Source organism: Streptomyces sp. NPDC087440, assembly GCF_044744005.1.
GTDB lineage: Bacteria > Actinomycetota > Actinomycetes > Streptomycetales > Streptomycetaceae > Streptomyces.
In genome coordinates this window covers 288006-403348 of record NZ_JBIUXN010000001.1, presented here as the reverse complement: position 1 = coordinate 403348, position 115343 = coordinate 288006, and the positions used below count along the sequence as shown (strand labels likewise).

The 115343-nt window shown below is 73.1% G+C and carries 92 protein-coding genes and 1 pseudogene (2 of these 93 cut by a window edge); 45 read left to right on the top strand and 48 right to left on the bottom strand.

Going from position 1 to position 115343, the window contains the following annotated elements:
- The 5 genes from ACIO3O_RS01625 to ACIO3O_RS01605 form a co-directional block, all read right to left on the bottom strand.
- A protein-coding gene (locus ACIO3O_RS01625) for a S1 family peptidase (protein WP_401740584.1) crosses the window boundary here: on the bottom strand, positions 1 to 175 show its beginning. It extends 533 nt beyond the left edge of the window; only the first 175 of its 708 coding nucleotides appear in the window; the start codon lies at positions 173 to 175; its stop codon lies beyond the left edge, outside the window.
- A 112-nt stretch (positions 176 to 287) separates the two neighbouring features.
- Positions 288 to 1919, bottom strand: coding sequence for a hypothetical protein (locus tag ACIO3O_RS01620; RefSeq protein WP_401740581.1), 1632 nt, complete (start codon positions 1917 to 1919; stop codon positions 288 to 290).
- Between the two features lie 112 nt (positions 1920 to 2031).
- Entirely contained in the window at positions 2032 to 3192 is a 1161-nt protein-coding gene (locus ACIO3O_RS01615) for an FAD-dependent oxidoreductase (protein WP_401740579.1), read from the bottom strand.
- A gap of 87 nt (positions 3193 to 3279) precedes the next feature.
- On the bottom strand, positions 3280 to 4923 hold the full coding sequence (locus ACIO3O_RS01610) for a PP2C family protein-serine/threonine phosphatase (protein ID WP_401740576.1): 1644 nt from the start codon (positions 4921 to 4923) through the stop codon (positions 3280 to 3282).
- Between the two features lie 79 nt (positions 4924 to 5002).
- A complete protein-coding gene (locus tag ACIO3O_RS01605) occupies positions 5003 to 5812 on the bottom strand; it encodes a squalene/phytoene synthase family protein (RefSeq protein ID WP_401741821.1) in 810 nt (269 codons plus the stop codon).
- Positions 5813 to 6239: 427 nt separating this feature from the next.
- On the opposite strand from ACIO3O_RS01605, the gene ACIO3O_RS01600 reads away from it, so the two are divergent.
- Positions 6240 to 7652 carry an oxygenase MpaB family protein gene (locus ACIO3O_RS01600; RefSeq protein WP_401740573.1) on the top strand — a complete coding sequence of 471 codons (1413 nt, stop codon included), beginning with the start codon at positions 6240 to 6242 and terminating at the stop codon, positions 7650 to 7652.
- On the opposite strand, the gene ACIO3O_RS01595 is transcribed toward ACIO3O_RS01600, so the two are convergent.
- The 6 genes from ACIO3O_RS01595 to ACIO3O_RS01570 form a co-directional block, all read right to left on the bottom strand.
- Positions 7624 to 9192, bottom strand: a complete 1569-nt coding sequence (locus tag ACIO3O_RS01595; protein ID WP_401740570.1) for an MFS transporter — start codon at positions 9190 to 9192, stop codon at positions 7624 to 7626. The two genes, ACIO3O_RS01600 and ACIO3O_RS01595, sit on opposite strands and share 29 nt — an antisense overlap.
- Positions 9193 to 9276: 84 nt before the next feature.
- The gene (locus ACIO3O_RS01590) at positions 9277 to 9984 is read right to left on the bottom strand and encodes a tRNA-dependent cyclodipeptide synthase (RefSeq protein ID WP_401740569.1); all 708 of its coding nucleotides are present in this window, start codon (positions 9982 to 9984) and stop codon (positions 9277 to 9279) included.
- Between the two features lie 8 nt (positions 9985 to 9992).
- Complete coding sequence (locus tag ACIO3O_RS01585) at positions 9993 to 10775, bottom strand: 2OG-Fe(II) oxygenase (RefSeq protein WP_401740566.1); 783 nt, start codon at positions 10773 to 10775, stop codon at positions 9993 to 9995.
- A gap of 605 nt (positions 10776 to 11380) precedes the next feature.
- Entirely contained in the window at positions 11381 to 13108 is a 1728-nt protein-coding gene (locus ACIO3O_RS01580) for a thiamine pyrophosphate-dependent enzyme (RefSeq protein ID WP_401740564.1), read from the bottom strand.
- Between the two features lie 110 nt (positions 13109 to 13218).
- Entirely contained in the window at positions 13219 to 14805 is a 1587-nt protein-coding gene (locus ACIO3O_RS01575; protein ID WP_401740561.1) for an FMN-binding glutamate synthase family protein, read from the bottom strand.
- Between the two features lie 1373 nt (positions 14806 to 16178).
- Positions 16179 to 17027, bottom strand: a complete 849-nt coding sequence (locus tag ACIO3O_RS01570) for a class I SAM-dependent methyltransferase (RefSeq protein ID WP_401740559.1) — start codon at positions 17025 to 17027, stop codon at positions 16179 to 16181.
- 93 nt (positions 17028 to 17120) lie between these two features.
- Here ACIO3O_RS01570 and ACIO3O_RS01565 point away from each other — a divergent pair, with 93 nt between their 5' ends.
- The 3 genes and pseudogenes from ACIO3O_RS01565 (at position 17121) to ACIO3O_RS01555 (ending at position 19046) form a co-directional block, all read left to right on the top strand.
- Positions 17121 to 17639, top strand: a complete 519-nt coding sequence (locus ACIO3O_RS01565) for a winged helix-turn-helix transcriptional regulator (protein WP_401740556.1) — start codon at positions 17121 to 17123, stop codon at positions 17637 to 17639.
- 119 nt (positions 17640 to 17758) lie between these two features.
- Positions 17759 to 18100: pseudogene (locus ACIO3O_RS01560) on the top strand (GNAT family N-acetyltransferase).
- Between the two features lie 76 nt (positions 18101 to 18176).
- The gene (locus ACIO3O_RS01555) at positions 18177 to 19046 is read left to right on the top strand and encodes a hypothetical protein (protein WP_401740554.1); all 870 of its coding nucleotides are present in this window, start codon (positions 18177 to 18179) and stop codon (positions 19044 to 19046) included.
- 61 nt (positions 19047 to 19107) lie between these two features.
- On the opposite strand, the gene ACIO3O_RS01550 is transcribed toward ACIO3O_RS01555, so the two are convergent.
- Positions 19108 to 20553: an MFS transporter gene (locus tag ACIO3O_RS01550; protein WP_401740551.1), complete on the bottom strand. Its 1446-nt coding sequence runs from the start codon at positions 20551 to 20553 to the stop codon at positions 19108 to 19110.
- A 38-nt stretch (positions 20554 to 20591) separates the two neighbouring features.
- Here ACIO3O_RS01550 and ACIO3O_RS01545 point away from each other — a divergent pair, with 38 nt between their 5' ends.
- Positions 20592 to 21092: a MarR family winged helix-turn-helix transcriptional regulator gene (locus ACIO3O_RS01545; protein ID WP_401740548.1), complete on the top strand. Its 501-nt coding sequence runs from the start codon at positions 20592 to 20594 to the stop codon at positions 21090 to 21092.
- Between the two features lie 100 nt (positions 21093 to 21192).
- On the opposite strand, the gene ACIO3O_RS01540 is transcribed toward ACIO3O_RS01545, so the two are convergent.
- Complete coding sequence (locus ACIO3O_RS01540) at positions 21193 to 22404, bottom strand: serine hydrolase domain-containing protein (RefSeq protein ID WP_401740545.1); 1212 nt, start codon at positions 22402 to 22404, stop codon at positions 21193 to 21195.
- A 255-nt stretch (positions 22405 to 22659) separates the two neighbouring features.
- Here ACIO3O_RS01540 and ACIO3O_RS01535 point away from each other — a divergent pair, with 255 nt between their 5' ends.
- Positions 22660 to 23178 carry a hypothetical protein gene (locus ACIO3O_RS01535; RefSeq protein WP_401740542.1) on the top strand — a complete coding sequence of 173 codons (519 nt, stop codon included), beginning with the start codon at positions 22660 to 22662 and terminating at the stop codon, positions 23176 to 23178.
- A gap of 46 nt (positions 23179 to 23224) precedes the next feature.
- Here the strand turns inward: ACIO3O_RS01535 and ACIO3O_RS01530 are convergent, their stop codons facing one another.
- Positions 23225 to 23647: a hypothetical protein gene (locus ACIO3O_RS01530; RefSeq protein ID WP_401740540.1), complete on the bottom strand. Its 423-nt coding sequence runs from the start codon at positions 23645 to 23647 to the stop codon at positions 23225 to 23227.
- Positions 23648 to 23972: 325 nt separating this feature from the next.
- A complete protein-coding gene (locus tag ACIO3O_RS01525; protein WP_401740538.1) occupies positions 23973 to 24218 on the bottom strand; it encodes a hypothetical protein in 246 nt (81 codons plus the stop codon).
- Between the two features lie 74 nt (positions 24219 to 24292).
- On the opposite strand from ACIO3O_RS01525, the gene ACIO3O_RS01520 reads away from it, so the two are divergent.
- The 4 genes from ACIO3O_RS01520 to ACIO3O_RS01505 all read left to right on the top strand — a co-directional run bounded on the left by ACIO3O_RS01520 (position 24293) and on the right by ACIO3O_RS01505 (position 26901).
- Complete coding sequence (locus ACIO3O_RS01520) at positions 24293 to 24655, top strand: hypothetical protein (protein ID WP_401740535.1); 363 nt, start codon at positions 24293 to 24295, stop codon at positions 24653 to 24655.
- Positions 24656 to 25172: 517 nt separating this feature from the next.
- On the top strand, positions 25173 to 25352 hold the full coding sequence (locus tag ACIO3O_RS01515) for a hypothetical protein (RefSeq protein ID WP_401740534.1): 180 nt from the start codon (positions 25173 to 25175) through the stop codon (positions 25350 to 25352).
- 206 nt (positions 25353 to 25558) lie between these two features.
- Positions 25559 to 26122, top strand: a complete 564-nt coding sequence (locus ACIO3O_RS01510; protein WP_401740533.1) for a dihydrofolate reductase family protein — start codon at positions 25559 to 25561, stop codon at positions 26120 to 26122.
- Between the two features lie 59 nt (positions 26123 to 26181).
- On the top strand, positions 26182 to 26901 hold the full coding sequence (locus tag ACIO3O_RS01505) for a leucine-rich repeat domain-containing protein (protein WP_401740531.1): 720 nt from the start codon (positions 26182 to 26184) through the stop codon (positions 26899 to 26901).
- Positions 26902 to 26923: 22 nt separating this feature from the next.
- Here the strand turns inward: ACIO3O_RS01505 and ACIO3O_RS01500 are convergent, their stop codons facing one another.
- Both ACIO3O_RS01500 and ACIO3O_RS01495 read right to left on the bottom strand, forming a co-directional pair.
- Positions 26924 to 27433: an HPP family protein gene (locus ACIO3O_RS01500; RefSeq protein WP_401740530.1), complete on the bottom strand. Its 510-nt coding sequence runs from the start codon at positions 27431 to 27433 to the stop codon at positions 26924 to 26926.
- The gene (locus tag ACIO3O_RS01495) at positions 27430 to 28173 is read right to left on the bottom strand and encodes an alpha/beta fold hydrolase (RefSeq protein WP_401740527.1); all 744 of its coding nucleotides are present in this window, start codon (positions 28171 to 28173) and stop codon (positions 27430 to 27432) included. Before ACIO3O_RS01495 ends, ACIO3O_RS01500 begins: the two co-directional genes overlap by 4 nt.
- Before the next feature lie 254 nt (positions 28174 to 28427).
- On the opposite strand from ACIO3O_RS01495, the gene ACIO3O_RS01490 reads away from it, so the two are divergent.
- Positions 28428 to 28997 (top strand): TetR/AcrR family transcriptional regulator, encoded by a 570-nt coding sequence (locus ACIO3O_RS01490; protein ID WP_401740524.1) that lies wholly within the window; start codon positions 28428 to 28430, stop codon positions 28995 to 28997.
- An 88-nt stretch (positions 28998 to 29085) separates the two neighbouring features.
- Here the strand turns inward: ACIO3O_RS01490 and ACIO3O_RS01485 are convergent, their stop codons facing one another.
- On the bottom strand, positions 29086 to 29724 hold the full coding sequence (locus ACIO3O_RS01485; protein WP_401740522.1) for a PadR family transcriptional regulator: 639 nt from the start codon (positions 29722 to 29724) through the stop codon (positions 29086 to 29088).
- Positions 29725 to 29844: 120 nt separating this feature from the next.
- Between ACIO3O_RS01485 and ACIO3O_RS01480 the strand changes: the two genes are divergently transcribed.
- From ACIO3O_RS01480 to ACIO3O_RS01470, 3 genes are all read left to right on the top strand, one after another.
- A complete protein-coding gene (locus ACIO3O_RS01480; RefSeq protein ID WP_401740520.1) occupies positions 29845 to 30789 on the top strand; it encodes an ATP-binding cassette domain-containing protein in 945 nt (314 codons plus the stop codon).
- Positions 30790 to 30797: 8 nt separating this feature from the next.
- The gene (locus ACIO3O_RS01475; protein WP_401741818.1) at positions 30798 to 31628 is read left to right on the top strand and encodes an ABC transporter permease; all 831 of its coding nucleotides are present in this window, start codon (positions 30798 to 30800) and stop codon (positions 31626 to 31628) included.
- 482 nt (positions 31629 to 32110) lie between these two features.
- Positions 32111 to 33235, top strand: a complete 1125-nt coding sequence (locus ACIO3O_RS01470; RefSeq protein ID WP_401740518.1) for an NAD(P)/FAD-dependent oxidoreductase — start codon at positions 32111 to 32113, stop codon at positions 33233 to 33235.
- 40 nt (positions 33236 to 33275) lie between these two features.
- On the opposite strand, the gene ACIO3O_RS01465 is transcribed toward ACIO3O_RS01470, so the two are convergent.
- The 6 genes from ACIO3O_RS01465 to ACIO3O_RS01440 form a co-directional block, all read right to left on the bottom strand.
- A complete protein-coding gene (locus ACIO3O_RS01465) occupies positions 33276 to 34799 on the bottom strand; it encodes an AMP-binding protein (RefSeq protein WP_401740516.1) in 1524 nt (507 codons plus the stop codon).
- 52 nt (positions 34800 to 34851) lie between these two features.
- Positions 34852 to 36234 (bottom strand): malonyl-CoA decarboxylase domain-containing protein, encoded by a 1383-nt coding sequence (locus ACIO3O_RS01460; protein WP_401740513.1) that lies wholly within the window; start codon positions 36232 to 36234, stop codon positions 34852 to 34854.
- Positions 36235 to 36302: 68 nt separating this feature from the next.
- Complete coding sequence (locus ACIO3O_RS01455) at positions 36303 to 37763, bottom strand: sodium:solute symporter family protein (protein ID WP_401740511.1); 1461 nt, start codon at positions 37761 to 37763, stop codon at positions 36303 to 36305.
- Entirely contained in the window at positions 37760 to 38083 is a 324-nt protein-coding gene (locus ACIO3O_RS01450; protein ID WP_401740509.1) for a hypothetical protein, read from the bottom strand. The genes ACIO3O_RS01455 and ACIO3O_RS01450 overlap by 4 nt, the downstream gene beginning before the upstream one ends.
- Before the next feature lie 171 nt (positions 38084 to 38254).
- Positions 38255 to 39688, bottom strand: coding sequence for an amidase (locus ACIO3O_RS01445; protein WP_401740506.1), 1434 nt, complete (start codon positions 39686 to 39688; stop codon positions 38255 to 38257).
- Positions 39689 to 39918: 230 nt separating this feature from the next.
- Positions 39919 to 40926 carry an Lrp/AsnC family transcriptional regulator gene (locus ACIO3O_RS01440; RefSeq protein WP_401740504.1) on the bottom strand — a complete coding sequence of 336 codons (1008 nt, stop codon included), beginning with the start codon at positions 40924 to 40926 and terminating at the stop codon, positions 39919 to 39921.
- 162 nt (positions 40927 to 41088) lie between these two features.
- Here ACIO3O_RS01440 and ACIO3O_RS01435 point away from each other — a divergent pair, with 162 nt between their 5' ends.
- The 4 genes from ACIO3O_RS01435 (at position 41089) to ACIO3O_RS01420 (ending at position 44063) form a co-directional block, all read left to right on the top strand.
- Positions 41089 to 41262 (top strand): hypothetical protein, encoded by a 174-nt coding sequence (locus tag ACIO3O_RS01435; protein WP_401740502.1) that lies wholly within the window; start codon positions 41089 to 41091, stop codon positions 41260 to 41262.
- A gap of 274 nt (positions 41263 to 41536) precedes the next feature.
- The gene (locus ACIO3O_RS01430) at positions 41537 to 41920 is read left to right on the top strand and encodes a BatC protein (protein WP_401740500.1); all 384 of its coding nucleotides are present in this window, start codon (positions 41537 to 41539) and stop codon (positions 41918 to 41920) included.
- On the top strand, positions 41917 to 43140 hold the full coding sequence (locus ACIO3O_RS01425) for a cupin domain-containing protein (RefSeq protein WP_401740498.1): 1224 nt from the start codon (positions 41917 to 41919) through the stop codon (positions 43138 to 43140). The genes ACIO3O_RS01430 and ACIO3O_RS01425 overlap by 4 nt, the downstream gene beginning before the upstream one ends.
- 8 nt (positions 43141 to 43148) lie before the next feature.
- Complete coding sequence (locus tag ACIO3O_RS01420) at positions 43149 to 44063, top strand: sucrase ferredoxin (RefSeq protein WP_401740495.1); 915 nt, start codon at positions 43149 to 43151, stop codon at positions 44061 to 44063.
- 39 nt (positions 44064 to 44102) lie between these two features.
- On the opposite strand, the gene ACIO3O_RS01415 is transcribed toward ACIO3O_RS01420, so the two are convergent.
- From ACIO3O_RS01415 to ACIO3O_RS01400, 4 genes are all read right to left on the bottom strand, one after another.
- Positions 44103 to 45014, bottom strand: a complete 912-nt coding sequence (locus ACIO3O_RS01415; RefSeq protein ID WP_401740494.1) for a hypothetical protein — start codon at positions 45012 to 45014, stop codon at positions 44103 to 44105.
- 167 nt (positions 45015 to 45181) lie between these two features.
- Complete coding sequence (locus tag ACIO3O_RS01410; RefSeq protein ID WP_401740491.1) at positions 45182 to 45835, bottom strand: DUF4232 domain-containing protein; 654 nt, start codon at positions 45833 to 45835, stop codon at positions 45182 to 45184.
- A gap of 260 nt (positions 45836 to 46095) precedes the next feature.
- On the bottom strand, positions 46096 to 46581 hold the full coding sequence (locus ACIO3O_RS01405) for a DUF6314 family protein (RefSeq protein ID WP_401740489.1): 486 nt from the start codon (positions 46579 to 46581) through the stop codon (positions 46096 to 46098).
- Positions 46582 to 46816: 235 nt separating this feature from the next.
- The gene (locus ACIO3O_RS01400) at positions 46817 to 48403 is read right to left on the bottom strand and encodes a penicillin-binding transpeptidase domain-containing protein (protein WP_401740486.1); all 1587 of its coding nucleotides are present in this window, start codon (positions 48401 to 48403) and stop codon (positions 46817 to 46819) included.
- 86 nt (positions 48404 to 48489) lie between these two features.
- Between ACIO3O_RS01400 and ACIO3O_RS01395 the strand changes: the two genes are divergently transcribed.
- From ACIO3O_RS01395 to ACIO3O_RS01385, 3 genes are all read left to right on the top strand, one after another.
- Positions 48490 to 49515, top strand: a complete 1026-nt coding sequence (locus ACIO3O_RS01395; RefSeq protein WP_401740484.1) for a LysR family transcriptional regulator — start codon at positions 48490 to 48492, stop codon at positions 49513 to 49515.
- Positions 49512 to 50414 carry a serine hydrolase gene (locus ACIO3O_RS01390; RefSeq protein WP_401740481.1) on the top strand — a complete coding sequence of 301 codons (903 nt, stop codon included), beginning with the start codon at positions 49512 to 49514 and terminating at the stop codon, positions 50412 to 50414. The genes ACIO3O_RS01395 and ACIO3O_RS01390 overlap by 4 nt, the downstream gene beginning before the upstream one ends.
- Before the next feature lie 468 nt (positions 50415 to 50882).
- A complete protein-coding gene (locus ACIO3O_RS01385) occupies positions 50883 to 51287 on the top strand; it encodes a hypothetical protein (protein ID WP_401740479.1) in 405 nt (134 codons plus the stop codon).
- A 21-nt stretch (positions 51288 to 51308) separates the two neighbouring features.
- Here the strand turns inward: ACIO3O_RS01385 and ACIO3O_RS01380 are convergent, their stop codons facing one another.
- The gene (locus tag ACIO3O_RS01380; protein ID WP_401740477.1) at positions 51309 to 52220 is read right to left on the bottom strand and encodes an alpha/beta fold hydrolase; all 912 of its coding nucleotides are present in this window, start codon (positions 52218 to 52220) and stop codon (positions 51309 to 51311) included.
- Between the two features lie 127 nt (positions 52221 to 52347).
- On the opposite strand from ACIO3O_RS01380, the gene ACIO3O_RS01375 reads away from it, so the two are divergent.
- From ACIO3O_RS01375 to ACIO3O_RS01365, 3 genes are all read left to right on the top strand, one after another.
- Positions 52348 to 54333: a WD40 repeat domain-containing serine/threonine protein kinase gene (locus ACIO3O_RS01375; protein WP_401740474.1), complete on the top strand. Its 1986-nt coding sequence runs from the start codon at positions 52348 to 52350 to the stop codon at positions 54331 to 54333.
- 45 nt (positions 54334 to 54378) lie between these two features.
- Positions 54379 to 56475, top strand: a complete 2097-nt coding sequence (locus ACIO3O_RS01370) for a WD40 repeat domain-containing serine/threonine protein kinase (RefSeq protein WP_401740473.1) — start codon at positions 54379 to 54381, stop codon at positions 56473 to 56475.
- Between the two features lie 420 nt (positions 56476 to 56895).
- On the top strand, positions 56896 to 58257 hold the full coding sequence (locus ACIO3O_RS01365) for a protein kinase (protein WP_401740472.1): 1362 nt from the start codon (positions 56896 to 56898) through the stop codon (positions 58255 to 58257).
- Between the two features lie 21 nt (positions 58258 to 58278).
- On the opposite strand, the gene ACIO3O_RS01360 is transcribed toward ACIO3O_RS01365, so the two are convergent.
- Positions 58279 to 59211: an alpha/beta fold hydrolase gene (locus tag ACIO3O_RS01360; protein WP_401740469.1), complete on the bottom strand. Its 933-nt coding sequence runs from the start codon at positions 59209 to 59211 to the stop codon at positions 58279 to 58281.
- Positions 59212 to 59351: 140 nt separating this feature from the next.
- Between ACIO3O_RS01360 and ACIO3O_RS01355 the strand changes: the two genes are divergently transcribed.
- The 4 genes from ACIO3O_RS01355 to ACIO3O_RS01340 all read left to right on the top strand — a co-directional run bounded on the left by ACIO3O_RS01355 (position 59352) and on the right by ACIO3O_RS01340 (position 63356).
- Positions 59352 to 59960 carry a TetR/AcrR family transcriptional regulator gene (locus ACIO3O_RS01355; protein WP_401740466.1) on the top strand — a complete coding sequence of 203 codons (609 nt, stop codon included), beginning with the start codon at positions 59352 to 59354 and terminating at the stop codon, positions 59958 to 59960.
- Positions 59961 to 60142: 182 nt separating this feature from the next.
- A complete protein-coding gene (locus ACIO3O_RS01350) occupies positions 60143 to 61531 on the top strand; it encodes an MFS transporter (RefSeq protein WP_401740464.1) in 1389 nt (462 codons plus the stop codon).
- On the top strand, positions 61521 to 63056 hold the full coding sequence (locus tag ACIO3O_RS01345) for a pyridoxal phosphate-dependent decarboxylase family protein (RefSeq protein ID WP_401740462.1): 1536 nt from the start codon (positions 61521 to 61523) through the stop codon (positions 63054 to 63056). Before ACIO3O_RS01350 ends, ACIO3O_RS01345 begins: the two co-directional genes overlap by 11 nt.
- Positions 63057 to 63113: 57 nt before the next feature.
- Positions 63114 to 63356 (top strand): hypothetical protein, encoded by a 243-nt coding sequence (locus ACIO3O_RS01340; RefSeq protein WP_401740461.1) that lies wholly within the window; start codon positions 63114 to 63116, stop codon positions 63354 to 63356.
- On the opposite strand, the gene ACIO3O_RS01335 is transcribed toward ACIO3O_RS01340, so the two are convergent.
- From ACIO3O_RS01335 to ACIO3O_RS01310, 6 genes are all read right to left on the bottom strand, one after another.
- Positions 63357 to 64244: a DMT family transporter gene (locus ACIO3O_RS01335; protein ID WP_401740458.1), complete on the bottom strand. Its 888-nt coding sequence runs from the start codon at positions 64242 to 64244 to the stop codon at positions 63357 to 63359.
- Positions 64241 to 64957 (bottom strand): DUF998 domain-containing protein, encoded by a 717-nt coding sequence (locus ACIO3O_RS01330; RefSeq protein ID WP_401740457.1) that lies wholly within the window; start codon positions 64955 to 64957, stop codon positions 64241 to 64243. Before ACIO3O_RS01330 ends, ACIO3O_RS01335 begins: the two co-directional genes overlap by 4 nt.
- Before the next feature lie 155 nt (positions 64958 to 65112).
- A complete protein-coding gene (locus tag ACIO3O_RS01325) occupies positions 65113 to 66282 on the bottom strand; it encodes an acyl-CoA dehydrogenase family protein (protein WP_401740455.1) in 1170 nt (389 codons plus the stop codon).
- Positions 66283 to 66350: 68 nt separating this feature from the next.
- Positions 66351 to 67403 carry an alcohol dehydrogenase catalytic domain-containing protein gene (locus tag ACIO3O_RS01320; protein WP_401740452.1) on the bottom strand — a complete coding sequence of 351 codons (1053 nt, stop codon included), beginning with the start codon at positions 67401 to 67403 and terminating at the stop codon, positions 66351 to 66353.
- On the bottom strand, positions 67400 to 67927 hold the full coding sequence (locus ACIO3O_RS01315) for a DUF4334 domain-containing protein (protein ID WP_401740449.1): 528 nt from the start codon (positions 67925 to 67927) through the stop codon (positions 67400 to 67402). Before ACIO3O_RS01315 ends, ACIO3O_RS01320 begins: the two co-directional genes overlap by 4 nt.
- Positions 67924 to 69561 carry a succinic semialdehyde dehydrogenase gene (locus ACIO3O_RS01310; RefSeq protein ID WP_401740446.1) on the bottom strand — a complete coding sequence of 546 codons (1638 nt, stop codon included), beginning with the start codon at positions 69559 to 69561 and terminating at the stop codon, positions 67924 to 67926. Before ACIO3O_RS01310 ends, ACIO3O_RS01315 begins: the two co-directional genes overlap by 4 nt.
- Positions 69562 to 69808: 247 nt before the next feature.
- On the opposite strand from ACIO3O_RS01310, the gene ACIO3O_RS01305 reads away from it, so the two are divergent.
- Entirely contained in the window at positions 69809 to 71017 is a 1209-nt protein-coding gene (locus tag ACIO3O_RS01305; RefSeq protein WP_401740443.1) for an oxygenase MpaB family protein, read from the top strand.
- Between the two features lie 155 nt (positions 71018 to 71172).
- Here the strand turns inward: ACIO3O_RS01305 and ACIO3O_RS01300 are convergent, their stop codons facing one another.
- Positions 71173 to 72357: a TetR/AcrR family transcriptional regulator gene (locus ACIO3O_RS01300; protein WP_401740441.1), complete on the bottom strand. Its 1185-nt coding sequence runs from the start codon at positions 72355 to 72357 to the stop codon at positions 71173 to 71175.
- 237 nt (positions 72358 to 72594) lie between these two features.
- Between ACIO3O_RS01300 and ACIO3O_RS01295 the strand changes: the two genes are divergently transcribed.
- Positions 72595 to 74160, top strand: coding sequence for an AMP-binding protein (locus ACIO3O_RS01295; RefSeq protein ID WP_401740439.1), 1566 nt, complete (start codon positions 72595 to 72597; stop codon positions 74158 to 74160).
- Between the two features lie 99 nt (positions 74161 to 74259).
- On the opposite strand, the gene ACIO3O_RS01290 is transcribed toward ACIO3O_RS01295, so the two are convergent.
- Entirely contained in the window at positions 74260 to 75090 is an 831-nt protein-coding gene (locus ACIO3O_RS01290) for a hypothetical protein (RefSeq protein ID WP_401740437.1), read from the bottom strand.
- A gap of 77 nt (positions 75091 to 75167) precedes the next feature.
- Positions 75168 to 75893 carry an RNA polymerase sigma factor gene (locus ACIO3O_RS01285; RefSeq protein WP_401740434.1) on the bottom strand — a complete coding sequence of 242 codons (726 nt, stop codon included), beginning with the start codon at positions 75891 to 75893 and terminating at the stop codon, positions 75168 to 75170.
- On the opposite strand from ACIO3O_RS01285, the gene ACIO3O_RS01280 reads away from it, so the two are divergent.
- A complete protein-coding gene (locus ACIO3O_RS01280; RefSeq protein WP_401740431.1) occupies positions 75892 to 77112 on the top strand; it encodes an alpha/beta fold hydrolase in 1221 nt (406 codons plus the stop codon). The genes ACIO3O_RS01285 and ACIO3O_RS01280 overlap by 2 nt on opposite strands.
- A 72-nt stretch (positions 77113 to 77184) precedes the next feature.
- Here ACIO3O_RS01280 and ACIO3O_RS01275 read toward each other — a convergent pair whose 3' ends face one another.
- Positions 77185 to 78642, bottom strand: a complete 1458-nt coding sequence (locus ACIO3O_RS01275; protein WP_401740428.1) for an MFS transporter — start codon at positions 78640 to 78642, stop codon at positions 77185 to 77187.
- Positions 78643 to 78842: 200 nt separating this feature from the next.
- Here ACIO3O_RS01275 and ACIO3O_RS01270 point away from each other — a divergent pair, with 200 nt between their 5' ends.
- Entirely contained in the window at positions 78843 to 79457 is a 615-nt protein-coding gene (locus ACIO3O_RS01270; protein ID WP_401740426.1) for a TetR/AcrR family transcriptional regulator, read from the top strand.
- A gap of 39 nt (positions 79458 to 79496) precedes the next feature.
- Here the strand turns inward: ACIO3O_RS01270 and ACIO3O_RS01265 are convergent, their stop codons facing one another.
- From ACIO3O_RS01265 to ACIO3O_RS01250, 4 genes are all read right to left on the bottom strand, one after another.
- Entirely contained in the window at positions 79497 to 79697 is a 201-nt protein-coding gene (locus ACIO3O_RS01265) for a ferredoxin (protein ID WP_401740423.1), read from the bottom strand.
- A 97-nt stretch (positions 79698 to 79794) separates the two neighbouring features.
- The gene (locus ACIO3O_RS01260) at positions 79795 to 81021 is read right to left on the bottom strand and encodes a cytochrome P450 (RefSeq protein ID WP_401740421.1); all 1227 of its coding nucleotides are present in this window, start codon (positions 81019 to 81021) and stop codon (positions 79795 to 79797) included.
- Between the two features lie 362 nt (positions 81022 to 81383).
- Positions 81384 to 82097 carry a hypothetical protein gene (locus ACIO3O_RS01255; RefSeq protein ID WP_401740418.1) on the bottom strand — a complete coding sequence of 238 codons (714 nt, stop codon included), beginning with the start codon at positions 82095 to 82097 and terminating at the stop codon, positions 81384 to 81386.
- Positions 82094 to 83404, bottom strand: coding sequence for a 2-isopropylmalate synthase (locus ACIO3O_RS01250; RefSeq protein WP_401740415.1), 1311 nt, complete (start codon positions 83402 to 83404; stop codon positions 82094 to 82096). Before ACIO3O_RS01250 ends, ACIO3O_RS01255 begins: the two co-directional genes overlap by 4 nt.
- A 263-nt stretch (positions 83405 to 83667) precedes the next feature.
- Here ACIO3O_RS01250 and ACIO3O_RS01245 point away from each other — a divergent pair, with 263 nt between their 5' ends.
- Positions 83668 to 85158, top strand: coding sequence for a carboxylesterase/lipase family protein (locus tag ACIO3O_RS01245; RefSeq protein WP_401740412.1), 1491 nt, complete (start codon positions 83668 to 83670; stop codon positions 85156 to 85158).
- Here the strand turns inward: ACIO3O_RS01245 and ACIO3O_RS01240 are convergent.
- Positions 85092 to 86411 carry a hypothetical protein gene (locus tag ACIO3O_RS01240; protein WP_401740409.1) on the bottom strand — a complete coding sequence of 440 codons (1320 nt, stop codon included), beginning with the start codon at positions 86409 to 86411 and terminating at the stop codon, positions 85092 to 85094. The genes ACIO3O_RS01245 and ACIO3O_RS01240 overlap by 67 nt on opposite strands.
- A 231-nt stretch (positions 86412 to 86642) precedes the next feature.
- On the opposite strand from ACIO3O_RS01240, the gene ACIO3O_RS01235 reads away from it, so the two are divergent.
- From ACIO3O_RS01235 to ACIO3O_RS01220, 4 genes are all read left to right on the top strand, one after another.
- The gene (locus ACIO3O_RS01235; protein ID WP_401740406.1) at positions 86643 to 88118 is read left to right on the top strand and encodes a hypothetical protein; all 1476 of its coding nucleotides are present in this window, start codon (positions 86643 to 86645) and stop codon (positions 88116 to 88118) included.
- Between the two features lie 7 nt (positions 88119 to 88125).
- On the top strand, positions 88126 to 88707 hold the full coding sequence (locus ACIO3O_RS01230; RefSeq protein WP_401740403.1) for a suppressor of fused domain protein: 582 nt from the start codon (positions 88126 to 88128) through the stop codon (positions 88705 to 88707).
- A 327-nt stretch (positions 88708 to 89034) separates the two neighbouring features.
- The gene (locus ACIO3O_RS01225) at positions 89035 to 90291 is read left to right on the top strand and encodes a sensor histidine kinase (RefSeq protein ID WP_401740400.1); all 1257 of its coding nucleotides are present in this window, start codon (positions 89035 to 89037) and stop codon (positions 90289 to 90291) included.
- Positions 90279 to 90941 carry a response regulator gene (locus tag ACIO3O_RS01220; RefSeq protein ID WP_401740398.1) on the top strand — a complete coding sequence of 221 codons (663 nt, stop codon included), beginning with the start codon at positions 90279 to 90281 and terminating at the stop codon, positions 90939 to 90941. Before ACIO3O_RS01225 ends, ACIO3O_RS01220 begins: the two co-directional genes overlap by 13 nt.
- A gap of 87 nt (positions 90942 to 91028) precedes the next feature.
- Here ACIO3O_RS01220 and ACIO3O_RS01215 read toward each other — a convergent pair whose 3' ends face one another.
- On the bottom strand, positions 91029 to 91961 hold the full coding sequence (locus ACIO3O_RS01215; RefSeq protein WP_401740396.1) for a hypothetical protein: 933 nt from the start codon (positions 91959 to 91961) through the stop codon (positions 91029 to 91031).
- A 605-nt stretch (positions 91962 to 92566) separates the two neighbouring features.
- On the opposite strand from ACIO3O_RS01215, the gene ACIO3O_RS01210 reads away from it, so the two are divergent.
- From ACIO3O_RS01210 to ACIO3O_RS01190, 5 genes are read left to right on the top strand one after another with little or no spacing between them, the layout of a single operon-like run.
- Positions 92567 to 93427: a DUF4132 domain-containing protein gene (locus tag ACIO3O_RS01210; RefSeq protein WP_401740393.1), complete on the top strand. Its 861-nt coding sequence runs from the start codon at positions 92567 to 92569 to the stop codon at positions 93425 to 93427.
- Entirely contained in the window at positions 93424 to 99204 is a 5781-nt protein-coding gene (locus tag ACIO3O_RS01205) for a hypothetical protein (protein ID WP_401740390.1), read from the top strand. The genes ACIO3O_RS01210 and ACIO3O_RS01205 overlap by 4 nt, the downstream gene beginning before the upstream one ends.
- Entirely contained in the window at positions 99201 to 100400 is a 1200-nt protein-coding gene (locus ACIO3O_RS01200; RefSeq protein ID WP_401740387.1) for an AAA family ATPase, read from the top strand. The genes ACIO3O_RS01205 and ACIO3O_RS01200 overlap by 4 nt, the downstream gene beginning before the upstream one ends.
- Before the next feature lie 3 nt (positions 100401 to 100403).
- The gene (locus ACIO3O_RS01195) at positions 100404 to 104510 is read left to right on the top strand and encodes a DUF5682 family protein (RefSeq protein ID WP_401740385.1); all 4107 of its coding nucleotides are present in this window, start codon (positions 100404 to 100406) and stop codon (positions 104508 to 104510) included.
- Complete coding sequence (locus ACIO3O_RS01190) at positions 104507 to 106822, top strand: hypothetical protein (RefSeq protein WP_401740383.1); 2316 nt, start codon at positions 104507 to 104509, stop codon at positions 106820 to 106822. Before ACIO3O_RS01195 ends, ACIO3O_RS01190 begins: the two co-directional genes overlap by 4 nt.
- Here ACIO3O_RS01190 and ACIO3O_RS01185 read toward each other — a convergent pair.
- Positions 106779 to 108422 (bottom strand): GMC family oxidoreductase, encoded by a 1644-nt coding sequence (locus ACIO3O_RS01185; RefSeq protein ID WP_401740380.1) that lies wholly within the window; start codon positions 108420 to 108422, stop codon positions 106779 to 106781. The genes ACIO3O_RS01190 and ACIO3O_RS01185 overlap by 44 nt on opposite strands.
- 292 nt (positions 108423 to 108714) lie before the next feature.
- Between ACIO3O_RS01185 and ACIO3O_RS01180 the strand changes: the two genes are divergently transcribed.
- The 3 genes from ACIO3O_RS01180 to ACIO3O_RS01170 all read left to right on the top strand — a co-directional run bounded on the left by ACIO3O_RS01180 (position 108715) and on the right by ACIO3O_RS01170 (position 110401).
- A complete protein-coding gene (locus ACIO3O_RS01180; protein ID WP_401740378.1) occupies positions 108715 to 109251 on the top strand; it encodes a type 1 glutamine amidotransferase domain-containing protein in 537 nt (178 codons plus the stop codon).
- 102 nt (positions 109252 to 109353) lie between these two features.
- Complete coding sequence (locus ACIO3O_RS01175; protein WP_401740375.1) at positions 109354 to 109632, top strand: DUF3253 domain-containing protein; 279 nt, start codon at positions 109354 to 109356, stop codon at positions 109630 to 109632.
- Between the two features lie 202 nt (positions 109633 to 109834).
- Complete coding sequence (locus ACIO3O_RS01170) at positions 109835 to 110401, top strand: GNAT family N-acetyltransferase (protein WP_401740372.1); 567 nt, start codon at positions 109835 to 109837, stop codon at positions 110399 to 110401.
- A 32-nt stretch (positions 110402 to 110433) separates the two neighbouring features.
- Here the strand turns inward: ACIO3O_RS01170 and ACIO3O_RS01165 are convergent, their stop codons facing one another.
- On the bottom strand, positions 110434 to 115343 hold the 3' portion of the coding sequence (locus ACIO3O_RS01165) for an amino acid adenylation domain-containing protein (protein WP_401740370.1). Its footprint extends 4822 nt past the window's final position; 4910 of the gene's 9732 nt are visible here — the last part of the coding sequence; its start codon lies beyond the right edge, outside the window — the gene reads right to left on this strand; the stop codon is at positions 110434 to 110436.

The following is a 115343-nucleotide window of genomic DNA, read 5'->3' as shown; positions in this document are numbered from 1 at the left end:
TCTCTCTGCCGTTGGAGAAGAGCCGCGCCGCCCAGGGCGCGTTCGACGCGTAACCGCCGCCGATGATCGGCTGGGTGCCCGTGGCGGCCGGGGCCGGGGCGGCGGACGCGGTGGGGGACATCAGGGCGACGACGGAGACGGCGGCGGCGAAGGCGGCGGGCACTAAGCGGGACATGCGGGATATGCGGGCTGTCTTCATGGTTCCTCGTTTCGGGGGACACGCTGAGGTGCGTGTGTCGTGTGGGGGCTGACGGCCCCAGCGTGCCGAAACGAGGAGGTCACGGGTACTAGCGACTGGGCATAACGCGCGCTTGTGCCCTCACCGTCGGCCGCTTCGCGCAGAGGTAGGGGCGGGCCAGGCCCAGCCCCGTGGCGGTCAGCACGATGCCGAAGTACACCGGCGCCAGGTGGAGGAAGTCGGTGTAGTGGATCGTGCCGTGCACGAACACCGCCGGCAGGAATCCGGCCGCCCCCGCCCCGGCCAGGCTCCAGAACACCCAGGCCTCACCCCGCCGCCAGCCCCACGCGCTGAGCAGCACGATCGCCACCGCCGCCGACATCAGCGCACCGCCGAACCCGGCCCGGTCGTGCGCGATGAACGGTACGAGCCGGGGGCTCACCCCCTCCAGTGCCTGCGCGGTGGTCCCCAGGTACGTCAGGTCGCTCGGTACGAACACGCCGGTCAGCCCGACCACCGAGATCACCGCCCCGCCGACGAACAGCCCCGCCCCCGTGACGATCAGCAGCAACTGGCCCACCAGCGCCCGCCGCCGCTCCCGCTCCGGCCCCTCCGGAACCGGCTCCCACCGGGGCGCGCACGGTACCCGGCGGACCCCCAGCACGAACATCGGGAACAGCACGAGCGCCGTCGCCGTGTGCAGCGGCTCCACGAAGCCGGTGGCCAGGAAGTAGAAGAGGGTCGGGAAGCCGATCGCCCCCGACACCAGGTAGACCTCGCGCGCCCAGGCCCGGCCGCGCCTGATCCCGCCCCAGGCGAGGCCCGAGTAGAGGCTGCCGATCGCCACCATCGTGCCCGCCATGGTGATCCGGTCGTGCTGGAGGAAGTGCACCAGGTGGTGGTTGGCGGCGTGCAGGTCGTCCAGCGTCAGGCCGAGGAAGTCCCGGTCGTACCAGAGCAGTACGGGACCGAGCGTGATCACCGCCGCGCCGAACCCGGCACCGATCATGCCGAGCCCGACGAGCAGCGCCCACCACCAGGCGGGCCACCGGCGCGGGTCCCGGCCGAGGTCCCGCAACCCCGGGGCGGGCGCGGTGGGCGTGGCCGCCTCGGCGACCCGCTGGAACCAGCCGGGCCCGGCCGCCACCAGCACCTCGGGGCGGGCGAGCACGACGACGTCCGGCGCGGCGGGCGCGGACGCTTCCGTGAGCGCGGGGGCCGCGGAGGTTTCCGTGAGCGTGCCGGTCACGGACGGCCCCGTGAGCGCGTCGGCCGCGGCCGTCACGGACGGGTTGGACGTGCGGACCACGCGCGGGTCGTCGCCGCGCGTGAACCCGTCTACGTACGGCCCGAGCGCGGCCGCCACCTCCGGGTCGTCCGTGCGGACGACCACGGGGACCGACCGGCCGAGCGCCGCCTCGCGCACGGCCCCCACGTCCGCCGCGCGGACGTCCGCCACCTCCACGACACCGGCCCCCAACGGCGCCATGGCGCGGACCGTTTCGCGGGCGAGCGCGGGCGGCACCGAGATCCCCACCCGTACGGTCACGGGCACGCCCGCGACCTCCCCGGCCAGGCTCGCGTGCGGGTGGCGGTGGCCGAACCCCCGGGCGATCAGCCGCGCCCCGGCGGGCCGGGAGCCGACCGAGGCCAGCAGCCGCAGCGCGGTCCGCTGCGAGCGGCGCCGCCCGACGACGGCGGCGGCCAGGCCGCGCAGCGGGTGATACGTCCAGTCCGGCATCAGGGTCTCGCGCTCATCGTTCGCACGCCTCTCAGGGGCATTCGGGCTTCGTTACGGTCATGGGGGCGCCCGGTGACACACCACCGGCCCGCGCGGTCACGGGGCCACGCGCTCACACCCGGTCGCCCGGTGCCGTCCAGTCGAGCACCGGTGTCATGGAGCGCAGCGTCGCCCGCATCGGCGTCAGCCGGGCGGCCGTGTCGCGCAGCAGCACCGCGGGCGGCCACGACAACTGCCCGATCGTGCCCAGCCGGGCGGAACGCCGCGCGACCGCCTGGGCCCTGGGGCGGCGCACCAGGTCGTACGCGCGCAGCCCCCGGGCAGCGTCCCCACCGCCGTCGAGGCAGTGCGCGAGGGTGACCGCGTCCTCCAGCGCCTGGCACGCGCCCTGGCCCAGGTTGGGCGTCATGGCGTGGGCCGCGTCACCGACCAGCGCGACCCGCCCGCGCACGAAGGAGGGCAGCGGCGGCAGGTCGTACAGGTCGTGCCGGAGCACGGCGTCGGCGGGCACGGCCGCCAGCAGCGCGGGAATCGGGTCCGGCCAGGAACCGAACCGGCGCAGCAGTTCGGCGTACGGGGAGGAGCCCGGGGAGCCGCCCCCCTCCGGCACGGTCGCCGTCGCGAAGCAGTACATCCGCCCGCCCGGCAGCGCCGTGAAGCCGAACCGCTCCCCGCGCCCCCAGGTCGCCGCCCCCTCGGCGGGCGGCCCGGCCAGGGGGCCGGTGACCGTGCGCCACGCCGTGTACCCGGCGTACCGGGGACCGGCCGCCGTCGGCCACAGCGTGCGCCGGACCGCACTGCGCAAACCGTCCGCGCCGACCACGAGGTCCGGCCGGGAGACGCCCGCGCGGTGCTCGACCACCGGCCGGTGCTCCGGGTCGCGGATCGCGGTGACCTCCGTGCCCGGCCGCAGGCAGTCGGCGGGCAGCGCCTCGGCGAGCACCCGCAGCAGATCCGCCCGGTGCAGGACCAGCAGCGGATGCCCGAAGCGGCGCGCGACCTCCGCGTTGTCCGTACGGGACAGCCAGCGGCCCCGCAGGTCGCGCACACCGCCCGTGGCCTCGACGGCGCCGAGGGCCCGCACGGCGTCGGCCAGGCCGAGCGCCGCCAGGGCGTGCAGCGCGTTCGGCCACAGCGAGATCCCGGCGCCGATCTCGGTGAACTCCGGGGCCCGCTCCAGCACTTCGACGCGCCAGCCACGGCGGTGCAGGGCGAGGGCGGTGGCGAGTCCGCCGATGCCGCCGCCGACGATGGTCGCAGCGCGCTGCGGCATGGGTCCTCGCTCGGTCGTCGTGTTCCGTCCCGGTACGGTACCGACCCGCCCGCACGGCCCCCGTCCGCCCCCTACCGGCAGGCGCGCTCAGAGCGTGGCATGCAGGACGCACGTGTCGTCGTGCCGGGAGTCCGGCCTGACCAGGGCGTCCAGGATGCGCGTGCTGCCCGCGTGCCGTGCGGCGGCGCGCGCGAGGCGCTCCAGGCCCTCGTAGATGTCCCGGCCCGGCACCTCGACCAGACCGTCCGTGAACAGGAACAGGTGGTCGCCGGGCAGCAGCTGGAGGGTGGCCTCCTCGTACACGGGGACCGCCATCGCGCCGAGCAGGATGCCCCGGGGGACCGGCAGGTAGCGCGGCTGACCCGCGCGCAGCAGGAGGGGCGGCAGATGCCCGGCCTGCACCCAGGTGAGCCGGGCGGTGGCGGGATCGTACCGGCCCATGATCATGGTGGCGGTGCCGTAGTTCCGCCCGGAGGTGTGCATCAGCAGGGTGTTCAGCCGGGTGAGGATCTCGGGCAGGGGAGTGCCGGTGATGGCCATGCCCTTGGCGACGAAGCGCAGCTGGGCCATGGTGGCGACCGCGTCCAGGCCGTGCCCCGCGACGTCCCCGACGACCAGCAGGGCGCTGCCGTCGGGGAGCGCGATGGCGCTGTACCAGTCGCCGCCGACGTTGAGCCCCTCCTGCAAGGGGTGGTACGCCACGTCCACGGTCAGCCCGGCCAGGCTCAGCGACTGCTGCGGCAGCGGCAGCAGGGCGTGCTGGAGGCGGGCGGCGAGTTCCTTCTCGGCGGCCAGCAGCCCGCGCTGGGCGGACGCCGCCTGCTGGTGCTCCAGCACCTCCTGCGCGGCCCGGTGCATCCCGGTGCGGTCCTGGAAGAAGCCGTGCACCTCCACCGGCACGCCCGCCACGTCGAGTTCGGCCTCCGCGACGATCCGCACGTGCCGCACCTCGCCGTCCGGCCGGACGATGCGGAACGTGTGGTCGACCGTGCTGCCCCCGCCCAGCAGGTGCCGCACGGTCTCGCCCACCCCGGGGAGGTCCTCCGGGTGGACGTGGGCGGGCAGTTCCTCCAGCGTCATCGGGCCCAGCGCGCGGTCGCGGCCGAAGACCGCGAAGACCTCGTCCGACCAGGTGATCTCGTCGAGGACCAGGTTCCAGTCCGCCCACCCCATCCCGGCCAGCCGCTGCATCACCGCCAGGCGGCGCTGCTCGCGCTCGCCGGTGTCCAGCCGTACCCAGGAGACGATCAGCCCGCCCCGGCAGGCCGCCGCACGCACCGCGAAGCGCGACCGGCGGGGGATTCCGGCGAGCACCTCCTCGTACTCGAACGGCTCCCCCTCATAACGGCCGCCGCTCTCCAGCGCCGTGAGGTACCCGCGCCACAGGTCGCTGCCGACCACCGTGGGGTACGTCTCCACCACGCTGAGGCCGACCATCTCCTTGCCCCGGCGGCCGCCGATGTCGACCGCATCGGGTGAAGCGGCCTCCACCCGGAAGTCGACGACGGTGCCGTCCTGTCCGGGGACGGGTGTCAGGTACGTGGCGGAGCCGGGCAGCCCGTTCAGGATCTCCTGCACCGCAAAGGACGGTACGGACAGCGCCTGTTCGTCGTCCGCGGCGGATGCCCGGGGCACGAGGTAGCGGCTGGTGGCGAAGACGTGGTCGCCGTCGACGGCGCCAGGGCCGTCCCCACTCGATGGAGCCGTGGTGGGCTCATCGCGGTCAGTCATGCCTTGAGGATGGCATGCCGCCTCGCGAAGATTCAGCCCTGGGGACGGCGGGCCGGTGCACGCGGCGTCCGCCGGGGATTCACTGCGGGACGGCGTACCGCTCGGCGATCGCGGTGATGGTCGCCCGGTCGACGCGGGTGCCCCCCTGGAGGGCGGCCAGGGTGGCCGTGCAGATGTCGATCGTGGTGGCGCAGAAGGCGTGCACCGGACCGGCGGGGACGGACGCGGTGTAGGCCTGCGCTGCGGGCAGGTGGCGGCGCACGTAGCGGCACATGTCGTCCGTCGTCCAGCCGTCGGGGAAGAAGTCGATGCCCCGCGCGAGGTCGTCGGCGCGGTTCCAGGCGATGTTCGCGGCCTGCACGGCCCTCCCGAAGGCCACCGCCCCCTGCTTGGACGTGACGATTCCGCAGTGCCAGGTCCACAGGTCGGAGAGCGTGATCCCGATGGAGCAGGAGACGGCGAAGGTGTACCGGTCGAGGTCGGACGCGTCACGGACCCGGAAGTCCGCCCGCACCCAGTCCGCCATCCGGTCGGCGAGCGCCGCCAGCGCGTCCCACAGGCGCGGCGCGATCTCGCGCCCGGGAAGCGCGACCGCCCAGTCGTAGAACCGGGTGGTGACGGGTGCCAACCGGTCGCGGTACGGGGCGAACAGCCGGTCGGTGTCGGCCCGGGTGAAGGCCTCCTGCTGGAGGAGCCGGCTCACACCCTGGAGCAGTTCGACCTTGGCCTCGGGCGCGAGTTCCGGGTGGTCCTCGATCTCGTCGACCGCGCGGTTGGCGAGGTAATAGAGCGCCACCGTTTCCCGCAGTTCACCGTCCAGCCTCATAATAGGAAGAAAGAACGTCCTGCTGTTTTCCTGAAGGCTTGTGAAGACTTCCGAGGTGAGCATTGTCATCCGCCTCATGGTGCCGGGAGACCGCGTGGGTGACGCGGTGAAGTCCCGCTGAAACAGGCGGTCTTGCACCGCCCGGGAATTTCCGGCACATCCTAGCGGTGTCGCGCGGTCTCGCATTCCGCCGAACGGGACGCGCGAAACGGGGAATTCGGCGGGCACACACGTAACGCGGTCCAAAATCGCGGCAGTTGACGTGCGACGGCATGTCCTTCGATCGAGTGTTTCTCGCGGACCGGGAGTGGTGTGCCCTTTCCCGCGCCCCGTACGGCATTCCGCCGTGGCGGCCCGGAGAACCTCCCCCTTCCCCGCGCGGGGCGGGCCGGCGGGAGCCGGTACGTTGCGCCCCTGCCGCGCCGCCACGACGGCCGTGACGACACCCCCCCCGCCGCACCACGTTGCACCCCACCGCAGGAGACACCGCGTGACTGACCGTCGACTTCCCGGCCCCGGCTCGCTCAGCTGGAAGTACCTGGGCCAGGCGAGGATGCTCCTCGTCACCGGCCGGGCCCTGGTCCTGGAGGCCGCGCTGCCCGCGGGCGGAGCGGCGCTCGCCCGGCACTCCACCTACCGGACCCGCCCGCTGCGCCGCCTCGAACTCACCCTCGACAGCCTCCAGCGCCTCACCTACGGCGACGAGGACACCCGGGAGCGCGAGGTCGCCCGCATCCGCCGCGCACACCGGCACATCAACGGCACGGACGAGCAGGGCCGACCGTACGACGGCCTCGACGACACCAGCCGCGCCTGGATCATGCTGACCCTCTTCGACGCCATGGTGACGATGGAACGGCTCGGCGGGAAGCCGCTCGCCCCCGCCGACGAGGCGCGCCTGTACGACGAGTGGCGGACGGTGACGCTCGCCTTCGGCATCGGCGAGGACACGATCCCCGCCGACCTGGCCGCCCACCACACGTACTTCGCCCACATGGTGGAGGAGGGCCTGGAGGACAACCCCGAAGTCCGCCACCTCCTCGGGGCGCTGTACGCCTCCGTCCGGCGCCCGCCCTTCCTGGCCCGGTGCCCCGCCCCCGTGTGGGAGGCGCTGGTGAAGGTGGGGGCGGTGGTGATGGGCAGCGTGCTGCGCGCGGACCTCCCGGCCCCGTACCGCGCCCGGCTGGGCCTGCGGGCGGGGCGGGGCGACCGGGCCGCGTCGTGGCTGCTGCACCGCACCGCCGCACTGCTCATGGCTGCCCTCCCTCTCGCGTACCGCTACCTGCCGCTGGCCTCGGCCGCGCTCCGGGGCGGCCCGCTGGAGCCCCGGGCGGCGCGGCGGCCGCTGCCGGTGCAGCGCGGCGGCGGTGCCGAGGACCCGCGTCCGGTGCGGGTCGGCCGGTTCTTCGACGACGTGCTCGACCAGACCGGCGACGGCTTCATCACCCGGGAGGACCTCCAGGCGATGGTCCGGACCGTGTGCTGGCACCAGGACCTCACGGACGACCGGGAACAGCAGGTATACCGGGCGTTCGACGCGTGGTGGGAGCAGCTCGCCGCCATGGACGGCGACGGGGACGGCCGGGTCTCGCGGGACGAGTTCGTCACGGGGACGCTCACGGACCAGGACCGCACCCCCGACCACGTCCGCGAGGGCCTCCCGCACGCCATGGGCGCCCTCTTCGACGTCGCCGACGTCGACGGCGGCGGCCAACTGGACATGACCGAATACCGCAGGCTCTTCGGCTCCAAGCTCCACCCGGCGGACCTCAACCGGGGCTTCCAGGAACTCGACGCGGACGGCGACGGCGAGATCAGCCGCGCCGAATTCCTCGCCGCCCTCACCGACTTCTTCACCGCCCGCTCCACGACCCCTACCGGGACCCACCTTTTTGGCCGCTGACCCGCCTGAGGCCGATGAGGGCCAGGGCGAGGAGGGCGGCCAGGGAGGTGGCCGCGACCAGCCACATCGCTGCCTGGGTGCCGTCGGTGAACATGCGCTGGAACACCCCCGTGACGTCGGCCGGGGACAGTGCGGTGTGCTCGGTGAGCAGTGCGGTCGCGCGTGACGGGTCGGCCACCGCCTCGTCGGCCCAGGGGCCGGCGGGGGCGTGGCCGGAGAGCGCCGAGGTGAGGCTCGCGGAGGCCTGGGTGCGGTAGAGGACGACACCGACGGCGAGACCGATCGCGCCGCCGAGGTTGTGGAAGGTCCAGGAGGCGCCCATGGCGAGTCCGGCCTGGCGTTCCGGTACGGAGGAGAGGGCCGAGACGGTCGCCGGGCCGAGGACGCAGGCCCAGGCCACCCCCATCAGCGCGAGCGCGGCGACCAGGAGGGGGAGGGGGACGCCGGCGGTGAGGCGGGTGAGGAGCAGGGCCGAGACGGTGAACGCGGTGAAGCCCGTGACCAGGAGTTTCCTGGGGCCGAAGCGGTCGGTGAGGCGGCCCGTGAAGGGGGAGAGGGCGGCCATCACCGCGGTGCAGGGCAGCAGCATCGCGCCGGTCGCGTAGCCGTCGTACCCGCGCACCAGGGCGAGATAGAGGGGCAGCAGGAAGAGGACCGTGGTGTAGAAGCAGGCCAGGGCGAAGTCCGAGACGATCGCGGCGAGGAAGGCCGGGGCACGGAAGAGCCGGAAGTCGATGAGGGGTTCGGCCGTGCGCCGCTCGACGACGGAGAAGGCGACGAGGGTGAGGAGGGCCGCCGCCAGGAGTCCGAGCGTCGCCGGGCTCGACCAGCCCCAGGTGCCGCCGAGCGTGAAGGCGAGCACCACGGCGGGGATGCCGATGCTGAGGAGTACGAGTCCGGGCAGGTCGAGGCGGGCGGTGGCCTGCTCGTTGCGGGATTCGCGGACGCTGAAGGAACACAGGGCCAGGGCGAGGGCGACCAGCGGGACGTTGATCCAGAACACCCACTGCCAGCCGAGCGCGGAGACGATGACGCCGCCGAGGAGGGGGCCGATGGCGAGGCCGACGCCGTTGACCCCGTACAACGCGCCGATGGCGCGGCCGCGTTGGGAGGCGGGGAAGGCGTTCTGCACGATGGCGCCGGTGGAGGTGTACAGGATCGCCCCCGCGGCCCCCTGGAGGAACCGGAAGGCGATCAGCCAACCCGTGCTCGCGGAGAAGCCCGCGCCGAGGGAGGCCAGGCCGAAGACGACGGCGCCGATGTAGAGGATGCGGCGCCGGCCGTACGAGTCGGCCAGCCGGCCCATCGTCACCATGAACATGGACAGGGCGACGATGAAGACGTTGACGATGAGCTGGAGATCGGTGACGGACGCGCCGAGTTCCGTCTGGATGCGGGGGGCGGCGGTGTTGACGATGGTGAGGTCGATACAGCCGAGGAAGCTGATGAGGCCCACTCCGGCGAAGGCCCACCATTTTCGGTCCGGGGAGGGCTTTTCGGCGGTGGCCGGTCGGGCGGTGGGGGTGGTGGGTGTCGTCACGGCGGTCGTGTCCTCTGGTACCGCTGCCGGTACCGGTTCGTGGTGGGGGGCGGGGACGTGGGGGGCGGGCGGAGCCGTGCCGGATCAGCCGGGAACGACCGCCCGCTTCTTGAACCTGAGGGAAAGCCAATTTCCCTTCCCGGTGTACGCCTCGCTGACGAAGAGCTTCTGGGTCTCGGCCATGGCGGCCGTCATCGGCTGCGGGTAGACGACGTAGTCGTATCCCTGGTGGGCCCACATCGGCATGATGATGGGGCATTCCTCGATGAGGTATTCCCGGCATCCACGGAAAGCGGATTCGACGTCGGTTCCGGGATCGCGCGCCGTCATCCGGTCGATGAATTTCCCGATGGTGGAATCCACCGCCCGCCGGTAATCGGGATTGTTCTCGTACGCCTCCTCGACGAGCTGCCTGAATTGGGTGTACTGCGGGTCGTGAAGTGCCGCGTCCCACCGGAGGATCTGGTGGGGCACGGTCAGGCCGCCGAGCGTCTTGGCGTTCCGCTCCAGCCAGTCGTCGCCCTCCCGCAGGGAATCGGCGTAGGCCTGCTCGGGCGGCAGGTGGTGGCGGTTGGAGCGCTGGAGGGTGTCGGCGACCGCGACGGTCACTTCCCTGAAGCGGCTGCGGTTGAGGAGTTCCACGGTCGCCCGCAGCTTGTCGCCCTCGTGGTAGCGCTGGCCGACGCTCACCAGCAGGACGCAGCGGGTGCCGTCGAGCGTGAGCTTCTTGGCGGCCTCGCCGAAGTTCGCCTTGGTGCGGCCGTCGATGATGTGGTTGCTGCAGTTGCTCATGGCCGCCCTCAGCTCCACAGGGCCAGCGGCCGGTCGGGTCCGTAGAACCCGAGGAAGTGCCCGAGCGTGACCCGCGGCTCGTCGCTGGAGGGCCGGACGGCGTGGATCTGGCGGGGGTTGAGCAGCAGGAGGTCGCCCGGCTCGGGCTTGATCACTTCCTTGGGAGGGCCGAGCTGATCGCGTTCCAGGCCCCAGACGCGCTCGCCCTTCAGCTCGTTGTAGGCGTCCTCGCCGGGCTCGGTGCCCCACAGTTCGAGCTCGCCGCCCTGCCGGGGGATGTTGAGGTAGATGTTGGCGGAGAGCTGGGCGGCGAGCCGGTGCGTGCCGTCGGCCGGAAGGTTGCGCTCCAGGGCGTCGGTGTGCGGGTTGAGGTCCACGCCCTTGTCCTGGAACCGGCAGATGCCGATGAATGCCTTGCGTCCGGCGATGTCGAGGAGGGAGGCCCCGGCGTTCCACGCCTCGTCGACGACCGCCCTGAAGGTGTCGCTGGGCGACGCGTAGGGGGCGAAGAGGTCGCGCATCCGCTGGATGTTGTCCCGCGCCTGCGCGTGGTAAAGGTCCCGCGAGGCCTCGTCGCTGATCTCGGAGTAGGCGAATCCGATGCGCTGGAAAGAGGTGTCCTGACTCAGCCCGCCCTTTTCGGGGTGGTCGATGACTTTCTCGCGCGCTGCGGCGACGACGTCTTCGGGTACGAATCCCGGCACATGGATGGCGAGTGCCGTGCCCTCGACGAGTCCGAGGATGTCTTCGTGGGATATCTGGCGTGCAGTCTTTCGGGTAAGGATCTGCATGATTCTCCAGCTGATAGGCGCCCCGGCCGGTGCCTGCTATTTCAGCAATGCACCCGCCAACTTCCATGCCTACTACACACACTGGTCTTGGCTGTGGGCAACCAATTCGCATTCCGTGCAATGAGGAGTTCATGATCGGGGAGAAATTCAGCCGCAGCGCGCGGCCCGCTCACGGGGCTTGATCCACCCCCTCACCGGCCGCCGCACGCCTTGGCGATGCGGGGTGCAGCGGGCGCGTATGGCCGAAACGGCACGCTCTGGCGGGAAGCGGCCTGGCTTGATCCTGCCGGTGGAGGTCCGCCCGCGCGTGCCGGGTACGCCTGTTGGCGGCGGGGCACGGGGCCCGTCGCTCCCCCCGTCCCCTTGGGTGGCGGGGCCGCCCTTCCCCCTTCCCCCGAGCCCCCTTGGGCGGCGGGGCCGCCCCCCGGGGGCGGGACGGGCGGGCAAGGGGGCGGCCCGCCCGACACCGGCCCCGCCCGGTTCTGGCCCTCTCGCCCCCGGCCCACCCCCACACGGGCCCGAGGCCAAGCCCCACGCCGGACGCCCGTCCAAAGAGGCCCCGGCCCACCCTCGTACCGGCCCGCGTCGGCCCCGCCCGAGGCCCCTCAGCTCCCCGAACTCTCCAAGTTCTCCCGTACCTTCGCAATGGCGAACCCCCACCCCTGCTGCACCGTCGGCTTCGCCGGTACCGCGATCTCCTCGGGGTTCGTCAGCACGTCCAGCAGCACGGGCCCCGGCTCCGCGAAAGCCCGCCGCACCCCCTCCGCCAGCTCCTCCGCCCCCGAGACTCGGATGCCCGTGATGCCCAGCGCCTGCGCGACCGCCGCGAAGTCCGGGTTGTCCAGCACCGTGCCGAACTCCGGCAGCCCCGCCTGCTCCTGCTCCAGCTTGACCATCCCCAGCCGCTGGTTGTCGAAGACGACGAGCTTCACCGGCAGCCGCTCCGACCGGATGGTCATCAGATCGCCGAGCAGCATCGACAGGCCCCCGTCACCGCAGAACGCGACGACCTGCCGGTCCCGGTCCAGCAGTTGCGCCCCGATCGCCTGCGGCATGGCGTTGGCCATCGAACCCAGGTTGTACGAGCCGAGCAGCCGCCGCGCTCCCCGCATCTCGACGAACCGGGACAGCCACACCGTCGCCATGCCGGTGTCCGAGGTGAACACGGCGTCGTCCGCCGCCACTTGGTCGATCGCGGCGGCCAGCGCCTCCGGCCGCACGAGGTGCGAACGGTTGTCCAGCGCGGAGCGCATCCTGCCCAACAGCCCCCGGTCGTGCCCGGGTTCGGCAAGCCGTGCCTGGCCCTCCTTCCAGTGCAGGAACTTCTTCCGGGCGGACTCCAGGTGCCCCCGGTCCTCGCGCGCGTCGATCCGCTCCAGGAGGCCTCGTACCGTAGGACCCACATCCGCGGCCAGCCCCACGTCCACCGGCACCCGCCGCCCGATGTGCTCCGCCACCCGGTCCACCTGGACGACCTTCTTGCCCTCCGGATACCAGTCCCGGTACGGGAAGTCGGTGCCCAGCAGGACGAGCGTCTCCGCGTGGTCCATCGCCCAGGCGGCGGCCGGATTGCCGATCAGCCCGGTCTGGCCGACCTGGTACGGGTTGTCGCCCTCGAAGCCCTCCTTCGCCTTGAGCGTGAGGACCATCGGCGCGCCCAGCCGCTCGGCCAGCGCCAGCACGTCCGCGCGGGACTCGCGGGCGCCGCGCCCCACCAGGAGCGTGACGTCGCCGCTGTCGTTGATCAGGCGCGCCGCCTCGTCGAGGGCCGGGTCGTCGGGGCGGTTGCCGGAGCCGACGAGGGACAGCCGCAGCGGCCGGTCGGCGGGCAGCTCCTGGTCGCCGATGTCGCCGGGCACGGTCAGGACGGCCACCCCGCGCCGCCCGATGGCGTGGCGGACGGCGACCTCCAGCAGGCCGGGCAGCTGTTCGGGGGAGGTGACGGTGGCGCGGAAGACGGCCACGTCCTTGAACAGCAGGTCGTTGTCGACCTCCTGGAAGTAGTCGGTGCCGACCTCGGCCAGCGGCACCTGCCCGGCGATCGCCAGCACGGGCGTGCCGCTCTTGGCCGCGTCGTACAGCCCGTTGAGGAGGTGGACGGCGCCCGGCCCGACCGTACCCATGCACACCCCGATCGTGTCGCTGAGCTGCGACTGCGCCCCGGCGGCGAACGCGGCGGCCTCCTCGTGCCGACAGCCCACCCAGGACACGGACTTCGAGGTCCGGATGGCGTCGGTGAGCGGGTTGAGCGCGTCGCCGACGACCCCGAAGACGTGCTGGACGCCCAGCTCCTCCAGGGTGTCCGCGAAGAGCCGGCCAACGGTGCGAGCCATAGTTCGAATTCCTTTCCGCAAGCGAATCTGCAAACAAATCTGCCAACGTATCTGCCAACGAGACCTGCACCTGAGTCCGCGTCACGGGACCCGCGGTCCCCACGGCCCGGTCAGAAGTCGAAGGTGTCCGGGTCCGCGGCCTTCCAGTCCGCCGCCCAGCCCGGCGGCGGGTCCTGCGTCAGCTGTCCGGGTGTCAGCCACTCGTACAGTTCCGCGTACGAGCGGAAGTCGTCCGCGTCGGTGGCGCGCCGCCGGATCAGGTGCGGGCCCAGCTCGCCCGGATCGCGCACCCCCATCGCCGCCATGATCTGCAAGGCACTGGCGACCGTCGCCCCTTGGAAGCGGTGCACCCGCTCGGCCTTGTCGGGGACGACCAGGGCGCGGGCGCGGCGCGGGTCCTGGGTGGTGACGCCGGTGGGGCAGCGGTTGGTGTGGCAGCGCTGGGCCTGGATGCAGCCGACGGCGAACATCATGGCGCGGGCGGCGTTGGTCCAGTCGGCGCCCATCGCGAGCCGTTTGACGATGTCGGCCCCGGTGGCGACCTTCCCGCTCGCGCCGATCCGGATGCGGTCGCGCAGCCCGGCGCCGACCAGGGCGTTGTGCACGGTGATCAGCCCCTCCGTCAGGGGCATCCCCAGATGGTCGGCGAACTCCAGCGGCGCCGCCCCCGTGCCGCCCTCCGCGCCGTCCACCACGATGAAGTCGGGTGTGACGTTCTCCGCGAGCATCGCCTTGCACACGGCGAGGAACTGCACCCGCGACCCCGGGCAGAGCTTGAGGCCCACCGGCTTGCCGTCCGCCAACTCCCGCATCCGCGCCAGGAATCGCACCAGCTCGCGCGGGGTGGAGAACACCCGGTGATACGGCGGCGAGATGACCGTCTCACCCTCCGGAACACCCCGCACCCGCGCGATCTCCGCGTTGACCTTCTCGCCGGGCAGCACCCCTCCTATCCCCGGCTTGGCCCCCTGCGACAGTTTGAGCGAGACGCACTTCACCGCCGGGTGCGCGGCCTTCTCGCGGAACTGCTCGGGATCGAAGCCCCCGTCCCGCGTACGGCAGCCGAAGTACCCCGTCCCGATCTCCCACACGATGTCGCCGCCGGGCCGCAGGTGGTACTCGGAGAGCCCGCCCTCCCCGGTGTCGTGGGCGAAGCCACCACGGGCGGCCCCCGTGTTGAGCGCGAGGACCGCGTTCGCCGAGAGCGACCCGAAGCTCATCGCGGAGACGTTGAGGAGCGCCATGTCGTACGGCTGCGTACAGTCCGGCCCGCCGACCCGCACCCGGGGCGGCGTCCCGGCCGGGTCCACCGGCCGCATGGACGGCACCAGGAACTCGTACCCGCGCCCGTACATGTCCCGCTCGCTGCCGAAGGGCTCCTCGGCGTCGACGCCCTTGGCCCGCTCGTAGACGATGCTGCGGGTGTCGCGGTCGTACGGCCGCCCGTCGAAGCTGCGCTCGACGAAGTACTGCTGGAGCTCGGGCCGGATCGCCTCCAGCAGGAAACGGGCGTGCCCGAGCACGGGATAGTTGCGCAGCACCGAGTGCCGCCGCTGCACGAGGTCGTACGTCCCGACCAGCGCGGCCGCCACGAGCGGCCCGGCAGCGACCCACCACCAGCCCGACACGGCGCAGGCCGCCACCACGGCGGCCACCGCACACAGGACGAGAAGGCCCACGGCCCCGAAACGCTTCATGGCTGATCTGTTAACCGCTCGGGCCCCTCTCATGTCCGCCGACCAGGTGGCACCGCCCCACCGCCGCCGCTGGAGCCCGACGCCCCGCTGCCCGCAGGCCATGTGCCGCACACCCCCTGCCCACGCACGCCGCACCCGTCCGTGCGGCCACGCACAGCCTGCCGGTGCACGCTCCGGGGGAAGCCGACCGAGCCCGCCCCCTCCGCCGTCCGCAGCGGCGCTCGGGTCGCGCATGCTGCCGACCGGGTGGCACGGGCCTCGCATGCGGGTGGCCGGGTGCCACAGGGTTGCCTCCGTACGCCGACAGGGGGCACGTCCATGGGGCGGCGTCCGCTTCGCGACGGGCTGCCGACCAGGTGGCCCGGTGGCCCGGTGGCGATGGGTCACCGCACCTCGCCGGGGGACGCGGGCGAGCCTGCGAGCCGCAGCCCGTCGCGGGCCGAGGGGTGCACGCTGCGCCGGGACCGGGCGGTCGCCCCTGCGGGTGGCCGGGTACCACAGGGGTGCCTCCGTATGTCGTCAGGGGCATGTCCACGGGTCAGTGTCCGCTTCGCGACGGGCCGCCTGGTCGGCAGCCCGGTGGCCCAGTGGCGATGGGGCACCGCACCTCGCCGGGGGACGCGGGTGAGCCTGCGAGCCGCAGCCCGTCGTGGGCCGAGGGATGCGCGCTGCGCCGGGACCGGGCGGTCGCCCCAGCCCGGCTGCCCGTTGGCGTACGTCGAATCGCTCACGCCCCCGGCTGCCACACTGTGGGCCCCGTGCTCCCCGGTGTGGCCTTCCCGCCTTGGCCGGGCCCGGTACGGCACGCGCCGCCCCGGGTGCCCGTTGGTGTACGTCGAATCGCTCACGCCTCTGGCTGCCGCACAGTGGGCCCCGTGCCCCCCGGTGTGGCCTTCCCGCCTTGGCCGGGCCCGGTACGGCACGCGCCGCCCCGGCTCCCCGTTGGCGTACGTCGAAACGCTCACGCCCCCGGCTGCCGCACCGTGGGCCCCCTGCCCCCCCCGGTGCGGCCCTTCCGCCTCGGCCCGGCTCGGTACGGCACGCGCCGCCCCGGCTGCCCGTTGGCGTACGTCGAAACGCTCACGCCCTGGCCGCCACACCGCAGATGCCCCCGCCCCCCGGCACGGCCCGCCCCCGGCTCGACACGGTCCGCGCCGCCCCAGACCCCATGCGCCGCACGCCCCGTACCGGGGCTCCCGCCGGCCCCGACGGCCTCCCGGCAGCCGGTGCCCGCTCCCCCTCACTGCGGTCGTCCGCCGGCGGACACCCCAGCGCGGGCGGTGGTGCGATTCCGCCGCCTCCGGAGCGCCACCCGGGCGCCCACCCCGGACGTCCTCACCGGCGGCGACGGCTACGGCGACGGTGACCCGGCCTCACCGCCCCGCGGCTCCATCGCACCCGCCCCGCACCGCATACCCCAGATACGTGACCACCGGCCTGCCCTCCGGCTCCAGCACCATGTCGACCAGCCCCGGCAGCTGTTCGTCCGTCAGCGTCCCGCGCCTGCGCCCGCGCGCCGCCCGCACCAGACTGCGTACGTCACGCGGCTTGAACGACGACACGTCCCGTACGGACAGACCCACCCGCCCGAGACCCTCGGCCAGTTCCGCCGGGCGGCGCATCCGGCGCGCGGAATACCGGCCGCGCGGCATGATCCGCGTCCCCGGGAAGGTCTGGAACGCACCGAGGTAGACGAGGCGCGACACCGGGGTGCGGTTCACCGTGTCGTAGACGAAGACCCCGCCGGGACGCAGCACCCGTGCCGCCTCCGCGAGGACGGTCCCCGGGCGTTCGGTGATCTCCAGGGTGTCGGCGCAGTACACCAGGTCGAACGAACCCGTCTCCAGGGCGAGTTCCTCGGCAGGCATCGTCACGTATGTGACGCCCGACCCGGTGTGCGCCTCCCGGGCGAGGTCCGTCGCGGCGGGGGAGGCGTCGGCGGCGACCACCTCGAACCCGAGCCGCGCGAGACCCCGGGCCAGTACGCCACGCCCACTGCCGACGACGAGCGCGCGGCCGCCCGGTGCGGCGAGGCCGGACTCCCCGAGGAGGCGCCGCAGATAGTCCAGGCGTACGGACTGGAAGGTCAGGGCGCGGATGTGACGGCCGTCGACCACCGTCCCGGCGACATCGACCGCGATGCGTGGGGTGCGTGCGGCGCGTTGGGTGCGTGCGGTGCGTGTGGTGCGTGCGCTGTGCGCGACGTGCGGGGTGGTGCCCATGGCCAACTCCCTCGACATTCCACATGAGTTCCCTCAAGGAACCTAGCACCGCCGGGTTTCCTCAGGGAACCCGGCGTCGCTACCCTCACCCCCATGACCCGCACCCCCCTCTCCTCCGTCGCCTGCTCGATCGCCCGGGCGACCGACCTGTTCGGGGACGCCTGGACGGCCCTGATCATGCGCGACGTCCTCCTCGGCATCCGTCGCTTCGACGCACTGGCGGAAGACCTCGGCCTGTCCCGCAAGGTCCTCGCCGCCCGGCTCGCCCGGCTGGTCGAGGAGGGGGTGCTGACCCGCGAGCAGTACCGGGCCAGTCCGCCGCGCGAGGAGTACGTCGCCACGGAGAAGGGCCGCGAGCTCTACCCGGTCCTGCTCGCCCTGATGGCCTGGGGCGACAAGTGGTACGCCGACCCGGCCGGACCCCCCGCCCGCATCCGCCACGACACCTGCGGCCGGGTCACCACCCCGACCCTGGCCTGCGACGCCTGCCACGAGCCGCTCACCCTGTCCACCACGACCCAACTCCCGGGCCCCGGCGGCCGCATCGGCCCGGGCACCCGCCTGCTGGGCCCCCTGATCGCGGCGCGCCAGGAGGAACCCCCCTCCCCGTAGGCGGAGTCTTCGAGGCCGGAGCCGGTGCCCGGCCGAGGGCGCCGAGCCTGCCTTACGCTCGCGGAATGACGATCCATGACGCATGACGGGCCGACGTCGACAACGCGGCCCTCAACGCCCTGCACGCCGACGGCTTCGGTCACCCCGTGTCCCGCACGGACTGACGCACTCGCCTGGAACGGCACCGCCTCGGCTGGGTGTGCGCCCGGGAGGACGGCCGCCTGGTCGGCTTCGTCAACGTCGCCTGGGACGGCGGCTCCCACACCTTCCTCCTGGACACGGTGGTCGCCCCGGACCGCCGCTCGGAGGGCATGGGCGCCGAACTCGTCGCGGCCGCCGCCCGTGGAGCCCGCGCCGCGCGGTGCGCATGGCTGCACGTCGACTTCGAGGAGCACTTGTATGCGTTCTACCTGGACGGATGCGGCTTCCGGGAGACGGCGGCGGGCCTGCTCGCGCTGTAGGGAGCTGATAATAGAATCCCTGTTCTAGCGCGAGGGGAGATCCCGCCTCGCCGTACCAGCACCAACGGGGAAGACCATGCGGCGTTCCGCCATTCTCATCAGCATCACTGGCATCAGCGCCATAGCCGTACTCGGCACCGCCTGCTCGTCCGGTACGGACGGCAAGGCGCCCGCGCCCGGAGGGCAGGCCCAGAAGACCTCCTCCGCGCAGACCCCGGCCCCGACCCCCTCCGCCGACCCCGCCGCCGCCGTGCGCGCCGCGGTCGACGCCGCGGGCAACAGCACCGCCCGCATCGACGAGGCCATCCGACTGACCGGCGGCGGGCAGGACTTCACGATCACGGTGAAGGGCGCCTTCGACATGAAGGCCGACAAGGGCACCCTCAAGGCTTCCCTGGCCCAGACCGGCGGCACCGCCCAGAAGCCGGTGCCCCTGGACGAGATCTTCAGCGACGACACCGTCTACGTACGGATGCCGAGCGAGCGGAACGGCGACACCGGCTGGCGCGCGATCCAGCGGGACAAGACCGAGGTGCACTACCTGTTGCGCGCACCCGCCAACGACCCGGAACACGTCCTGCGCCAGGTGTCCATGGCGCACGACGTCACCGAGGTGGGCCAGGAGAAGGTGAACGGCACCTCCGCCGTGCACTACCGGGGCAAGCTGGACAGCAAGGCCCTGCTGCTGCGCATGGCGAAGGACCGGCGCGAACTGATGGCGGGCCCGCTGGAGGCGATGGGCGACAGCCTTCCTGCGTTCGCCGACGTCTGGCTCGGCAAGGACGGGCGGATCGTCCGCATCACGCTCGGCTGCGACCTCGGCCAGGGCAAGGTCACCGCGACCATGAACCTCACCGGTCGCGGCGAGCCCGTAACCCTGCCCGCCCTCCCCAAGAACGCCCGTACGGTACCGGCCGCCTCCCTCGGCGGCCCGCTCGGGGGCTGACCGTCGGCGGGGGAGGGGGCGGCGCCGTTCCTTCGCGTACGACCAAGGCCTGGGTCCGTACTCAGGCCGCCGCCTCCCCCGGAGCAGCACCCGCAACGGCAGCGGCACCCGCAACGGCAGCAGCACCCGCAACGGCAGCAGCACCAGCACCGGCCGCCGCGCCGGACGTTCGCGAGAAGCCATTCCCGGAGCCGGTGCCGCCGACGGCGCGGACCGCGTGCTCCGGCAGCGACCGCTCCGCCCACAGCAGGATCGCCGCCCCGCTCAGCACCAGCAGCGCAAGCACCGACCACAAGTGCCAGGGCTGCGCGTCGAGCAGGAAGCCGAGCAGCATCGGCGCGACGGTGCGGCAGACGGACCAGGACAGTTGGTACACCGAGAGGTACCGGCCCCGCAGATGGTCCGGCGCGGCCTGCACGGACAGCCCCTGCGAGGGCGCGGAGTGGATGAGTTCGCCCGCGGTGTAGAGGACCGCCACCATGAGGACGGCGACGAGCGCCCCCGAGCCACGGGTGAGGCCGGGCAGTACGGCGAACGCGCCGAAGGACAGTGCGAAGACGACCGCGCCGAGCGCGGCGGCCCGGGTGCGCCTGCCACGCAGGGTCAGCCGCGAGGCGGGCACCCCCGCCACGGCGACCAGCACGGTGTTGAGGGCGAACACGGCCCCGGCCAACGCGTCCGGGAGGCCGACGTCGCGGGTGAGGAAGACGGGCAGGGCCATGGCCTGGGCGGTGTAGCCGAAGGCGATCAGGAAGTTGGCCGTGGTGGCGAGCAGGTAGGGCCGGTCGGCGAGCACCTGCCGGTATCCCTCGCGCGGACGTGAAATCCCTTCGCCGTTACGGGTGTTGGGCGCCCGGTCGCTGTTACGGGTATGGGGCACCCGGGTCACCAGGAGTGCGGCGACCGCGAAGACGGCGGCCAGCACTTCGGCCGCGGCGATGAAACCGGCGGTGCCGTTGAACGCCAGCATGGCGGCCGCCGCCAGACTGCCGCACCCCATACCGGCGTTGCGCAGACTCCGGTCCCACGCGAGCAGCCGGTCGCGCTCGGAGCCCCGGGCGAGGTCGCCGATGAGGGCGTGCTGGCTGGGGGAGGAGGCCCACATCCCCACGGCGACCACCAGGGCGATCGCGAGGAAGGCGGGGTAGGAGCCGGCGAACGGGTAGGCGGCGAAACCGAGTGCGCGCAGCGCGAGCACGCCGATGAGCACCCGGCGTCCGCCGTACCGGTCGATGAGGATGCCCGCGGTCGGCATGAACGCGAGCGCGCCGAGCCCGGCGACGGTCAGGCCGGTGCCGATCGAGGTCAGGGACAACCCGGTGAGCGAGTGGACGAACAGCATGGTCAGCGGTACGTAGATGCCGTCACCGACGGAGCTGACGAGGCTCGCGGCGACGACCCGACGCCGCGTCCCACCGTCCGTACGGCCATCTGTACCGGCATCCGTACCGCCGTCCGTACCGGCACCGATGCCGTGGACGCCCCCGGGCACACTTATATCTTCCATGGAAGATAAATATCATCCGCGGAAGATAGAGTGAAGCGATGCAGGCCGACCCGATTGCCGCCATCGTCGAACAGTGGCATCGCGAACGTCCCGACCTGGACGTCTCGCCGATGCTCGTCACGTCCCGTCTCTTCCGCCTCGTCGACGACCTCGACCAACGCCTGCGCCCGCCCTTCGCCGCAGCGGGGCTCGGCAACGGCGACTTCGACGTGCTCGCCGCGCTCCGCCGCTCCGGCGACCCCTATGCGCTGTCGGCGGGCGAACTCAGCCGTACGATCCTGGTCACGACCGGTGCGATCACCAAGCGCGTGGACCGGCTGGCCGCCCGGGGCCTGGTCGTCCGCACCGTGTCCGAAGCCGACTCGCGCGGCCGCTTCATCACCCTCACCCCCGAAGGCGTCGCCCTCACCGACGCCCTCATCGCCACCCACCTCGCCAACCAGCGTCGCCTCCTCACCGGCCTCGACGCGGACGAGCAGGCCCAACTCGCCACCCTCCTCACCCGCCTCGCCGGCAGTCTGCCGCCGCACGACGCCTGAGCGCGACTCTGCCGGGACCTTGCTGCCGTGACCCTTCTGCCGTGATCCTTCTGCCGGGACCTTGGCGTTCTCCGGTGCGGCGGCGGCCCGGTCGACGGAGTCAGGCCCGGCCCGTGAAGGCGGCGAGGGCCAGGCGCTGGGCTGTCGCGGGAGCCCGGTTGTCGGACGAGGCGGTGCCTATCGCGTACACGGCACGGCTGTTGAGGTCGGGGGTGGCGAAGACGCCGGCCTTGTAGCCCATGTCGCTGCCGGTCTTGCCCCACAGGAGGGTGCCGTCGGGGAGCGGGAAGTACATCAGGACGGTGCTGTAGCAGGCGGTGCCCTTTGCCGGGCCCAGGTTGCAGTTGGAGGAGCCCACGTACGGCAGAGGCTTGCCGTCGGCGCCGCGCGGCACGGCGAAGAGCTCGGCCTGCTGGGCCGGACGCAGGAGGCGGCCCGCGAACAGGCCGGTGATGAAGCGGTCGAGGTCGGCGCCGGTCGACGTCATGGTGGAGGGCAGGCCACCCTGTCGGTTGACGTCGACGAGGCCGCCGGTGCTGCGCGGCAGGTAGCCCGGGAGGTACGGACGGGGTACGGACGTGGCGCGGCCCGGCACCGAGGTGGCCGTGTCGCGCATCCCGAGCGGCTTGAGGATGCGCCTGGTGACCTCGTCGTGGAAGGAGTTGCCGGTGAGCGTCTCGATGAGCTTGCCCGCGATGCGGTAGCCGAAGGAGTTGTACTCCTGCGCGGTGCCGGGGCGGAACCGCGGCCCGGGCCCCGGACGCCCCACGGGCCGCAGCGTCTGCCGGATGCTCCGGTCGAAGCTCGGGGTGTCGAAGCGGCCGTCGATCGCCGCGTCCTGGTCCTGGGGGACCGGTGACGCGCCGTCGAGATCCTGGGGCAGCCCGCTGGTGTGGTTGAGCAACTGCCGTACGGTGACGGGGGACGTGAACCTGTCCTCGGGCAGCAGCCCGGGCAGGTAGTGCTGGACGCTCCGGTCCAGATCGACGCGCCCCTCGGCGGCGAGCTGCAGGAGGATCACGGCTTCCATCGGCTTGGCGACGCTGCCGATCCGGAAGTGCGCCTTCGTACTCACCCGCTTTCCGGTGACGGCGTCGCCGGAGGTGCCCCGCCACGTCCTGCCGTCGCGGTGGACCTCGGCCACGACACCGGCCGCGCCGTCGTCCGGGCGCAGGGCGATCGCCTCACGCAGGGCGGCACGGTCCAGGCCGGGGGAAGCGCCCGCCGCCTGGGCAGGAGCACCAACTGTGCACAGTGCAAGGGCAGTTGTGACGGTGGCCAAGGTGACGACCGACGGACGGCGCAAGGACATGGGGACTCCACTCGGGAAGACCGGGAACTGGTGTTCCCTCGTGCCTCCAAGTCTTCCTGCCCGGACGCCCCGCTCGATTCGGGACATCCCTGACCCGCCCCTGAGCCTCCCCTGACGATCACCCTGGCCGCACGCCACGGACACCATGCCGCCACTGCTATGAGGTCATGGCGAGGTCGGTCTTGGACGCCTCAACCCGCCCGCCATAGCGTCGCGTTGTCCCCCACTCGTAGAGCGCCATGAGGAGTACCCGCCGTGAGGAACAACAGCAAGCGCCCCCGCTTCACGAGACTCGCCGCCCTGTCGCTGGCCACCGTGGCTGTCGCCGCCGTCGCCACAGGAGGCGCGAACGCCGACACCTCCATCTCCCCGTCCCCCTCCCCGTCGGAGAAGGGCCGGACCGAAATCATCGAACTCCAGCTCAAGGACCTTGAGTACGAGTCCCTCGACCTCGGCGGGCCGGGGCCGAGCCGGGGCGACATGAGCGTCTACTTCGCCACCGCGGTGCACAACGGCCGCGCCGTCGGCCGGGGAGCCGGGACGTCTCAGGTCGTGCACGTCGGCACCGGTGGCGAGGTCACGTCGCAGGCCGTGATCACGTTGGACCTCGACCGTGGCTCCCTGACGATGCAGTCGCTGCGCTCGGACGGGCAGACCTCCCTCGACATGGCCATCACCGGCGGCACGGGCGCCTTCAAGGACGCCCGGGGTAGCGTCCGTTACTGGGACATCAACACCCCGCAGGAGCGGCTGCGCGCCGAGATCCTGCACTGACGAATGTGACGAACTCAACGTCTCGCCGCTCAACGGTTCGACCTGCTCAGACCTTCAGCGGCCCATAAGTGCCGTTCTCGAAGGTGAAGGCGAACGGTTCGCCGTCGTACTCCTCGCGGAAGTGTCCGCCGTAGCCGGGTTCCTCGACATGCGGTGCGAGCAGGTCAAGGATGGTGACGAGTTCGCCCATGTCGTCGTCGAGCCAGTGGTTGCGGCTGAACAGCCCCCACGCGTGAAGCTCGCGACCGGCCGCGAAGCCGCGGGACTGACGCCGCAGCGAGGCGACATCTCCCCCGGGCAGGCGGCCGTCGGGGTCCGGGACGAGGACCGGGTAGGTGTGCTCGTCCGGGTCGAGCCCGGTGGGGCGTTCGCCGGTCAGGCCGAGGTGCCATCGCAGGGCATCCAGAACCGCGTCGGGGGTGTCGTCCCGGAGGAAGCAGGCGAAGACGACTTCGAAGTGGAGGCTCACGGGACCGCAGTATGCCCGGCGCGTTCGACAGCCCGGTAGCCGATCCGCCCGTCGAACCGCCGAAGCGGCAGGGAGACCAGCAGGTCACGCGGAGTGCCCCGGGTGAGTCGGCCATGGTTCAGCGAACCGTACCCGTGACGATGCCCAGCCGTCAGAGACAACTCCACCACTGACAACCCCTACGACACCCAGCCCCTGGGCGACGGAACCTGGCTCACCACGGATGAGTCCGGTCACCCCGTCCGCTGGACCGATTCGTGGGCGACCCCGCGCGAGGTGTCCGACGGCGAACTGAAACAGCGGTGTTCCACGCGATCCCCACCGGTCACTCGTAGACCGTGGCCGCTCGAAGACTCCGCGCGAAGAACGCCCAGTCACCTCCGGACGGGAGATCCTCGCCGACGTTGCGATACATGCCGTCTGCATCGTCGATCCATGCGGCCAGAGCCTCAAGAAAGCTGTCCAGGCTCGCGTTTTCCCACTCGTGGCCTCGACGCAAGAACTCCTGATGAAGGCCACGAACGAACGTCGCCAGCTCTTCGCGGCTCCGGATCTCGTCATCAAGGTTCATGGCAACAACCTAGGCGGCGCCTCTTGGGTCCGTCCGTGGGATCGTCATGCTCATGATCGAATCCTGGGCGATTGATGACGACAGCCCTGTCCTTGTGTCGACTGAGCTGGTGCTGGAGGCTCTTCGGTCGAGGGTCGAGGGTCGACGGCGGGCGGCTTGAGACATGGTTGATCAGCTCTTCCGGACGGTCGCTGACCTTCGCGACGAACACCGAGCGCGCGATGGTGATGCTGCTCGAAGGGGAGGGCGATCCCGGTGAGCATGCTGTGGACCCCGGAGCAGAGGGGGCGAGCGACGGGTTCGTCCTGTCCAACGGCCAGCACGACGAGTACCCGGACCGGGACACCGTGCCTATCGGTGAGGCCTTCAGACTTGTGGAGCACATCGTCGGAGCGGGCTCGTGGCCCGCGGACGCGCGGTGGGTCGTCGATCGCTGACAGCGGCCTGTCGCCGCCCGCGGAGGCACTCGGCAGCCCTTGCCCGATGGGCGAGGTGCCGGGTGTACCGAAGGCGCGCAGCACTGATGTCGGCCCCGCTGCCACACCTTACGAGTCACTCGCCGAGTCGCATGTCTCGCCGCTCTTGCCCGACACGTTGACGTCCTTGATGCTGTCGTGATCAACGAGGTCGTGGCGCCAGGGCCAGGGCCAGGGGCAGGGCGGGCGGGAGCGGCGTTGCGGGAAGTGCCGGCGGACGCACTGGTGCTGGTGGTCGACGTTCCGGTGGTGGTCGTGGTGTGCCTTGCGGAAATGGGGAATCGGGATGGTTTTGCTCCTATTTGGCGCTTTGTTTCTGGCTATGGGGATTCGCGCGGCGATTGTTGAGCGAGGGCTCCGGGAGAATGGAGTTCTGGTACAGGCGGTATGCGTGGAGCGCGTCTACGAGGGTTATGACCAGCGACCGGTACGCGTGCTGTGCTCACATGTCTCCGACGACGGTGTGGAGCGTCGGTGGATGGTCGACGCACAGCCCGACTTTCCGGAGGTGGGGGACCTGGTCGCCCTTGTGTACGACTCGCGGGCGACGGGCGTGGTGGAGCGCCAGGAGGCGTTGCCCAAGGGCTACTTTCCCTTGACGGCATACGCCCTCAGCGCGTTGTCGTTCACGGGAGGGTATCTGCTGATCTGGGGATGATCCGCCTGGACGGACCTGTGCTCCCCGAGCTCAAGAGAAGAAGCCGATGAGTTCGGCGGCATCGGGGCGGCCGAGCTCATGGGACGCGGCGGACTCGGGGTCGGCACGGCAGTTCCGGGTGCCGCGGGGAAGGGACGGAATTCCGGGCGGGTATCGGGCAGACTGCCGTGGTGCCCCGCCGGGCCCGTCACTGAGGAGGACTTCCGATGCGCAGCGTGACCTATTCGATGAGCGTCTCCCTGGACGGCTACATCGTCGGACCCGACGGCGGCTTCGACTGGACGACGCCCGAAGAGGACGTCTTCCGCTTCGCCACCGACGAGGTGCGCGAGCTCGGTGTCCACCTGATGGGGCGGCGGCTGTACGAGACGATGCTGTACTGGGAGAACGCCGACCAGAATCCCTCGCTCGACTTCTCCACCCGCGAGTTCGCCGCCGTCTGGAAGCCGCTTCCCAAAGTGGTGTTCTCCAGCACCCTCACGGCCGTGGAGGGCAACGCCCGCCTGGCGTCCGGCAGCCTGGTGGAGGAGATCGAGCGGTGGCGGGCCGAGCCGGGGGAGGGCAACATCGCGATCGGCGGCGCGACCCTGGCCGCCGAGGCCGCCGCGCTGGACCTGATCGACGAGTACCGGGCCAGGGTCTACCCGGTGCTGGTCGGCGGCGGCATTCCGTTTTTCCCCCGGCGCGAGCGTCAGGTGGCTCTCGAACTCCTTGACACCCGCACCTTCCACGCGAAGGTCGCCTACTACCGCTACCGCGTCGCGCGCTGACTCCCGGCGTCCGCCCTCCTCCGAACGTACGGAACGTACGCAGTCGAAAGCGAGCCGTCGTGCCCCGCGCACTCAACCTCTGGCGTTACGGGCTCGGCACCGTGCCCGCATCCGTCTGGCGGCAGACCGACCTCCGCGTCCTGATCCTCGCCGACAACGGCCTCACCGACCTCCCGCCCGCCCTCGCGCACCTGCGCCGCCTCACCACGCTCGACCTCGGCCACAACGCGCTCAGTGAAGTGCCGGAGGAAATCGGCCTGTTGGAAGAACTCGGCGACTTTCTCTACCTGCATGACAACCAGCTGTGTCAACTCCCCTCGTCCTTGGGGAGGTTGACCCGCCTGCGCTACCTCAACGTCGGCGAGAACACCCTCACCCACCTCCCGGACACCCTCGGCGACATGGTCGGCCTCATCGAGCTCAGGGCCCAGCACAACCGGCTCACCACCCTCCCCGACAGCATCGGCCGACTCCGCCACCTGCGGGAACTCTGGCTCCGGGGGAACGCCCTCGATCGCCTGCCCGCGTCCTTCGGGGCGCTGCGCGAACTCCGTCACCTGGACCTCCGCGAGAACAGGTGCACCGAGGTGCCGCCCGCCCTCGCCGGTCTCCCGCGCCTGCGGCATGTCGACCTGCGCGGCAATCGGATCGGCCAACTGCCGTCGTGGCTGGCCGAGTTGCCCGCCCTGGAGAAGCTGGATGTGCGCTGGAACGAGGTCGAACCGGGCCTGCCGATCGTGGCCGAACTGGAGCGGCAGGGCTGCGTCGTTCTCCTCTGAAGCTCTGAAGCCCTGAAGTCCCTCAGTGCCACCCGTATGCGTATCGAGGCAGCACCCGCCCCGCCACCAGGGCCGCACCCAGCACCAGCAGCACCCCGGGAATCAGCGGATCGAGTACGTACCCCACGCCCGGGTCGGTCAGCCCGATCGCCGCCGCCGCCGGCACCGCCGGTACGTGCGGTGCCCGCGCCCACGCCATCAGCGCGACCGACAGGGCGACCGCGACCGCCGCCGTGTACGTGGAAGGACCGGCCACGGCGGTGACCGCGAGCGCCGTCGCCACGGCCACCGGGTAGGCGACCAGGATCGCCCGGGGCCGGGCGAGCGGCGCCCCGGGGGCCAGCGCGAGCACCGCCGCCGTGGCCACGAACGGGATCGCGAACACGTGCAGCCCGGCCGCGCCCTGCGCCACCGCGAGCACCAGCACCAGCCCCAGCGCGACCGCCCCCGTGGTCAGCGCGCCGAGCGCGTCCCGCAGCCGGGCGCCGTGGGCCGCGCCCACGCCGCCCGCGCCCGCCTCGCTCGCGCTCACCGGTTCCGCCGCAGGAAGTCCCGTACCAGAGAGGCGATTTCAGCACCGTGCGTCTCCAGCGCGAAGTGTCCCGCGTCCAGCAGGTGGATCTCCGCTTCGGGCAGATCGCGGGCGAAGGCCTTCGCCCCCTCAGGGCCGAAGATCTCGTCGCCCGCGCCCCAGGCGACGAGGGTCGGCGGGCGGTGCGTGCGGAAGTACTCCTGGAAGCGCGGGTACTGCTCCAGGTTGAACTGGTAGTCCCAGAAGAGCTGGAGCTGGATCTCCTGATTGCCGGGCCGGTCGAGTCCCGCCTGGTCGAGCAGCCACGCCTCGGGCGCGATCCGCTCCAGCCGGTCGGCGGGGACGCCGTGCTCGTACTGCCAACGGGTCGCCTCGACGGTCAGCATGCCCCGTACCTCCTCCTCGTGCGCGGCGCGATCGGCGGCGTGCCGGAAGAGCAGGTCCCAGAAGGGCGTGAACCCCTCCTGGTACGCGTTCCCGCTCTGGGTGATCAGCGCGGTGATCCGGTCCGGCTGGTCGGCGGCGATCCGCAGGCCGATCGGAGCGCCGTAGTCCTGCACGTACAGCGCGAACCGCCCGACCCCGATCCGGTCCAGCAGCCCGCGTGTCACCTCGGCCAACTTCTCGAAGCCGTACGGGAATTCCTCGACCGGCGGCGACGCCGAGCGGCCGAATCCGACGTGGTCCGGGGCGATCAGCCAGAATTCGTCGGCGAGTTCGGCCAGCAGTCGCCGGTACATGTGCGAGCTGGACGGGAAGCCGTGCAGCAGCACGAGCGCGGGCCGCGACGGGTCGCCCGCCTCCCGGTAGAAGACCTCGACGCCGTCGACGTCGACCGTCCGTTACCGCACCTCGTGCTTCGTGGGTTCATTCGTGGGTGCAACAGACACAACTGTCCCCTGTTCTCCGGTGATTTCGCGAGGAGAACGGTCGTTCTCCCGCTGTCGGCTAAGATAGGAGAACGATGGTTCTCAATGCAAGGGGTGATCGAGGAGTGGAGCTGGAGACCGCCGAGATCCGCGTCCTGGACGCGGCCGAGGCGCTGTTCAACGAACGCGGGGTGCAGGCTGTCGGCATGGACGCCATCCGCACCGCGTCGGGCGTCTCGCTCAAACGCCTCTACCAGGCCTACCCCTCGAAGTCGGACCTCCTGGAGGCGGTGCTGCGCCGCCGCGACGAGACGGTGGGCGCGGGCGTCGAGAGCTACGTCGCCGCCCGCACCGACCCGCGCGCACGCGTGCTGGCCGTGTTCGACTTCCTGGCCGACTGGTTCGCCGACCCCGCCTTCCGGGGCTGCGTCTTCATCAATACGTACGGCGAGATGGGCGGCGTTTCGGAGAGCGTGGCGGCGGTCGCCCGGGGCCACAAACTCGGCCTCCGCTCCCGCCTGGCCGAACTCCTGGCGGAGACGGACGTCCCCCCGGCCGCCACGGAGTTGCTCGCCGCCCAGCTCGCCCTGCTGGCCAACGGTGCGATGGCCACCGCCGCCATCACGGGCGTGCGGGACACCGCCGACCAGGCGAAGTCGGCGGCCGGACTGCTGCTGGACGCGGCGGGGGCGTGAGGCGGGTGCCGGGCGCGCTCCATGTGGCGCGGTTCCGCGGGCCCCGACTCAGGGGGTCCCGACTCCGCGGGCCCCGACTCTGGGGGCGCTAGCGCAGGTCTTCGGGGTGCGGGCCCGTCGCGTACGGGTTCGGGTCGCCGTCCGGCACCACCGCCACGAAGGGCTCGCCCTCGCCCGCGAAGTCGTACGCGCCGCCCTCGATCCGGGCGATCAGGTCGCGGGTCCACTGGGCGCCGCTGTCGGCCAGGTGCACCCACATGTTCATGATCTCGCCGATGTGCCCGAGCTGGGCGGGCCCGTCCTCCGGCACGTAGTGCTCGGTGACCCCGGCGCGCCACCGCTCCAGCCCCTCGATCCGCTGCTTGAGCAGGGCGACGGCCTCGTCGCGGGGCAGGTCGACGATGAAGCCGAGGCCCGCCGAGAGTACGTCGATCCGCTGGTCGTGCGAGGTCAGGGAGGCGCGCAGCAGCGAGAAGTACTCCTCGTTGCCCGCGTCGGTGATCTCGTACTCGACCCGGGGCGGGCCGCCCACGGTGCTCGGCGCGACCTCGTGCGCGACGAGGAGTCCCTGCTTGGCCAGTTGCTTGAGCGCGTGGTAGATCGAGCCCGGCTTGGCGTTGGACCACTCGTGGGCGCCCCAGAACTCCAGGTCGTTGCGTACCTGATAGCCGTGGGCCCGTCCGTGCATGCGGACCGCGCCCAGGACCAGCAGCCGGATCACCGACATGAGCACCCTTTCTGATCAACGTTGACTAGACCGTAACAGTAATCAAGTTTGACTAATGGGTGAGAGGTGGCTACCTTCCTCCAGTAGTCAAGTTTGACCAGCTGCCCTGAGGAGTGCGTTGTGACCGACCGCGATCCGGCGATCGTCGCCGAGGGACTGCGGAAGAAGTACAAGGGCGGGGACAAGCAGGCCCTCGACGGCCTCGACCTCACCGTCCCGAGCGGCACCGTCCAGGCCGTGCTGGGCCCCAACGGTGCGGGCAAGACCACAGCCGTACGCATCATGTCCACCCTGCTCAAGCCCGACGCGGGCCGCGTCGAGGTGGCCGGGGTCGACGTCAGGACCCGGGCGGTCGAGGTCCGCTCGCGGATCGGGCTGCTCGGCCAGCACGCCGCTGTGGACGAGGAGTTGAGTGGCCGTCAGAACCTGGAGATGTTCGGCCGCCTCTACCACCTCGGCGCGCGCAGTGCGGGTGCCCGGGCCGACGAGCTCCTCGCCCGGTTCGGGCTCGCCGACACCGGGAGGAAGGCGGTGAAGCAGTACAGCGGCGGCATGCGGCGCAGGCTCGACCTGGCCGCCTCCCTCATCCCCCGGCCCCAGGTGCTCTTCCTGGACGAACCGACGACGGGCCTCGACCCCCGCGGCCGTACGGAGGTGTGGAAGGCGGTCAGGTCCCTGGTCGGCGACGGTACGACCGTACTCCTGACCACGCAGTACCTGGAGGAGGCCGACCAACTGGCCGACCGCATCTCGGTGATCGACCACGGGCGGGTCATCGCGGAGGGCACGGCCGACGAGCTGAAGTCGAGGACGGGCGGCGACCGCATCGACGTGACGCTGCACGATCCGTCCCAACTGGCCCTCACGGCCTTGCTGTTGCCCGGTGAGGTGACCGTGGACGAGGACCGGCTGCTGGCCAGCGCCACGGTCAGCGACCGGATGGGCGCTCTGACGGGGACGGTACGAGCGCTGGAGGAGGCCGGGGTCGAGGCGAGGGACATCGCCGTACGGAGGCCGACGCTCGACGAGGTCTTCCTGCACCTGACGAAGGGGGAAGCGGCATGAGCACGACCATGAGTACGAGGAAGCCCGCGGTGGTGCCCGGGAGCACCGCCACCGGATCGGCCCTGGGGTGGGCCGCGGCCGACTCCTGGACGATGACCCGGCGCGAACTGGCGCACTGGGGGCGGCAGCCCGTCCGGGTGGTCGTCGGGCTGGTCTTCCCGGTGATGATGCTGCTGATGTTCAGCTATCTGATCGGCGGCGGCCGGGGCGTCGAAGGGAACTTCACCGACTACCTGGTCCCCGGCATGCTCACCATGACGATGGCCTTCGGCCTCGAAGCGACGATGCTCTCGGTCACCCAGGACCTGGGCAAGGGGGTCATCGACCGGTTCCGTGCGATGCCGATGACCTCGGGCGCGGTGCTGGTCGGGCGGAGCGTCGCCGACATGCTCCAGTCGGTGGTCGGTCTGATGGTGATGCTCGGGGTCGGTTACGCCATGGGGTGGCGCTGGCACAACGGGGCGGCGGCCTTCCTCGGGGCGGTGGGACTGCTGCTGCTCCTGCGCTTCGCGATGCTGTGGATCGGCATCCACCTGGCGATGGTCGCGGGCAAACCGGAACTGGTGCAGGCCGTGCAGATCCTGGTCTGGCCGGTCGGTTTCCTCTCCAACGCGATCGCCTCGCCGGAGTCGATGCCGGGGTGGCTGGGGGCGGTGGTGGAGTGGAACCCGATGTCGGCGACGGCGACGGCGGTACGGGACCTCTTCGGCAATCCGGGGGCGACGGGGACTTCGTGGGCCGCTGACCACGCCGGACTGCTGGCGGTGGGGTGGCCGGTGGTGCTGGTGGCGGTCTTCTTCCCGCTGGCGATCGGGCGCTTCCGCAACTTGAGCCGGTAGCGGGCGGCTCGTCCCGTGCCCCTGTCAGGGGCGCGGGGAACTGCGCGACCAGCCCCCTACCCAGCCGCGCGGCGAGCGCTTTGGGTGAAGGGGCGGGGCTGGGGCCCCCTTGCCCAGGCAGCCCGGGGCTGCACGCATCCGGTACGGGGCTGGGCCGGGGCCTCGGCTGCGGCACGCAGCGGGTGTGGTGCTTGACCGGGGGCCGGTGCCGGGCCGACCCGGCGGCGAGAGGGCCGGAACGGGGGTGGCCCGGTGTCGGGCGGGCCGCCCCCTTGCCCGCCCGTTCCGCCCCCTTGGGGCGGCCCCGTCGCCCAAGGGGGCGGGGGTGGGGAAGGGGGGGCGGAGCCCAAGGGGGCGAGGGTGGGGAAGGGGGGCGGAGCCCAAGGGGGCGAGGGGGAGGAAGAGTGGGGAGGCCAAGGGGGCGAGGAGGAGGAAGAGGGGGAGCCCGTTTGCAGTAGTTGTGTTCCGGGGAGTGGGCGCTTGTGCGGAAGGAACCCAAGAAGCGGACTGAGCGAGTTGCTGTCGTCGGAGTGGGCATCCTCGGGGCCAGCGTGGGCTGGAACTTGACCCGGCTCGGTGCCGAGGTGGTCTTCATCGATGCGGCCCGACCGGGCGAAGGTGTCACCAACTGGTCCTTCTCGTGGGTCAACGCCAGCAACAAGACCGTGCGCAAGTCCTACTTCGATCTGAACGTCGCGAGCATGGCGGCCTACCAGGAGCTCGCCAGAGCCGTTGGGCCGGACTCGTGGTGGTATCCCGGCGGGCACCTGCGCTGGGCGGACGATCCGGCGGCGGAGGCGAAACTCCTGAAGACGGCCGAGCTGCTGGTGGGATGGGACTACCGGGTGGAGGTGTGCACAGGGGCCGAGGTTCGCCGCCGCCTCGAACCCGCACTGGCCGTGCCCGACGACGTTCCGGTCGTGTTCTGTCCCGACGAAGCCTGGGTGCACGGCCGTCATCTCGTCAGCCGCCTGGTCGGCCTGGCCGTGGAGGCCGGTGCCGAGCACCGATTCGGCACTGCGGTCCGTGACATCGGCACTGGTGCCGACGGGGCCGTTCGGGACGTCGTTCTGTCCGACGGGAGCCGGCTGGACGTCGACGTCGTCGTGAACGCGGCGGGCCCCAGCGCCTCCCACGTCGCCGGGCTCGTCGTACGGCAGCTGCCGATGCGCTGGGAACCCGGCGCCGTCGCGCGGATTGCATGTGCTCAGGTCCCGGTTCACCTTCCCATGCACGCGCCTCGTATCGAGATCCGCCCTGATGGAGATGGTTCGGTGGTTCTCCACAGCCGCGAGATCGACGCACTCATCGACACCGGTAGCGAACCGGCGGAACTCGGACGGCTGCTCCACGAGTCGGCGCGACGCGTCGTTCCCGAGCTCGGCGACTCCCGTATCACTCAGACCCGGGTGTGCAACCGGCCCATCCCCGTCGACGGATTCCCCTCGGTGGGAGCCGTACCGTCCGTGCCGGGGTACTACGAGGCCGTTACGCACAGCGGGATCACGCTCGCTCCCGCCGTCGGCAGGCTGCTCGCCGCGGAAATCCTGGGAGGGGAACGAGACGAGATGCTTGCGGATTTCGGTCCGGAGCGGTTCGGCTCATGACGGCCGGGGGCGGCGCTGGTCGGTCAGGCAGGCCAGAGGCTCAGGCCGTGGGGAAGAGGGAGGCGTACTGCTTGCGCAGTTCGGCCTTCTGGACCTTGCCCATGACGTTGCGCGGCAGTTCCGGCACCACCTTCACCGCCCTCGGGTGCTTGAAGCGGGCCAAGTCGTCCGCGATGAAGCGCAGGAGTTCGGCCTCCTGCGGGTCCTGGCCGGGGGCCGGGACGACCACCGCCACCACCGTCTCCCCGAAGTCCGGGTGCGGGACGCCGATCACGGCGGACTCCAGGACGGTGGGGTGTGCGTCGAGCAGGGCCTCGATCTCCTTGGGGTAGATGTTGTAGCCCCCGGAGATGACGAGGTCCTTGCCCCGGCCGACGATGCAGAGGTAGCCGTCCTCGTCGATGCGCCCCAGGTCACCGGTGATGAAGAAGCCGTCCGCGCGGAACTCGGAGGCGGTCTTCTCGGGCATCTGCCAGTAGCCGGTGAAGACGTTCGGGCCGCGCACCTCGATGCTGCCGATCTCGCCGTCGGGCAGCGACGTGCCGCTCTCGGGGTCCACCACGCGCACCTCGACGCCGGGCAGCGGCAGGCCGACCGTGCCGGGCTTGCGGGGGCCGTCCTGGTAGGGGTTGGAGGTGTTCATGCCGGTCTCGGTCATCCCGTAACGCTCCAGGATGGCGTGTCCGGTGCGGGCCTCGAAGGCCTCGTGGTCGCTCGCCAGGAGCGGGGCCGATCCGGAGACGAACAGCCGCATCGAGGCGCAGGCCTGAGGCGTGAGCCGCTCGCTCTTCAGCAGACGGGTGTAGAAGGTGGGCACGCCCATGAGCACGGTGGCCCGGGGCAGCAGGTCGATGATCGTCTCCGTGTCGAACTTCGTCAGGTAGTGGAGGGAGGCGCCCGCCGCCAGGGCCATGTTGGCGGCCACGAAGAGTCCGTGGACGTGGAAGACGGGGAGGGCGTGGATCAGGCGGTCGTGTTCCGTGAACTGCCATGCGGTGAGGAGGGCTTGGCAGTTGGAGGCGAGGTTGCCGTGGGTGAGCACCGCGCCCTTGGAGCGGCCGGTGGTGCCGGAGGTGTAGAGGATCGCCGCCGGGTCGTCCGCCGACACCTCGTGGGCCTCGTGGAGTTCGGGGGAGGCGGGGTCGTTGAGGAGGGTGCCGTCCGTGTGCGTGCCCAGCGTCTCGACGGCCAGGTCGCCCCCTTCGCGATGGGCGTGCTCGGACCGGCGCTCCGGGGAGCAGACCAACACCCGGGGGCGGGCGTCGTCGAGGAAGTAGTCCATCTCCGTGCCCGTGTACGCCGTGTTGAGCGGCAGGAACACGCCCCCGACCTGCAAGGTCGCCAGGTACAGCGCGATCGCCTCCGGGGACTTCTCCACCTGCATGGCGACCCGGTCGCCCGGGGTGACGCCGTCGGCGACCAGGCGGGCGGCGATCCGGCGCACGGTTCGTGCGGTCTCGCCGTAGGTGATGTTCCGCTCGCCGGGCAGTTCGAAGAGCACCTTGTCGGGCTGCCGCTCCGCCTGCGCGACGAAGGTCCGGTGGAGGGATGCGAAGGGGGGCATGGGGGTGGTTCCTCTCGGGGAGTGGGCGGGGGAGGGGTGGGGGTGGGGGTGGTCAGCTTGGTGTCCCGGGAAGGACGTTCCGCAGCGGGCCGTCGAGCGCGACGGTTCCGTGTCGTACGAAGTCCTCGTGGCGGCGCTCCAACAGGGCAGGGTCATAGCGGTAGTTGATCATCGCGCCGTAGGACTGTCGCCAGGCCTCGGTGGAGTCGTTCGCGGGCCAGTCGAGCTGCCAGGCGGCGGCGCCGTTGCCCAGGTGGAAGCGGGCGACGGGGTCGAGCGGTCGGCCGTCCGCGCGGCGTTCGACGGCGATGTATCGGGCGAGCACCGGGAGGAGTTGGGCGCGTACCCGTTCGGGGTTCTCTCCGGACTCCAACGCGGAGGTGAGCAGAGCGAGTTGGGGGTCCGTCGTGGCCTGTTCGGTCAGCCAGCGGCGGAAGCCGGGGATCGGGGAGAGCGTGAAGAACCCGGTCAGATGCGGAAGTTGTACCCCGACCTGCTCGATGACCTGCTTGATGAGCAGGCTGCCGAAGGAGATCCCGGCCAGCCCGTCCAGCGCGTTGTTGATGGAGTAGAGGGTCGCCGTGTCCGCCTCCGCGGGGTCGAGCGGCGGCCCGGGGGCCAGCAGCGGGGCGATCCGGTCGGGCAGGCCCCGTACCAGAGCGACCTCCACGAAGATCAGCGGCACCTCTCCGGTGGCCGGGTGGAAGAAGGCGTAGATGCGGCGGTCCTCGGGTTCCAGGCGGCGGCGCAGCTCGTCCTCGTCGGCCATCGGATGGACCTGTTCCCCGCGCATCAGATGGCGGCGCAGGTGCGGCGGTGCGTCCCCGGTGACCTCCGCCATGCGCAGGAAACCTCGGTTGAACCAGGAGGTGAGCAGGTGGTGGAGGTCGTGGTCGAGGGGGCGCAGGTCCGGGTGTTCGCGCATCAGGCGGCGTACGTCCGCACGCATCCCGACCAGGGCGAGCGTGGCGTCCGGGGCGTGGTTCATCCGGCGCAGCAACTGCTGGCGGGGCGGCTCGACCGCGTCGAAGAGCCGGACGAGTTCCGCCTCGCCCCGGGAACCGGCGCTCCGGGCCTCCTCCCAGTGGTGGTAGGCGGCCCGGACCCGGTCGGGGTCGGCGTCGTAGGTCCGGGTGACGTGGGTGAAGAAAGCCCGCTTCCCGGCGTCGTCGAGCTGCGCGTACGCGCCGAGGGCCCGGGTCGCGACGGCGCGCATCGAGGGTTCGCCCACGTCGCTCATCAGGACCTCGCAGGCGGCGATCGCCTGCTCCAGGGGGGAGTCCTCGGTCGCGGGGCGGGTGCCGCGTCGCTGCCCGAGGACCTCGAAGAGGTCGGTCAGCAGCCAGTCGTCGTGCCGGCCTTCCTGCGCGTGCTGCCCGTCCTGTCCGTCCCGCTCCTGCTGCCCGTCCCGCGTGTTCCGCTCGTGCCCGTCCACTGTTCCGCGCCTTTCCGTTGGGGTCCCCGGGGGCTGTACGGCCTACCCGCACAGCCCCCGGCCTTCCGCTACAGCCGCCCCGCCGCGACGGGTTCCGTACGGGCGGACGCGCGCCCACCGTCACCCGCGCCGGTCGCGCGGCGACGGACCACCAGCTGCGCCAGCCCGGTGACCACCAGGTTGGGCGCCAGCGCGATCAGGCCCGCGTCCCAGGTGCCGATGTCCGTCGTGCCGAAGGTGAGCCAGGCCAGGACCGCGACGCCGGTGACGATGCCGAGCAGCGCCGGAATCGTATCGAGCCGGTTCCGCTTCGCCAGCGCCATGAGGGTGGCCGGGGCGAGCTGGGACAGTCCGCCGTACGTGAGGAGCAGCAGGTTGCCCAGCAGGTCGGGTCGGGTCAGGCCGAGGACCAGTGCGAGCGCCGCCGCGACCACCACGCACACGTGGTTGGCGCGCAGCCGGGACCGCTCGGTGCGGGCAGGGAGCAGGTTGCGCGAGACGAGGGTGGAGATGCCCATGACGATCGCGGCCGACGGCACCATCGCGGCCGACGCGGCGGCGACCGCGACCACGGCGACCAGCCAGTCGGGCATGGTGTGCCCGGCGAGGGTGAGCAGGATCTCCTGCGACCCGCTGTCCGGGCTCAGCAGCAGGACGCCCGCGAAGCCGACCAGGACGGGGACGGCGAGGGCCACCTGGTACAGCGGCAGCCAGACGTAGTTGCGGCGCAGGGCCCGCGGGCTGCGCGCGGAGAGGACCGGCGGCCACAGGTGCGCCATGGTGGCCAGGCCGCCCCCGATGCCGCTGATCACGGTGGCGGTGACGAAGAAGGTGGTGTCGTACTCGCCGTGGAGGCCCAGCAGCGTGGGGTGCTTGTCCTGGACGTCGTGGAAGAGCTGTCCGATGCCGCCGTCGAAGGCGAGTGGCACGGCGATCAGCAGTGCGAGCAGGGCGGCCACCATCAGGACGTCCTTGAGGTACGCGGCGCGGGCGAGCCCGCGGATGCCGGACCACAGGACGAACGCGACGGTGAGGACGGTCGCGAGCACCATGCTGAGCGTGCCGCCGGACGTGCTGCCGGTGGCGAGCTGGACGATCAGGCCGAGGCCGGTGATCTGGAGTTGCAGGTACGGGAGGAGGAAGACCGCGCCGACGACGGCGACCACCTTGCCGAGCAGCGGGCTGTTGAAGCGGTCGGCGAAGAAGTCGGCCTGCGTGAGGTACCCGCGGTCGCGGCCGAGCCGCCAGATCCGGGGGCCGGTCAGGTACTGGAGGACGATGCTGATGGCGAGGTAGGCGAGGGCGTAACAGGCGGCGACGCCACCGCCGAAGGCCAGCCCGGCGAGCCCGAGGAAGCTGAAGGTGGTGAAGGACTCGCCCGCCTGGAGGAACCAGGTGGCGACGGAGGAGAAGCCGCGCTTGCCCACCGTCCAGTCGCCGAGGTCCTGCGACTTCGCGCGGCGGCCGGTCATGCCGACGACGGCGATGGAGACGATGCCCAGCAGGGTGATCACCATGACGGTGTTCATCGGGGGACCTCCTGGGGGGACCGGGCGGGGGAGTCGGGGGCGGGGTCTTCGTGGACCTCGTCTTCTTCGTACTCGTCGCTGTGGGCGAGGTGTTCGACGAGGGCGAGGGCGGCGCTGGTGCCGACGGTCCACAGCACGCACCAGACGAGGACCGAGGGCAGGCCCAGCCACAGGTGCGGGCCGCTGACGAAGGGCAGGAACGGCGTGGCCAGGAAGGCCAGTACGGGCACGGCCGCCCAGAGCGAGTGAGGCGCCGGGCGGCGGGCCGGGGCCGGGTGGTGTGCCGAGGGGGGTGCCGGAGGGGATGTGCGCGGTCTCATGAGCAAGGAACTCCCGGAGCAGGAGGGGGCGTCGGCGGGTGCGGCCGGCAGTCGTCGGGCGCGGGCGCCAGTCGGCGGGTGCGGCCGCCAGCCGTGGTCGGGTGCGGCCCGCCGTCGTGGTCGGGTGCGGCCGGCAGCCGTGGTCGGGTGCGGCCGGCAGGTGACGTGCCGTCAGCCGACGGGGGGAGCGGCGAGCACCGGCTGCCTGCGCCGGCGGTGCCCGGTGGCGGCCTCGTAGGCGGCGCCGACCTCCAGCACGGTCCGCTCGGCACGCGGCGCCCCGACGATCTGCACGCCGACGGGCAGTCCGCCGGGGGTGAATCCGGCGGGCACGCTGAGCGCCGGAGCACCCAGCACCGAGACGAAGTACGCCGAACGCATCCAGTCCAGATACGTGTGCTGGGGCTGCCCCGCGATGATCTGCGGGCACTCCAACTCCGCGTCGAAAGGGACGACTTGGCTGACCGGGGCCAGCAGAATGTCGTACCGCGAGAAGAAGTCGACCGCCGCCAGGTGGAGGCGGCTGTGGGCGGCGGTGGCGCGGGCCACGTCGGGCCCGGTGAGCCTGCGGCCCTCCTCGACGTTCCAGACGATGCTGGACTTGAGGGCACCGGGGGAGGCGTCGAGCGTCTCGCCCAGCCCGAGCGCGAACTCGTGGGCGCGCAGGGTGCGGAATACGTCCTCGGCGGCGTCCAGTTCGGGGCAGGCCTCCTCGATCCGGCAGCCGAGCCGCTCGAAGACCGCCAGCTGCGGTTCCAGGACCGCCAGCACCTCGGGGTCGACCGGCACCCGGCCGCCCAGGTCCGGGGCCCAGGCGACGCGCAGCCCCGTGAGGTCGCGCTCGCGCACCGTACGGAACGCCGACCCGGGCTCGTCGAGGCTGATCGGGCTGCGCGGGTCGGGCCCCGCCATCACGGACAGCAGCAGGGCGGTGTCGGCGACCGTGCGCCCCATCGGACCGGCCACCGCGAGGGTGTCCCAGAGGTTCCCGCCGGTCTCCGTCGGCACCCTGCCGGGGGTCGGACGCAGCCCGACGACGTTGCAGAAGGAGGCGGGGTTGCGCAGCGAGCCGCCCATGTCGCTGCCGTCGGCGAGGGCCTGGAGCCCGGCGGCGAGGGCGGCCGCCGCGCCGCCGCTGCTGCCTCCGGCGGAGCGGGTCGGGTCGTACGGGTTGCGGGTGGTGCCGAACACGGGGTTGTAGGTGTGCGAACCGGCCGCGAACTCGGGGACGTTGGTCTTGCCGATACGGATCGCCCCGGCCGCCTGGATGCGCTCGACCAGCAGTTCGTCCCGGTCGGGTACGTCGGTGGCGTGCAGCGGCGAGCCATGGGTGGTGCGCATGCCCCGGGTCAGGTGGGTGTCCTTGAACGCGATCGGCAGCCCGTGCAGCGGCCCCGGCTCCCCGCCGCGCGCCAGGTGCTCGTCGGCGGCAGCGGCGGCGGCCAGGGCGCCCTCGGCGTCGAGGGTGACGATCGCGTTGATCACGGGATTCACCTGCGCGATCCGGTCCAGATGGGCCTGGACGACCTCACGGGCGGAGAGTTCGCGGCGGCGGATGCGTGCGGCCAGGTCGGTGGCGTCACAGGAGCAGAGGTCGTCGGTCATAACCGTCCTTGTGCGGGGTCGGGGTGGCCCCATCCTGCGACCGACTGACGAAAACAGTCAATGGGCTGGCGATATTGAATTTTTCCGCCATCTAGATCCGAAGGTGTGTCGTTTACGGACTCCATGCGAGGTGATTCCACCATTCCTGCGGAGCAGCAAAAAGCCGGGCGGCGACCGCTTCCCGGCTGGTTCGGTACGTCCCGCGCGCCCTCTCTCCCGGCGCGCCCTCGTCAACCCCTGGCTGTGCCCCGCCCGCCCCGTGCGAGGAGTTCGCGCAACAGCGGAGTGGGTGTGGCGCTGCGTTTGAAGGCCTCGACCACGAGATGGGACTGCACCGCCTCGACCCGGCTCACCCAGGGGGCCGCCGTGAGGTACTCGTACAGCGCCTCCCTGGACGGCTGCGTCACGTCGACCAGCAACTGGTGCTCACCCATCACGACCGCCGCGTACCGCACCAGCGGCGACGCGGCCAACAGCCGTCCCACCGCCTCGACTTCGTCCGGCCGGGTCCTGATCCACAGCATCGCCTCGACCGGCAGCCCCAGCAGCGCGGGCTCCACCGACGCCCGGATGCTCACCATCCCGGAACGGGACAGCGCCTCCACCCGGCGACGGGCCGTCGCCTCCGACACCCCGGCGATCGCCGCCAGTTCCTCGTGCGTCCGTCGTCCGTCGTCCGCGAGGGCCCGCAGGATCGCCCGCTCCTCGGGGCCGATCTCGACGTCCGGCACCCCCACGCCCTCGGCCGCCGACGGAAACCGGTCCAGCGCGGCCGTCTCCTCGGCGCCCAGAATCCCCGGACGCCAGTCGTGCACCGTACGGAAGTACCGCAGTACGGGCGACACCTGACTGGATACGAGACCGGGGACGCCCGGCACCTCCTCCAGCATGAACCGGGACAGCTGCTCGGGCGGGCACTGCACCTCGGCCACACAGTCCACCGGCCCGGCCAGCGCGTACCCGAAGACGGTGTCCTCCCGCCGGGCCAGGGCCACGGCGGCCTCGCGCACGGCCGCCGGACGGCACGACAGCCGTACGATCACGGTCTCCCCGCGCGGCACCAGCCCCGCGACCGTCACCTGCCCACTGCCCAGCAGTTGCGTGCCGCGCCGGGCCACCGTGCGCTCGGGCTCCCCCAGGGCCAGGGCGATCCGGCGCCAGGAAGCCCGCCCGTCCACCTGCAGAGCAGCGACGACACGACGGTCCAGATCATCGAGGCACCCACCAACCGCATTCACGCGAGCCACCCTAACCCCGCCCCTCCCACCGGCCCGGGGGCTGCTGCCGCCGCCGTCCCCGGGCGGCTCCGGGAGGTGATCCAACACCCGTTCCCTCGGCGGCAGTTGCGCGATAGATTCACCACACCTTCACCACGCGTCACCACTTTCGGGAGGAAACCCATGAAGAAGTTCATCGCCGCCACCGCCCTCACCGCCCTGGCGGCCGCCGGTTTCGCCGTCGCCGTGAGCGTCTCCGGGAACAGCGCCGACACGGCGAGCGACCGGCAGACGGGCACGGTGAAGCCGGTGGTCCAGGCGTCCGCCGGTGACAAGAAGGTCGAGGTCATCAAGTAGCGCTCGGCCTCACGGGTGGTGGTGCGCGGACCGTGCCGGTGGCCTCCGTGCACCCCACCCTCCCGAACCACCGCTCCGGGGCCCGGGGCCCCGCTCCGTTCCCGCTGACGGGACCTCGGGCGGACCCTCCCTCGTGCCCTCCGGCGGCCCCCCTCGGGCCCGCCGGCCTCCGGTTGCCGGTGATGCACGCGTGAGTGAGCTTTTGAGGGGTACTGGGAGCCGCACCAGAGCAATCACCGGCCGCTGCGGCCACCCCCGACTCGCAGGAGGAAGCATGACTCACCCGGAGCAGGACGCCCACGAGACCGAAGGCCCCGCGGACGGCGGAGCAGCCGGAACCCCTGGCGTGCACGACGGCGGTGCGGACGGTGGCGCGGAGGGTCCCGCCGACGGCGGAGCCGCTGGTACCCCCGGCGTCCATGACGGCGGCGCCGACGGCGGTGCCGAGGGCCCGGCCGACGGCGGAGCCGCTGGTACCCCCGGCGTCCATGACGGCGGCGCCGACGGTGGCGCGGAGGGCCCGGCCGACGGCGGAGCGGCCGGTACCCCCGGCGTCCATGACGGCGGCGCCGACGGTGGCGCGGAAGGCCCCGCCGACGGCGGTGCGGCCGGTACGCCCGGCGTGCACGACGGCGGTGCGGACGGCGGCGCACATTGAGCATCGGCTCCCTCGCCCTCCAGGACACCGCGGCCGACTCCGGCCGCGGTGTCCTGGAGTCGCGCCTGACCCGCCTCGACCGAGCCGACTTCGCCCGTGACGTCTGGGCGCGCACCCCGCTCCTCACCCGCGCGGCGAGCGACTTCTCCGACCTGTTCTCGCCCGACGCCGTCGACGAACTGATCTCCCGACGCGGCCTGCGCACCCCCTTCCTGCGCGTCGCCAAGAACGGCACCACCCTCCCCGACTCCTCCTTCACCAGCTCCGGCGGAGTCGGCGCCACCATCACCGACCAGCTGGACGACACCGCCCTGTGGCGGGCGTTCGCCGACGGCGCCACGCTCGTGCTCCAGGCCCTCCAGCGCACCTGGCAGCCCCTCACCGACTTCACCTCGCGGCTCAGCACCGAACTCGGCCACCCGGTCCAGGCGAACGCCTACGTCACCCCGCCCCAGAACCGCGGCTTCGACGACCACTACGACGTGCACGACGTCTTCGTCCTCCAGATCGCCGGCACCAAGCGCTGGGTCATCCACGAGCCCGTCCACCCGGACCCCCTCCGCGACCAGCCCTGGACCGACCACCGCGCCGCCGTCGCCGAGGCCGCCCGGGGCGAGGCGGCCATCGACACCCTGCTGGAGCCGGGCGACGTCCTCTACCTGCCCCGGGGCTGGCTGCACGCGGCCGAGGCGCAGGGCGAGGTCTCCGTCCACCTCACGCTCGGCGTGCACAACGTGACCCGCCACGCCCTGGCCGAACACCTCGTCCAGGCAGCGCTGGCACAACTGCGCGACGACCCCGCGATGCGCGCCTCGCTGCCGCTGGGAGTGGACGCCCCGGACGACGCGTCCGCACTCGTACACGAACTCGCTTTCGTACGGGAACGGCTTGCGGCCGCGCTGACCACGAGCGACCCCGCCCCCCGCTTCCACCGCGCCCGCAGGAGCCAGGGCCGCCCCGAGCCGATGGGACCGCTGTCCCAGCTCGCGGCCGTCCAGGGGCTCGCGGCCGACACTCCGGTACGTCTGCGGGGCGCGCTGGCAGCGAGGCTGGACGGGCGGCGGCTGCACACCCGCGCCGGATGGCTGGACTTCGCCGACCCGGAACTGGCACAGGTGCGCCGCCTGCTCGACGGCGGCGAGCACCGCACCGGCGATCTCGGGCAGGACCTGGTCGTACGACTGCTGCGTGCGGGCGTCGTCGTGCCCGCCGCGACCTGACCCGGCCGATGACGACACCGGGCCGCTTCTTCTGCGCCGACGCGGCCCGCGAACGCGGCGACGCGCTCGCGGGCACCGCGCCGTACGGCTCCGTATGGGTCCTCGTCGAGTACCACGGCAGCTGGCCCGCCAACGGCTTCGACGGACTCGACCTGGAACCCGACGCCAAGGCCCGGGTCTACGCCGCCGCGCAGGCGCTGCGGGCCCGCATCCTGCTGATCCGCCGCCACGGCCGCCGCCGGACCGCCGACGCCCCGCGCCGCTGGGCGGTCCTGCACGGCCACAGGGACGGCTCCCACCGGCAGCACTGGGGCACCTGGAGTCGCGACGAGGACCTCACCGGGATCGTCGACGCCCTGGCCGCCCCCGGAGCACTTGGCCTGCCGCCCGTCCTGCTCGTCTGCGCCCACGGCGTGCACGACACCTGCTGCGCGGTGCGCGGCCGCCCGGTGGGACGGGCACTGGCCGAGCGCTGGCCGGAGCTGGTGTGGGAGTGCACGCACGTCGGCGGCGACCGGTTCGCCGCCAACGTGCTGGTCGCACCCGACGGCGTCTACTACGGCAACCTCGACGCCGACACCGCCCGCACCACCGTGCAGGCGCATCTCGACGACCGTATTCACGCCGCCCACCTGCGCGGATACACCGACCTCGCCCCGGCGCAACAGGCCGCCGTGTCAGCGGTCCTGCACCGGGACGGCCCCGCCGGACGCCATGCGTACGCGGTGGACAGGACGCTCCGCGACCGCGACCCCGAGGAGGGCGACCGCTGGTTCATCCGCGTCACCGGCCTCGCGCCGGGCCTGTCCGCGTACGACGTGGAGGTACGGTCCCACCGCTCCGCGCCGCTGCGGCTCACCTGCAACGGCCGGTTCCGCAGCACCGCGCTCACCTACGAGGTCACCGCGCTGCACCCGGTGTGAGCCCGGGCCCCCCACTCCGTCACCCGTTCGGCCCAGGGTTCAGCGCGTCACGGTGAACTGCGCGGTCTGGCCGTGCATGCCGTTCGGCTTGCCGTCCGCCGCCGGTATGAAGTCGACCAGCGTGTAGGTCCCCGGGGTCAGGCCGACGAGGGACAGCTCGGAGCCCCCGTTCTCCTGGGCGATGGTCGTCACGTCCTTGGGGGAGAGCTTGCCGTTGAAGAGGTCCGCGCCCGTCGCGCCTTCCGGCAGGCGCAGCAGGATGGCCTCGTGCCGCTGCGTGCCGACGTTGGTCAGCCGCAGTACGGCGGAACCGTGCGGGGCGCGTACCGTCGTGCGGTCCAGCCGGAAGAAGTACTCGCCCATCTCCACGCGCACCTCCTGGGCCCCTCGCGCCACGGGCGAGTTGAGCGCCCTCAGGCCGTTCACCTTCAGGAACCCGTCCTTCGGGTCCTTCCACCAGGACATCTCGACGTGGGCCAACTGGTGGCCGTACGCAAGGTAGTTCAGGTCCGTGGTGAAGCTGCCGTCCGCGTACGCGCGCATGCCGTCGATGCGCAGGTGGTCGATGCGCAGCCCGCCCAGCACCTGGGGGACCGTGCGGTAGCTGTCCTGGCCCATGAAGTCCTTGACGAAGTGCGCGCTGAGCAGCGGGGCCGCGCGCAGGTGGTCACCGGCGTTGATGCAGGTGGTGAAGTTGCGTACGGCGGAGGCGACGCGCCGGTACGTGGCGTGGTCGGTGACCGGCCGGGAGGTGCCCGAGGGGGCCTTGGCGCTGTCGGGGTCCACGACGAGCGGCTCGCCCTCGGGCGGCAGCTGCGGCACGCGGCAGCGCTCGGTGACGGAGACGGGGGCCGTCGGGGGCCGGGCGGTGTGGGCGAGGGCGACCGGTGCGCCCGCCGCCAGTACGACGAGGGCGGCGAGCGCGGTGGCGGCCGATGCGGTCCTGCGCATGATGAGTCCTTTCAACGGGCCTTTCTCGATGGCACGTTGAGCGTCTCAACGGCGGGCGGGCCGTCCCATCCGGAGTTCCCCGGAACGTTCCCGGAGCCGGTCTCCTCCCGCGGAGGTAGCGGGACGGCGACCGGGACTACGTGGTGGTGTGCGTGGGGCAGACGGGACTACTTGGTGGTGTGCGTGGGATAGACCTGTACGTCGGTGTAGGCGCCCTTGATCGCTCCCGCGCCCGCCGGCCACTTCAGGTACACGGTGTGGGTCTCGTTCGGGGGCGTCACCTGGATCTCGATCGGGTGCGCGAGGCTCTTGCCGGTGGAGTCGATGTCGTAGGCGAGGTTGAAGACGGCGGTGTCGCCGGGCTTCAGCGTGGTGATGCGGGGTTCGGCACGGCCGCGCTCGATGGGGTTCGAGGTGTTGTCGGTGTCCTTGATGTCGACGCCAGGGAAGCCCGTCGCCGAACAGGCGGTGGGGCCCCGGTTGATCATCGTGATGTCGATGCGGCCGGACTGCTTGTCGGGGGCGGCGTTCCTGGCGTCGATGGCCAGGTCGGCGGTCTTGCAGACGGCGGCCTTCCCGCCGGACGGGGGCGCGTCGTCCGTGCCACCGGTACTGGTGCCGGTCTTGCCCCCCGAGCCGGGCTTCGCGTCGCCGCCGCCTGCGCCGCCCGCCGGCTTCGGGGTGCCTGCCGAGCCTGCGGAGGAGGAACCCTGCGAGGGGGCGGAGGCGGCGTCGTCGTACTCGTCGCCGTTGCAGGCGGTGAGGGAGAGCGCGGCGGCGATGCCGATGGCGGCGAGAGCGGTGAGGCGTGCGGACTTCACGGTGTTCCCCCAGGAGGAGAGCGGTGCATGCGGTCGGAAGTATTTGTATCTCGCACCGAGTTACGGGTGTTCCTCCGCGAGGTCTTTGTTCTGTCACAGGCGCGGGGAACTCTCGCGTACGCAGGGGCCTGCGGCCGGGAGGAGGGCGTACGGCGCGTCTGGTCGTCGGGCGGGTGATGCCCACGGGCCCGGCCCGGCCCCGTCCCCTTCCGTTCCGTCCCGTTCCGTCCCGTTCCGTTCCGTCCCGTACGCGTGGAGTGTCAGCGGTCGAGGAGTCGCCGGTAGACCGACCGCAGTACCTGGTCTTTGGCGGGGCCGGTGACCCGCCACTCCAGGTGCCACTCGTCCGCCGAGCGGACCGTGAACGTCCCCTCGTACCGGTCGGCCGCACACGGGTGGACGGTGGTCCAGACGCCCTCGCGCAGGTCGAGGTCGTGAAAGGGCCTGCCGTCGGCGAAGTCCACCTCCGCCGTCCCGTCGTCACGGGGCCGCAGTCGCAGCGTACGGCTCGCGGGGAACGTCCGGCCGTCCCAGTCGAGTCGGCCCTCCTCCACATGCGCCAGCGCGCCGCCGGGCGCCTCCTCGGTACTCCGGAAGTCGGCCGTTCCGACGAACCTGCCCTCCACGCCGCCCGTCAGATCACGGACGACGCGCTCGACGCTCCAGTACCCGCCGAGGTACGCGGCCGCGTCGGCGACGGGATACGGGCGGATCGGGGAGGACTCGGACGTACGCTCGCGGGGCATGCGCCCATTGTCCCGCGAAGCCGGCGACGCTCCGGCCCCGGACCCCCTGCCGGGGCGCGAGGGCACACACGGGGGTCCCTCGGACTGCGCGCCGGAATCGCCGGTCCGGAACGCGGCAGCCCGGGGTCGACCTGTGCGGTCATGGCTGACATGGCCTGGGGCCGACCTGTGCGGTCACGGCTGACCTGAGCGCCCCGCAGCCCCTGCCTGGAGTGCATGAACTTCCTGTATTCCATCAACGCTGCCGTTCCCCGGCCCCCTTCAGGAACTCCGCCGCCACCGGCCCCGCGTCCTTGCCGCCCGAGCCGCCGTCCTCGATCAGCACCGCGAAGGCCAGGTCGCCCCGGTAGCCGATGAACCACGCGTGGGTGCGCGGCGGGGACGCGTCGCCGTACTCCGCCGTGCCCGTCTTCGCGCCGGGTTCCCCGGCCATGCCGCGCAGTGCCTTGCCCGAGCCCTCGGTCACCACCGCCCGCATGAGCGTGCGGAGTTGGGAGGCGACCGCCGGCTCAAGTCGCAACGGGGCCTCGGCCCGTTGCTTCACCGCGTCGGGCACGAGCACCGGCTGACGGAACGTGCCGTCCTTCACGGTCGCCGCCACCGACGCCATCACCAGCGGACTGGCCTGCACCCGGCCCTGCCCGATCATGGCCGCGGCCTGGTCGTTGGCGCTGGTGGTCACCGGCACCGAGCCGTCGAACGTCACTGCCCCGACGTCCCAGCTCTGCCCGATCCCGAACGCCTTCGCGGTCTCCGTGAGCGAGCTCGGCGTCAGCCGGTCGCGCAGCGCGATGATGCCGGTGTTGCAGGAGTGGGCGAAGTCGTCCGCGAACGTGGCGCCCGCGGGCAGCTCGAACAGGTCCTGGTTCTCGAACCGCTGCCCGTTGACGGTCTCGTACTTCGGGCACGGCGTCGGCGTGCTCGTGCTCATCCCGCCGCCGATCAGCGCCGCGGCCGTCACCACCTTGAAGTCCGAGCCGGGCGGGTACTGGCCGCGCAGCGCCCGGTTCGTGCCGGTGGGCGGGTTGTCGGCCGCCGCCACGATCTCACCGGTGCTGGGGCGGATCGCCACGATCGCCGCGTTCTTCGACAGGCCGCGCAGCGCGGCCTCGGCGGCCTTCTGGGTCGGTATGTCGAGAGTGGTGCGTACGGGGCTGCCGCCGGTGCCCTTCGAGGTGTGCAGGGTGGCCAGGGTGCGGCCGGTGCTGGTGCCCACGATGGCGACACTGGACGCCGGCCGACCGGCCAGCCGCTTCTCGTAGCGGTAGTTCAGGCCGCTGGTGCCGGGTGCGCCGACCAGCGCCGGGGCCAGCCCGCCCAGCGGGGAGCCGTCGGCGGACAGGATCTCCGCGCGCCGGGACCCGGTCGTCACCGCGAGCTTGCTGCCGTCGGTGAGCCGGGGGTGGATGACCGCCGGGCTCCAGGTGACGCGCCAGGCGTCGCCCGTACGCACGACGGGTGCGGAGGAGTCGTAGGCGAAGCGGTCGCCGCCCTTGAGGTGCAGGGTCACGCGGAACGCGAAGCGCTCGCCCTCGCGTTCGCCGCGCCGCAGCTCGAAGCGCGTACCGGGCAGGTCCTTGGCGAGCGCGCCGAGCCGGGCGGAGGCCCCGGCCGGGTCACTGGTGGCACGCCCGGCCGCCGCCGCGTCGCCGGATGCCCACGCGGTCAGGAAGGCGTCCACTGCCGAGGCCCGTGCGTCCTTCTCCTCGCCGCCGAGCAGCAGCCGCCAGGCGACGGTGCCCGCACCGGCGACCAGGACGAGGACGAGGACCAGGAGCAGGAAGGGGCGGCGCCGCCGTGCGGCGCGTCTCATGTCCGACATGCGGCGATCAGAACAGGCGCAGCGCGTCGGCGTCCAACAGTCCTATCTGGATGATCCCCATAACGAAATGACTATGATTGCTGCTCATGGACCTCATCAAGCACGTCCGCTACTTCGTGGTGGTTGCTGAGGAGCAGCACTTCGGCCGGGCCGCGGCACGCCTCGGTGTGGCTCAGCCGTCGCTGTCGCAGCGCATCCAGCGGCTGGAGCGCGAGTTCGGGGTCCGGCTCTTCGACCGCACCAGCCGGGGAGCGGAGCTGACCGAGGGCGGCCGGCTGATGCTCGCCGAGGCCCGGCCACTGCTGGAGCGCGCCGACGCCCTGGAGGGGACGGCCGCACGGGTGCGCAGCGGAGCGGCCGGTCTGCTGCGGGCCGCGGTGCCGCCCGAGCTGGACAGCACGGTGGTCGCCGCGCTGGTCAGCGGCTTCCGGGACGGTTCGCCGGGGGTACGCCTCGAACTGCGCGAACGGGCCGCACAGGCGCAGCTCGCGGAACTGGCGGCCGGGACCCTGGACGCCGGGGTGCTGCGGCACCCGGTGGACGTGGCGGGCCTCGCGCTGGGCGAGGTGATGTGCCGACCGCTCGGGGTGGTCGTCCCGGACGACGGTCCCGCTACGGAGGCCGGCCCGGACGTCGGTCCCGCTACGGAGCCGGGCCCGGCCCGAGGCCCCGGCCCGGCCGACGGGCCCCTGGCCCTCGCCGAGCTCACCGGTCGTGACCTGGTGCTCTTCCCCCGCAGGTCCGGGCCGGCCCTGCACGACGAGATTCTGGCCACCTGCCGCAGGCACGGCTTCGAACCCGGTACGGTGATCGCCGGCCGCGATCCGGCGTTCGTCACCGGCATGGTCCTGTCCGGTACGGCCGTCGCCTTCGCCCCGCGCGAGCGGGAGGTGCCCGCCGGGGCCGCCTGGCGCGAGCTCACCGGGGCGCCCCTCCTGGAGCGGGTGTCGGCCGCCTGGCTGCGCAGCCGGCAGGGCGACCCGGCGGTGGAACTGTTCGCGGCGGTGGTGGAAGAGGCGTTGGCCGAGTACGGAGGAATGATCCCGGTGGCACAGACCGTCGCGGCAGGGCGCCCCGGGGCTCCGGTGCCGCGCCTGGGGTTCACGGTATGAGCGGGGCGGCGACCGGCGCGGTGCGCACCCGGCTGCGCGCGGTGTTCGCGGACGCGGGCGTCACGGGCCGGCTGTACGCGCTGGACCTGGACAGCGGCGCGGACGTGGGAATCGGCGCCGACACCCTGGTCAGCACCGCCAGTACGCACAAACTCTGCCTGGCCGTGACGGTGCAACGGCTCGCCGACGCGGGCCGCCTCGACCCGAGGGAACAGGTCGACGTCCCGGTCGAGGGCCGCACCCCCGGCGGCACGGGCATCGCCCTGCTCCGCGACCCGGTGCGCATGTCGTTGCGCGACCTGCTCGCCCTCGCCCTCACGGTCAGCGACAACGCGGCGGCGGACGTGCTCTACGACCGCGTCGGCCTGGACGGCGTGAACCGGGCCATGGCCGAACTCGGCCTGACCCGCACCGTGGCCGTCCACACCGGCCGCGACCTGCTCGCCGCGATCGACGAGGACTGCGGCGGCGACCAGGCCCGCCTGCTGGTCGACCCCGGCCTGACCACCCGTCTGCGCGTCCTCGATCCCGAGCGGACGAACCGCAGCACCCCGCGCGAGCTGGCCCGGCTGCTCGCCGCCGTCTGGCACGACGAGGCGTGCGCGCCCGAGGGCGCGGCGGAACTGCGTTCCGTGCTCGCCCACCAGGTCTGGCCGCACCGGCTGGCGTCCGGCTTCCCCTTCGACGACGTACGGGTGGCGGGCAAGACGGGCACCCTGCCGACGCTCCGCCACGAGGTGGGCGTTGTCGAATACCCCGACGGCGGCCGCTACGCCGTCGCGGTCTTCACCCGCGCCGCCCGCACGGCCGCGAACCAGCCCGCGGCGGACGCAGCCATCGGCACCGCGGCCCGCCTCGCGGTGGAGTCCCTGCGCGTACCGGCCGGCCAGGGCGGGTGAGGAGGACCGGGGGCGATCGTCCACCGGCCCGTGAAGCCGACCGCCCGATCCCACGGACGTACGGTCGCACAGGGGCAGTCGCCCCTAAACTCGACCGGCAGCCACAGCGTCGACCACCGGGGGTGCAGGATGAGTTGGCGATGCGCGAAGTGCGGGGAACCCGTCACGCCTGCCGAGCACGAGTGGATATCCGGTGCCACACTCCGCCACTCACGTGAGGCCTTCCACGCCTGGACCGGCGCCCGGCGCGTACTGCCCAACGGCACCGAGCAACGGTGGCGCACACCGTCCGAGCGCACGCACCGGCCCGAGCCCGACCGAAGCTCCCCTCAAGATGCCGGTGACGGGCCGCCCACGCCGCTCCGGCCCGACGCCTCGGCGGCCGGCCGGACCACGCAGGTATCCCCTGCCGTCGAACGTCAAGAGCGAACGGGGAGCGTGCCCACGCCCCGCAGCCAAAGCGGCCCTGTGGGCAGAGCACTCCGCAAGGTCGACCTTGTCACTGCCACGGCTGTCATCGCCGCCGCCGTCGCCCTGACCGCCATCGTGGCGGCCGTCTTCGTCTTGGACCCCGAGGACGAGACCAAGCGTGTCTCCCCAGGTACCACGACCGTCCAGCCAGAGTTCGATGTCACCCCGCCCGGGCTGTCCGGCCCCTCGCCACTCGACTCCCCCCTGCCCGCGTACACCCCTCAGCCCGGCAAGGGATCGAACACCACGGGCGGCCGGCCCCGGGGCGAGCGTGACAACGATGATTACTACGACGAGAATTACGGCAACGACGACGAGTGGCATCGCCGGCACGGAAATCCCGACGAGTACTACGACGGCAACTACGACAACGACGACGACTACCACCGCAAGTACGGTTGACCCTTCCCGAACCGGCAGCCGCTACCGCGTCGTCGACCAGTCGCGGATCGCGGTGGCGAACTCCTCGGGGGCGTAGGACTCCACGTAGAGCCCCGCGCCCTCGACGATCACGGTCCTGTGGTCGGTGAAGATCGCTTCCTGGCGTTCGCGCTCCCGGGTGCGGAAGCCGATCTGGGCGTCGCCCCACACGATCAGCGTCGGGAGCCGGGAGAGATCCGCGAGACCCGCCTCCACCTCGGTGAAGAAGGCCCGGCCGGCCAGGATCCGGTCCGGCAGTACGGCCGAGGCCCGGCGTCGCTGCGGGGTGCCCAACGCCCTGCGGCAGTGGGCCGTTTCGGCCGGGGACAGCTTCCGCCTCCGGTGGCCCATGGGCAGGAAGGCCTTGACGACGAGGTTGAACCGCCGGGCCGGGAAGCGGGCCGGCGGACCTCCCGCGATGCGGCCGAAAGCCTCGAAGTACGGGTCGCCGTTGACCGGCCAGGCCCAGGAGTTGGCGAGCACCGGCCGCTCGAAGACGCCCGGCCGGCGCAGCGCGGCGGCCGGCCCGATCGGACCTCCCCAGTCCTGCCCGACCCGAGCGACCCCGCGCAGGCCGAGCGCGTCGACGAACCCGCTGACCACGTCCGCGTGCTCCTCGGGCAGATACCGGTAGCCGGGCTTCGGCGTCGACAGCCCGAAGCCCGGGTAGTCGAGCGCGACGCACCGGAAGGCGTCGCGCAGTGCCGCGATCACGTCGCGCCAGAGGAACGACCAGGTCGGATTGCCGTGCAGGAACAGCAGCGTGGGGCCCGTCCCCTCGTCGACGTAGTGCACCGTGTGCCCGTCGATGTCGACAAAGCGGCTCTCGAACGGGAACAGCCCGTCGTCGACCCAGGAGGGCCGGGTGCGCATCGGCGTGCGGTCATGCTCCGCCGGGAGGCGTACGCGGGACATGCTCCCGCAGCAGGCGTACGCGAAGGGCCCCGCCACGGCGGGTAGCGGGGCGCACGACCCTGTTTCGCCGGGCCGTGGTTCAATGCCGAGCGTGATCTCACCCGTACCCGGCGGCCTGGAGTAGCGCATGGTGGAGTCCCTGCGCCCCGGCGATCCCCGGCGCATCGGTCCGTACTCACTGGACGGGCGCCTGGGCGCGGGCGGCATGGGGCAGGTCTTTCTCGGTACGTCGTCGGGCGGGCGCCGGGTCGCGGTGAAGGTCATTCGGCCGGAGCTCGCCTCAACTCCGCGGTTCCGGGAGCGGTTTGCCCGCGAGGTCGAGGCGGCGCGGCGGGTCGGGGGGTTCCACACCGCCCAGGTCGTCGACGCCGATCCGCATGCCGTATCGCCCTGGCTGGTAACGGAGTTCATACCGGGGGCCACGCTCCAGCAGGTCGTCGCGCAGCAGGGACCGTACGCCGAGGACGCGGTCCTGCGGCTCGGCGCGGGGCTCGCCGAAGGGCTCGCCGCCATCCACGGCTGCGGCCTCGTGCACCGTGACCTGAAGCCCGGCAACGTGATCGTCGCCGGTGACGGGCCGCGCATCATCGACTTCGGCGTGGCCCACGCCTCCGAGGCCGGGCGGCTGACCCGTACCGGCGCGATCATCGGTACGTACGCCTACATGTCGCCGGAGCAGATACGGTCCGCCCACGTCACCCCGGCCGGAGACGTCTTCTCCCTCGGCTCCGTCCTGGCGTTCGCCGGTACCGGCCGCAGCCCGTTCGACGCGTCGAGCGTCCCGGCGATCATCCACCGGGTGGTCGGCGAACCGCCCCGCCTGACGGGCCTCGACGAGGACGGCAGCCTGCACCGACTGATCCGCGCCTGCCTGGCCAAGGACCCCGCCGAACGCCCCTCCGCCGCCGAGATCCTGCACCGCCTCTCGGTCACCGGCCCCGCCGCACGTCCCCCCGCCCCTCGTCCAGTTGCCCGGCGCAGGCTGCTCCTGGGCGGGATCGCGGCCGCCGCCACGGCCGGGGCCGCCGCCTCCGCGTTCCTGTTCCTGCCGGGCGACCCGGGCGACCCGGGCGACGAACGGCCGAAAGGCTCGGAGAGGGCCCGTTCCGGTACGTCCCCGACCCCCGCCCGCAACCCCGCCGAGCCGGTCGCACGGCTGACCGACCGGACCGACGACATCGACCGCCTGGCCTTCAGCCCCGACGGGCGGACCCTCGCGGGCGGCGGCCTGAACGGCGAGGTGCTGCTCTGGGACCTCACGTCCCGGCGCCTGACCGCCACGCTGAAGGGCCACGCGTCGAGCATCCTCAGCCTGGTCTTCAGCCCGGACGGCGAGACGCTCTACAGCGGCGGCCTCGACCAGACCCTGCGCCACTGGGACATGCGCACCCGCGCCCCGAAGGGCGTCCTCGCCCGCTACTCAGGCACCTTCGAGAGCGTCAACGGCCTGGCGGTCGCCCCCGGCGGCGACCTGCTTGCCGCGGCCCTCAACAGGGGCGGGCTCCGACTCGTGAGCACCTCGACCGGACGCTCCACCGACCCCTTCGGCCGGCACACCGGCGCCGCCTCCGCCGTCGCGTTCAGCCCCGACGGCACGACGGTGGCCAGTGCGACCGAGCGGGGCAGGAACGATCCGGTGGAGCTCTGGTCCGCCACCACCGGCCGCCGCATCAGGACCTTCGTCGACGACCGGGACAAGCGCTACCGCTCGGTGATGTTCAGCCCGGACGGCAGGAGCCTCGCCGCCACGGGGGACGACGTGAGGGTGTGGGCCCCGGACACCGGCCGCCTCACCGCGACGTACACCAACCGTGACGGCGACGGCGCCGTCGCGGCGTACCGCCCCGGGAGGCCCGGGACGATGGTGGTCGCGGGCCGGGCCGGGTACCGCCAGGCGGACGCCGACCCCCGAGGCAAGGACATCAGCCTCTGGGACATCGCCACCCAGCGGGTCGTGACCACCCTGACCGGCACCACGTCCCCGTCCCGCCCCCTCCTGAGGACCATGGCGATCGCGTTCAGCCCAGACGGCGGGACGCTGGCCGCCGTCCTCCACCGCACCTCCGCGAACCACGCGTCGCACAGCGAGATCCACCTCTGGAATCTCCCCTAGCTCCCCCCGCTCCTCATCCCTCCCTCCCCCCACCGGACGGTACGCATGGACGCGCTCGAACCCGACGACCCGCAGTGGGTCGGCACCTACCGCCTGGACGGCCGCCTGGGCGCGGGCGGCATGGGGCGGGTCTATCTCGGTACGTCGCCGGGCGGCCGCCGGGTCGCGGTCAAGGTCATCCAGCCGGGGCTCGCCTCAACTCCGCAGTTCCGGCGGCGTTTCGCCCGCGAGGTCGAGGCGGCGCGGCGGGTCGGCGGTTTCCACACCGCCCAGGTCGTCGACGCCGACCCGAACGCCGCGTCCCCCTGGCTGGTCACCGCGTACATCCCGGGCCCGACGCTGAGCGAGGCCGTCCGCACGCAGGGCCCGTTCGCCCCCGACGCGGTGCTGCGGCTCGGCGCGGGGCTCGCCGAGGGGCTGGCCGCCATCCACCGGTGCGGGCTGGTCCACCGCGACCTGAAGCCCGGCAACGTCATCCTCGCCGAGGACGGACCCCGCATCATCGACTTCGGCATCGCCCGTGCCGTGGACGCGAGTTCACTGACCGAGACCGGGGCGATCGTCGGGACGTACGCCTACATGTCGCCGGAGCAGATCCGTACCGACCGGGCCGGGCCCGCCGGCGACGTGTTCTCCCTCGGCTCGGTCCTGGCGTTCGCCGCCACCGGGCGGAGCCCGTTCGACGCGCCGTCCCTGGTGGAGGTCGTGCAGCGCATCCTCGACGACGAACCCTCGCTCGACGCCGTGGAGGGCAGCCTCCGCGCGCTGCTGGCCGCGTGCCTGTCCAAGGACGCGGCCCACCGGCCCTCGGGGGCCGAACTCCCGTCCCTCTTCGCCGAGTTGTCCGCCGGTGTCCCGGCTCGGGCGCACGTCTCCGACGACGTACCCACGATGGCCCTGTCGGGACCGCCGTCCGAGTCCGGGCCCGTACCGAAGGCCGCGTCGCAGTCCGAGCCCCTGCGGGACGGGCTCCCGGGAGTGACCCGGCCCGAACCGACCACCCCCTACCCGCCCGCTCATCCACCGGCAGTGCCGAAACCCGCCGCTCCCGCACCGCCCACCCCCGGCATGCCCCGGCGCAGGCTCCTGCTCGGCGCGGTCACGGCCGTCGCCTCAGTGGGCGCCGTCGTCGGGATTCCGCTGCTGCGGCAGGAGGAGGACAAGGGCTCCAGCACGTCGGGCACGCCAGGACCGGATCCTTCCGGGGCCGTGGTCTTCGCGAAGAACGCCCAGGACGCCCAGGACGGCTCCGACCGTTCCGCGCCACCGGGCCTGCGCACCATCGGCTTCGCGAAGGACGGCCGGACGCTGCTGGGCGCCGGTGACGACGGTGTGATCCGCCGCTGGGACGTCCGTACCCGACGCGGCACCAGTACGCGCATCGGCTGGGCGAAGCACCAGCAGCCGACGCTGTTCAGCCCGGACCGGGGGCTCCTGATCAGGGCCGAGGAGAACAAGGTCCGCCTGTGGGACGTGGCGTCGGGACGGCTGGTGCGGACCCTGGAGGGCCCGCCGTCCCCCGAGGCGAACCAGGGTTATCTGTACGCCCTCGCCGTCAGCCCGGACGGCCGGACCCTGGTCGGCGCGGCCCTGGACGCGGGCCTGTACGTCTGGGACCCGGCCACCGGCCGCAGGCTCGACGTGCGCCAGGGCAAGCACGACGGGCCGTTGGCCATCAGTGCGGACGGTGAATTCCTCACCACCGCAAGCCCGTTGACGCTGCGCAGGCTCTCGAATCGGCAACGCGTGGCGACCGTCGACGAGGAACGGGTCGGCCGGGACGCCGCGGCCTTCAGCCCGGACGGCCAGCTCCTGGCGTATGCCGAGACGGACGGACCCGTCAGGCTGTGGCACACCGCCACCCGACAGCGCGTCGCCACGCTGAAGGGCCACAAGAAGGGGGTCAACGCCCTGGCCTTCCACCCGAGCGCCGGCCGCCTGGCCAGCGGCAGCGAGGACGGCACCGTCCGCCTGTGGGACACCGCCGCAGGGACGACCACCGCCACCTTCACCTGCCCCGGCCGGGTGACGGCCGTGGCCTTCAGCCCCGACGGCACGAGCCTGGCGGCGGGCCACGACGGAGGCCCGGCCCGCGAGGGCGAAGGCGCGGAGGAAGCTGCCAGGCTCTGGCACCTGCCGTAGCGGCCACCCCAGCCATGTCCGCGAACTCCTGTGCAGGCCACGGCAGTTGACGGCGGGCGTCGAGCTCCTTCGCATCGGCATGCGTTACGGTTCCGGCAGTCGGCGTAGCTCGGACGCGGGCACGCACGGGCGGGCCCGCGAGCTGCTGGAGGGGTCCGGTCATGACGGACGGCGACGAGCTGGAGGGTCCGGCCATGACGGACGGCGGCGACCCGGAGACGGCAGCGGACGCGGCCCGCCCCCGTACGCAACCCCGCCGCCCGACCGCGCCGCCCGCCCGCACCCCGCCGCCCGACCGCGCCGCCCGTACGCAACCCCGCCGCCGCCGTGGACGCGGAAAGCACCCCAGCGGGTCGGGGGCACCGCGCGCCGTACCCCGCGTCGGACCCTGCCCGGTCACACGCACGCAGAAGGAGCACGATGACCACGCCGCCCACCGTCACCCTCACGCTCGTCGAGGGACGGCTCGACCCCACCGAGTACGTCTTCGACGAACGCGCCACCTGCGTACTCGGCCGCTCCGTCGACTGCTTGCCGCAGATACCCGACGACGCGCACCACACGACCGTCTCGCGCCACCACTGCCTGCTGGACATCAACCCCCCGGACATCCGCATCCGCGACTTCGGCAGCCTCAACGGCACGTACGTCAACGGCGAGAAGATCGGCCAACGCCGCCGGGGCCTCACCCCCGAGGAGGCCGCCACCGAGGTCTACCCCGAGCACGACCTCGCCGACGGCGACGAGATCCGCCTCGGCGACACCGTGCTGCGCGTCGGCGTGTCCCGGCCGGCCACGCTCGTTCTCGTACGGTGTGCCCAGTGCGCCCGCGAGATCGGCGACGGGGCGGACGGCCGGGGCGGCGAGATCCTGTGCGCCCCCTGCCAGGCAGAGCCGGGCGCGGTCCTGGACCTGCTGCTGGAACTGGCCCAGGGCGGCCGCCCCGACCTGACGGCCATTCACGGATACACGGTGACACGGGAGTTGGGGCGCGGTGGCATGGGCGCCGTCTACCTCGCCCGGCACGAAGCCACCGGCGTGGACGTGGCGCTGAAGGTGATGCTGCCCAAGGTGGCAGCGAACGCCACCGCCCGGGCCCGCTTCCTGCGCGAGGTCGCGCTCACCCGGGCGCTCAAGCACCCGCACGTCGCCGCCCTGCACGACGCCGGGTTCGCGGACGGGACCTTCTTCCTGACCACCGAGTTCTGCACCGGCGGCAGCCTGGACCGGCTGCTGGCCGAGCGCGGCGGGCGGCTGCCGGTCCAGGAGGCGCTGCCGATCGCGGTGCACGCGCTGCTCGGCCTGGAACACGCCCACGGGCAGGGCGTGGTGCACCGCGACCTGAGCACCTCCAACATCCTGCTCCAGGAGGAACCCGACGGCTCCCGCACCGCGAAGATCGCCGACTTCGGCATCAGCAAGGCCTTCGACCAGGCGGGCCTGAGCGGTCTGACCCGTACCGGGGCGACGGCGGGAAAGCCGATGTTCATGCCGCGCCAGCAGGTCGTCAACTTCCGCAGGGCCGCACCCGAAGTGGACGTGTGGGCGCTCGCGGCCTGCCTCTACACCATGCTCACCGGACAGCTCCCGAGGGAGTTCCCGCGCGGCAAGGACCCCTGGCAGGTGGTCCTCCAGGAACCCGCCGTCCCGATCCGCCGCCGCGACCCCGCCGTGCCCGCCGCGCTCGCCGAGGTCATCGACCAGGCCCTGGTCGAACGCCCGAGGATCGGCTTCCAGAGCGCGGCGGACCTGCGCAGGGCCCTGGACCAGGCGGCTCCCTGAGGCTGACGGGGCGGTGCCGGATCAGGCCTGCGCGCGGGCCCGGGAGTCCACGTCGTCCATGAAGGCGAGCATCCGGGCGTTGACCAGGTCGGGGTGGTCGAGCTGCGGTCCGTGCCCGGTGTTGGCGATGATCTCGGCCCGGGCGCCGGGGATCAGCCGGGGCACCCGCTCCAGCTGGCGCCTCGGGTGCACGAGCAGACTGCGCCTGCCCATGATCAGGTCGAACGGTGTGCGGATCGTGGCCAGTTCGGCGTCCGACAGCGGCAGCGGGGCCGGTCGGCGTATCCGGTAGGCGCGGGCGCCCGCCTGTATCCACCGGCGTACGACGGGATCGGCGATCACCGGCTGCTCCAGCCACGCCGCCAGGCGCGGTCGCAGTGCCCGGGGCGCGAAGGACGCGAAGAGGCTGACGAAGACCCAGGCGAAGAAGCGCAGGCCCACCTTCTCCAGCCCGCCGGGGTCGAGCGCGGTGACCGAGGCGAGCCGCCCGGGCCGCAGATGGGCCTGGTTGATGACGAGCCACCCGCCGTAGGACGAGCCGACGACGTGGACCCGGTCGAGGCCGAGCGCGTCGAGCGCCTCGTCCATCCACTGCGCCGCACGCTCGGGCTGCCACATGGGTTCGCGCTGGACGCTGCGGCCGGCGTCGCCGGGGGTGTCGAGCGCGTAGACGGGGCGTTCGGCGCTGAGCGCGGGGGTGTTGGGGTACCACATGGCGGAGCAGTAGCCCGCGCCGTGGATGAGGACGACCGGCGTGCGCGCCGCGGCCGCCGGGTCCTTCGGAACGTACCGGTAGACGTGCGTCGTGCCGAAGCTGGTCTCCACGTCCGTCTCGGAGTCGATGCGCGCACCCTTCGCGAAGACGGCGTCGCAGGTCGCGAAGTACCGGTCGCGGAGGGTGTCGTTGACGTAGCGGCCGACGTCGCGGCGCGGTCGGGTCGAGCTCTCGGGCACGGGAGGACCTCCGGGTGGATGCGAGCGTTATGGTACGAACGTATCACGAAGATGGTACGGCTGTACCATGAAGCTTCCAGGGGCCTCCGGAAGCGGACGAACTGGACCCGCATCCACCACTCACGGGCGGAGACCCACCCATGCCCAAGCTCGTCGATCACGAGGAACGGCGCAGGCAGATCGCCGACGCGCTCGTCCGGGTCGCCGGACGGCGCGGACTGCACGCCGTCGGCATGCGGGACGTGGCAGCCGAGGCGGGAGTGTCGCTGCGCCTCGTGCAGTACTACTTCCAGACCAAGGAGATGCTGCTCTTCCACGGACTTGAGCGCCTCGCCGAGGGATTCACCGCCCGTGTCGGGGCCCGGCTCGCGGCGATCGGGCCCGGCCCCGGCCCGCGTGCCACCGCCGAGGCGCTGCTGCTGGCGTCCCTGCCGACCGACGGGGAGAGCCGCACCTTCCACCTCCTGTTCAGCTCGTACGCCCTCCTCTCCGTGACCGACGAGGCGCTCGCTGCCCAACCGTTCCTCGCCAATCCGAAGACCGCCGAGGACGGTCTCGCGGGCCTGCTCGAAAGAGCACAGGGGGACGGGCTCGCCGATCCCGGCATCGACGCGCGCATGGAGGCCGTCAGCCTGCTCGCCATGACCGCGACCCTGGGCACCGGCATTCTGGTCGGCCAGCGCACCCCGGAGGCGGCCGTCGCGGTCCTGCGCCACCACCTGGACCGCATCTTCACCGCCGCCGCCTGACGGCCGGGTCCCGGGCCGGGGCGGTGAGACGCGGCACCGGGACGATGGCACGAGTCCCCGGCACGACGCCACGAGTCCCCGGCACGATGTGACGAGCCCCTGGACGTGTTCACGAGACCGTCATGCCGGACCCTCGTCGTCACCCTTGTCGTCCGGCGGAGGCGTCCCCCATGATCTGCGGCATGCCAGCAGACCTCCGGGACCGCCCCGAACCCGTCCCGCCCCTGCCGCGCCGGGTACGCGTGGGGTACGGGCTCGGCTCGCTGTGCACAGGCACCTTCGCCACCGTGCCCGGGCTGATCCTGCTGTACTACCTCACCAACGTCCTCGCCGTGCCCGCCGCCGTCGCGGGCGCCGCCGTGTTCCTGCCGAAGGCCTGGGACGTCCTGATCAACCCGCTGGTCGGCGCGGTGTCCGACCGCAGCCGCCTGCGCGGCGGACCGCGCCGCCCCTTCCTGCTGCTCGGCGCCTGCACCCTGCCGCCGCTGTTCGCGCTCCTGTTCGCCGCGCCGCCCGTGCGCGGAGCGGCCGCCGCCGCGTACGTGGCCGTGGTCTTCCTGCTCGCCGCCACCTCGTACGCCGTCTTCCAGGTGCCGTACGTGACGATGCCCGCCGAGATGACCGAGGACCCGGCCGAACGCCGGCGGGTGCTCGGCTGGCGGGTGGCGTTCCTCGGGGTCGCGATCCTGCTGTCGGGGGCGTTCGCCCCGGCGATCGCCCACGCCGAAGGGGACAGCCCGGTGAGCTACCGGGCGATGGGGGTCGCCGTCGCGCTGCTGCTGGCCGTCGGCATGTTCGGCGCGTGGTTCAGCACCCGGTGGGCCCCCACGGTGGCCCGCAGCGAGGCCGAGCCGTCGATCCGGGCGCAGTTGGCCGCCGCCAGGTCCCACCGCCCGTTCCTCCACCTGCTGGTCATGTGGTCGGTGCAGGCGCTCGCCGTGGGGGTGATGCTCGCGGGCGTCCAGTACTTCGCCACCTACACCCTGGGCAGCCCGGGCGCGGTCACCCCGCTGTTCGCCTGCCTCATCGGCCCGCTGGTGCTGGTGATGCCGCTGTGGAACCGGCTCGCCCGGACGCGCGGCGTCAAGACCGCCCAGTGGTGCGCGTCGCTGCTCTTCGTCGTCGGGTCCCTGCTCCTCGCCCTCACCCCCGTGGCCGGGGCCGGCGTCGGCTACGCGGCCACCGCCGTCATCGGCGTCGCCTACGCGGGGCTCCAGTTGCTGCCGATGACCCTGCTCGCCGACACCCTCGCCGCCGACGTCGTACGCACCGGCAGGCGCAGGGCCGCCACCTTCACCGGGCTGTGGACCGCCGCCGAGACGCTCGCCTTCGCGCTGGGCGCGGGGGTGTTCGCGCTGGTCCTCGCGGCGACGGGGTTCCGTTCGTCGGAGGCCGATCAGGAAGTGGCCCAGCCCGGCGTCGCGTTGACCGGGATCACCCTGGGCATGAGCGTGCTGCCCGCCCTGCTCGCCGCCGCGAGCCTGTGGGCGCTGCACCGCTACCGCGAGGACGGCCCCGCGGGCCGATCCGTACCCGTACCCCTGAAGGAAGAGACCAGCCGTGACGACTGAACCCGCCCGCACCGCCCCCGACGTGCTCGCCGAACTGCGCGCCCTGCGCGAGGGCGACGCGCCCACCCGCGGGGGGCGGACCTTCGCGTACGTCTACGACGCGGGCCTGGCGGGACTCGACGAGCTCGCGGCGGCCGCGTACACGACGTTCGCGACGGTCAACGGACTCGACCCGACGGTCTTTCCGAGCGTCGCCCGGCTGGAGAACGACGTGGTGGGGGCGGCGGTACGACTCCTGGGCGCACCCGGCGCGCAGGGCACCTTCACCAGCGGCGGCACCGAGAGCATCCTGCTCGCCGTCAAGGCGGCCCGCGACCACGCCCGGGCGGTGCGCGGGATCAGCGCCCCGCAGCTGGTGATCGCCTCGACCGCGCACGCCGCGTTCCACAAGGCCGCCCACTACCTGGGGCTGGAGACCGTCGTCGTGCCCGTCGACCCGGACAGCTTCCGGGCCGACGCGGACGCCATGGCGGCGGCGCTCACCGACCGCACCGCACTCGTGGTCGCCTCGGCGCCCTCGTACGCGCACGGGGTGCTCGACCCGGTCGGCGAGATCGCCGCCGCGGCCGCCGGGCGCGGGGTGCTCTGCCACGTCGACGCCTGCATCGGCGGCTGGCTGCTGCCCCACCTGCGGCGCGCGGGCCGCGAGGTGCCGCCCTTCGACCTGTCGGTGCCGGGCGTGACCTCGCTCTCGGTGGACCTGCACAAGCACGGGTACGCCGACAAGGGGGCTTCGGTCGTGCTGTACCGGGACGCCGAACTGCGCCGCCACCAGTACTTCGCGCACGCGGGCTGGCCCGGCTACCCGGTGGTCAACCCGACCGTGCAGGGCACCAAGTCCGGCGGTCTGCTGGCGCAGGCGTGGGCGGTGCTCCAGCACGTCGGCGAAGACGGGTACACGGCCCTGGCCGGGCGGGTCGCCGAGGCCTCCGACCGGCTCCTCGCCGGGCTGCGCGCGACGGAGGGCGTGCGGGTGCTGGGCGAACCGGCGGCGGGGCTGGTGGCGTTCACCGTCGGCGACGGGCCGGGTGCCACGGCGGGGGGCTCGCCGGGCAATGTGTCGGGCAGCGCGCCGGGCAACGTGTCGGGCGGCGCGCCGGACCTGAGCCTGCTGCTGCACCTCGCCGACGAGATGCGCGAGCGCGGCTGGTACCTCCAGCCGCAGCTCTCCTTCGACGGGCTGCCGCCCAACCTCCACCTCACCCTGACCCCGGCCACCGTGGGCCAGGTCGACGCGCTGCTCGACGACCTGGCCGCCGCGCTCGGCGCGGCCCGCGCGCTGCCCCCGGTGACCGTGGACCCCGCACTCGTGGACCTCGCCGCCGGACTCGACCCGGCGGCACTGGGCCCGAAGGAGGTCGCGGACGTGCTGGCCTTCGCGGGACTCGGCGGCGGGAGTGGCGCGGGCGGCGCGGGCGGGCTGCCCGACCGGATGGCCCCGGTGCTGGTGCTGCTCGACGCGCTGCCCGGGCCGCTGAAGGAGCGGCTGCTCAGCGAGTTCTTCGGCTCGGTGTTCCGGGTCTGACCGTAGGCAGCGACAGCGACCGCCGACGCGTCCTCGTGGCCCACTGCTCGGAGGCCGGTGCGCAGTACGACACCACGGGTCGAGCCGTGGGCGTTCGTCGTGCGCCACGTGCGACGGCTGGAGCCCGTCGGCGCCACCTCCTGCCGCCTCACTGGGACGACGAGCAATCCCTCCTGGTACGCCGAGCAACTCGCCGCCCTGCCCATGGCGTTCCGCATCACGGGCGGCGAGGAGCTGCGCCACTGCGTCCGTGCCCTCGGCCAACGCCTGCTGCGAGCAGCCGGGACGCTCCCCAGGTGACTACACCTTCGGGGAGTTCTCGGGCCCGGGCCGCGCACGCGTGAGCAACAGGACGCCGTACACCGTCAGTACGGTGCCGACCGCCTGCGGCACCAGCCACCACCCCGTGCGCACCTGATCCCCGAAGAGCACCGCCCCGAGCAGCAGGCTCGCGAACGCCTCGCCCAGCGTGAGCGCGGGCTGGGACACGAACAGGGGCCCCGACCCCAGGGCGTTGGTGAGCAGGAAGAGCGCCGCCGCGCCCGCCGCCACACAGCCGTACGTCTGCCAGGCACCGGCGAGCGCGGCGAGACCTCCCTCGCCGAGGTGTGCCACGGCGCTCTTCATGAGCGTCGCCGTCAGCCCGTACGCGATCGCGCTGCCCAGCCCGAACAGCACGGCCCGCGCCTTCCCGTACGGCCGCCGCCCGGCCCACCCCGCGCACAGGACCACCGCCGCCGAGGCGACCGCGACCGCCGTGACCCACAGGCCGTCGGAGACCGGCCGCCTGCCCTCCGCGGGTGCGGCGGCGCCCAGGGCCAGGGCGAGCCCGCAGGAGGTGAGCAGGCACGCCGTCCAGCCGCCGGGCGGCATGGAGGTACGGGTGAACGCGTGGGCGAAGAGGAGAGCCAGGGGCAGTTCGGCGACCAGGATCGGCTGGACGAGGGTGAGCGAGCCCCACGTCAGCGCGGCCGCCTGGCAGACGGCCGCGAGGACGATGACGGCGATCCCGGCGAACCAGGCCCGGTTGCGCAGCAGATGACCGACGAGCCGGATGCTGAAGGCGTCGCCCTCGGGCACGGCGCGGGCCGCGACACGCTGGAGCACGGTGCCCCCGGCGTTCGCCGCGGCGGTCAGCACCGCGAACGCCGCGCCCAGCGCCGGACCACCTGCCTCCGCGAGGCTCACCGGGGCCTGCCGGGCGCGGGAACACCGCCGCCCGCATGGACCCCGTACGCCAACAGCAGCAGCCATGCCCCGACCAGCGTCAGGTGCAGGCGCTGCGGTACGCCGTGCCAGCCCGGGTGGTCCAGCAGCGGCCCGACGGTGGCGAGCGCCGCCAGCATCGACGCGCCCAGCAGCGGCAGCCCCCAGCGGCCCACCGCGCCCCAGCCGCCCGACCCCGCGCGGTCCGCCCCTGCTTGGCGGCTCGCCCCCGCTTGGCGGCGCGCCCACCACGCCAGCCACGCCATCGACGCGAAGAGGAAGAAGTGCACCAGGCCGCTCGTCACCGTGTGCACGGGGTGCACCGCACTGCACCCGGGCTCCAGCGAAGGGGCGCAGTCCAGCGGGAAGAGCACGTCGGCCACCGAACTGAACCCGAAGCCCACCAACGCCCACCAGCCGAGCCCGCCGCCCTGCCTGCGCCACGCCAACGCCCCCGCCACCAGGAGCGCCGCCGAGCCGAGTTCGAAGGCGGCGAACAGGGGGCGGGTTGCCTGGTCGGCGGCGTACAGCTCGCTGACGTAGGAATGGCGGGGGTCCAGCGGCGTGCGGACGGCCGACTCGATGATCCAGGAGTTGTACAGCAGGGCCGCGCCGCCCAGGCTCCCCGCCGCCAGAAGGCGCCGCCACGGCACGTGCCGCTCGCCCCGCCGTGCCACCACCGCACCGCTGCCCATGCCCCCGCCCTTCCGCACGCGCGGGGCGGGCCGTCACGGAGAGGTGGTGCCCCGGGGTGCCGTGCACTGATGACCGTGTGTCCCAACAGCCGGTGCGGCAAACGCAGTTGGGGCATCGTGCGGGGCGTGCTCCCAGGCCTGGGGTGCGGCGTGCCTCACAGGCCCAGGTCGCGGCCGACGATCTCCTTCATGATCTCGGTGGTGCCGCCGTAGATGGTGGAGATCCGCGAATCGAGATAGTCGTGGGCGATGCGGTATTCCATCATGTAGCCGTACGCGCCGTGGAGTTGGACGCAGCGCCCGACGATGTCGACGTACTGCTCGGTCGCCCAGAACTTCGCGGCCGCCGCGTCCACCGCGGTCAGTTCGCCGCGCACGTGCCGGGCGAGGAGGTCGTCCAGGTAGACGCGGCCGACGCGGGCCGTGGTGACCATCTCGGCCAGTTGGAAGCGGGTGTTCTGGAAGGTGCCGACCGGGCGGCCGAACGCCGTGCGCTCCTTGACGTACGCAAGGGTCCGCTCCAGCACTCCCTCGATGGAGGCGACCGCGTTCGCGGCGATCGAGATCCGCTCCTGCGGGAGGTTGCGGAGCAGCGAGGCGAAGCCCGTGCCCTCCGCGCCCAGCAGGTTGGCGGCGGGCACCCGGACGTCCTGGAAGAACAGTTCGCTGGTGTCCTGGGCGTGCAGCCCGACCTTCTCCAGGTTGCGGCCCCGGGAGAAGCCGGGCCGGTCGGCCTCGATCACCAGCAGGCTGAGGCCGCCGTGGCGGTCGGGTCCGGTCCGGACGGCGGTGACGACGAGGTCGGCGTTCTGGCCGTTGGAGATGAAGACCTTGCTGCCGTTGACGATGTAGTCATCTCCGCCGCCGTCGCGGACGGCGGTCGTGGCGATACCGGCCAGGTCGCTGCCGGTCCCCGGCTCGGTCATCGCCACCGCGACGACGAGTTCCCCGGCGGCGATGCCGGGCAGCCAGCGGGCCTTCTGCGCGCCGTCGGTCAGGTCGGTGAAGTACGGGATCACGATGTCGCTGGAGAGCGTCACCGCGGCGAGGCCGTCGGCCGCCGGGTGGCGGGAGAACACCTCGCCGATCACCGCGTTGAAGCGGTAGTCGGCGACGCCTCCGCCGCCGTACTCCTCGGGGATGTTGAAGCCGAGGATTCCGGCCCGCGCGGCCTCCTCGAACAGCGCGCGGTCGACCTTGCCCTCGGCCCGCCAGCGCTCGGCATGCGGGGCGGCGTGCTTGTCGGCGAAGGCGCGGGCCGTCGCGCGGAGGAGCTCGTGCTCGTCCTCGTACAGCGACCGCTCGGCGGAGATCACACCGGTCATCAGAACCCCTGTTTCGGATCGTGGGCGTACAGCGTCATGGGCGTCAGGAGGAGGGGATGTACGTTGGGTCAACTGCCGGGCAGCAGTACCGGTTTGGTCGTCAGCCCCGCCCGGTGGTCGGCCACCGCGCGGTCGAGGCCGGCCAGCGGATACGTGGTCACCAGCCGGTCGAGCGGCAGCAGCCCGGCCCGGTGCCGCCGGACCAGCTCGGGCACGAGCACCCGGGGATCGGCATCGCCCTCCACGCAACCATGCACGCGCAGCCCGCGCATCATCAACGACCGTACGTCGACGGGTACTTCGGCCGCCCCGAGCCCGACCAGGGCGAGCGCCCCGCACGGCTGGAGCAGGGCCAGTGCCCGGGTGATCGCCTCCGGCTGCCCGGTGGTGTCGAGCACATGGGTGACCGGCGGCAACGGCTCGTCCAGCGAGGCGACGGCCTCGGCGCCGCACCGCTCGGCGAGTGCCCGCCGGGCCGGGGCGGGCTCGGCCACCACGACCTCGACGCCCTCCCCGAGCGCGGTGAGCACGGCGGCCGCGCCCACGCCCCCGGCGCCGACGACCAGCAGCCGGTCGCCGGGCCCGGGGCGCAGCACGTTGAGCACCGCGCCCGCCCCGGTCAGGAACCCGCACCCCAGCGGCGCGACCGCCTGCGGGGACACGTTACCGACCGGGACGCAGGAGCGGGCGTCGGCCAACGCGGCCGTGGCGAAGGACGACTGGCCGAAGAAGGAGCCGAAGACCGGCTCGCCGCCCACCCGCAGCGTCGCCGATCCGTCGAGCCGCCGCCCCGAGCCGTTGAGGGCGGTGGCCCAGGCGCAGTACCCCGGAAGTCCGGCGCGGCAGCGGGCGCAGCCGCCGCACGAGGCAAAGGAGACCACGACCCGGTCGCCGACCGCGAGGCCCGTGACCGCCGCGCCCAGGTGCTCGACGGTGCCGCACCCCTCGTGGCCGAGGACGGCGGGGCGCTCGCCGAGCCTGCGCCGGGTGACGAGGTCGGTGTGGCACAGGCCGACCGCCTCGATCCGTACGACCACTTCGTCGGAGCGGGGGTCGTCCAGTTCGGCGTCGACGAGTTCGCTGGGGGCCGTGCCGCGCGACAGGACGGCGGAGACCTTCATGTGCCTTCCTGGGAGGACTCGCTTCCCAGGGCGGATTCCCGAGGGGACTCGCGTTCCAGGGCGAAGTAGAAGAGGTGCCCGCTGTCGGACACGGCCGCCGCCCTGCCGTTCATGACGCCGAGCAGGGTGGTGTCGTCCACCCGCTTGAAGTGGTCGAGCACCGCCATGCCGTCGTAGACCATGGTGGCGGTCACCTCGCCCCGGAACTCGACGTTCCAGAGGCTGGCCCCGCCCCGGCCCGACGTGGTGTCGCTGTAGAGGCTTCCGTCGTCCGCGCGGCAGATCAGCGGCTCGGCGTCGTCCAGCGCGGCGAACCGCTTGCCGTGCCACCGGCTGCGCGCCAGCACCCGTTCAACGGGGTGCCCGGTCCGGAAGGCGTGACCCCGCCAGGAGCCCAGGACCGACGTGGCGTCGACGGTGGCCAAGTCGGCCCACAGGGCGTCGAGTTCGGCCGCGTCGACCGTGCCCGCCGCGTTCCGCAGGGCGTCCCACCACTCCCGTACGGGAGGCCTGTCGCCGGTCACCGCACACGCAGCCGGCGCAGCAGGGCCAGTTGGCGGTTGGTCGTACGGACGAAGCGCAGCGCGGACTGCCCCGGCGGGGGGCCGAGCGGCAGCAGGCGCTGCACGGCGAGCGTCTGGGCCTCGGTGTACTTGCGGATGCCCTCCGCCCCGTGGCGGCGGCCGAGTCCGCTGTCGCCCATGCCGCCCATCTCCGCCTCGACGCTCCCGGCCGCCGCGGCGGCACCGTCGTTGACGTTGACCGATCCGGCGCGGACGCGGGCGGCCAGCCGGGCGGCCTCGCGGGTGTTCCTGGACCAGATCGACGCGGAGAGGCCGTACGTCCCCGCGTTGGCCAGGGCCACGGCCTCGTCGTCCGTACCGTACGGGTACAGCGACACGACCGGCCCGAAGGTCTCCTTCGCGCAGACGTCCATCTCCGGCGTGACGCCCTCCAGGACGGTCGGCGCGTAGAAGAGCGGCCCGACGTCGGGGCGCGCCCGGCCGCCGGTGAGTACCGTGGCGCCCTTGGCGACGGCGTCCTCGACGTGTGCCCCGACCGCCGCGAGCCGCGCCGCCGAGACCAGTGAGCCGAGGTCGCAGGTGTAGTCGTACGCGTTTCCCAGCCGCAACGACTCGGTCACCCGGACCAGTTCGGCGCGGAAGGCGTCGTACACGTTCTCGTGCACATAGACCCGCTCGACGTGGATGCACATCTGCCCGGTGTTGGTGAACGCGGCCACGGCGGTGCCCGCCGCGGCGGCGACGACGTCGGCGTCCTCGCGCACGATCAGCGGGTTCTTGCCGCCGAGTTCGAGGGAGGCGCCGATGAGCCGCCGGGCGGCGCGTTCGGCGACGGTGCGGCCGGTGGCGGTCGAACCGGTGAAGCAGACGAAGTCGACCGCGTCGACGAGGGCGTTGCCCACGGTGGGGCCGTCCCCGGCGACGATCTGCCACAGCTCCGTCGGCAGGCCCGCCTCGTGCAGCAGGGCCCGCGTCCAGAGCAGGGTCAGCGCGGCCTGCGGGTCGGCCTTGGAGACCACGCCGTTCCCGGCCAGCAGCGCGGGGAGTACGTCGCCCACGCCGAGGTAGAGCGGGTAGTTCCACGGGGAGACGATCCCCACCACGCCCCGGGGGACCCGCAGTTGGGTCACCCTGGTCAGCCCGGGGACCATTCCGCGCACCCGGCGGGGGGCGAGGTGGCGGCCCGCGCGGCGGGCGTAGTGCCGGGCGATGGTCGCGACCTGGGCGATCTCCATCCAGGCGTGGTAGCGGGCCTTGCCGGTCTCCCACTGGATCAGGTCGAGCACCTGGTGCTGCCGCTCCAGGAGCAGGTCGTGGAAGGCGAGCACGATCTCACCGCGCCGCGCGACCGGGGTCCGCGCCCACCGGCGCTGGGCGGCGGCCGCCGCCGCGACGGCGGAGTCGACGTCCTGGGGCGTGCAGGAGGGGACGGGGGCGATCGGGGCCAGGTCGAACGGGGCGAGTGCGGTGAGGGGTGGGGCCGGGGGCGGCTCCCGGCGGGCCTCGTCCCGGTGCACCCACGCGCACCACCGGCCGATCAGCTCGTCGGTCACCCAGGGGGGCCGTGACGGGGCTGCGAGGGCGGATGCGGCGTCGGGTGAGGGCGGTGCCGTCGTGTCCTGCTCCGTGTTCATGGGGCTCCTAGGGAGGGGGCCTTGCGGAGGGGCTTGTGCGGGGGCGTGCCGAGGTGCTTGCCGAGGTGCTTGCCCAACGGGCGGTCCAGCGCGTGGTTTTACCGCGTGCACAGGTCTTGCCGACCACTGGGCGCGTCATTATGTTAATCGGAAATCACATCGCGGGACAACCAAGTGACCAGCCCGAAGTTGGCCCATACGCGCTTCTGGGAAGCGCCGTCCAACCGCGTGGAAGGTAGACAAGTAAATGGAAGATCTCACTCGAAGGCGCGCCCTCTCGATCGGCGCCGTCCTGGGTCTCACCGCCGTGACGAGCGCCCCGCAGGCCTGGTCGTGGTCCTCCGCGGGCTCGATCGCCGGGGTCGACGCCGTCACCGACCCGTTCCAGGTCTGGGACCCGGTCGCGGACGACGTCGCGGCGCGTCTGCTCGCCGACGGCTCCATCGCCTCGGTGAACCGTGCCTGGAAGGCGTGGAACCGCAACAGCGACGCCCTGCCGTCCGGCATGCCCGGCTACCTCACCGACTACCTGCGCGACGTCAACCGGCTTCCCTCCTGGGCGGACCCCGCACTCCTCGCCGCGTCCGAGAAGCTCTACAAGCGCCTGAACAGCTACCTGTTCGTCTCCGAGAGCCTGGGCAGCGGCATCCTCTCCACGGTGATCCCGCGCGAGGCCAGGGCGGTGTACTGGTCGGCCGGCGGCGCGGACATGAAGGAACGCGCGGCCAAGACCTTCACCTTCGGGTACGACCTGCACAGCCCGACGACCTGGCAGCCCCAGGGCTACTTCGTGGTCAGCGCCAACAAGACGCGCCTGGTGCACTCGGTGGTCCGCAACCTGCTGGTGACCTCCAAGCGCTTCATGGAGACCGCGGACCAGCCGAAGCCGATCAGCAACGGCGACATCCTGGTGACCTTCCACTCCGTGGCCACCGTCGCGTACAAGAACATGAAGAAGTGGGGCATCAAGGTCTCCGCCCAGGAGGAGGCCGCCGACCTGCACGCCTGGCAGGTCGCCCTCCATCTGCTGGGCGTGCAGCGCCAGTTCATCCCCGCGAGCTGGGCCGAGGCGGTCAAGCAGGCCGACCAGATGCTGTGGCCGGTCGTCGCGCCGACGGCGGAGGGCATCAACCTGGCGAGGACGCTGATCGGCTACATCGAGGACGCGACCCTGGGGCTGACCACCGGGTTCGTCAACGAGATGGTCCGCTACCTGATCGGCGACAAGTACGCCGACTGGCTGGGCCTGCCGCGCGACTGGGTCTCGCGCGGCCTGATCAAGGTCGCCTGGCCGGTGTACGTGCGCTTCCGCGAAGGCCTGTCACCGGTCGCCCCGGAAGCCCTCTACCTCTTCGACCAGTTCATCCGGGGCGTCGCGATGATGTTCCTCAACAACGGAACCTCGCCGACGCAGACCCTGATCACCCTCCCCGCCGCCAACCGCCCCGGGGCCTGAACCCGCCGCTCCCCCCTTCCCGCGCCCCGCGGCCGCTCCGGCGGGTCGCGGGGCGCAGGAACGTGCACGAGGTGTTCGTATGCGAGCTGTACGTACAGGAGCTGTACGTACAGGAGTTGTACGTAAAGGGGTTGTACGTACGCGGGCGGGCCGCGCTAGCCGAGCCCGAGGGCACCGACGATCAGGGCGGCGACCGCGCTGCGGTTCTCCGGGGTGTCCCGCCAGTGCAGTCTGCGGCCGCTCTCGACCACGACACCGAACCCCGCGTGCACCAGCAGGCGGGCCTGCCGGGGGTCCAAGTCGGGGCGCACCAGCAGGAGTTGCCGCTCCCAGACCGCGATGTGCTCGCGCTGTGCGCGGATCAGCGGCTGCCGCAGACCGTCCGGCAGGCCGACGATCTCGGCCTCGGCGACGCTGATCAGCGCGGTGTGCTCGAAGCTGTAGGCCACGTAGGCGGCCGCCAGCGCGGTCAGCGCGTCGTGCGGGTCGTCGGTTCCCGCGAGGCTGCGGTCGACCGCCTCGGCCAGCAGCTCGGCAGCCTGGAGGCAGGCCGCCGCCAGGATGTCCGTCTTGGTGGGGTAGTGCCGGTAGATCGCGGACGGGACGAGGCCGATCGCCTCCGCGATCTGCCCGTTGGTGACCTTGGCGAACCCGTCCCGGGCGAACAGGGGGATGGCGGCGGCCAGGATCTCCTCGCGCCGGGTCCTCGGCTCCGGGCGGGCGGGCGGTTCGACGGTCCGCCCGCCGCCCGCCGACGCGGCGGGATCGGTCGCGGCCACCCGCAGGGCGGACGCCACCAGGGCTTCCTCGGCCCGGCGTTGGGTGATGGAGACGTGGTGCATCGTGATGGACCCGATCGCCCCGAGGGCCGACACGGCACGCAGCTCCGCCGACGCCGATGGTGATGCTGCTGCTGCCGAGCCTTCCCGGCGTACCGCCTCCGTCACCCGTCCCACCACGCGCGCGAACTTCGCCCGCAGGAGCCGGCGGTCCTCCCGGTCCAGGTAGCGGGCCTCCCAGCGGTACAGCCCGCCCGAGGCCCGGTGCGTCACGGCCACGTGGGCGACCGCCCGCAGGACCTCCGCCAGGTCCGCCTGCGCGGGCACCCCGTCGAGCGCCCCGACCAGCCGGTCCACCGTGGTGTGCGCGCACTCGGCGAACAGCGCGTACTTGTTGGGGAAGTGCCGGTACAGGGCCGCCGCGCTGATGTTGACCTCGGCGGCGATGTCCGCCATGGACGCCGCGTGGTATCCGCGCTCGCTGAACACGCGGCCGGCCGCTTCGGAGATGAGCTGTCTGCGGTTGCGCGGCCGCGCACCCGCGAGCGGATCGGCGCTCACCGAGAGGGCGGGGCGTACGGGGTCACGAGCATGGTGGCAAGTCAATCACAGGGGGTCCACAGGGCCGGAAGCCGCTGGGGGGAGCGGCCCGGCCGCTGGTGCCCCCCGTTCACATCCATGTGATTTTTGATTAACAAAACCCTTCTGGAGGGGCTCTTCCGCAGGCATAATTTCGCCCACCCCCTCGCCTGTACCCCTTCACCCCCACCCTTCCGGCTTCCGAGTTCAAGGAGTGGCATGTCCACGGATACGGTCCCCGCCTCTTCCTTCCGCCACCACTGGATGGCGCACACGGCCACCCACGCGCTGATGCGGCCCGACAGGCCCGCCCTGCGGTACCTCGGGGCCACCACGACCTGGGCCCAGCTCTCCCGGCGCTCGCTGTCCCTGGCCGCCGCGCTCGCCGACCGTGGCGTGGGGGAGGGTGACCGGGTCGCCCTGCTCACCCTGAACCACCCGTGGTTCGTGGAGAGCGTCTTCGCCGCGAACAGCCTGGGGGCCATGGCGGTCCCGCTCAACTTCCGCCTCGCGGCACCGGAGTTGGACGGCATCCTCGCCGACTGCACCCCCTCCGCGATCGTCGTCGACGCCCACCTGCTGCCCCGGCTCCGCGAGGTCCCGGCCGCCGCGTCCATCCGTACGGTCATCGTCATCGGCGCAGCGGACGCCGCCGCGAACGGCAGCCCGTACGAGACGTACGAGGAGTTCCTGACCGCCCACCCGCCGATGGAACTCCCCGACATCAGCGAGGAGTCCACCGCCCTCATCATGTACACCTCCGGAACCACCGGGCGGCCCAAGGGCGTGCTGTTGTCCCACCGCAACATGCAGGTGCAGGCCATCACCTGCATCCAGGCGATGGACATGTTCGACGACTCCGACGTCGGCTTCCTCACCGCCCCGTTCTTCCACATCGCGGGACTGGGCTCGATCGTCGCGAACTTCCTGGTCGGCGGCACCGTGGTGATCCACCCGCTCGGGGCCTTCGACCCCGACGCCGTACTCGACGCGTACGAACAGGAGGGCGCCACCGTCGTCTTCAACGTCCCCCAGCAGTGGGACCTGATCTGCGCCAGGCCCGGCATCGCCGAACGCGACCTGAAGCTGCGGGTGATCAGCTGGGGAGCCGCCCCCGCGAGCGACGAGACGCTGAGGGCCATGAGCAAGAGCTTCCCCGAGGCGTTGAACGTCGCGGTGTTCGGGCAGACCGAGACGTCCCCCATCACCTGTGTCCTGCGCGGCGAGGACGCGCTGCGCAAGCTGGGCTCGGTGGGCCGCCCGATCCCGACCGTCCAGTACCGCGTGGTCGACGCGGCCATGAACGACGTACCGGCCGGAGAGATCGGCGAGATCGTCTACCGGGGCCCCACGGTGACCCGCGGCTACTGGAACAAGCCGCAGGAGACCGCGGACGCCTTCGCCGGAGGGTGGTTCCACTCCGGCGACCTGGTCAGGCAGGACGCGGAGGGCTTCGTCTGGGTCGTCGACCGCAAGAAGGACATGATCATCAGCGGTGGTGAGAACGTCTACTGCGCCGAGGTGGAGAACGCCGTCGCCGAACACCCCGCGGTGCGGGAGATCGCGGTGGCGGGCCGCGCGGACGAGCGCTGGGGCCAAGTGCCGGTCGCCTACGCCTCCTTGGCCCCCGGAACCACCCTCTCCCTGCCCCAGCTCACCGACTTCCTGAAGGACCGCCTGGCCTCCTTCAAGATGCCCAAGGACCTGGTGCTGGTCGACGCGCTGCCGCGCAACGCCGGGGGCAAGGTCGTCAAGGGCAGGCTCCCCGGCCGCCAGGAGGCGTGACCGCCCCGGCGACGTGCGGTGGCTGCCCCGGCACTGCCCCGGCACTGCCACGGCACTGCGCCGGGGCAGCGGCGGCGGGGCGGCCCACGCCCCTCGGGGTCAGTTGAACTGCGGGTCCTTCTGCTGGTTGTAGATCTCCTTGCCGGACGCGTCGAAGGCATGGATGTGCGCGTCCAGGCCCGGGTCGAGCCGGTCGGGGGTGGAGGTGGAGGAGAGCTCCGCCGAGAAGGCGAACGCGCCCCCGGCCATGACCGTCGGGTACTGCTTCGGGTCGTCACCGAAGCTGACGGTCACCTTGGCGACGTCGGAGGTGTAGTGCCCGGCGCCCTCGAAGAGCTGCTTGTTCTTGCCGACGGGCGTGCCGATGCTGTCGAAGTACGCGATCTTCTTGCCGGTGCCCCACAGACGGTTGTTGATGAACGTGGGCGGGTGGTTGTCGCTCCGGCCCTTGTCGCCCTGCGTCACGCACTGCACGTACTGCTTCTTCGCGTTGACGGCGAGGACCACGCCGTCCCGGTCCGGCGCGACGAGGGGCGCGCGGAGGGCGACCACCGGCTGGTAGCGCGAGGCTTCCGCGCCCAGGCAGGAGCTCAGGATCTTGGCGACGCTCTTGGCGTCGATCGTGGTCGTCCTGGTGCTGGTGACGGTAAAGGTGGTCTCCGGGGCCTGCGTCGGGCGGCCGGCGGTCACGCCGCTGCCGTCCTTCTTCGCATCCGCCTTCGGGGAACTCTTCTTCTCCCCGGCCGGGGTCGGCTTCCCGGTGTGCGTCGGGTTTCCGGCCGGGTTGGCGAGAACCGGCTTGGCCTCGCCGTTTCCGCCGAGGATGGTGACGGCCGCGACGCTCATCACCGCGACACCGGCGGCGGCCGCGAGCGGCACCGCCCACTTGCGCTGCGGCGAAGGCCGGTTGTTCGCTGCGTCGATCTTCATCAGGAGCTCCTTACGAGTCCGCCGGTGGTCCGGCAGATCACGATCGGAAGGAGCCGCAGGAATGCCCTGCGTGTGTTTCATCGTGCGACCTCTTCCGCATGGACGGGGTGGACCGAATTCTTTGAACTGCCGGAAGTCTTCGAACTGCCCGAAATGTTCGAGCTGTCGGAATCCTTGGAACGGAAGGACGCCGGAGCCGAGGCCCCGTCCAGGGGGTCGGCCTCCAGGAGGTCGGCCCCCATCCTGCGCCGGGCCCGGTGCAGCCGGGACTTGACCGTCCCCACCGCCACCCCCAGCGCCGTCGCGGCCGCCTGCTGATCCAGGCCCGACCACATGCACAGTTCGACCACCTCACGCTCGTGGCGCGGCAGTCGGGCCAGCGCCCGGTGGATCTCCGACATGCGGCGCTCGTCGTCGACCCGCCCGGCCACCCGGTCCGCGTGGTCGCCCACCGGCTCGTCGTGCGAGACGAGCCGGTGCAGCAACGCCTCGGCCCGCCGCAGCCGGCGCCTGGTGTTCGACACCAGCCGGTCGGCGATGCCCAGCAGCCACGGCAGCGCCGAGTCCCGGTCGAGGACCGTCTCCGACCGGCGACGCCAGGCGTGCAGAAACACGGTCGACGTGAGGTCCTCTGCCTCGGACCAGTCGGCCGTGCGCCGGAACAGGTGGTTGTAGACGGTCTTGCCATGGCGGTCGAAGATCTGGCCGAAGGCCTCCCGGTCGCCGTCGACGGCTCTCGCCCACAGTTCCCGGTCGGACATCCCGCCGACCGGTGCGGTGGGACCAGCGTCGTTCAGTTCCATGCCCTGTACGTGTCCGGCACCCGACCGAAGGTTCCCGCCGACCCGACCCCAGTTCGACGGAAGTCGCCACCCCCGCCACGACGTCACCCTTTCCTCCCGTACATCACCACATGCCCCCATCCCCACTGGAATCGACCGGTCGACACCCGCCACGCCTCGCCGGACGGCCGCTCCCACAGCCGTACGGCGCGCGGCGTCTCCCCCACGACCAGCAAGGATGCCCGCCTGCGCCGCACCGTCAGCCACGCCCCCCTCCGACGCCGCTCGCACCGACAATGCGATGGCAGGAGGCCCCGGGCGGGACGCAGGGTCCCGGCCATGTACCCATCCATCCACAACTGGCAGAGCCTGCGCGTGCAGTCGGAGCCCCCGGCCCGGTGCTGACCCGAGCGTTCGTCGGCACCACGAGCCGGCCCTGCACGGGTGCCGCTCCTACGCTGTCGACCTGCCCGGACACGGCAACCGCGCCGACCACCCCGCCGCCTACTACCGGCAGCCGCAGGACCCGGCAGCACTGGCCGCCGCCCCTTCCCCGATGCACGGCGTCACCCTCCAGGACAACGTGCGTCACGTCGTGGACGTCCTGAACCGGCTCGCCCCGGCGGGGCCGGTGATCCTGGCGGGCAACAGCTTCGGTGGCCTGACCGTCACGGCGGTCGCCAATGCCGTGCCCGACCTCCTCGACCGCGTCGCCTGCCTCTCCGCCGTCTGCCTCAGCGATCCGGCCATGGTCACTGACGTGCGGGACGTCGTCGACGACAACCTCCTGGACGCCGCGGCGGCCCGGATCGCCGTGCCGCTCACGGGCGCTCCCGGAGTCGTACGTCTGAACTGGCGGGCGGCACACGCCGATCCCGGGCTGTTCGCCCAGCTCAAGGCCGCCGTCATGGCGGACGCCACCGATCATCAGTTCCGGGTGCTGCTGGACTCCATGGACCCGGACGAGAACTACGGGGTGCTGGAGCAGGGGGCGGTGGCCCGGGCCGACCGGTGGGGGAGGGTCCCGCACACCTTCGTACGGCTCTCCTCGGACCGGAGCATCCCGCCGGCCGTGCAGGACCACATGATCCGCACGGCGGACGCACTGACCCCGTGGAACCCGTTCGACGTCCACACCCTGGCCGCCTCACACGTCGGCTACTTCAGCGACCCGCGGCCCTTCGCGGAGCTGCTGGCCGACGTGGGCGCCGGTCGCCGCCCCGAGACGAGCCCGGCGTAGCGGATCACGCTGAGCGCGGGTGCCGGGCCGAGCGGAGTCCACGCCGGGCACCCGCAGACGACGGTGCGTCCGTTACGAGGCTGCGTCCGCCTCGGCCGGTTCGGGTGACCTGTCGGTGGCCCGCCCGAACCGGTCGTCCGGCCGGGGAGCCGGGAGGAACGCGGCGATCGCGGCCGAGGACAGTGCCAGGACGCAGCCGATCACCAGGGCGGTGCGGAATCCGCCCTCCGAGGTGAACACGTGACCGCCCATGGTGGTGGTCATCTGGGCGAGCACCACACCGACGACCGCCGCGCCGATGGAGGTGCCCAGCGAGCGCATCAATGCGTTGAAGCCGTTGGCCGCCCCGGTCTCGCTGAGCGGCACGGTACTCATGATGAGCGCGGGCATCGCCCCGTACGCCAGGGCGACCCCGCTGTTCATCACCATCATGGCGAGCATCAGACCCCACGCCGTACCGGCCAGCAACAGGCAGGCGAGATACCCGGCGGCCAGGACCAGGGCCCCCGCGATCAGCGTCGTCTTCGGGCCGCGGGCGTTGGTGAGCTTCCCGCCGAGCGGGGAGACGGCCATCATCATCAGCCCGCCCGGCAGCATCCACAGACCGGCGGCGAGCATCGTCTGCCCCAGGCCGAAGCCGGTGGCCGTCGGGTACTGGAGCAGCTGCGGCACGACCAGCATGCTCGCGTACATGCCGAAGCCGATGAGTACGGAGGCGAGGTTGGTGAGCAGGACGCGCGGGCGGGCGGTGGTGCGCAGGTCCACCAGCGGCTCCCGGGTGCGCCACTCGTACCGCCCCCAGACGGCGAACGTCACCACGGCGAGGGTGAAGAGACCGAGCGTGGTCGCCGAACCCCAGCCCCAGTCCGCGCCCTTGGAGACCGCCAGCAGCAGGGACACCAGACCCACGGCGAGCCCCAGCGCCCCGAGGCCGTCGAAGCGCTGCCCCTTCGCCGCTGCCGGTACCTCCGGGATCAGTACGAAGATCATGACCGCGACCGCGGCGGCCAGCGCGGCGGCTCCCCAGAACAGCAGCCGCCAGCTCGCGTACTGCGCGACGGCGGCCGCCACCGGCAGGCCGATCCCGCCGCCGATGCCCATGGAGGCGCTGACCAGGGCTATCGAGGAGCTGAGCTTCTCGGCGGGCACGACGTCGCGCAGCAGGGCGATGCCCAGGGGGATCATGCCCATGCCGACCCCCTGGAGGCCGCGCCCGACGATCATCGCCACCACCCCGTCGGCCAGCGCGCACACCACCGAGCCGACGACGAGCGGCACCGCGCAGGCCAGCAGCATGCGCCGCTTGCCGAGCAGGTCCCCGAGGCGGCCGCTGATCGGTACGCACACACCGGCGACCAGGAGCGTTGCGGTGATCACCCAGGCGGCGTTGGACGCGGAGGTGTCGAGGAGGCGGGGCAGGTCGGCCAGCAGAGGGGTGACCAGGGTCTGCATCACCGCGGCGGTGACACCGGCGAGGGCCAGCGTCGCGACCACCGGGCCGCTGCGGGGAGCCGTGGACGGAAGGGGCATGGAGGGTCTTCCTCGGATTCCGGGAGGAGCGGGGAGGGGCAACAGGTCGCCGGTGCAGGGCAGTTGACGCCTGCCGTGTCATGGCCGGGCGACTGCACCCCGTGCAATCGATAGCCAACTATCAATTCAACCGTGTGTGGTGTCAAGCTGAAGCGATTGTCGACTATCACTTAGATGAGTGCGGTGCGTAGACTGACGGCATGCCGACCCAGAGTCCGAAGCCGCTGCGCGCCGACGCGGCCCGCAATTCCGACAAGATCGTCCGGGCCGCGGTCGAGGTGTTCGGCGAACTGGGCCCGGACGCCCCGCTGGACGAGGTCGCCCGCCGGGCGGGGGTCGGGATCGCGACCCTGTTCCGCCGCTTCCCGGACAAGAAGACGCTGCTGCGCGCGGTGCTGGACCGGCAGTTCGCGGAACAGGTGATGCCCGCGGTGGACCGGGCGCGGCGGGACGCGGACGCGGTGCGCGGCCTGGCCTTCGTGCTGGAGGCCGCCATGTCCTCCGCGATCGGCGACTACAACGTGCTGACCGCCGCCCGGAACGCGGGCGCGCTCAACGGCGACGTCGGCGACCGCTTCTTCGACGCCCTGAACCCGCTCGTCGAGCGCGGCCAGCACACCGGGGCGATCCGGGACGACCTCGTGCCGGAGGACGTGCGCCGGATCGTGGGCATGCTGTTCAGCGTGCTGTGGACGATGGAGCCGGGCGAGGGCGGCTGGCGCCGCTACGTCGCGCTGGTGCTGGACGGCCTCGCCCCGGCGGCCGCCAGCCCCCTGCCCATGCCCGCGCCACCGCTGTGGCGTGCGGAGGGCTGAGGCGGGCGGCCACCCCAACTGCCTTTTGGGCAGGGGCTGTTACTCGTCTCCTCGTACGGTGATGGCCGACCCCGGACACATCGCGGCGGCCTGCCGCGCCTGCCCGTGCGCCTCGCGCGGCGGCGCGGGGTCCAGCACCACCACCGTTCCGTCGTCCTCGCTCTGGTCGAAGACCGCGGGAGCCGTCATCGCGCACTGCCCCGACGCGACGCACTTGGCCCGTTCGACTTCCACCCTCATGACGCCACGTCCCTGCTCGATTCGGTAAGCCGCACGCGCCCGGTCACCACGGGACCGGCACCTCCGCCGGTCACCACGGGACCGGCACCGCCGCCGGTCACCACAGGACCGGCACCTCCGCCACACCGCCGGTGAGCCGCTCGCCGTCGTACTCCTGCAACGCGTACGCGTCGGCGGCCAGCCGCAGGCCGGGGAAGCGCCGGAACAGGGCGGTGAAGGCGACCCGCATCTCGGTGCGGGCCAGGGCGTTGCCGATGCAGTAGTGCCCGCCGTGCCCGAAGGCCAGGTGGGCGTTGGGGGTGCGCGCCGGGTCGAAGGACTCGGCCTCGGCGAACACGGCCCCGTCCCGGTTCGCGGCGTTGATGGCGATCAGGACGGCGTCGCCGCGCGCGATGAGGGTGCCCCCGACCCGAACGTCCTCCCGTGCGTACCGCATGAGACCGAGCCCGCCCGGCGCCGCCATGCGCAGGATCTCCTCGACCGTGGCGTGCGCCTGACCCTCGGGGTCGGCGACGAAGCGCTCCCGGCGGTCCGGGTCGCTCAGCAGGAACAGGGTGCCGTAGTCGATGCGGGTCGAGGTCGTCTCGTGCCCGGCGAACAGCAGACCGGCCGCCATGCGCGTCAGTTCGTCCTCGGTGAACGTCGGGTCCTCGGCCTGCACCTGGACGATGTCGGTGACGACGTCCTGGCCGGGGTGTGCCCGTTTGATCTCGGCGAGGCGGCCCGTGTACGCCTGGAACTCGGCCATCGCCTGCTGCGAGTCGGCGCCGCCGTGCAGCATGCCGATGCGTGTCGACCAGTCGCGCAGCAGGTCCCGGTCGGACTGCGGGGCGCCGAGGAGTTCACAGATGACCTGCACCGGCAGCGGGAACGACAGATGGTCGTGCAGGTTCACCGGCGCGTGCGGCGCGCGGGCCCTGGCCTTCTCCATCGCGTCGAGGCAGCCCTCGGTCAACTCCTCGATCCTGGAGGTCAGTCGACGCATCCGGGGCGCCGAGAAGGCGGGGGTGAGCACCTTGCGCATGCGGGTGTGCTCGCGCTCCTCGTCGGCGAAGCTGCCGACGGGGCCGGACTGGATCGCGGCCTCGGAGATCCTGGCCGCCCGCTCGGGGGCGGGGTGGGTCTTGCCGAGCCGCTTGTCGCCCAGGAGCGTGCGGGCCTCGTCGTACCCCGTGACGAGCCAGGCCGGATCTCCGGCGGGAGTGATCACCCGGCTCAGTGGCCCCTCCGTGCGCAGGGTGCTGAACAGGGGTGGCAGATCAAGGGCGTTGAGGCGGGCGAAGGGCATACGAGGTGCGGAGGCTGCGGAGGCTGGGGCGGTCATGGTCTCTCCTCGCTGGCACACGTGTGCCACGACGGGCGGTGCGACTCCGCGCGCGCGGCGACCGGCCCGGTGGCTCCGCCGTTGCCCTGTGCGCAGGACACCACCACTAAGTGATACCTGACTATCTCTTGTCGGAGGCTAGCACAAGCGATACCCCGCTATCGGTTGGAGGGGCGCATTCCGGCCGCCCCGTGCACTCCGCACGCTCTGCCCCGCACAGCGGCCGCAGCGGCGGGGGCGAAGCCGCTGCCTGCCGGGAGAGGGGGTGCCGGAGGTGAGCGCGGGTCGCCGTGAACTCGGCTGGTACGTCGGGGGATTGACCGAATTCGAAGGCCTGGTGGCCGCCGGGCGACGCCACGTCCTCACCCGTACGTTTCGCCCCGGCCAAGCCCTGGCCGTCCCTCCGCGACGGAGCCGAGGTGGGTGAGATAGGCGGCGGCGTCCGGGTGGGTGCGGTCCTGCGCCCCGTGCCGGTGGAGTTCCAGCCGGCCGCCCCGGTGCAGGCGCACGGTGGTGGTCGCCGCGCGCGGCGCGCCGCCGGTGCGCGGCGGCAGGGGCTCCCCGAGTACGGCCGTCGTCGCGGGGAACATCGCAACCGCCGCCTCCACGTCCGCGGCGGGTGGCTGCCCGGTGCGGTTGGCGCTACTGACGTACAAGAGCGGAAACCGGTCCAGCAGCGGCGCCAACGGCCGCCACCGGGCCCCGAACAACAACGCCCAGCCGTCCTTGGACGCGGGCCGCAGCCACTCCGGCCGCCGCGCCTCCGGGGCCAGCGGCACCAGCACCGTCAGCAGTTCCTCCGACAGCAGGCGGCGCAGCAGCACGCCGTCGGGCTCGCCGAGGCCGAGGAAGGGTGCGAGGGTGTCCACGGCGTCGGGGGAGTGGGCCCACAGCGCGACGGGCTGATCCCGGGGGCGTCCCTTGGCCTCGTTGACCACCGGCGCGGCGGTGGCGGCGACGACGCAGGTCAGCGGTGCGGGGTTGGGCAGGACCACGGCCGCACCCCGGTCCAGGGCGCGGCAGGCACCGTCCAGGTCCACGGTGCCGCCACCTGTGGAGGACGACGAGGCGCTCACCGTACGTCCCCTTCTCCCGACACGGCGACCGGCTCGCGGAGTCGGGCCCCGGGGACGGCGACGGCGGCGGGGGCAGGTGCGGTGAGGCCGTCGAGGTAGGCGGCGAAGGCGTCGTCGTCGACCACGGCGCAATTGGTCGCGTACGCACGGGACTTGACCCACCCCATCGCGGCCCGCGCCTGCTCCCGGTCCAGTCGGTGTCCCAGCCGGGCCGCGACCGCCGAGACCACGCGGGCACTGGCCAGCTGCGTGAGTACCACACCGGGAGCCGTGCCGAGCAGGGCCTGCGGGTCGAAGGGCTGGAACAGCTCCGGGTGCACGAACGGGGTGCCGGTGGAGATCGTGCCCACGCCGGTGCCGACGACGGGGGTGGTCACCGTGAGCGGCACACCGGTCTCCCGCGCGACCATCCGTGCGATCCCTGGCAGCCGGGACAGATCGGGCCGCGTCCACCACAGGTCGGTCTCCTGGGATGCCGGGTCCAGCAACGCACTGACCCGGGCGGAGTCATGCGCGAGCAGGAAGAGCAACTGCTCGGTGGCGGCCATCCCGGAACGCTCCGCGATGCCCAGCCAGGAACTGGACACCAGCCGCACGCCCGCACCCAGCGCCTGCAGGGTGTTGGCCAGCCCAAGCCCGAGGTCGTTGTGCAGGTGCGAGCCCAGCACCACGTCCGCATCCGTCCGCGCCGCCACCCGCCGGAACATCTCGGCGGCCTCCCCGGGCAGTTGACGCCCGACGGTGTCGGCCAGCACCACGGTGCCCGCGCCCGCGGCCGTCATCGCCTGCGCGAAGTGGGCCATCAACCCGTGGTCCGCGCGGGAGGCATCGGCCAGGCACACGTCCGTGGCGACCCCGGGGTCCAGGTCCCGGGCTGCCCTCACCAGAGCGACCCCCTCCTCCAACGCCTCCCGTGCACCCCGGTGGACCATCACACCGGCCATCGCCTCCGACGCGGGCACCACCACCATCACCCGCGCATGCGCACTGCCGCGCACCGAAGCCACCGCCTGCCGCACGTCGTCGAGGGTGCCGCGGCAGACCGCGGCCACGCTCACCGCGCCCTCGGCCTGGTCGGCCACCTGACGTACCGCCTCGAACTCCTCCGCGCAGACCGCGGGAAACCCGGCGGCGAACACCACGTGCCGAGGCCCGTCCTCCCCGAAGACCGCACCCTGCTCCCGCGCCAGCCGCACCCGGAACGCCGCGCTCATCAGCGTCTTGGCCTGCGCCCCGTCCCGCGCGGACTCCTCCCACACCACCAGCCGCCCCGCCCGCACGGACTCCCGCACCACATCGGTGACCATTCCCCGCCCTCGCTCTCTCGCTGGGACGCCAACTCGCCCTCCGTGAGGGTTCGTTGGCGCTCACCCTCAAGATCCCTGGCAAGGTGGCCCCGCTGCCGTCGATCGCACCCGCATTCACCTGAACGAACGAACGGCGGGCGATCGGCGCCTCCTGGACAAGGACCGCGTCGTCGGCGACGGTGTTGCACCCGGCATGCCGGACACAGCACCCATGCACACCGCCGCGCCCCCCTCGTCCCGGGCCCGCAAAGGAAGGAAGCGTCATGTCCGAACAGCCAAAGGTACGGACCACGGAAGGCGTGGTGCAGGGCCTTCGGCGGCAGGGGCACGCGGTGTTCCGCGGCATCCCCTACGCCCGGCCCCCGGTCGGAGCGCTCCGCTTCGCCGCGCCCGCGCCGCCGCACCGCTGGGAGGGGACGAGGCAGGCGGTCGAGTTCGGCCCCGTGGTGCCGCTGTCCCTGCCCATCGACGTGCCTCCGCAGGGCACCGACTGGCTGACGCTCAACGTCGGCACTCCCGATCCCGGCGCCGCGGGACTGCCGGTGCTGGTGTGGCTTCCCGTGGGCGGCTACCTCTCGGCGGCGTCGAGCGACCCGATGTACGATCCGGCGGCACTGGCCGAAGCGGGAGTCGTCGTGGTGACCGTCAACTGCCGGGTGGGCGCGGAGGGTTTCGCGTTCCTCGACGACGCGCCGCCCAACCGGGGGTTCCTCGACCAGATCGCGGCGCTGGAGTGGGTGCAGCGCAACATCGCCGCCTTCGGGGGCGACCCCGGCCGGGTCACCGTGGGCGGGCTGTCCGCCGGGGCGGGCTCGGTCGCCGCCCTGCTGACGATGGAGTCCGCGCATGGCCTGTTCCGGCGGGCCATCGCCCATTCGGTGCCGGGGCTGTACAGCACCCCCGCGCTGGCACGGCAGGTCACCGCCGCGTTCGCCGACCGGCTCGGCGCGGCGGCCCCCACCGCCGAGGCCCTGCGCGACATCGACCCGTGGCACCTGGCCGCCGAGCTCACCTCCTTCAACGCCGGTCTCCACGCGCACCGGGACAGCTGGGGCCGTCTCACCGAGACCGGCACCGCGCTGTGCCCCGTCGTCGACGGCGAGGTCCTCCCGGAAGCGCCCTGGTCGGCGCTGACCGGCGGCCGCGCGCCCGGGGCCGAACTGCTGGTCGGCCACGCGCGGGACGAGTTCCGGTACTTCAGCGTTGTGAGCGGACGGTACGGCACCTTCACCAAGGAGGACGCCGACGCGGCCCTGGAACTGCTCGCCCCGCAACCGGACGGCGCGCGGGCCTACCGTGCCGCGTTCCCGCAGGCGGGACCGGAGGAACTGGTGGAGACGGTGTACTCCGACGCCCTGTTCCGCATGCCGTCCCAGAAGCTGGCCGAGGCGAACGCCGCAGCGGGGGGCACCTCGTACCTCTTAGAACTGTGCTGGGTCGCCCCGGTCCTCGGCGGCATCCTGGGCGCCTGCCACAGCCTCGACCTGCCCTTGGCGTTCGGTACGCCGGACAGTCCCGTCGGCACCCAACTCCTCGGCGAGGAGCCTCCCCCCGAGGCCGTCGCGCTCTCCCGCGAGCTCCGGGAGGCCTGGGTACGCTTCGTCACCACCGGCGACGCGGGCTGGCCCGCCCACCGGCCCGGCGAGCACCTCACCCGCCTCCTGGACACCGAGTCGAAGACGCTGCCCTACCCCGAACAGGCCTCCCGCCGGATCTGGGAAGGCGGTCCCCCTGCCCCCTTCGACCTTTCGTGAGGGGGCAGGGCAGCCCGCACCGGAGGCCCTGCGGCGGCACGCGCCCACACCACGAGGATCAGCGGCAGCGTGAAGTAGCCGAAGCGCGCGGCCGGTGCGAATGAGAAGGCGACGCACAGGCCGAACGCCAGCCGGTCCGCTGCCGCCACGACATCGGCAGGCGGGCGCAGGACGAGGGAGAGCGCGACCGCCGCCCCGCCGCACACCAGCAAGCCGACGGCCGCGTACCACCCCAACGGGCCCAGATCCGCGAGGAGTCGGCCCGGCAGCGGACTGGCGGCCGGAGTCGCGACGGCGGCCCGCCCGGTGGGAAACGCGAACACCTGGTCCACCAGAGGACCGGCCGCCAGGACGGCGAACGGCAGCACCAGCGCGGCGGTCCCGGCCAGCCACACCCACACGTACCGCGCGAGGACCCGGCCGCCCCACCGGAACGCGAGCAGGGCACCCACCACGGCGACGGCCGGTAGGGCGGTCCACTTCAACGCGCAGGCACCCGCCAGCACCAGGGCCGCCCCGCCGCCCCGCCCCCGGGCCGCGAGGGCGATCCCCAGGCAGCACAGCCCGGCCAGCGGCAGATCCACCCCGCTCACGGCCGCCGGAAGCGCCACCAGAGGCGACGAGACCAGAATAGCCAACCAGCCGTAGGGTGCCCAACCACCTTGCTGAGAGGGAGAGTTGAGCCGCCTCCGCAGACCGCCTCGCCGCACCGCCACGCATCCGGCGACCAGACAGACCACGAACGCCAGCGCGCACCACAGCCGGGCATCGCCCAGGATGCGGGCCAGGGCGTCGCCGTCCCCGAGCAGCACCCGGGGGACACCGAACAGCGCCATCCCCGGGAGGTAGGGGTTGTAGTCCGTGACGGTCTCGGGGGCGGCGAGGTAGGGCGATCCGGTGCCCAGCAGCAGCGCCGCGGAACGCTCCACCACCCGCACCTCGCTCTGCGCCTGCCCGGTGAGCGTCAAGTGGAGGAAGGGGCCCACGACACCCCCGGCCACCGCGCACGCGAGGGACAGCGCACGGGCCCGCGGCCTCGGCAACGTACAGGCGAAGAAGGCCGCGCCCAGATAGCCGACGGCGGCGCTTCGCCCCCAGACGCGATGGGGCAGAGGTCCCGCGAACAGGGCGAGGGCGGCCGCGCAGGCAGCCGCCGCCAGCCACCCGACGACCCACACCCCACGCCTCCCGGCGAGCGCGCCGAACGGCCGGGGCGGGACGGCGCGCTCGAACCGGAGGGGGAGCGCGGCCATGAACGTACCAACCCGTGAAGTACGAACCTGTGAAGTACCAACCTGTGAAGGGGACACCCCTCCATTGCAGCCGCGCACGGGGGTGAGGTCATGACAGGTAGGTCGAGGGTCGGTGGTCGGGTTTCCCCGACCGTGTTCACCGGGCGCAGCACTCGCGCCGCCCCGTGTCGAACCTCTACCTTGAACTCCCACGCCAAGGTCAAGTAGCGGGAAACGCAGGTGAGTTGGGCGATGACGACAGATCCGGCAGAGACGATGTCCGAGAGCGGTGTCGGGTTCGGGGACTACTACCGGGCGCATGCGGGGCCGCTCGTCGCCCTGTCGCTGCTGCGCGGCAAGGACCTGGTGGAGGCGGCGCGCCTCGCTCAGGACGCGATGACCGTGGCCCGCCGCTGGCTGGACGTCCTGGACGCCCGTGCGGCCGGGACGGTGAAGGACGCCCTGACCCCCGTGGTGACCGCGCAGGCGCTGCGGTCGTGGACGTGCCGGATGACGATCGGCGGCGGCTGCGCAGTGGTGGGCCCGGCGGGCGGGGAGACGTCCGCGCTTCTGGGCAAGGGCAGCACCGACGCCCTGGTGCAGGCCCGCACAGTGCTGGCACTTGCCCCGCTCAGCAATCTGAATGAACGTCAACTCGCCGTCACCGCCTTCCGGTTGGCGGGGTGCGCGCCGGGTGCGATCGGGTACGAGCTGGGCCTGTCGATGCCGAAGGTGCACCGCACCCTGCGTCACGTCGGCGAACTGCTCGAAGCGGCGACGGGGCGTTCGGGGGAGGCGGACGCCGGGTTCGCCCGCCTGCTGGCCGAGCTGACGGCCGCGCTGGACCCCGTACTCGACCTGCGGGCCGGGCTGGACGAGGTGAACGCCTCCGCCGTCCCGTCCGCCCCCGTGTTCTCCCTGTGGAACCTCGGCCCGTCCCTCCCCGTGCCGCCCTTCGGCGCACCCGTGCTGCACTCCTTCGCCGAGCCCGCGCCGTCCGGGGTACGGGCGTACGCGGCCGACCTCGCCCGGCGCGACGCGCACGTCCGCGCGGCCGCGCTCGTCGGGCTTCCCGTGGCCGGGCTGGCAGCCGTACGGCTCGGAGCGGTGCTGGCCCTTCAGGTGGAGCGGTTCCGGCGGGACGCCGAGAGGTCCGGGATGCGGGCCACCAGGGAGGAGTTCCCGAGGGAGGACGCCCACGCCTTCGCGGTCGCGCTGGCGCAGGACGCCGCGCTCGCCGCGCCGATGTTCGACGCGGTGAAGGACGGCCTCACCGTCCCGCGTCGGATCGGCTTCCTCGCGAGCGGCGTCGCCCGGGACGACCCGTGGACGTGCGAAGTCGCCTACGACGGCATCGAAGCCTCCTGCGCCTTGGCCGAGTTCCGGCGCGCGGCGGTGCGGGCGGCGCTGGGAGCACTACGCGGCCCCTCCCCGGCGGCACCCGGCGGCTCACTCGCCGACGCACCCGGCGGCTCGCTCGCCGATGCCCTCACGCAGTCCCTGAGCGACACCCACCGGATACTCCTCCAGCTCGACCACCTCAACGGCGACCTCTCCCGCGCCGAGTCGACCCTGCCGGACGGCTACTACGTGGACATGACGCGCGACTTCGACCTCCACCAGACCTTCTACACGGACCTGGCCTTCGGCATCGCCACCCTCGGGGAGGCCCTTGAGGGCAGCCGGTCCACCGGCTCGGCCGGGCCGGTCGACGGAGGTCTGGCATGATCGCGCGGTGAGCGATGCGAGGGTGGTGGCCGCGGAGGCCGTCGAGGCACATGTCCGGGCGTTCTTCGCGGGGCATTCCGTGGAGGTCGTGGTCCGCGCCCTCGGGCCGAACCGGTGCGAGGCCGGGTCCGACCTGAGGGTCCTCGTCGTGGGACCCGGTCCGCGCAGCGACAGTTGGGCCTATGTGACCGCCGGATGCTGGGCCGCCACGGAGCAGGGCGGTCACGGCCTCGAGTTCGTCATGACGGCCCACGTCCGTGACCGGCGGTTCATCGACCTCATGGCCATGATCGCCTCCTCCCACTGCGGAGGGCACCAGCTCGATCTGGAGCACAGCATGCCGATCGGCGAACCATGGGTGCCCGGCTCGACCTGCGACCACCTGCTGATCAGCCTGCCCTACCTCCACGGACCCGACCTTGAGCACTGTCCGCTGCCGGGGGGAGACGCGCGCATCCTGTGGACCCTGCCGGTGACGGCGGCCGAAATCGAGTTCCGCAGGCGCCGGGGCCATGAGGCGTTGGAACGGCTCTTCGACGAGGCGGAGATCAATCCCACGGACCCCTTCCGGGCATCGGTGAGTCCGTAGGGGGGTTTTCCCTACCGACAGGGCGCAAAGCGGGCACTAGGGTGATGGGGAAACGATCACATGTGCGGGCGGTCGAACGCCCTGGACGGTCCGTGCCCGGGAAGCTCGGCGCGGCAGGAAAGGCGCGACATGCCCTGCGCGAGGGAGCCGGCCGCGATGCCGTCCGCGAGGGAGCCAGCCGCGATGCCGTCCGCGAGGGAGCCGGCTGCGAGGGAGCCGGCCGCAATGCCGTCCGCTAGGGGGCCGGCCGCGATGCCGTCCGCTAGGGGGTCGAACGGGTCCGGTGGGCTCGGCGGGCCCCTCAGTCCCGACACCGCCCTACGTGAGGTGCTGACCCGCCGCCCCCGGGACTTCCTCCTCTCCCGGTGGCCCCTGCGCTGCTGGGCCCACCTGCTGACCGGCGCCCTCTTCGGCAGCGGCGTCCTGGTGGGGCTCGTGCTGTTGACCGCGCTCGGGGTGGTGCTCTCGGTGGTGGGGGTCGGACTGCTGCTGCTCGGCTGTGCCGCACTGGCGGGGGTGCCCGTCGCCGCGGTGGAGCGCCGCCGACTGCGGCTCGTCGCGGCGATGCCGGTGACCAGCCCCCATGAGCCGGCAGCCGGGGTCACGGGCCGGCGACGGCTCCGCCACCTGTGCACCGAGCGTGCGACCTGGCGTGAACTCGGATACGCGGCCCTGCTGGCGGTGGTCTTCGCCGGAGCCGGGCTCGGGCTGGTCGTCCTGCTGGCGTTCTCCGTCCTCCTCGTCGCGACACCCGTGGTGGTGTGGGCGCTGGCGCCCGAGGCGGTGATGGTGATTCCGGGGCAGGCCGTCCCCCACCCGCCGGCGGCCCTCCCGTTCACCCTCGTGGGACTCGTCGGCGTGGTGCTGTCCGCGTACGCCTCCGGCTGGCTGACCGTGGCGCAGGTGCGGATCGCCTGGCACCTGCTGGCGCCGCGCGAGGACGAGACGTACCGGCAAGTCGTCGAGCTGACCCGCTCCCGTGCACGGCTCGCGGACGCCTTCGAGGCGGAGCGTCGCCGCATCGAGCGCGACCTGCACGACGGAGCCCAGCAGCAACTGGTCGCCCTGACCATGACCTTGGGCCTCGCCGAGCTGGAGGTCGCCGACGTCAGCCCCGAGGGCGCCGCCCTGATCGCCCGCGGCCGGGGCGAGGCACGGCGCGCACTGGACCAACTGCGCGACCTGGTACGGGGAATCCACCCCCAGGTGCTCACCGACCACGGCCTGGCCGCGGCCGTGGCGGAAGTCGCCCTGCGCACCCCCCTGGAGGTCACCGTCGACATCGCCCTGCCGCGCAGACTGCCCGCGCTGGTGGAGACGACGGCGTACTTCACGGTGACGGAGGCGCTGACCAACGCCACCAAGCACAGCGGTGCGAGCAAGATCACCATCACCGGCCGACTGGAATCGGACCGGCTCACCCTCCTGGTCACCGACAATGGCGGGGGCGGAGCCGATCCCGCCCGGGGCACCGGTCTGTCCGGGCTCGCGGACCGCCTGGCGATCCTGCGGGGCCGCCTGCTGGTGTCCAGCCCGGTCGGCGGTCCGACCGCGATCCGGGTGGAGGTCCCGTGCTCCGAGTAGTCCTGGCAGAGGACGCCGTGCTGCTCCGCGCAGGCCTCGTCGAACTCCTCCACCGCAGCGGCCACCAGGTCGTCGCGGCCGTGGGCGACGCCCCCGCGCTGGCCCGCGCGGTCGACGAACACACCCCCGACGTCGTGATCACCGACGTCCGCATGCCCCCCGACTTCCAGAACGAAGGCCTCGAAGCGGCCCTGCAACTCCGCACCCGCCACGAGTACTTGCCCGTACTGGTCCTCTCCCAGTACGTCGCCACCGCCTACGCCACCCAACTGCTCAGCGGCAGCAGCCCGGGGGCCGGCGGGCTCGGCTACCTGCTCAAGGACCGGGTCGGCGAGGTCACGGACTTCATGGACGCGCTGCGCAGGGTCGCCGCAGGACAGACCGTGATCGACCCCGAAGTCGTACGCCTGCTCCTGGCCCAGCAGACGGCGGACCGGCCGCTGAGCCGACTGACCCCGCGCGAGCGCGAGGTGCTCGCGCTGATGGCCGAGGGCTTCAACAACCAGACCGTCGCCCACCGGCTGCACGTCACCGAGGCCTCGGTCGTCAAACACTCCAGCAACATCTTCATGAAGCTGGACCTCGACCCGACCGAGGGCAACCGCCGCGTCCTGGCCGTCCTCGCCCACCTGCGGGGCGACAACACCTGAGCTCCTCCGCCGAGGCGACGACACCTGGGCACCTCGGCCAAGGCGACGACAGACGACACCTGGGCACCTCGGCCCGGGGGCGCACGGTCAGTGGCTGATCGTCTTCTCCTGCATCAGCCTCTCCAACTCCACGTCCGACAGCGGGTGCAGCGTGTCCAGGAGGCGACGCAGCCCCGGTTCGCCCAGGCTCTGACTGCTCACTTCGACCTCCACGCCCCCGTGGCGGCGGCCGAGGGTGACGGAGCGTTCGCCGCCGGGAAAGCTGCGGACCGTGCGCATCTCGCCGCGCACGTCCACGGCGCACGTCACGTCCTTCTCCACGAACTCCGGGCACTGGAACGCCGACGTGATCACCGGTCGTACGCCGAGACCCACGTACCCCGTCTCCTGCCCGCGCCGGACCGGACCGTACTCGACGCTGAAATGGGCCGGGCCGACCACGGCACGCCGCACCTGCATGCCCGGCGGCGCGGTGCCCAGCACCAGCAGCTCCGGCCGCTCCCGGTAGCGCGCGACCTCCGCCTCGTGCTGGTGCCGGCGCGCCTGTTCCGGGCCGATGAAGCCCCCGTAGGCCACCCCGGCCGCCAGTACGGCCACCGCGCCCAGCCGCACCCACGGGCCCGGCACGAAGAACGCCGCGACCAGGGCGTACGGCACACCCGCCAGCGCGATACGGGTACCGGCGCTTCCCAGGTCGACCTGCTCGCTGTACGCGGCCACACCGGCCAGCACCCCCGACGTACCGAGCAGGAAGACCAGCACGGCCCAGCCCAGCCGCCCCCGCCGGGAGCCGCACAGGGGCACCACGGCCCGCACCGGCAGGGCGGTCACGGCCAGCAGGCCCACCAGCACCGGCAGCCCCAGCGCGGCGAGCAGCACCGCCGCACCGGCCCCGCCTCCCCAGCCCGACACCAGCAGCCCGAAGCCGAACGCGGGTGTCACGGCCGCCATCGCCGCCCAGACCAGGACGAGATGGAGGGCCGTCAGCGCTCCTCTGCCGCCACGTGCGCCACTTGCCATGCCGGGGAGCCTGTCAGCCGGTGCTCCCCGGCACATGAGTACGCGTACTCAGTCGACGGCGCGCTCGGCCGCCTCCCGCAGCGCGGCCCGGCGGGAGGTGATGTCGGCCTCGGTGGTGTGGTTCGGTGGTGTGGATGTTCCCGATGGACACGCGAGACGCCGTGCAGGACGCGCGCGTTGAGGCGATTCACGGATGCGCGGTCGGCGCCGTCCGCCGTGGGCGGGCCGTGGCGCAGGCGCAGCAGCGGGATCGGTGAGTCGGGGAGTCGGCGAGTCGGTGACCGCTTCCCGGTCCGGTGCAGCCTCGACCAGGTCGCGCAGGTGCGCGGCGAGGTCCCGGCACGGACCACCCCGCCGAAGCCGCCTTCGACGCGTTCGTCCTCCCGTGCGGCGCCGCTCTGCCGGCCGCGCTCGCCCTGCACGCGCAACGCTCTCGGCGCACCCCGAACGCGAGGACCAGGGCGGGCTGGGGGAGGGGCTCGAACTCATTGTCAGTGGGGCCACCTACAGTCGTTCTCACTCGTCACGGTGCGTTGCCGAAGACGGGGTTTCATCAGCGTGCCGCCGGTTCGGCGGCCGTCAGGGAGCGACGGGGAGAGCGGCGCATGGGGTGGGTCACGGCAGGCGACTACGAAGTCGCCCTGGAGGCGGGCAAGGTGGTCTGCCGCAACGGGAAGGGCCGACGGCTGAAATCCGTCCCGGCCAAGCTGAAGGACGATCCGGCGGTGGTCGGACTGAGGCAGCTGACCGAGTGGCTGGAGCGGCACGAACGGCGGTGCCTGGCCGACGTGGAGCAGTGGATGGTGCGTTCGCTGCCCGTACCCACGGCCGTGCTCGCCCGGGTCTGGCCCGACCCGGCCTGGCGGGCGGCCCTGCGGGACGTGGTGGTCTGCGGCGCGGACGGCGGCGTCGCCGGATTCCTGCGCGACGTCGACCCCGACCGGGGCCTCGGCCTCGTCGACCTGGACGGCGACACGGTCCGCATCACCCCGGACATCGTCAGCGTCCCCCACCCGGTCCTCCTCGACGACCTGGACGAACTGCGGGAATTCGCGGTCGAGTTGGGGGTGGGGCAGGGTGTCGAGCAGCTGTTCCGCGAGGTGTGGCGGCGTCCGCCCGGCCTCGCCCGGGACGCCACGTCGGTGGACACCTACGCGGGCGGCGTGTTCAAGCAACTGCGCTTCCTGCACGGCCGTGTCACCCAGCTCGGATACCGGTCGCGCGGCGGATACGCGGTCTGCCCGGTGGTCGAGGGCGGCCGGACCGTCGAGGCGCGCATCTGGATCGGCGAGAACGACGGATACAGCGAGTACGACACCGAGACGGGCCCGCTGGGCTGGACCGACCCCGCGGGGCGCGCGCTGACGGCCGCCGAGGTCGGCCCCGTCGCGTGGTCCGAGGGCATGCGCATGGCAGCGGCGCTCTACGCGGGCCGCGATGTCGAGGACGAGGAGCGGGCGGCATGAGCAGCACGACGACGAATACGGCTACGGGCGCGGTGGCGGGCATGCCTGCGGGCGCGGTGGCGAATCCCGCCACGAGCGTGGCGGCGGGCACGCCTGCGGCTGCGGCGACGAGCACCCCCACGGGCGCGACGGCGAGCGTTCCCACGGGCATGGCAGCGAGCGTCCCCACGGCCACGACCGCGAGCGTTCCCACGGGCGCGACCGTGAGCATCTCCACAAGCACGACCGGGAGCACCCCCACGGGCCTGGCGGTGAGCGTTCCCACGGGCGCGACCGCGAGCGTTCCTACGGGCGCGACCGCGAGCATCCCCACGGGCACGACCGGGAGCACCCCCACCGCCACGGCGGCGAGCGTCCCCACGGCCACGACCGCGGGCATCTCCACGAGCACGACCGGGAGCACCCCCACGGGCACGGCGGTGAGCGTCCCCAAGGGCGCGACCGCGAGCATCTCCACGGGCACGGCGGCGAGCGTTCCCACGGGCACGGCGGCGAGCATCCCCGCGAGCACCCCCACCGCCACGGCGGCGAGCACCCCCACCGCCACGGCGGCGAGCACCCCCGCGGCGACGGGCGGAGTGTCCCTCCCCGCCCAGGCCCCGCACGGGAACGTTCCGCGCGGAAACGCCCCCGCCACAGCCCCGCCGGACGCCGACGCTCCCGTCCCGCAGGCCTGCGCGGCCGCCCCGCCGGACGCCGACGCTCCCGTCCCGCAGGCCCGCGCGGCCGCCCTGTTGGACGCCGGTGCGATTCTTCCCGCCCGAACCACCGACCGCGACGACGCCGACGCGCTCACCGCCCGCACCTACGCGCACACCGCCCTCGGTGACCGACCCGTCGTCCGGCTCGTGCCCGGCACCCTCGGTGAGGCCGAAGACCTGGCCCTGGAGTTCCTCGGGCTGGCCCGGACCGCCGAGGCCCCCGTCGTCGGCCAGGTGCGCCGCGAGACGCTGGGCTTCCCGGCCTGGGCCCTGGTCAACGACCCGGCCAACGGGCACCACGCCCTGGCCCTGGTCAAGGACATCGAGCGGCTCGGCCGCCAGGCCGCCACCCGCGCCGGAGCCGCCAAGGAGGGCTTCGACGCCCTCGGCACCCGCCTCGGCCGCGCCGTGCCCCACTTCCTGCCCACCTACTACGAACAGGTGGCACGCCTCTTCCTCCAGGCCGAGAACACCAGCTACGCCGCCTCCTTCTTCGGCAAGGCCCGCGAGGCCGAGCGGGTGCACGGGCTGGCCGTGGACGAGGACCGGCAGCGGGCGGTGTTCCTGGAGTTCGCCTTCGCGGGCGCACTGACCGTCAAGGCACTGCGCCAGTACGTACGCGACCTGGCGGCCCGGCTCGAACCGGCAGCAGCCTGGGCGCAGTTCCGCCGCCTGCTGGTCGAGCGCTGCGCGGCCGGGATGCCGCCGTACGCGGCGCTGCCGCAGGACGTGCGCGCGCTCGTCAGGGCCGCCGGGCTGGACCGCGCGGACGCCGAACGCGAGCTGGTGGCCGACCTGATCGGCTCTCCGGGAGTCGTCCGCGCCCCCGCCTCGTTCTGGGCGGCCTACCGAGGTGCCCTCGTCGCCCTCGCCCAGCAGGACGAGACCGTACGGGTCCGGCTCCTCGGCTTCTTCCCCGACACCTTCAGCGAGAGCGGCCGGGACCCGGACGGCGAGGCCGAGTGGCTCGCGCTGCTGGCCGAGAGCGGCGCGGCCGACCTCCTGACCGCCGTCCCGGACGAGGCCACCGCCGCCGTCTCCCCGGCGGACTGGCTCGCCCGCTGGGAGTCCCACCGCCGCCGCAACCGGGCCGTCGCGGACCGCAACCCGCAGACCCTCGACCTGACCGCCAGGATGGCGGACCGGCTGTGCACCGACGGCCGGCCCGTCGAACTGTTCCAGGGCCGCTGGCAGCGCAACGCCGACCTGGACCTGCTCGACCTCTGCCTGACCTCGGGCATCCCCGTCGCCGAACCGGACGAGCACGACACGGACAACACCGTGCAGCCGCCGGTCATCGCGGTCGACGCCTGGCTCACCGACACCACCCCCGGCGCACGCGACCTCACCGCCGTCGCCGCACACCCCGTCTTCCGCGCACTGCTGAGCCAGAACATCGGCAGGCTCGACGGGCGACGCGGCCGACGCTCGGACGCAGCGGGCCTGGCGAACCTGGCGGCCCACCCGGTGCTCGCGGAACTCCTCCGGGAGTGGCTCACCGCACGCGCCCAGGAGTACACGGCCGCACGAGGACTTCCCGGGCTGCGCACCGCGCTCCACCGGATCTCCGCGTTCCGTCCGGTGGCCGCGGACGTCGCCCCCGAGGCCGTACGCCTCCTCGCGGACCACGACGTCGTGCCGCTGCTCGCCGCCACCCTGCGCACCGGCGTCCTCGACGAACTCGGCTGGCCCGCGCTCGACGCGACCTACGCCGAACTGGCCGCCGAGGCCGCCACGGCCAATGCCGCGCTGCCACGGCACCACAGGTCGGAGGGCGTCGGCGTCACCGGCGCCTGGCCCGCGCTCATCCTGAGCACTCTGGAGCGGGCCGTCGTCGTCGGCCCGGACGGCGTGCTGCTGCGCCACACCCTGCGGGTCCCCGCCACCGTCGACCACTGGCGTACGCACGCGTTCCGTTACGTCGACGGGGAGCTGCTGGTCATCTGGTGGGAGGACGGCAAGCAGCGCGGCTACTGGTCGCACCGCCCCGCCGAGGTCTTCACCGTCGGCGGCGAGCAGCTCGCCCGCTGGGGCACCTCCGACGAGATCTGCCTGCCGCTGTCCGGCGGCGGCCGCGCCACCGGAGGCAAGGCCCTCCACGCGGGCGACACCACCCTCCCGCCCGAGCGCGCCGTCATCTCCGACGGCACCGGCTTCTGGCGGGAGGGCCACCAGGGAACGCGGCGAGTGTGGCTGGAGTACGACCCGGCCACCGGCACCCACGGCCGCGCCTCCCTCCCCGCCTTCCTCCGCTCCGGCGTCCACGACGGCACCCGGCTGCTCGCCGAGCACTGCCAGGTGCTGCCCCTCCAACCCGGCCTGGAGAACACCCCGTTCGGCACCGACGGCACCGTCCTGGGCCGCTGGGTGCGCCGTACGGTCACCGAGCCCGGCACGGCCGCACCCGCCGACGGGCACCGGATCGCCGCGGGCACCCCCGACGGCCGCACGGTCTCCCTGCCGCACCCGCTGCCCGACGGCAGCCTCCGGATGCCGCTGGGCGCTCTCGCCCTGCCCGGTGGCTCACACCCGGTCGTGACCCTCGCCAATCGGTCGGTGGAAGCGCACTCGGCGCACCCGGACGGCACCGGCGGCACCCTGTGGTCCGTCACCACCGACTCCCGCGGCGGCAACGACGCGGCGGGCACCCCCTACGTGCCCCCGGTCGCCTACTGGCACGCCCTGCGCCCGAGGGACGAGCACGGCTCCGCCGCACTGCGCAGGCTCACGGACGCCCGGGCGGCGGACCTGCTCACCGAGGTCGCCGCCGCGGTCGCCCGGCACGGGGAGGCGTTCCGGGCCGTCCAGGAGTACACCGGGCCCTCCGCGCAGGAGATGAGCGAGGACGTCGTCGCCCGGATGCTGCCCGAGGTGTCCGACGCACAGCTCCGCGCGGGCGTCACCGCGCTCGTCAGGAACGCGGTGGAGCGCGCTGCCGCCGTCGCCCGCTACCTGGAACCGCCGAAGCCCGCACAGCAGGCCACCCCCCGCGACACCGCACGCACCCAGGGCATGTTCTTCGACCACGAGCCCGAACACGCCGACGACGCCACCCTGCGCGCCGCCACCGCCTGGAACTCCGAACGGCTGCACGGCAGTTGGTGGGGGGCGGGGAGTCGCTGGACCACGATCCGGCAGATCCTCGCCGTCCACCACGTCCTCGGCGGCGAGAGCGCGTTCGGCCCGCCCGTACCGACCAAGGCCCCGTTCAACGCCGTCGACGGCTGGCAGCGCGACGAGGGCACCGTGCCCGGCGACTCCCAGACCTGGACCTCTCTCCTCGACAAGCTGCCCCAACTGGCCTACCGGGCCGCCTCGCAGGCCATCGCGCCGGAGCACCGCACCGCTCTCCTCGTACTGCTGGAAACCCTGGCCGCAGGCCCGCTCGCCGACCCGGCGGGCACGGTCCGGCAGGTGGAACTCGTCGAGCCCTTCGCGGCCGCGACAGCGGCATCAGGCTGGCAGGAGGCCGTGCCCCGCCTCGGCCAGGTACTGCGCCGAGGCACCCGTACCGTCGTGATCATCGCCGAGCGGGGCACGAACACCCGCCGCGACGCGGCACGCTGGCTCGCCCTCGACCACGACCCGACCGGCGCCTTCGGCCCCGTCCCCGGCTTCACCCTCGACCACGAGCACGTACCCGCACAGGGCATCGCCCGCGACCGGCTCACCCGGCTCGTCGCCCTCGTACGGGAGCAGGGCCCGGCGCCCTGGCGGCCGGAAGCCGCCGAGGCGTTCCACACGGCCACCGGCATCGGACCCCTCCAGTCCACCGCGCTGCTGTCGGCGGCCGTCGAGGACCCCGGCCCCGAGGCGCTCGCCCTCCTCGGGACGAAGACCCGTGCCTTCGAGACCGCACAGAACAGCCTGGGCGCCCTGCCCCGCGCCGACCGGCACGCCCTGCTCCGGGCACTGCTGCCCGAGGACCCGGCCGAACTCTGGTCCACCGGGCCCGACGTCCGGGCCGCCGCCGAGGTCTGGCAGGAACGCCTGGCCTCCCTCGTCCGAATCCCCGAGGAACTGGACCTCGACCTGACGGGCGCCACCGCGGACGCCGTCGACCTGATTCTCAACGCGCCCGCCCGGAGCTGGCTCACGCACGGCACCGACGTTCCCGACGGCACCGGCCGCCCGAAGCTGCGCCGGGTGGAAGCACGCGGCGCGCTCAGCAGAGCCCTGACCGCCCTGCGCACCCTCGCCCACACGCTGCCGTACGGGCACCCCCTGCGGGCCCACCTGCCCGTCGGTCTCGCCGTCCTGCGCGAGCGTCTGGCCGACCCGCGCCTGGTGCTGGAACTCGGCCTGGACCGGACGGAGTCGGGGAGTTCGATCGGCCCGCCGATCCGTGCCGCCCACGGCCTCCCGGAGACCGGAGGGGCGGACGCAGACGGCCTGGTCCGGGCCGGTACGGCGCTGCTCCTGGCCCCCGCGCACGGTGACTACGAGCGGCTGCTGATCCGCCCGGCCCACCTGGCGGGCCCCGACGACCCGGCGTTCGGCCTGGTCGAAGGCACCGTCGGCCCCCACTCCATCGGTGACCTGTTCGCCCTGCGCACCCTGCTGGGCCAGGAGGCGGACGCGCTGGTCTCGGCCGGCGCCCCCGACGGCTCCCCGCACCACCCGGCCCAGGACCCGACCCGTACGGTGCCCGACCTGGTGACCGAGGCCGCCGACACCCTCGGCCTGAGCGCGGACGCCGCCGCCCTCTACCTGATGCTGCTCGCCCTGCCCGACCCGACGGACCGCAACTGCGTGCGCTGGACCGGATGGAAGCCCGCCCGCATCAAGAAGGCCCGGGCGGAACTCGCCGCCACCGACCTCGTCGTGGAAGCCAAGCGCTCCCGTGCGGGCCGCACCCTGTTCCTGCCCTGCGGCTGGCTCGAACGCAGCGCCCCCGGGCTGCCGTTGGAGACCTGGAAGGAAGGCCTGTACCCCGTGGCGGGCTCCGCCCGGACCCTGCCCCACCTCTCCGTGCCCGCGCTGTACGCAGCCGCCTGGGCACGGGTGCGCGGCGGCGACGCCCCCGCCTTCGAAGAACTGGACACCCGCACACCCCGGAAGGGCCGCCGCCGATGACGAACGACACCACGACCACCCCGCACCCGGCGACCGACGCCCCCGCCCGGGAACACCGCCAGGTCACCCTGCCCGAGGACCGGTACGCCACCGAGCTGGCCTTCCTCGCCGCCCACGACACGGGCCCCCGGCCGCCCGGCTGGCTGCTCACACCGCGTGCCGTCGTCACGTTCGTGACGGGCAGCGCGGGCGAGGCACTGGCCCTGCCGAAGGGTGCCCGGCCCGCCACCGGCACACCGCGCCGCCTGGTGATCGAGCAGAAGTTCGTCGGCGAACGCGCCCTGGTCGAACGGTGCGTGGTCACCCTCGCCGGAGAGCGCGGCCTGCTCCTCGTGGGCGAGCCCGGCACCGCCAAGTCCATGCTCTCCGAACTGCTCTCGGCGGCGGTCTGCGGAACCAGCGCGCTCACCGTGCAGGGCACCGCGGGCACCACCGAGGACCAGCTCAAGTACGGCTGGAACTACGCCCTCCTGCTCGCCCAGGGCCCCTCCCGACAGGCCCTGGTGCCCTCTCCGGTCCTCACCGCCATGACCCGGGGCGCCGTCGCCCGCGTCGAGGAGGTCACCCGCTGCCTCCCGGAGGTCCAGGACGCCCTCGTCTCGCTCCTCTCCGAGCGGCGGATCGCGGTCCCCGAACTCGCGGGCGGCGAGGGCGCGCAGGTGCACGCCGCCCCCGGCTTCACCCTCATCGCCACCGCCAACCTGCGGGACAAGGGCGTCTCGGAGATGTCCGCCGCACTCAAACGCCGCTTCAACTTCGAAACCGTCGGCCCCATCGGCGACGTGGACGCCGAGACCGCACTCGTCCGCCGCCAGTCGCAGGCCGCCGTCGAACGCGTCGGCGCCGCCTACCAGGTGGACGACGCGATCCTCGAAGCCCTCGTCACCGCCTTCCGGGACCTGCGCGAGGGCCGCTCCGTGGAGGGCTGGGAAGTCGAACGCCCCTCCACGGTCATGAGCACCGCCGAAGCCGTCTCCGTCGCGGGTTCCCTGGGCCTGGCCGCCGCCTACTTCCCCGGCGACCGGGACGTGCTCTCCCTCCTGCCCGGCCACCTGCTGGGCGTCGTCCGCAAGGACGACCCCGCCGACGCGGCACGCCTGCTGGGCTACTGGGACGGCCCGGTACGCCGCCGCGCGGAGCAGGGCTCGGCCACCTGGCGCGCCCTGTGGGACCTGCGCGCGGTACTGGAGAACTGACCCATGACCACGCCAGCCACCCCAGCACCGCAGCGGGCCACGACCGGGCCGCCGTCCGTCACGGATACGTCGGCCGCCCCTGCCCAGCAGCCTCCGGTGGCCGGGCCCGTCACCCCGGAAGCCGCCGCGGAGGCCCTCGCGGCGGCCGGGCCCGGAGCGCCGTTCCTGATCGGCGTCCGCCACCACGCGCCCTCGCTGGCCGCCGCCCTCCCGGCACTGCTGGACGCGGCGGCACCCGACGTCCTCCTCGTCGAACTGCCCGCCGAGTTCCAGCCCTGGCTGGGCTGGCTCGCCCACGAGGAGACCGAGGCCCCGGTGGCACTGGCCGCCGTACCCGCCGACGGACCTCGCACCGGCTCGACGGACGAACGGGGCCCGGCCTTCTACCCGTTCGCGGACTTCTCCCCGGAACTGGTCGCCCTGCGCTGGGCGGCACGCAACGGGGTCCCGGCCGTCGCCTGCGACCTCCCCCTCGCCGACCGGGCCTGGGCGCGGGGCGAAGCCGACACCCCCGCCCCGGCGGAGGCACACCCCCTCTCCGCCGCACTCCACTCCCGGCTCACCGGCCGGGACGGCGACGACCTCTGGGACCGGCTGGTGGAGGCCCGCGCACCCGGTTCGACACCCGAGGCACTCCGCCGCGCCGCCCTGCTCACCGGCTGGGCGCTGCGTCACGAGGCCGAGTCGAGCGGCGGTGTGCAGGGCACGGACCTGGCCCGCGAGGCCTGCATGCGCCGACACGTCGCCAAAGCCCTGGCGAACGGGCGGCGGCCCGCCGTGGTCGTGGGCGCCTTCCACACCCCGGCACTGCTGCCCGCCGCCGACTCCGTACCGTATGCATCCGCCGACTCCGTACCGTACGCATCCGACCCGCCCGAGATTCCGAACCCGCCGCACGGGCCCCGGGCGGACGGCATCGGCCCGGCCGGATGCACGGTCTCCCTGGTTCCGTACGCCTACCCCCTGCTCGACTCCCGGTCCGGCTACCCCGCCGGGATCCGCGACCCGGAGTGGCAGCACACCGTCCTGGACGCCGCCGGGGACCCGGACGCGCTGCACGAGGCGCTGATCGGCACTGCGGTCCGCATCTGCGCCGCCCTGCGCGAACAGGGCCACCCCTACGGCCCGGAGGACGCCCGCGAGGTCGTCCGCATGGCCGGTGACCTCGCCCGCCTGCGCGACCTGCCTGCCCCCGGCCGGGGCGAACTCCTCGAAGCCGTCCAGACGGTGCTGGGACGCGGCGAGACCTACGGCACGGGCCGCGCCGTGGCCCGAGCCCTGGAGCAGGTACTCGTCGGCGGCCGTACGGGACGACCCACGCCCGCCGCTCCGCGCAGCGGCCTGGCCCCCGCCGTCGAGGCCGAGACGGCGGCACTCTCCCTCCCCGGCCCGCAGGACGCGTACGCAAAAACCCCACGCGACCTGCGCCTCGACCCGGCACGCTCCTCCCTCGACCGGCGCCGGGAACTGCTGCTGCGCAGGCTGACGTTGTGCGGCATCCCCTACGCGCAGGAGCAGGCAGTCACCGGTGCGGCGGGCACCGAAGGCCTCACGACGCGTTGGCAGGTGCGGTGGACCCCGGCGACGGCTGCGATGCTCACGGCGGCCGGAGCCCGCGGCGTCACCCCGGCCCAGGCGGCCGAGGGCGTGCTGCGGCAGCGGCACGCGGCCGAGCGCGCGGAGGGCGGCCCGACGGCCGCCCAGGTCGTCCGCGGCCTCACGGCGGCCGCCGAGTGCGGGCTCCCCACCCTGGCCGACGAACGCCTGACGGAACTCGCGACCGTACTCCCCGCGAGCGCCACCCTTCCCGAACTCCTCACCGGACTCGACCTGCTGGACCGCATCGCCGCCGGCCACCTGCCCGCACTCACGGCGTCCGACCGCCCATCGACGCCTGACGGCCTGGCCGCACTCGATGGTCCGGCCGCGCCCCATGGTGTGGCCGTGCCCACCAGTCCGGGCGCACCCACCGATCTGGCTGCACCCGATGGTCTGGCCACGTCCAACGATGTGGCCACGCCCAACGGTCCGGCCGCGTCCACCGATGCGGCTGCCTCCGACGGGTCGGCCGCGCCTACCGGTCCGGGCACGCCCAACGGTCCGGCCTCGTCCACCGATGCGGCTGCCTCCGACGGGTCGGTCGTGCCTACCGGTTCCGCCGCGCCCGCCGGTTCCGCCGCGCCCGGCGGTCTGGGCACGCCCGCCGGTCCGGGCACGCTCGCCGGTCTGGGCACGCCCGCCGGTCCGGGCACGCCCACCGGCCCGGGCGCGTCCAAAGGTCTGGCCGCGTCCCACGGTGTGGCCACGCCCACCACCCGCACCGCGCACGCCGTCGAGCTCCTGACCTCGGCCGCGGTCCGTCAGGTCGACGGGCTGACCGGTTCCGAGGAGCCCGGCGATGCCCGCGCCCTGCTCGAACTGGCCCAGCGCGCCGACCGGTTGGGTGGCATCCGGCTCGCCGACGCCCTCGCCCGGCTGGCCGTCGACGGCACCCCGCTGATCGCCGCGGCCGCCGGAGCGGTTCGGGTCCTCACGGGCCACGAGGAGGCGGCGGCCTTCGGCGGGCGCGTCGCCTCCTGGGTGGACGGCGCCGTCGACAGCTCCTCGCGGGCCGCGCTCACCGCCCGCCTCACCGGCCTCCTGACGGCCGCGGGCCCGCTGTTGACCGTCGCGGTCGGCGCCCTGGACCCGTTGCTGCACCGGGTCGTCGAACTGGACGACACCGCGTTCCTGGCTCGCCTGCCCGCCCTGCGCGGCGGCTTCGACACGCTGAGCCCGGCCGCCCGCGACCGCCTCCTGGACACCGTCGAGGACCGGCTGGGCGAACACGTGGACACCGGCGACGCGGTCGACCCCGCCGAACTGGCCCGCCGTACGGCCGCCGACCTCGCCGCCCGTGACCTCCTGGCCGGCCTCGGCCTGCCCGTACCGTCCCCCACGTACGACGACCGCCTCCCCGCACCCCCCGGCCACCCGAGCGCAACCACCCCGAACAAGACCCTCGCCCCCGCCGACCGCTGGCGGCTCGTCCTCGGCAGACGGCCCGACCGGCTGCCGTCCGGCGCCGACCGCCTGGCGACCGCATTGGACGAGCTGTACGGCACGGGACGCGGCGAGGGGGCCCGTGCGGGTCTGCCCGATGCGGCCTCCGGGCGGCGCGGCGGCCGGGAGCCGTCGTTCCCCGGTGTCCGCGAGTGGTCCGAGGAACTGGCCGCCCTGTTCGGCCCCGGCGTCCGCGAGGAAGTCCTCGCCGCCGCGGCCGCGACAGGCCGCCAGGACGTCCTCACCGCACTCGACCCGATGGCCGTCGCCCCCTCCGTGGACCTGCTCCGTACGGTTCTGCGGTACGCCGGAGGCCTCCCCGAAGCCCGCCTCGCGGCCCTCCGCCCCCTGGTCCGCCACCTCGTCGACGAACTGACCCGGCAACTCGCCACCCGGCTGCGCCCCGCCCTCACCGGCACGATGCTCGCCCGGCCCACCCGCCGCCCCGGCGGCCGGCTCGACCTGCCGCGCACCCTGCGCGCCAACCTCGCCACCGCCCGCCGGACGGCCGACGGAACGGTACAAGTGATCCCGGAGAAGCCGGTGTTCCGCAGCCGCGGACGCCGGTCGGCGGACTGGCGGCTGATCCTGGTCACCGACGTCTCCGGCTCCATGGAGGCGTCCACGATCTGGTCCGCGCTGACCGCATCCGTGCTCGCCGGGGTGCCCACCCTCAGCACCCACTTCCTGGCCTTCTCCACCGAGGTCGTCGACCTCACCGGCCATGTGCACGACCCCCTCTCCCTCCTGCTGGAGGTGAGCGTCGGCGGCGGCACGCACATCGCCGCCGGACTGCGGCACGCGCGCCGCCTGGTCGCGGTGCCCAGCCGCACCCTCGTCGTCGTCATCAGCGACTTCGAGGAGGGCGCGCCGCTCGGCGGGCTGCTGGCCGAGGTGCGCGCCCTGGTGGCCACCGGCTGCCACGTCCTCGGCTGCGCGAGCCTCGACGACGCGGGCCGCCCCCGCTACTCGACGGGCGTCGCGGGTCAACTCGTGGCCGCCGGGATGCCCGTGGCCGCCCTCAGCCCACTCGAACTCGCCCGCTGGATTGGGGAGAAGACCGCATGACCAGCACCCCGCTGCCACCCGTCGCGCCGGAGGTCACGGCCACACTGGTGGAGAACCTCTCCCCCCGCCTGCGCAAGCGCCTGGACGCGGCCGTCACCAAACTCGCCGCCCGCCCGATCCACCGCGACGGGGACACGTTCACGATCGCCGTCGACGACGACACCGAGCTGCGCCTGTACGCCCCGGGCGGCGCGGTGACCACGGTCGACGCCCTCACCTGCGGCTGCCTCCTCGCCCCGGCCTGCGTCCACCGCGCAGCCGCCGCCTGCGCGGCCCCGGTGGCAGACCAGCCCCCGCCCCCGGCCGACGATCCCGCCCCCGCACCCCACGATCCCGCCCCCGCCGCGCAACCCACCGGCATGTCCTTCGCCCCCGACCCGGCCCCCGACCCGGCCCTCGCCCCGCAGCCGGTCCCCGGCACGGCCACGCCCCCTGCCGCTGCTTCCGCGCCGGACCCCACCCGCACTCCCCGGCAACCCGACCGCACCCCGGGCCTCGCTCCGGAACCGGGCCCCGACTCCGCATCGGGCTGCGTCCCCGCCCCCGCGCCGGACCCCGCCGCAAGGCCCACTCGTGCGCACGGCACACCTGATCCTGCCTCGGGTTTCGCCCCAGAGCCGGTTCCTGACGCCGCCACGGGCCTCGCTGCCGATCCCGCGCCGGACCCTGCGGCCAAGCCCACTCGTACGCACCGCGAACCCGACCCCGCCTCGGGCCCTGCCCGCGAGCCAGCCTTCGGGCCCGCCACGGCCCCCGCACCGGGCCTCGCCGCGAGGTCCACCCGTACGACCAGCGAACCTCATCCGGCCACAGGCCCCGCCGCGGAGCCCGCCCCTACCTCCACCGCCACCGAGGCCGAACGTGCCGCGGCCGATGCCCTCTGGGCCGCGGCCGCCGCCGTGCTGGAGTCCGGTGTCGACGGGGCCGGTGCCGTCACCCAGTCGGCGCTCCTCCGCGTCGCGCACACCGCCCGCCTCCGACAGCTTCCCCGCGCCGCGGCCGCCGCGCTGTCCGTCGTCACGCTGCTGCGCGCCGCCCGCACCGGAGACCCGGCCTACCGCACCGCCGACCTCGTCACGGCCCTCGCCCAACTCCTGGAAACCGCACACCGGGTGCGGACGGCGGCCGGGCCGGACCTGGCAGCCGCCCGGGGCCAGGCGCGCCGCCCGTACAGCCCGGACGGATCACTGCGCCTGTACGGCCTGTTCACGGAACCCGTGATCACCGACTCCGGACACGGCGGCGTCCGCACCTGGGTCGCCGGAACGGACGGCCGCCTGTTCACGGTCGGCGACGTGGCCCCCGGCGGCGCCGGACGCGCCCTGGGCGTCGCCGACCGGGCCGTGCGCCTGGGGGACACCGCGCTCACCCACCGGGAGCTGGGCCGGGCAGGCCTGGCGGTTTCGGCCGCGACGGTCTCGCCGGACGGCAGGCTGGGCGCCGGGAAGGGCGTCAAGGCCGTCGCCGCCCGCGGCACGACCTGGACGCAGCCACCGCTCGCCGCCCTCTGGGAGACCCCACCGTCCGAACAGGCCGCCCGCGCCCTGCGGTTCACCTCCGCCTCCGCGCACCCGGACACCACCACCAGCAGCAGCGACCTGCTCTTCCTGGACGTCGAACTCCTGGGCCCGGTAAGGGAGTCGGGCGGCACCTGCCTGCTCGCCCAGTGCGCGGCCGGCCCGACCGTCCGCCTCACCGTCGCTTCCGACGAGCCCGCCCTGGCCCACCGCGACAACCTGAACCTCCTGGCCGCAGCACCGGGCACCCGCCTGAGGATCATCGGCCGCCTGGCACCCGCCCCCCACCCCCGACTCACCCTCCTCGCCTGCTCACACCCCACCGGCGACGGCACGATCGACCTCGGCCTCGACCGCCTGGGCCGAGCGGACCTTCCCGCCCCGGCCACCCCGGTACACGCTGCGCCACCCCAACCGTCACCGTCCGGCGGGACCCCGTACCTCCTGGAGCGCCGAGTCGAACAAGCGGTGCTGGCGGGCCGCGCCGCCCTCGGCATGCTCGACGCCGCCGCCACCCGGACGGACGCGGCCCGCATCCGTCGCGCGGGCCTCCCCACGGCCGCCGGACTCCTCACCGCACTGTGCGCATCGGCGGCCCCGCGCGAGCGCGACCACTTCGGCCGCCTCCTGCCCGCCGACACCGACGGCTTCACCATCCAGTGGCTCACTGCGGCCCGCTACACGGCCGCGGTCGCCGAATCCCTGTGCGCGACAAGCTGGCACCCAACACCCGAAGACGTTGCTACGACCGTCAGCCCGCCCCCACCATCAACTCCGCACACCGCTCCCCGATGAGCATGGCCGGAGCATTCGTATTGCCCCCGGTGATGGTCGGCATCACCGAAGCATCCGCGACCCGCAGCCCCTCCACGCCCCGCACCCGCAACTCCGGATCGACGACCGCAGCACGATCCTCGGCACCGCCCATCCGGCACGTCCCCACCGGGTGGTAGACGGAGTGGACGCGCTGCGGCAGCTCACGCGCCAACGCCGCCTCGTCGGCGAGCGCCGGGCCGGGATGCAGTTCGCCGGTGACGACCTCGACCAGGCGCTTGTGCGCCATGACCTCCCGTACGAGCTTCATCCCGGCCACCAGGAACCGCGCGTCGTCCCCGTCGGACAGATACCCGGGGTCGATCAGCGGGGCGGCCGTGGGATCGGCCGAGGCCAGCCGCAACTCGCCCCGGCTCTTGGGGTAGATGAGCGTCGGCATCACGGTCAGCGCCGGCCGCGCGTCCACGGCGTGCCGCACCGGTGCGTCCTGGTTCGGGCTCGGATACGACCAGGGCAGCGCGTGCACCTGCAGGTCGGGCTGGTCCGCGGGCGTCCCGGCCCCCTCGGTGCGTACGAAGGCCATCGCCTCGAAGACGGTACGTCCCAGCCAACTGCCGCCCCGCAGTGTCTCCGCGAGCATCCCGGCGAAGAAGTGCCCGGCCGTACCCCGGTGTCGGGCGCTCGGCGCGAGGAACGTCATCGGTACGAAGAGATGGTCGTGCAGGTTCTGCCCGACCGGCAGGTCGGCGACGACGTCGATGCCGTGCGAGCGCAACTGCTCGGCGGGCCCCACCCCCGACAGCAGCAACAGCTGCGCCGAGCCCACCACCCCGGCCGACAGCACGACCTCGCGCCCGGCCCGCAGCACCTGCCGACGGCCGCCCTCGGCGACCTCCACACCCACGGCCCTGCCACCCTCCAGCACCACCCGCGTGACCGTGGCCGCGGAACGTATCCGCAGGCCAGGCGGCCGGTCGACACCCAGATAGGCGTGCGAGGCGCTGAACCGCACCCCCTTGCGCGCGCTCATCTGGACGACGCCGACGCCGGTCTGTTCCCGGCCGTTGTAGTCGTCGTTGCGCGGTGTCCCCAGGGACTCGCCGAGGGCGTCGACCATGGCGTGGGAGGCCGGGGTGAGGCCGCTCTGCCGGGTGACCGCCACGGGCCCTCCGGCACCCCGGACGTCGCTGGCGCCGCCCTCCCAGTCCTCCATGCGCCGGTACGCGGGCAGGACGTCCTCGTACCCCCACCCGGTGCAGCCCGCGGCGGCCCAGTCGTCGTAATTACGGCGGTGACCGCGCACGAAGAGCATGCCGTTGATCGCACTCGACCCGCCGAGGAGCTTGCCCCGCGTGACGGGGATGCGCCGCCCGGCCGCGTGCTCCTGCGGAACGGTGTAGTACCCCCAGTCGAACCGCTTCTTGACCTGCGGAACGGAGTGCATCACCGAGATCATCCCCGGCACCCGGATCAGCCGGGACCGCTCCAACCGGGCCGCCCCCGCCTCCACCAGCAGCACGCTGGCCCCGGTGTCCGCGAGCCTGCGCGCGACGATGCAACCGGCGCTGCCCGCGCCCACGACGATGTAGTCGGCCTCATCAGCTGATGGTGTGTCAGTCACGCGGCGCAGTGAAGCATGCGGCGGCCGAAGGAACAAGGTGCATGACAAGGCCCCGTACCGGGCCCGCACGCACGGACGTACCGGGCCCGCACGCACGGACGACGACACCCCCGGCGACTGCCCCGCGCCCCGCCCGCTCTCCGGCACCAGCGGCGATATGCATCTTTTGGTGTGAATCGGTTACGTGTGGGAGGGCGGGCAGAACGCTGCACGCCCGTCACGGACCGCGAAACGGGTCGTGCACGCGGAGCCGGGCGCCTCGGCGCCGGCCGGAAACGACAAGGAGTTACTCATGCGCATCGCCTTCCTCGTGGCCCCCGAGGGCATCGAGCAGGTCGAGTTGACCGAGCCCTGGGCGGCAGTGGGCGCCGCCGGCGGCACCCCTGTTCTCGTCTCCACCGAGACCGGCCAGGTACAGGCCTTCAACCACCTCGACAAGGCCGACACCTTCCCGGTGGACCAGGTGGTGGGGGAGGCGTCGGTGGAGGACTTCGACGGCCTGGTGCTCCCGGGCGGCGTCGCGAACCCGGACGCGCTGCGGCTGGACGAGAAGGCCGTCGCCCTCGCCAAGGCGTTCTTCGACGCGGGCAAGCCGGTCGCCGCGATCTGTCACGCCCCGTGGCTGCTGATCGAGGCCGATGTGCTGCACGGACGCACGCTGGCCTCCTGGCCCAGCCTGCGCACCGACATCCGCAACGCCGGCGGCACCTGGGTGGACGAGCAGGTCAAGATCTGCACGGGCGGCCCCAACACCCTGATCACCAGCCGCAAGCCGGACGACCTGAAGGCGTTCTGCGAGGCGCTGGTCAGCGAATTCGGCAAGAAGTAGGAGGCGGAGGACACCGTCGACGGGCCACGGAGGGGCCCGCCGCCCCGGCCGCACGGCGCGAGCGGACGGGCACCCCGTGACCGGTGCACGCACACTGGCGAAATGACAGCCGACGAGTCCGCACCTCCCGAGCTGAACCAGCGCCTGGAACGCGCCATCCTGGATCTGCTGGACCAGCGGGCCCCCGCCGCCACGATCTGCCCCTCCGACGCCGCCCGCGCGGTCTACCAGGGCGAGGACGACGGCTGGCGCGCCCTCATGGAACCGGTCCGCCGTGCGGCCCGGCGCCTGGCCGCGGCGGGGGAGGTGGAGATCACCCGGTCCGGCCGCCCCGTCGACCCGGAAGACATCCGGGGCCCGATCCGCATCCGCCGAAAGTAGGACACTTTCCGCTGTTTGTGTCCCACTTCTTGGAGCCCCCCCCGGCTGCTCAGAACCCTCCTCCCGCACACCCGAACCGCGGGCGCCGACCCGCACACCCGGACCGCGCCGAAGCCCGCCATCACCTGCCCGCGAAACCGGCCACCTCCTTGACGCCACCCGCCGACGCCGACCCGATCGGGTGTTTGAGATGCTCCGTGCCATGTCACAAGCGACCCTGCACACCGAACGGCTCCGGCTGGTCCCGCTGTCCGCCGAACACCTGGGGCATCAGCTCGAACTCGACGCCGACCCCGAGGTGATGCGGCACCTCGGCGGCGCCCGCAGCCGTGAGCAGGTGGAGGCGGCGCTCCGCGGAAACCTCGCGGACGCGGAGCGCGTCGCCGGTCTGGGGTACTGGGCCGGGTTCGTCGACGGGCGGTTCGCCGGGTACTGGCTGCTGCGGCCGCCGGGACACGGCGACGAGGAACCGACGGCGGGCCATGCCGAACTCGGGTGCAAGATCCTGCGCCGCCACTGGCGGCAGGGTCTCGGCAGCGAGGGGTCCCGGGAACTGCTGCGCCACGGGTTCGAGGACCTCGGGCTGACCCGCGTCAGCGCCATGGGGGCGGTGGCCAACACCGGCTCGCAGGCGACGCTGACCGGCCTCGGGCTGCGTCGCGTACGGGAATTCGAGGCGAACGCCGAGTGGTTCCCGCCGGGCGCCGACCTGCGCACCGTCGAGTACGAGATCACCCAGGAGGACTGGCAGGGCGCACTGCGGGTGTGATCGGCGCCAGCCCTCCCCGTGCCGGGCCCGGTTCAGCGCCTCCCTTCCACCACCTCTCCCTCGGTCCCGGCGGCACGCTTCACCGCCGTGCGCACCACGGCGGCCACCGCGTCCGTGTGCGGCGGACGGACGATGCCGTAGTGCGTGGTGTCGAGCACCCTGGACTCCTCGATCGGCGACAACCCCGCCTTCCAGAGCGCCAGTTGACTGCTCGGGGAGCCCAGGTCCGGGAGGCCCGGCACGGGGTCGGCGGCCAGCCAGAGGTACGACGGGGTGCGCACCAGCCGGGGCAGCGTGTGCTGTGACATGGCCACGAGGTTGGCGCGGCAGCAGCGCGCGAGGCGCTCGGCATAGGTCTGGGCGGCGCGGCTCACGGTGGCCTCCCCGCCGACCGCCTCCCGAGCCCTGGCCCCGAGGCGCAGCTCCTGGGCGAAGACCGCTTCGATGCCCTGCTCGTCGTACGTGAGGAAGCGTGGCGACGCGTCCGGCGGAGGCGGATCGAGCAGATGCAGCCCCTCGACGGGACGACCGGCCGCCTCGGCCTCCGCCGCCATGGCGTGGGCCACCCACGCGCCGAAGGACCATCCCGCCACCTGCCAGCGCCATGTCCCGTGCGGGAAACTCCGCTGAAGGGCGGTGCGGTAGGTGTGGGCCCGTTGCGCGAGGGAGAGGGCGGGTCCACGGGCGTCGTCGGTGTTCAGGGCCGGGTCGGCGATCAGACAGACGGTGAGGTCCGGGCCGAGCGCCGACACCAGGGCACGGTAGGCCTGGATGTCCCCGCCCACGGGGTGGACGAGGCACACCAGGTCGCGGCCCGTGCCGTGTTGCCACACCTCCAGGGTGACGTGCTCCTGAAGAGCGGGAGCGGGAGCGAGAGGGGACGTGGGCGCGGGGACGGGGTCCGGTGGGCGCAGATGGCCGAGGACCTCGTCGAGGCTGACGCGGTGACTCAGGCGGGAAAGCTCGATCCGCGTACCGAAATGGCTCTCGATCTTCGTGACGAGGTCGATCATCGTGAGGGAATCGGCACCGTGGTCGTACAGGCTCACATCCGGATCGAGTTCCCCGTCGTCCAGCCCGAGCCACTGACACAGCCAGCCGGAAAGCAGGGCAGCGGGGTCCGGCCCGGCGGGTGCGGCGGGGGCGACGGCCGGGTCGGCGGGAGTGAGGGACGGACCAGGAGCGTCGGGCCGCTCCGGCCCTGCCTGCCGCTCCGAACCCGCGTAGAAGACGCCCGCCCGGTCGATGTCCGTGGTGGACACCATCACGTGCGGCAGTTGCAGGCCGAGCGCCCGGCCGAACACCCGGCTCCCCTCGGCGGCCGTCATGCCCACCGCGAGGTGGGCCCGGTGCCGGGCATCCGTGTGCGGGGCGTGCACCGCCATCCCGCCCTCGCTCCAGATGTCCCAGTCCAGAGCGATGCGCAGCGTGCTCTCCGCCGCCCCGGACCGGTACCGGGCGAAGCCGTCGAGCAGCCCGTTCGCGGCCGCGTAGTCGAACTGGCCCACACCGCCGAACAGGACGGACATCGACGAGCAGTACGCCGCGAACGCGGGCCGGTACCTGGCGATCACCTGCTCGACCACCAGCGCACCGCGCAGCTTCGCCTCCGTCGTACGCGCCATGACCGCGCGGTCGCGGCCGGTCAGCAGCCCGCCGCCGGGTGCGCCCGCCGCGTGCACGATGCCGTCGATCCGCGGCGCGCGCTCCTCCAGCAGGGCCAGGACCTCCTCGGGGGCCGCGGTCGCCAGATCGGCCTCGACCCACTCCACGCGGTCCGCCAGGGGTACGAGGACGGAGGGAAGCTCCGCGTGCCGCGACACCAGGACGACCTGGCAGTGCGCCTCGGCGAGCAGGTGTGCGGCCAGCGACCCGCCGACGCCCCCGGTGCCGCCGAGGACGACGTACGTCGCCCGGTCCTGCGTGCCCGGCGGGGGCAGCAGCGGGGAGCGCGTCGCCGGTTCGCGAACCGCGACCGGCAGAAGGGCCTGGTGCCACCAGTAGCCCTGCCGAAGGGCGAGGCGGCGGGGCAGCGGGACGGCGTCGGAGGGTGCGTCGACCTTGCCCGCAACACGATCGGGGCCCGCTGCCGCAGCGGTCAGGAGGCCCAGCAGAGCCGGGACCCACCGGCCCAGCCCGCCGTCGGGAAGGTCCAGCCAGCGGCCGTCGCCGAGGCCCTCCTGCGCCGGCACCTCCGCCGCACCCGCGAGCAGTCCCGACTCGGGCCGCTCCACGGGTCCTTCGACCGGCTGGGCGCCGTACGACAGCCACCACGGTCGCAGGTGTACGCGACGGAGCGGCCCGGCGGCCGCCCGCAGCAGTGCCGCGGGGGTGTCCAGGCAGGCCCACCGTGCCCGCGCGAGTGCGGCGGTGCCGAGCGGTCCCGGTTCCGCGTCGGCGAGCGGCAGGGCGTGCAGCCAGTCGACCACCGGGTGGTCCGGTACGGGGGGTACGACCGCCTCGAACAGACGGCGCAGGGAGTCCGGGTCGGCCGGATCCACCTCGAACCGGTCCACGCCCGCCGGGGCGAACCCCTCGGCCGCGACCGCGAGCACGACCCGGTCGTACAGCGCTTCGAAGGGGCGCAGCGCGTCGGGCGTCGGCGGGACGGCAGCCATGACCACCAGCAGGGGCCGCCGGTCCGCGCCGCCGGGAGCGGGCTCGTGTCCGGCACGGCTCAGCCGCACCCAGTGCGGCTGGTGCAGCCACCGGTCCTCGGGGAGGCGCTGAGGCCAGGTGCCCGCGGGCTCCATGGGGTCCGCGCCCGGGCGGGCCCGCTCGAAGTCGTACTCCGCCAGGGCGAACGCGGGCGGCGGGAAGTCCCAGGGCGCCTGGGCGGGACCCGCGGCCCAGCGCACCTCACGGCCGTCCGCCCAGGCGCGGGCCAGGGACGCAGGGGTGAGTTCGTCGGCGTGGAGGAGATCAGCGGCCAGAAGTTCCACGCGCACCGGGTCCGAGGGGGCCGGGTCCGTGGTCACCGGGTCCGTGGGCAGTCGTTCGCCCGGACCACGCCCCTGCTCGGGCACCGCCGTGGGCCGTGTCCCGCCGTCCGCGACCGTCCGCAGCCAGGCCACCGCAGTGGACGCGTCGTCGCACACCGCCGCCACCCGCCAGCGCCGCGCAGGACGTCCGGCCTGCAGATGGCGCAGGACCTGCTCGTACGATTCCGGACGTCCGTCGAGGTGGTCCGCGATCCGCGCCGCGTCCTCACGCAGGGCCTCCGGACTCCTGCTGGAGAGCAACAGGCAGGCAGGAACGGCACGTTGGGGATCGTCGGCCCCGCCCGTCGGCGGTGCGTCCGCCTCCAGGACCACGTGCGCGTTCGTACCGCCGATGCCGAAGCTGCTCACGGCCGCCACCCTCGGCCGCCCCGTCGGCCACGGGGCGGCCTCGACCGGGATGCGGAAGGGGGCCGCGTCGGGGCCGATCTGCGGGTTGAGGCGCCGGAAGTCGACCTGCGGCGGGATCACCGCGTGGTGGATCGCGAGGACGGCCCTGACCAGACCGACCACTCCCGCGGCAGCACCCAGGTGCCCGATCTGGCTCTTCACGGACGCCAGCGCGCACCGGTCCTTCCCCGCCAGGCCGAAGGCCTGGCGGAGCGCTCCGACCTCGACGGGGTCGCCCAGCGGGGTCCCCGTGCCGTGCGCCTCCACGTACCCGAGGTCGGCGGCGGTGCGCCCGCTGCGGCGCAGCGCCGCACCGATCACCTCGCGCTGGCCGGGCAGTGAGGGAGCGCTGTAACTCAGCTTCTGCGCACCGTCGTTGTTGACGGCGGAGCCGCGGAGGACCGCGTACACGGTGTCGCCGTCGCGCCGGGCGTCGCGCAGCCGTTTGAGCACCACCACGCCCACTCCGCTGGCACCGATGGTGCCGGTGGCGTCGTCGCTGAATCCCCGGCAGTGCCCGTCCTCGGAGAAGATGTGCTGCGTGCGACGGGGGTAGCCGTCGGTGAGCAGCGTGTCGACGAGCACTCCGCCCGCCAGCATCACGTCGGCGTCGCCCTGCCGCAGCAGTCCGCCCGCCACGTGCACCGCCACCAGGGAGCTCGCGCACGCCGCCTGCACGGTGAAGGCGGGCCCGGACAGGTCGAGGTGGTAGGCGACCTTCGTGGTGAGGAAGTCCTTGTCGTGGTGGAGGGCCAACTGGAAGCCGTCGGGCAGCCGTTCGGGATCGGCGTCGCGGAGCATGGCCTGGAAGTAGGTGTTCTCGCCGCAGCCCGCGACGAGGCCCACCCTCGGGCCGTTCGTGCGACGTGCGCCGCCGCGGTACGTCCCGCTGATCCCGGCGTGCGCCAGCGCCTGGACGCAGCTCATCAGGAGGTGGCGCTGCTGGGGATCCATCAGCCGGGCCTCCTGGCGGCTGATGCCGAAGTGCTCCGGATCGAAGGACAGCAGCCCCGACATCTGGCTGCGGGCCCCGACGACGCCCTCCGGAGCGTCGAAGTGCTCGATGCCCCGGGCTCCGCCGCGTATCAACTCCCAGAAGGCCGCCAGGTCGTCGGCGCCGGGAACGCGAACCGCCATGCCGACGACGGCCACGGGCTCGGCGGCGTCGGACGCCGACGCTTCCGCCGCCGCGTACGGCCGAGTGTCCTCGCACGCTGCCGTGTCCTCGGTCGACGTGCCGTCCAGGAAGGCGGCGAGCCGCCCGATGCTGACGTGCTCGAAGAGGTCCGGGATCGAGAACCGCAGCTCCGGTTCGGCCGTGCAGCGCAGGTGGAAACGCATCAGGCCCAGGCTGGTCGCCCCCGCGTCGAAGAAGCGCTCGTCGCGTCCGATCGGAAGGCCGAGCACCTCCTCGAACAGTTCGGTGAGCCGGGCCTCGCGCACCGACAGCGCCACGGAGGCCGCCGGGCGGGCGGCAACCGGCGGACCCAGTTCCTCCCCGGGCGCGTGCAGAGCGGCCCGCCGGTCCAGCTTTCCGCTCGGGGCGAGCGGCA

What these genes read in the sequence shown, in the direction of transcription:
- ACIO3O_RS01620 (WP_401740581.1), bottom strand. Translation starts at nt 1,919, where the DNA reads ATGCCGGACTGGACGTATCACCCGCTGCGCGGCCTGGCCGCCGCCGTC.
- ACIO3O_RS01615 (WP_401740579.1), bottom strand. Translation starts at nt 3,192, where the DNA reads ATGCCGCAGCGCGCTGCGACCATCGTCGGCGGCGGCATCGGCGGACTC.
- ACIO3O_RS01610 (WP_401740576.1), bottom strand. Translation starts at nt 4,923, where the DNA reads ATGACTGACCGCGATGAGCCCACCACGGCTCCATCGAGTGGGGACGGC.
- ACIO3O_RS01605 (WP_401741821.1), bottom strand. Translation starts at nt 5,812, where the DNA reads ATGCTCACCTCGGAAGTCTTCACAAGCCTTCAGGAAAACAGCAGGACG.
- ACIO3O_RS01590 (WP_401740569.1), bottom strand. Translation starts at nt 9,984, where the DNA reads ATGAGCAACTGCAGCAACCACATCATCGACGGCCGCACCAAGGCGAAC.
- ACIO3O_RS01585 (WP_401740566.1), bottom strand. Translation starts at nt 10,775, where the DNA reads ATGCAGATCCTTACCCGAAAGACTGCACGCCAGATATCCCACGAAGAC.
- ACIO3O_RS01580 (WP_401740564.1), bottom strand. Translation starts at nt 13,108, where the DNA reads ATGGCTCGCACCGTTGGCCGGCTCTTCGCGGACACCCTGGAGGAGCTG.
- ACIO3O_RS01575 (WP_401740561.1), bottom strand. Translation starts at nt 14,805, where the DNA reads ATGAAGCGTTTCGGGGCCGTGGGCCTTCTCGTCCTGTGTGCGGTGGCC.
- ACIO3O_RS01570 (WP_401740559.1), bottom strand. Translation starts at nt 17,027, where the DNA reads ATGGGCACCACCCCGCACGTCGCGCACAGCGCACGCACCACACGCACC.
- ACIO3O_RS01565 (WP_401740556.1), top strand. Translation starts at nt 17,121, where the DNA reads ATGACCCGCACCCCCCTCTCCTCCGTCGCCTGCTCGATCGCCCGGGCG.
- ACIO3O_RS01555 (WP_401740554.1), top strand. Translation starts at nt 18,177, where the DNA reads ATGCGGCGTTCCGCCATTCTCATCAGCATCACTGGCATCAGCGCCATA.
- ACIO3O_RS01550 (WP_401740551.1), bottom strand. Translation starts at nt 20,553, where the DNA reads ATGGAAGATATAAGTGTGCCCGGGGGCGTCCACGGCATCGGTGCCGGT.
- ACIO3O_RS01545 (WP_401740548.1), top strand. Translation starts at nt 20,592, where the DNA reads ATGCAGGCCGACCCGATTGCCGCCATCGTCGAACAGTGGCATCGCGAA.
- ACIO3O_RS01540 (WP_401740545.1), bottom strand. Translation starts at nt 22,404, where the DNA reads ATGTCCTTGCGCCGTCCGTCGGTCGTCACCTTGGCCACCGTCACAACT.
- ACIO3O_RS01525 (WP_401740538.1), bottom strand. Translation starts at nt 24,218, where the DNA reads ATGAACCTTGATGACGAGATCCGGAGCCGCGAAGAGCTGGCGACGTTC.
- ACIO3O_RS01520 (WP_401740535.1), top strand. Translation starts at nt 24,293, where the DNA reads ATGACGACAGCCCTGTCCTTGTGTCGACTGAGCTGGTGCTGGAGGCTC.
- ACIO3O_RS01515 (WP_401740534.1), top strand. Translation starts at nt 25,173, where the DNA reads ATGGTCGACGCACAGCCCGACTTTCCGGAGGTGGGGGACCTGGTCGCC.
- ACIO3O_RS01510 (WP_401740533.1), top strand. Translation starts at nt 25,559, where the DNA reads ATGCGCAGCGTGACCTATTCGATGAGCGTCTCCCTGGACGGCTACATC.
- ACIO3O_RS01495 (WP_401740527.1), bottom strand. Translation starts at nt 28,173, where the DNA reads ATGTACCGGCGACTGCTGGCCGAACTCGCCGACGAATTCTGGCTGATC.
- ACIO3O_RS01485 (WP_401740522.1), bottom strand. Translation starts at nt 29,724, where the DNA reads ATGTCGGTGATCCGGCTGCTGGTCCTGGGCGCGGTCCGCATGCACGGA.
- ACIO3O_RS01475 (WP_401741818.1), top strand. Translation starts at nt 30,798, where the DNA reads ATGAGTACGAGGAAGCCCGCGGTGGTGCCCGGGAGCACCGCCACCGGA.
- ACIO3O_RS01465 (WP_401740516.1), bottom strand. Translation starts at nt 34,799, where the DNA reads ATGCCCCCCTTCGCATCCCTCCACCGGACCTTCGTCGCGCAGGCGGAG.
- ACIO3O_RS01455 (WP_401740511.1), bottom strand. Translation starts at nt 37,763, where the DNA reads ATGAACACCGTCATGGTGATCACCCTGCTGGGCATCGTCTCCATCGCC.
- ACIO3O_RS01450 (WP_401740509.1), bottom strand. Translation starts at nt 38,083, where the DNA reads ATGAGACCGCGCACATCCCCTCCGGCACCCCCCTCGGCACACCACCCG.
- ACIO3O_RS01445 (WP_401740506.1), bottom strand. Translation starts at nt 39,688, where the DNA reads ATGACCGACGACCTCTGCTCCTGTGACGCCACCGACCTGGCCGCACGC.
- ACIO3O_RS01435 (WP_401740502.1), top strand. Translation starts at nt 41,089, where the DNA reads ATGAAGAAGTTCATCGCCGCCACCGCCCTCACCGCCCTGGCGGCCGCC.
- ACIO3O_RS01430 (WP_401740500.1), top strand. Translation starts at nt 41,537, where the DNA reads ATGACTCACCCGGAGCAGGACGCCCACGAGACCGAAGGCCCCGCGGAC.
- ACIO3O_RS01420 (WP_401740495.1), top strand. Translation starts at nt 43,149, where the DNA reads ATGACGACACCGGGCCGCTTCTTCTGCGCCGACGCGGCCCGCGAACGC.
- ACIO3O_RS01415 (WP_401740494.1), bottom strand. Translation starts at nt 45,014, where the DNA reads ATGCGCAGGACCGCATCGGCCGCCACCGCGCTCGCCGCCCTCGTCGTA.
- ACIO3O_RS01405 (WP_401740489.1), bottom strand. Translation starts at nt 46,581, where the DNA reads ATGCCCCGCGAGCGTACGTCCGAGTCCTCCCCGATCCGCCCGTATCCC.
- ACIO3O_RS01400 (WP_401740486.1), bottom strand. Translation starts at nt 48,403, where the DNA reads ATGTCGGACATGAGACGCGCCGCACGGCGGCGCCGCCCCTTCCTGCTC.
- ACIO3O_RS01395 (WP_401740484.1), top strand. Translation starts at nt 48,490, where the DNA reads ATGGACCTCATCAAGCACGTCCGCTACTTCGTGGTGGTTGCTGAGGAG.
- ACIO3O_RS01390 (WP_401740481.1), top strand. Translation starts at nt 49,512, where the DNA reads ATGAGCGGGGCGGCGACCGGCGCGGTGCGCACCCGGCTGCGCGCGGTG.
- ACIO3O_RS01380 (WP_401740477.1), bottom strand. Translation starts at nt 52,220, where the DNA reads ATGTCCCGCGTACGCCTCCCGGCGGAGCATGACCGCACGCCGATGCGC.
- ACIO3O_RS01375 (WP_401740474.1), top strand. Translation starts at nt 52,348, where the DNA reads ATGGTGGAGTCCCTGCGCCCCGGCGATCCCCGGCGCATCGGTCCGTAC.
- ACIO3O_RS01370 (WP_401740473.1), top strand. Translation starts at nt 54,379, where the DNA reads ATGGACGCGCTCGAACCCGACGACCCGCAGTGGGTCGGCACCTACCGC.
- ACIO3O_RS01365 (WP_401740472.1), top strand. Translation starts at nt 56,896, where the DNA reads ATGACCACGCCGCCCACCGTCACCCTCACGCTCGTCGAGGGACGGCTC.
- ACIO3O_RS01355 (WP_401740466.1), top strand. Translation starts at nt 59,352, where the DNA reads ATGCCCAAGCTCGTCGATCACGAGGAACGGCGCAGGCAGATCGCCGAC.
- ACIO3O_RS01350 (WP_401740464.1), top strand. Translation starts at nt 60,143, where the DNA reads ATGCCAGCAGACCTCCGGGACCGCCCCGAACCCGTCCCGCCCCTGCCG.
- ACIO3O_RS01330 (WP_401740457.1), bottom strand. Translation starts at nt 64,957, where the DNA reads ATGGGCAGCGGTGCGGTGGTGGCACGGCGGGGCGAGCGGCACGTGCCG.
- ACIO3O_RS01325 (WP_401740455.1), bottom strand. Translation starts at nt 66,282, where the DNA reads ATGACCGGTGTGATCTCCGCCGAGCGGTCGCTGTACGAGGACGAGCAC.
- ACIO3O_RS01320 (WP_401740452.1), bottom strand. Translation starts at nt 67,403, where the DNA reads ATGAAGGTCTCCGCCGTCCTGTCGCGCGGCACGGCCCCCAGCGAACTC.
- ACIO3O_RS01310 (WP_401740446.1), bottom strand. Translation starts at nt 69,561, where the DNA reads ATGAACACGGAGCAGGACACGACGGCACCGCCCTCACCCGACGCCGCA.
- ACIO3O_RS01305 (WP_401740443.1), top strand. Translation starts at nt 69,809, where the DNA reads ATGGAAGATCTCACTCGAAGGCGCGCCCTCTCGATCGGCGCCGTCCTG.
- ACIO3O_RS01295 (WP_401740439.1), top strand. Translation starts at nt 72,595, where the DNA reads ATGTCCACGGATACGGTCCCCGCCTCTTCCTTCCGCCACCACTGGATG.
- ACIO3O_RS01290 (WP_401740437.1), bottom strand. Translation starts at nt 75,090, where the DNA reads ATGAAGATCGACGCAGCGAACAACCGGCCTTCGCCGCAGCGCAAGTGG.
- ACIO3O_RS01280 (WP_401740431.1), top strand. Translation starts at nt 75,892, where the DNA reads ATGCCCTGTACGTGTCCGGCACCCGACCGAAGGTTCCCGCCGACCCGA.
- ACIO3O_RS01285 (WP_401740434.1), bottom strand. Translation starts at nt 75,893, where the DNA reads ATGGAACTGAACGACGCTGGTCCCACCGCACCGGTCGGCGGGATGTCC.
- ACIO3O_RS01275 (WP_401740428.1), bottom strand. Translation starts at nt 78,642, where the DNA reads ATGCCCCTTCCGTCCACGGCTCCCCGCAGCGGCCCGGTGGTCGCGACG.
- ACIO3O_RS01270 (WP_401740426.1), top strand. Translation starts at nt 78,843, where the DNA reads ATGCCGACCCAGAGTCCGAAGCCGCTGCGCGCCGACGCGGCCCGCAAT.
- ACIO3O_RS01265 (WP_401740423.1), bottom strand. Translation starts at nt 79,697, where the DNA reads ATGAGGGTGGAAGTCGAACGGGCCAAGTGCGTCGCGTCGGGGCAGTGC.
- ACIO3O_RS01260 (WP_401740421.1), bottom strand. Translation starts at nt 81,021, where the DNA reads ATGACCGCCCCAGCCTCCGCAGCCTCCGCACCTCGTATGCCCTTCGCC.
- ACIO3O_RS01250 (WP_401740415.1), bottom strand. Translation starts at nt 83,404, where the DNA reads ATGGTCACCGATGTGGTGCGGGAGTCCGTGCGGGCGGGGCGGCTGGTG.
- ACIO3O_RS01245 (WP_401740412.1), top strand. Translation starts at nt 83,668, where the DNA reads ATGTCCGAACAGCCAAAGGTACGGACCACGGAAGGCGTGGTGCAGGGC.
- ACIO3O_RS01240 (WP_401740409.1), bottom strand. Translation starts at nt 86,411, where the DNA reads ATGGCCGCGCTCCCCCTCCGGTTCGAGCGCGCCGTCCCGCCCCGGCCG.
- ACIO3O_RS01235 (WP_401740406.1), top strand. Translation starts at nt 86,643, where the DNA reads ATGACGACAGATCCGGCAGAGACGATGTCCGAGAGCGGTGTCGGGTTC.
- ACIO3O_RS01215 (WP_401740396.1), bottom strand. Translation starts at nt 91,961, where the DNA reads ATGGCAAGTGGCGCACGTGGCGGCAGAGGAGCGCTGACGGCCCTCCAT.
- ACIO3O_RS01210 (WP_401740393.1), top strand. Translation starts at nt 92,567, where the DNA reads ATGGGGTGGGTCACGGCAGGCGACTACGAAGTCGCCCTGGAGGCGGGC.
- ACIO3O_RS01205 (WP_401740390.1), top strand. Translation starts at nt 93,424, where the DNA reads ATGAGCAGCACGACGACGAATACGGCTACGGGCGCGGTGGCGGGCATG.
- ACIO3O_RS01200 (WP_401740387.1), top strand. Translation starts at nt 99,201, where the DNA reads ATGACGAACGACACCACGACCACCCCGCACCCGGCGACCGACGCCCCC.
- ACIO3O_RS01195 (WP_401740385.1), top strand. Translation starts at nt 100,404, where the DNA reads ATGACCACGCCAGCCACCCCAGCACCGCAGCGGGCCACGACCGGGCCG.
- ACIO3O_RS01190 (WP_401740383.1), top strand. Translation starts at nt 104,507, where the DNA reads ATGACCAGCACCCCGCTGCCACCCGTCGCGCCGGAGGTCACGGCCACA.
- ACIO3O_RS01180 (WP_401740378.1), top strand. Translation starts at nt 108,715, where the DNA reads ATGCGCATCGCCTTCCTCGTGGCCCCCGAGGGCATCGAGCAGGTCGAG.
- ACIO3O_RS01175 (WP_401740375.1), top strand. Translation starts at nt 109,354, where the DNA reads ATGACAGCCGACGAGTCCGCACCTCCCGAGCTGAACCAGCGCCTGGAA.
- ACIO3O_RS01170 (WP_401740372.1), top strand. Translation starts at nt 109,835, where the DNA reads ATGTCACAAGCGACCCTGCACACCGAACGGCTCCGGCTGGTCCCGCTG.